Source organism: Xanthomonas sp. 3498 (assembly GCF_014199795.1).
Classification (GTDB): Bacteria; Pseudomonadota; Gammaproteobacteria; order Xanthomonadales; family Xanthomonadaceae; genus Xanthomonas_A; species Xanthomonas_A rydalmerensis.
In genome coordinates, this window is the sequence record NZ_JACHOH010000003.1 from 55662 (window position 1) to 171004 (window position 115343).

Annotated in this window: 96 protein-coding genes, 1 tRNA gene, 2 pseudogenes and 1 riboswitch (2 of these 100 cut by a window edge); of the genes and pseudogenes, 35 read left to right on the forward strand and 64 right to left on the reverse strand. The window is 69.0% G+C overall.

Features of this window, described 5'->3' with window-relative positions:
* Positions 1-89, forward strand: the 3' portion of a protein-coding gene (locus tag GGR66_RS09925) for a M15 family metallopeptidase (protein ID WP_184448169.1). Its footprint begins 721 nt before the window's first position; 89 of the gene's 810 nt are visible here — the last part of the coding sequence; the start codon falls outside the window, past its left edge; its stop codon occupies positions 87-89.
* Positions 86-682, forward strand: a complete 597-nt coding sequence (locus tag GGR66_RS09930; RefSeq protein WP_184448170.1) for a hypothetical protein — start codon at positions 86-88, stop codon at positions 680-682. Before GGR66_RS09925 ends, GGR66_RS09930 begins: the two co-directional genes overlap by 4 nt.
* Positions 683-886: 204 nt before the next feature.
* Here GGR66_RS09930 and GGR66_RS09935 read toward each other — a convergent pair whose 3' ends face one another.
* The 4 genes from GGR66_RS09935 to GGR66_RS09950 form a co-directional block, all read right to left on the reverse strand.
* Positions 887-1258 (reverse strand): DUF423 domain-containing protein, encoded by a 372-nt coding sequence (locus GGR66_RS09935; protein WP_048491486.1) that lies wholly within the window; start codon positions 1256-1258, stop codon positions 887-889.
* A 102-nt stretch (positions 1259-1360) separates the two neighbouring features.
* Positions 1361-2527 (reverse strand): polyketide cyclase, encoded by a 1167-nt coding sequence (locus GGR66_RS09940; RefSeq protein ID WP_160964364.1) that lies wholly within the window; start codon positions 2525-2527, stop codon positions 1361-1363.
* Positions 2528-3007: 480 nt separating this feature from the next.
* Positions 3008-3649, reverse strand: a complete 642-nt coding sequence (locus GGR66_RS09945) for a response regulator transcription factor (protein ID WP_160964363.1) — start codon at positions 3647-3649, stop codon at positions 3008-3010.
* Entirely contained in the window at positions 3649-4839 is a 1191-nt protein-coding gene (locus GGR66_RS09950; RefSeq protein WP_160964362.1) for a sensor histidine kinase, read from the reverse strand. The genes GGR66_RS09945 and GGR66_RS09950 overlap by 1 nt, the downstream gene beginning before the upstream one ends.
* A 140-nt stretch (positions 4840-4979) precedes the next feature.
* On the opposite strand from GGR66_RS09950, the gene GGR66_RS09955 reads away from it, so the two are divergent.
* The 5 genes from GGR66_RS09955 to GGR66_RS09975 all read left to right on the forward strand — a co-directional run bounded on the left by GGR66_RS09955 (position 4980) and on the right by GGR66_RS09975 (position 8061).
* Positions 4980-5573: a GNAT family N-acetyltransferase gene (locus tag GGR66_RS09955; RefSeq protein ID WP_184448171.1), complete on the forward strand. Its 594-nt coding sequence runs from the start codon at positions 4980-4982 to the stop codon at positions 5571-5573.
* Positions 5574-5575: 2 nt separating this feature from the next.
* The gene (gene minC / locus GGR66_RS09960; RefSeq protein ID WP_184448172.1) at positions 5576-6343 is read left to right on the forward strand and encodes a septum site-determining protein MinC; all 768 of its coding nucleotides are present in this window, start codon (positions 5576-5578) and stop codon (positions 6341-6343) included.
* Between the two features lie 36 nt (positions 6344-6379).
* Positions 6380-7189, forward strand: coding sequence for a septum site-determining protein MinD (gene minD, locus GGR66_RS09965; RefSeq protein ID WP_184448173.1), 810 nt, complete (start codon positions 6380-6382; stop codon positions 7187-7189).
* A 2-nt stretch (positions 7190-7191) separates the two neighbouring features.
* Positions 7192-7449 (forward strand): cell division topological specificity factor MinE, encoded by a 258-nt coding sequence (gene minE / locus GGR66_RS09970; RefSeq protein ID WP_160964358.1) that lies wholly within the window; start codon positions 7192-7194, stop codon positions 7447-7449.
* Positions 7450-7563: 114 nt separating this feature from the next.
* Complete coding sequence (locus GGR66_RS09975; RefSeq protein ID WP_184448174.1) at positions 7564-8061, forward strand: hypothetical protein; 498 nt, start codon at positions 7564-7566, stop codon at positions 8059-8061.
* 141 nt (positions 8062-8202) lie between these two features.
* Here the strand turns inward: GGR66_RS09975 and GGR66_RS09980 are convergent, their stop codons facing one another.
* Both GGR66_RS09980 and GGR66_RS09985 read right to left on the reverse strand, forming a co-directional pair.
* The gene (locus GGR66_RS09980; RefSeq protein WP_160964356.1) at positions 8203-9519 is read right to left on the reverse strand and encodes a HAMP domain-containing sensor histidine kinase; all 1317 of its coding nucleotides are present in this window, start codon (positions 9517-9519) and stop codon (positions 8203-8205) included.
* Complete coding sequence (locus GGR66_RS09985; RefSeq protein ID WP_160964355.1) at positions 9509-10210, reverse strand: response regulator transcription factor; 702 nt, start codon at positions 10208-10210, stop codon at positions 9509-9511. The genes GGR66_RS09980 and GGR66_RS09985 overlap by 11 nt, the downstream gene beginning before the upstream one ends.
* 349 nt (positions 10211-10559) lie before the next feature.
* Between GGR66_RS09985 and GGR66_RS09990 the strand changes: the two genes are divergently transcribed.
* From GGR66_RS09990 to GGR66_RS10000, 3 genes are all read left to right on the forward strand, one after another.
* Complete coding sequence (locus tag GGR66_RS09990; RefSeq protein ID WP_184448175.1) at positions 10560-11336, forward strand: phosphatase PAP2 family protein; 777 nt, start codon at positions 10560-10562, stop codon at positions 11334-11336.
* Positions 11333-12994, forward strand: coding sequence for a phosphoethanolamine--lipid A transferase (locus tag GGR66_RS09995; protein WP_184448176.1), 1662 nt, complete (start codon positions 11333-11335; stop codon positions 12992-12994). Before GGR66_RS09990 ends, GGR66_RS09995 begins: the two co-directional genes overlap by 4 nt.
* Positions 12995-13120: 126 nt before the next feature.
* A complete protein-coding gene (locus GGR66_RS10000; protein ID WP_184448177.1) occupies positions 13121-15169 on the forward strand; it encodes a M2 family metallopeptidase in 2049 nt (682 codons plus the stop codon).
* Positions 15170-15198: 29 nt separating this feature from the next.
* Here GGR66_RS10000 and GGR66_RS10005 read toward each other — a convergent pair whose 3' ends face one another.
* Genes GGR66_RS10005 through GGR66_RS10015 form a run of 3 tightly spaced genes read right to left on the reverse strand, consistent with a single transcriptional unit; the run spans position 15199 to position 17448 of the window.
* Positions 15199-15729 carry a GNAT family protein gene (locus GGR66_RS10005; RefSeq protein WP_160964351.1) on the reverse strand — a complete coding sequence of 177 codons (531 nt, stop codon included), beginning with the start codon at positions 15727-15729 and terminating at the stop codon, positions 15199-15201.
* A 4-nt stretch (positions 15730-15733) separates the two neighbouring features.
* Entirely contained in the window at positions 15734-16147 is a 414-nt protein-coding gene (locus GGR66_RS10010) for a hypothetical protein (RefSeq protein WP_160964350.1), read from the reverse strand.
* A gap of 50 nt (positions 16148-16197) precedes the next feature.
* Positions 16198-17448: a multidrug effflux MFS transporter gene (locus GGR66_RS10015; protein ID WP_255421657.1), complete on the reverse strand. Its 1251-nt coding sequence runs from the start codon at positions 17446-17448 to the stop codon at positions 16198-16200.
* Between the two features lie 287 nt (positions 17449-17735).
* Positions 17736-17840, forward strand: a riboswitch (glycine riboswitch).
* 102 nt (positions 17841-17942) lie between these two features.
* Here GGR66_RS10015 and gcvP point away from each other — a divergent pair.
* Both gcvP and GGR66_RS10025 read left to right on the forward strand, forming a co-directional pair.
* Positions 17943-20819 carry an aminomethyl-transferring glycine dehydrogenase gene (gene gcvP, locus GGR66_RS10020; protein WP_184448178.1) on the forward strand — a complete coding sequence of 959 codons (2877 nt, stop codon included), beginning with the start codon at positions 17943-17945 and terminating at the stop codon, positions 20817-20819.
* Between the two features lie 230 nt (positions 20820-21049).
* Positions 21050-23164, forward strand: a complete 2115-nt coding sequence (locus GGR66_RS10025; protein ID WP_184448179.1) for a catalase — start codon at positions 21050-21052, stop codon at positions 23162-23164.
* A gap of 838 nt (positions 23165-24002) precedes the next feature.
* Here GGR66_RS10025 and GGR66_RS10030 read toward each other — a convergent pair.
* The 5 genes from GGR66_RS10030 to GGR66_RS10050 form a co-directional block, all read right to left on the reverse strand.
* Positions 24003-24701, reverse strand: coding sequence for a glycosyltransferase family 2 protein (locus GGR66_RS10030; RefSeq protein WP_184448180.1), 699 nt, complete (start codon positions 24699-24701; stop codon positions 24003-24005).
* Positions 24698-25300 carry a class I SAM-dependent methyltransferase gene (locus GGR66_RS10035; RefSeq protein ID WP_160964346.1) on the reverse strand — a complete coding sequence of 201 codons (603 nt, stop codon included), beginning with the start codon at positions 25298-25300 and terminating at the stop codon, positions 24698-24700. Before GGR66_RS10035 ends, GGR66_RS10030 begins: the two co-directional genes overlap by 4 nt.
* Complete coding sequence (locus GGR66_RS10040; RefSeq protein WP_184448181.1) at positions 25297-26067, reverse strand: PIG-L family deacetylase; 771 nt, start codon at positions 26065-26067, stop codon at positions 25297-25299. Before GGR66_RS10040 ends, GGR66_RS10035 begins: the two co-directional genes overlap by 4 nt.
* Positions 26055-27026 carry an acyl-CoA dehydrogenase gene (locus GGR66_RS10045; RefSeq protein WP_255421674.1) on the reverse strand — a complete coding sequence of 324 codons (972 nt, stop codon included), beginning with the start codon at positions 27024-27026 and terminating at the stop codon, positions 26055-26057. The genes GGR66_RS10040 and GGR66_RS10045 overlap by 13 nt, the downstream gene beginning before the upstream one ends.
* 215 nt (positions 27027-27241) lie before the next feature.
* On the reverse strand, positions 27242-28405 hold the full coding sequence (locus tag GGR66_RS10050; protein ID WP_160964344.1) for a zinc-dependent alcohol dehydrogenase: 1164 nt from the start codon (positions 28403-28405) through the stop codon (positions 27242-27244).
* A gap of 155 nt (positions 28406-28560) precedes the next feature.
* On the opposite strand from GGR66_RS10050, the gene GGR66_RS10055 reads away from it, so the two are divergent.
* A complete protein-coding gene (locus tag GGR66_RS10055) occupies positions 28561-28911 on the forward strand; it encodes a nucleotide pyrophosphohydrolase (RefSeq protein WP_184448182.1) in 351 nt (116 codons plus the stop codon).
* A gap of 379 nt (positions 28912-29290) precedes the next feature.
* Here the strand turns inward: GGR66_RS10055 and GGR66_RS10060 are convergent.
* The 3 genes and pseudogenes from GGR66_RS10060 to GGR66_RS10070 all read right to left on the reverse strand — a co-directional run.
* Positions 29291-29779 (reverse strand): annotated as a pseudogene (locus GGR66_RS10060) (DUF6496 domain-containing protein); the annotation flags it as partial.
* Between the two features lie 124 nt (positions 29780-29903).
* Positions 29904-30476, reverse strand: a complete 573-nt coding sequence (locus tag GGR66_RS10065; protein WP_184448183.1) for a phosphatase PAP2 family protein — start codon at positions 30474-30476, stop codon at positions 29904-29906.
* Between the two features lie 348 nt (positions 30477-30824).
* The gene (locus tag GGR66_RS10070) at positions 30825-32216 is read right to left on the reverse strand and encodes a DUF763 domain-containing protein (RefSeq protein WP_184448184.1); all 1392 of its coding nucleotides are present in this window, start codon (positions 32214-32216) and stop codon (positions 30825-30827) included.
* Between the two features lie 176 nt (positions 32217-32392).
* On the opposite strand from GGR66_RS10070, the gene GGR66_RS10075 reads away from it, so the two are divergent.
* Entirely contained in the window at positions 32393-33022 is a 630-nt protein-coding gene (locus GGR66_RS10075; protein ID WP_160964339.1) for a DUF4291 domain-containing protein, read from the forward strand.
* A 116-nt stretch (positions 33023-33138) separates the two neighbouring features.
* Complete coding sequence (locus tag GGR66_RS10080) at positions 33139-33729, forward strand: hypothetical protein (RefSeq protein ID WP_184448185.1); 591 nt, start codon at positions 33139-33141, stop codon at positions 33727-33729.
* A gap of 233 nt (positions 33730-33962) precedes the next feature.
* Here the strand turns inward: GGR66_RS10080 and GGR66_RS10085 are convergent, their stop codons facing one another.
* Positions 33963-36479, reverse strand: a complete 2517-nt coding sequence (locus GGR66_RS10085; protein ID WP_184448186.1) for an excinuclease ABC subunit UvrA — start codon at positions 36477-36479, stop codon at positions 33963-33965.
* A gap of 136 nt (positions 36480-36615) precedes the next feature.
* Positions 36616-37257, reverse strand: coding sequence for an HD domain-containing protein (locus GGR66_RS10090; protein WP_184448187.1), 642 nt, complete (start codon positions 37255-37257; stop codon positions 36616-36618).
* A gap of 395 nt (positions 37258-37652) precedes the next feature.
* Between GGR66_RS10090 and GGR66_RS10095 the strand changes: the two genes are divergently transcribed.
* The 6 genes from GGR66_RS10095 to GGR66_RS21175 all read left to right on the forward strand — a co-directional run bounded on the left by GGR66_RS10095 (position 37653) and on the right by GGR66_RS21175 (position 41532).
* Positions 37653-37913, forward strand: coding sequence for a hypothetical protein (locus GGR66_RS10095; RefSeq protein WP_255421658.1), 261 nt, complete (start codon positions 37653-37655; stop codon positions 37911-37913).
* Positions 37914-37989: 76 nt separating this feature from the next.
* Complete coding sequence (locus GGR66_RS10100) at positions 37990-38412, forward strand: hypothetical protein (RefSeq protein ID WP_160964334.1); 423 nt, start codon at positions 37990-37992, stop codon at positions 38410-38412.
* Positions 38413-38479: 67 nt separating this feature from the next.
* On the forward strand, positions 38480-39073 hold the full coding sequence (locus GGR66_RS10105; RefSeq protein WP_184448189.1) for a hypothetical protein: 594 nt from the start codon (positions 38480-38482) through the stop codon (positions 39071-39073).
* Between the two features lie 23 nt (positions 39074-39096).
* Positions 39097-39678, forward strand: coding sequence for a hypothetical protein (locus tag GGR66_RS10110; protein ID WP_184448190.1), 582 nt, complete (start codon positions 39097-39099; stop codon positions 39676-39678).
* 5 nt (positions 39679-39683) lie between these two features.
* A complete protein-coding gene (locus GGR66_RS10115) occupies positions 39684-40199 on the forward strand; it encodes a hypothetical protein (protein WP_255421659.1) in 516 nt (171 codons plus the stop codon).
* Positions 40189-41532, forward strand: coding sequence for an XVIPCD domain-containing protein (locus tag GGR66_RS21175; protein ID WP_255421660.1), 1344 nt, complete (start codon positions 40189-40191; stop codon positions 41530-41532). The genes GGR66_RS10115 and GGR66_RS21175 overlap by 11 nt, the downstream gene beginning before the upstream one ends.
* Before the next feature lie 229 nt (positions 41533-41761).
* On the opposite strand, the pseudogene GGR66_RS21180 reads toward GGR66_RS21175, so the two are convergent.
* A pseudogene (locus GGR66_RS21180) lies at positions 41762-41990 on the reverse strand (hypothetical protein); the annotation flags it as partial.
* Positions 41991-42295: 305 nt separating this feature from the next.
* On the opposite strand from GGR66_RS21180, the gene GGR66_RS10125 reads away from it, so the two are divergent.
* Positions 42296-44149: a DUF2075 domain-containing protein gene (locus tag GGR66_RS10125; protein WP_184448191.1), complete on the forward strand. Its 1854-nt coding sequence runs from the start codon at positions 42296-42298 to the stop codon at positions 44147-44149.
* 207 nt (positions 44150-44356) lie between these two features.
* Here the strand turns inward: GGR66_RS10125 and GGR66_RS10130 are convergent, their stop codons facing one another.
* From GGR66_RS10130 to hflK, 7 genes are all read right to left on the reverse strand, one after another.
* Positions 44357-44647, reverse strand: coding sequence for an XVIPCD domain-containing protein (locus GGR66_RS10130; RefSeq protein ID WP_326521001.1), 291 nt, complete (start codon positions 44645-44647; stop codon positions 44357-44359).
* Between the two features lie 118 nt (positions 44648-44765).
* A complete protein-coding gene (locus tag GGR66_RS10135) occupies positions 44766-47024 on the reverse strand; it encodes a GGDEF domain-containing protein (protein WP_184448193.1) in 2259 nt (752 codons plus the stop codon).
* A gap of 273 nt (positions 47025-47297) precedes the next feature.
* The gene (locus GGR66_RS10140; protein ID WP_184448194.1) at positions 47298-48533 is read right to left on the reverse strand and encodes a hypothetical protein; all 1236 of its coding nucleotides are present in this window, start codon (positions 48531-48533) and stop codon (positions 47298-47300) included.
* A 138-nt stretch (positions 48534-48671) separates the two neighbouring features.
* Positions 48672-49964, reverse strand: coding sequence for an adenylosuccinate synthase (locus GGR66_RS10145; protein ID WP_160971065.1), 1293 nt, complete (start codon positions 49962-49964; stop codon positions 48672-48674).
* Positions 49965-50231: 267 nt separating this feature from the next.
* On the reverse strand, positions 50232-50417 hold the full coding sequence (locus GGR66_RS10150) for a DUF2065 family protein (RefSeq protein ID WP_160971067.1): 186 nt from the start codon (positions 50415-50417) through the stop codon (positions 50232-50234).
* Positions 50418-50654: 237 nt separating this feature from the next.
* On the reverse strand, positions 50655-51521 hold the full coding sequence (locus GGR66_RS10155) for a protease modulator HflC (RefSeq protein WP_160966319.1): 867 nt from the start codon (positions 51519-51521) through the stop codon (positions 50655-50657).
* On the reverse strand, positions 51518-52678 hold the full coding sequence (hflK, locus tag GGR66_RS10160) for an FtsH protease activity modulator HflK (protein WP_160966317.1): 1161 nt from the start codon (positions 52676-52678) through the stop codon (positions 51518-51520). The genes GGR66_RS10155 and hflK overlap by 4 nt, the downstream gene beginning before the upstream one ends.
* 142 nt (positions 52679-52820) lie before the next feature.
* On the opposite strand from hflK, the gene GGR66_RS10165 reads away from it, so the two are divergent.
* Together GGR66_RS10165 and pilH are read left to right on the forward strand one after the other, a co-directional pair.
* Positions 52821-53825, forward strand: coding sequence for an acryloyl-CoA reductase (locus GGR66_RS10165; protein WP_160966315.1), 1005 nt, complete (start codon positions 52821-52823; stop codon positions 53823-53825).
* 82 nt (positions 53826-53907) lie between these two features.
* On the forward strand, positions 53908-54285 hold the full coding sequence (pilH, locus tag GGR66_RS10170) for a twitching motility response regulator PilH (protein WP_010340114.1): 378 nt from the start codon (positions 53908-53910) through the stop codon (positions 54283-54285).
* Between the two features lie 353 nt (positions 54286-54638).
* Here pilH and GGR66_RS10175 read toward each other — a convergent pair whose 3' ends face one another.
* Entirely contained in the window at positions 54639-55526 is an 888-nt protein-coding gene (locus GGR66_RS10175; protein ID WP_048490191.1) for a DnaJ C-terminal domain-containing protein, read from the reverse strand.
* Positions 55527-55661: 135 nt separating this feature from the next.
* Positions 55662-56129, reverse strand: a complete 468-nt coding sequence (locus GGR66_RS10180) for an Hsp20/alpha crystallin family protein (protein WP_010341349.1) — start codon at positions 56127-56129, stop codon at positions 55662-55664.
* A 169-nt stretch (positions 56130-56298) separates the two neighbouring features.
* Here GGR66_RS10180 and GGR66_RS10185 point away from each other — a divergent pair, with 169 nt between their 5' ends.
* Together GGR66_RS10185 and GGR66_RS10190 are read left to right on the forward strand one after the other, a co-directional pair.
* Positions 56299-56781: a peroxiredoxin gene (locus tag GGR66_RS10185; RefSeq protein ID WP_160966313.1), complete on the forward strand. Its 483-nt coding sequence runs from the start codon at positions 56299-56301 to the stop codon at positions 56779-56781.
* Between the two features lie 31 nt (positions 56782-56812).
* Entirely contained in the window at positions 56813-57397 is a 585-nt protein-coding gene (locus GGR66_RS10190; RefSeq protein WP_160966311.1) for a ferritin-like domain-containing protein, read from the forward strand.
* Positions 57398-58075: 678 nt separating this feature from the next.
* Here the strand turns inward: GGR66_RS10190 and pbpC are convergent.
* From pbpC to prpB, 20 genes are all read right to left on the reverse strand, one after another.
* Positions 58076-60469, reverse strand: coding sequence for a penicillin-binding protein 1C (gene pbpC, locus GGR66_RS10195; RefSeq protein ID WP_184448195.1), 2394 nt, complete (start codon positions 60467-60469; stop codon positions 58076-58078).
* Positions 60470-60701: 232 nt separating this feature from the next.
* Positions 60702-61190, reverse strand: coding sequence for an ATP-binding protein (locus GGR66_RS21035; protein ID WP_326520303.1), 489 nt, complete (start codon positions 61188-61190; stop codon positions 60702-60704).
* 799 nt (positions 61191-61989) lie between these two features.
* Complete coding sequence (locus GGR66_RS10205) at positions 61990-63384, reverse strand: sigma-54 dependent transcriptional regulator (protein ID WP_184448197.1); 1395 nt, start codon at positions 63382-63384, stop codon at positions 61990-61992.
* An 82-nt stretch (positions 63385-63466) separates the two neighbouring features.
* Positions 63467-65908: an ADOP family duplicated permease gene (locus GGR66_RS10210; protein ID WP_184448198.1), complete on the reverse strand. Its 2442-nt coding sequence runs from the start codon at positions 65906-65908 to the stop codon at positions 63467-63469.
* Positions 65905-66675, reverse strand: coding sequence for an ABC transporter ATP-binding protein (locus GGR66_RS10215; RefSeq protein WP_184448199.1), 771 nt, complete (start codon positions 66673-66675; stop codon positions 65905-65907). Before GGR66_RS10215 ends, GGR66_RS10210 begins: the two co-directional genes overlap by 4 nt.
* A 21-nt stretch (positions 66676-66696) precedes the next feature.
* The gene (locus tag GGR66_RS10220; RefSeq protein WP_184448200.1) at positions 66697-67947 is read right to left on the reverse strand and encodes an efflux RND transporter periplasmic adaptor subunit; all 1251 of its coding nucleotides are present in this window, start codon (positions 67945-67947) and stop codon (positions 66697-66699) included.
* A 147-nt stretch (positions 67948-68094) separates the two neighbouring features.
* Positions 68095-69036, reverse strand: coding sequence for a glycerophosphodiester phosphodiesterase family protein (locus tag GGR66_RS10225; protein ID WP_160966297.1), 942 nt, complete (start codon positions 69034-69036; stop codon positions 68095-68097).
* Between the two features lie 19 nt (positions 69037-69055).
* The gene (locus GGR66_RS10230) at positions 69056-71974 is read right to left on the reverse strand and encodes a TonB-dependent receptor (RefSeq protein ID WP_184448201.1); all 2919 of its coding nucleotides are present in this window, start codon (positions 71972-71974) and stop codon (positions 69056-69058) included.
* Positions 71975-72223: 249 nt separating this feature from the next.
* The gene (locus GGR66_RS10235) at positions 72224-73015 is read right to left on the reverse strand and encodes a DeoR/GlpR family DNA-binding transcription regulator (protein ID WP_184448202.1); all 792 of its coding nucleotides are present in this window, start codon (positions 73013-73015) and stop codon (positions 72224-72226) included.
* Entirely contained in the window at positions 73012-73671 is a 660-nt protein-coding gene (locus GGR66_RS10240; RefSeq protein WP_184448203.1) for an HAD family phosphatase, read from the reverse strand. Before GGR66_RS10240 ends, GGR66_RS10235 begins: the two co-directional genes overlap by 4 nt.
* A gap of 28 nt (positions 73672-73699) precedes the next feature.
* Positions 73700-74788, reverse strand: a complete 1089-nt coding sequence (locus GGR66_RS10245; RefSeq protein WP_255421661.1) for an MFS transporter — start codon at positions 74786-74788, stop codon at positions 73700-73702.
* 545 nt (positions 74789-75333) lie between these two features.
* Positions 75334-80223: an alpha-2-macroglobulin gene (locus GGR66_RS10250; RefSeq protein ID WP_184448475.1), complete on the reverse strand. Its 4890-nt coding sequence runs from the start codon at positions 80221-80223 to the stop codon at positions 75334-75336.
* A gap of 561 nt (positions 80224-80784) precedes the next feature.
* On the reverse strand, positions 80785-81804 hold the full coding sequence (locus tag GGR66_RS10255; protein ID WP_184448205.1) for a nucleoside hydrolase: 1020 nt from the start codon (positions 81802-81804) through the stop codon (positions 80785-80787).
* Positions 81805-81873: 69 nt separating this feature from the next.
* Entirely contained in the window at positions 81874-84093 is a 2220-nt protein-coding gene (locus GGR66_RS10260; protein ID WP_160966287.1) for a TonB-dependent receptor, read from the reverse strand.
* A 402-nt stretch (positions 84094-84495) separates the two neighbouring features.
* On the reverse strand, positions 84496-85689 hold the full coding sequence (gene prpF, locus GGR66_RS10265) for a 2-methylaconitate cis-trans isomerase PrpF (protein ID WP_184448206.1): 1194 nt from the start codon (positions 85687-85689) through the stop codon (positions 84496-84498).
* Positions 85690-85726: 37 nt separating this feature from the next.
* Positions 85727-86230, reverse strand: coding sequence for an SRPBCC family protein (locus GGR66_RS10270; RefSeq protein WP_160966283.1), 504 nt, complete (start codon positions 86228-86230; stop codon positions 85727-85729).
* A gap of 30 nt (positions 86231-86260) precedes the next feature.
* Positions 86261-88876, reverse strand: coding sequence for a Fe/S-dependent 2-methylisocitrate dehydratase AcnD (acnD, locus tag GGR66_RS10275; RefSeq protein WP_184448207.1), 2616 nt, complete (start codon positions 88874-88876; stop codon positions 86261-86263).
* Between the two features lie 262 nt (positions 88877-89138).
* Positions 89139-90305, reverse strand: a complete 1167-nt coding sequence (prpC, locus tag GGR66_RS10280) for a 2-methylcitrate synthase (RefSeq protein ID WP_160966279.1) — start codon at positions 90303-90305, stop codon at positions 89139-89141.
* Positions 90306-90346: 41 nt separating this feature from the next.
* A complete protein-coding gene (locus GGR66_RS10285; protein ID WP_184448208.1) occupies positions 90347-90952 on the reverse strand; it encodes a DUF1003 domain-containing protein in 606 nt (201 codons plus the stop codon).
* A gap of 31 nt (positions 90953-90983) precedes the next feature.
* Positions 90984-91871 carry a methylisocitrate lyase gene (prpB, locus tag GGR66_RS10290; protein ID WP_160963184.1) on the reverse strand — a complete coding sequence of 296 codons (888 nt, stop codon included), beginning with the start codon at positions 91869-91871 and terminating at the stop codon, positions 90984-90986.
* A 119-nt stretch (positions 91872-91990) separates the two neighbouring features.
* Here prpB and GGR66_RS10295 point away from each other — a divergent pair, with 119 nt between their 5' ends.
* The 7 genes from GGR66_RS10295 to GGR66_RS10325 all read left to right on the forward strand — a co-directional run bounded on the left by GGR66_RS10295 (position 91991) and on the right by GGR66_RS10325 (position 99995).
* Positions 91991-93232, forward strand: a complete 1242-nt coding sequence (locus GGR66_RS10295; protein ID WP_184448209.1) for a citrate synthase family protein — start codon at positions 91991-91993, stop codon at positions 93230-93232.
* A gap of 298 nt (positions 93233-93530) precedes the next feature.
* Positions 93531-93626 (forward strand): type II toxin-antitoxin system RelE/ParE family toxin, encoded by a 96-nt coding sequence (locus GGR66_RS21185; RefSeq protein WP_237474580.1) that lies wholly within the window; start codon positions 93531-93533, stop codon positions 93624-93626.
* Positions 93623-93979 (forward strand): XRE family transcriptional regulator, encoded by a 357-nt coding sequence (locus GGR66_RS10305; protein ID WP_184448210.1) that lies wholly within the window; start codon positions 93623-93625, stop codon positions 93977-93979. The genes GGR66_RS21185 and GGR66_RS10305 overlap by 4 nt, the downstream gene beginning before the upstream one ends.
* 146 nt (positions 93980-94125) lie before the next feature.
* Positions 94126-94734, forward strand: a complete 609-nt coding sequence (lexA, locus tag GGR66_RS10310) for a transcriptional repressor LexA (protein WP_184448211.1) — start codon at positions 94126-94128, stop codon at positions 94732-94734.
* The gene (gene imuA, locus GGR66_RS10315) at positions 94734-95354 is read left to right on the forward strand and encodes a translesion DNA synthesis-associated protein ImuA (RefSeq protein ID WP_184448212.1); all 621 of its coding nucleotides are present in this window, start codon (positions 94734-94736) and stop codon (positions 95352-95354) included. Before lexA ends, imuA begins: the two co-directional genes overlap by 1 nt.
* Positions 95355-95364: 10 nt before the next feature.
* The gene (locus tag GGR66_RS10320) at positions 95365-96786 is read left to right on the forward strand and encodes a DNA polymerase Y family protein (protein ID WP_184448213.1); all 1422 of its coding nucleotides are present in this window, start codon (positions 95365-95367) and stop codon (positions 96784-96786) included.
* Entirely contained in the window at positions 96783-99995 is a 3213-nt protein-coding gene (locus GGR66_RS10325) for an error-prone DNA polymerase (protein ID WP_255421662.1), read from the forward strand. The genes GGR66_RS10320 and GGR66_RS10325 overlap by 4 nt, the downstream gene beginning before the upstream one ends.
* A gap of 52 nt (positions 99996-100047) precedes the next feature.
* Here GGR66_RS10325 and GGR66_RS10330 read toward each other — a convergent pair whose 3' ends face one another.
* Together GGR66_RS10330 and GGR66_RS10335 are read right to left on the reverse strand one after the other, a co-directional pair.
* The gene (locus GGR66_RS10330; protein ID WP_184448214.1) at positions 100048-100338 is read right to left on the reverse strand and encodes a hypothetical protein; all 291 of its coding nucleotides are present in this window, start codon (positions 100336-100338) and stop codon (positions 100048-100050) included.
* A 418-nt stretch (positions 100339-100756) separates the two neighbouring features.
* Positions 100757-101200, reverse strand: a complete 444-nt coding sequence (locus GGR66_RS10335; RefSeq protein ID WP_184448215.1) for a nuclear transport factor 2 family protein — start codon at positions 101198-101200, stop codon at positions 100757-100759.
* Between the two features lie 121 nt (positions 101201-101321).
* Here GGR66_RS10335 and GGR66_RS10340 point away from each other — a divergent pair, with 121 nt between their 5' ends.
* Positions 101322-102047: a helix-turn-helix transcriptional regulator gene (locus tag GGR66_RS10340; RefSeq protein WP_184448216.1), complete on the forward strand. Its 726-nt coding sequence runs from the start codon at positions 101322-101324 to the stop codon at positions 102045-102047.
* A gap of 180 nt (positions 102048-102227) precedes the next feature.
* Here GGR66_RS10340 and GGR66_RS10345 read toward each other — a convergent pair whose 3' ends face one another.
* Positions 102228-102998: a DNA-formamidopyrimidine glycosylase family protein gene (locus GGR66_RS10345; protein ID WP_160966325.1), complete on the reverse strand. Its 771-nt coding sequence runs from the start codon at positions 102996-102998 to the stop codon at positions 102228-102230.
* A 201-nt stretch (positions 102999-103199) separates the two neighbouring features.
* Here GGR66_RS10345 and GGR66_RS10350 point away from each other — a divergent pair, with 201 nt between their 5' ends.
* Positions 103200-103382, forward strand: a complete 183-nt coding sequence (locus GGR66_RS10350; protein ID WP_184448217.1) for a hypothetical protein — start codon at positions 103200-103202, stop codon at positions 103380-103382.
* 133 nt (positions 103383-103515) lie between these two features.
* On the opposite strand, the gene GGR66_RS10355 is transcribed toward GGR66_RS10350, so the two are convergent.
* The 12 genes from GGR66_RS10355 to GGR66_RS10410 form a co-directional block, all read right to left on the reverse strand.
* Positions 103516-104643 (reverse strand): serine hydrolase domain-containing protein, encoded by a 1128-nt coding sequence (locus tag GGR66_RS10355; RefSeq protein WP_184448218.1) that lies wholly within the window; start codon positions 104641-104643, stop codon positions 103516-103518.
* 714 nt (positions 104644-105357) lie between these two features.
* Positions 105358-105432, reverse strand: a tRNA-Val gene (locus GGR66_RS10360).
* An 87-nt stretch (positions 105433-105519) separates the two neighbouring features.
* Complete coding sequence (locus GGR66_RS10365) at positions 105520-105873, reverse strand: PilZ domain-containing protein (protein WP_160966255.1); 354 nt, start codon at positions 105871-105873, stop codon at positions 105520-105522.
* Positions 105870-106832, reverse strand: a complete 963-nt coding sequence (locus GGR66_RS10370) for a DNA polymerase III subunit delta' (protein ID WP_184448219.1) — start codon at positions 106830-106832, stop codon at positions 105870-105872. The genes GGR66_RS10365 and GGR66_RS10370 overlap by 4 nt, the downstream gene beginning before the upstream one ends.
* On the reverse strand, positions 106829-107500 hold the full coding sequence (tmk, locus tag GGR66_RS10375; protein WP_160966251.1) for a dTMP kinase: 672 nt from the start codon (positions 107498-107500) through the stop codon (positions 106829-106831). The genes GGR66_RS10370 and tmk overlap by 4 nt, the downstream gene beginning before the upstream one ends.
* On the reverse strand, positions 107497-108564 hold the full coding sequence (gene mltG, locus GGR66_RS10380) for an endolytic transglycosylase MltG (protein ID WP_184448220.1): 1068 nt from the start codon (positions 108562-108564) through the stop codon (positions 107497-107499). Before mltG ends, tmk begins: the two co-directional genes overlap by 4 nt.
* A 68-nt stretch (positions 108565-108632) precedes the next feature.
* Complete coding sequence (locus GGR66_RS10385; RefSeq protein ID WP_184448221.1) at positions 108633-109982, reverse strand: aminodeoxychorismate synthase component I; 1350 nt, start codon at positions 109980-109982, stop codon at positions 108633-108635.
* Between the two features lie 185 nt (positions 109983-110167).
* Positions 110168-111403: a beta-ketoacyl-ACP synthase II gene (fabF, locus tag GGR66_RS10390; RefSeq protein WP_160966245.1), complete on the reverse strand. Its 1236-nt coding sequence runs from the start codon at positions 111401-111403 to the stop codon at positions 110168-110170.
* Positions 111404-111532: 129 nt separating this feature from the next.
* The gene (gene acpP / locus GGR66_RS10395) at positions 111533-111772 is read right to left on the reverse strand and encodes an acyl carrier protein (RefSeq protein ID WP_160966243.1); all 240 of its coding nucleotides are present in this window, start codon (positions 111770-111772) and stop codon (positions 111533-111535) included.
* A 204-nt stretch (positions 111773-111976) separates the two neighbouring features.
* The gene (gene fabG, locus GGR66_RS10400; protein WP_160966241.1) at positions 111977-112720 is read right to left on the reverse strand and encodes a 3-oxoacyl-ACP reductase FabG; all 744 of its coding nucleotides are present in this window, start codon (positions 112718-112720) and stop codon (positions 111977-111979) included.
* A gap of 91 nt (positions 112721-112811) precedes the next feature.
* Positions 112812-113756, reverse strand: a complete 945-nt coding sequence (gene fabD, locus GGR66_RS10405) for an ACP S-malonyltransferase (protein ID WP_184448222.1) — start codon at positions 113754-113756, stop codon at positions 112812-112814.
* A gap of 688 nt (positions 113757-114444) precedes the next feature.
* Positions 114445-115343, reverse strand: partial view of a beta-ketoacyl-ACP synthase III gene (locus tag GGR66_RS10410; protein ID WP_184448223.1) — the 3' portion only. The gene runs 85 nt beyond the window's last position; 899 of the gene's 984 nt are visible here — the last part of the coding sequence; its start codon lies beyond the right edge, outside the window; its stop codon occupies positions 114445-114447.

Sequence of the window (115343 nt, forward strand, 5' to 3'; positions counted from 1 at the left end):
GCTACCGGATGAGCTATCCGCGCGACAACCCGCATGGCATCGTCTACGAACCCTGGCACTGGTGCTGGCAGGAGGCCGCTTGCGCATGACCCGTTCCGACACATCCCGGCCGCGCGCCGGCACAGCCGCCTGGCGGGCATTGGCCCTCCTGGCCCTGGCGCTGCCCACCTGCGCCGCCGCGCAATGGCACGACCGGCAGGGCCAGGCCTTGCCCGACAGCGCCGAGCGCGGGCACGACAAGGCCTTCGCCGCCGCGCTGCAGATCGCCGACGACGCCGACTTCGCCGCGTTCGCACAGGAGTGGGGGCAGACCGACGCCGCGCACGCGCCGCAGTTGCGTACGATCGCGCGCGCGCAGCGCGGCCAGTTGCTGCGCGTGGCGCTGCTGTACTCCGGCTGCGCGCCCAGCCCCAACAACGACGGCGCCTGCGACGCGCAGATGAGCCTGCGCGTGCTCGGCCCCGATGGCAGCACGACCCTGCAGGATCCGATGCGGCCACTGGGCATGGGTGGACCACCGGCCGCCGCCGGCCTGCTGGAACTGGCGCCGCTGTCGGTGCAACTGCGCTTCGAGGACAGCGACCCGCTCGGCACCTACACCGTGCAGGTCACGGTCAACGACCCCAGCCAGGACGCGTGGGTGCGGTTGAAGACGCAGGTGGAACTGGTCGGCGACCGCTGAGCGCGGCGCGCGGCCCAACCCACGAGCCGACCAGCGCGGACAAGACGGCTAGCGCGCGTGTAGCGCCCACACCCTGAGTCGCCGCGGCGACGGCATCGCGCCGCACCGCTGCAGCTTCGCTCCTGCAAGGTTTTCAAGCACGCCTTTGGCACTTACCGCTGCTGCGCTTGGCATGCTTCGCCCCTGTGCCGAAGTGACTCCGGCTCAGCGCCGCAGCGCATCCACCGCCCACAGCAGCCAACCCAGCATCAGCGTGGTGCCGCCGATCGGCGCCAGCCGGGTCGGCCACTGCGCCAGCGCGTTGCCGGCCAGGCTGCCGGAGAACAGCAAGGTGCCGAGCAGCAGCAGGCACAGCGCACTGCGGCCGAGCAGGCGTTCGCTGCGGCGGCCCAGCGCCGCCAGCGCCACGCCGTGGCCGAAGGCATACAGCGCCGCGGTCTGCAGATGCGATTGCGCCAGGGGCTCGGCAACGCCGTGCGAGGCATAGGCGGACAGGCCGATGGCCACGGCCGCAAGCAGCGCGCCGGCGCTGCACAGCCAGAACGGCCCGCGCGTACGGCGATCGAACGTCAGCATGTGCGTTCCCTCCGGGAGCGCGGCAGCGTTTGCCGTCCCCCATAAACAGAACGCGCCGCAAGATGCGGCGCGTTCCGGTTCACTCGTCCACCAGGACAGGACTTACTTGATCGCCCAGTAGATGTCGTAGGTGCCTTCCGGCGTGAACGCCTTGTCCACGCCGCCCTTCCAGGCTTCGTACGGACGGTCGGTCACGTCGTAGCCGCTGGTCGCGGCCCAGGCACGCAGCGCATTGCGCGCCGCATCCAGGCCCGCCATGTGGCCGGTGTAGCTGGCGAAGGCGGAACGGTGCGCTTCGGTGCGCAGGTAGGTCACCGGGGCGCCCTGCGGGATGGTCACCTTCAGCGGCTCGCCAGAGGCGGCAACCGGGGTGGCATCGACCGGCGCGGCAGCCGCGTCGTCCTTCTTGTCGTCCTTCTTCTCATCCTTCTTGGCGTCGTCCTTCGGCGCGCCACCGGCACGCTTGCGCACCGGCTGGGCGACGTCGAACGCGTACTTGTCCGAACCGAAGTCGGTGGTGACGATGCGCACCGGACCGGCCGCTTCCAGGCCGTTGGCGTCCATCACCCGCTTGATCCACTCCTGGTTGTCCTTGATGGACTTCTTGATGGAGTCGTTGTCGCGGTCGATGTTGCCGGCGTTGACCACCAGCAGGTCCTCGGCCGGGACGTCGACGACCTTCAGGTCCTTCAACGGGGTGTCGTCGGAGCGGTAGTCCACGTTCGGCACGGTGGCCAGCACGTTGCTCAGGCGCGACAGGCCCAGCTTGATGTCGTCGCCGACATGGCGGCTGACGTACAGGCCGGCGTAACGACCCAGCAGGTCCCAACCGTACTTGACGGTGTAGTCCTGGGTGATCTTCACGTTGCGGCCGTTCTTGCCGGTCGGCTCGAGCTTGAAGCTGGTGGTCTTGTCCTTGCCCTTGGTCTCGTCCTCGATGGCGATGACCACGTCCTTGTTCTTCTCGGTCGAGGTGATGGTCCAGCTACCCTTGCCGATGTAGCCCTCCTTGGAGCTGTAGTCCAGGCGCGCGCCGACGCCGGATTCCGGGCCGGAGAGCTTCAGCTCGATGCGCGGGTCGCGCAGCACCAGAGGATTCCAGTCCTTGAACCGACGCAGGCTGTTGACCGTGTCATAGACGATGGTCATGCGCCGATTGGTCTCGACGCTTTCGGACATGTGACGCTCCGAGGGCAGCACTACGCCGACAATGACGAACAGGCCAGCCACGATCCCCAGGGCGATCAGGAACTCGATAATACGGGTCATTCAGGAGGTCTCCGGGGCCGATCCCACGGCCGGGTTGATGAAGCGAAGCGCCCATCCTAGCAGGCTTCGCTGTCCGTGGTCAGCACATCACGGAATGCCGCTTCGCCCTGCGCGGCAACGGCCTCGCGCGATGCCGGCAATCGCCGTGCATGCGGCACTGAGGGCGACCAGACCATTGTCCTGGCAGTGGCATCGGACAGACATGCGTGCCCGGCCATGGACCGCATCGAAGCGAGCAACGGCGGCGCCCCAAGGCCTGCAGGCGTGACGCATGCAGGCCGGACTCGGGCCAGACCACTGCCCCGAGCGGCACAGGCGCGACCGCCACGTACCGGCACGCTTCCCCAGCGCCCGGTCACGCTGGACCGGCCCGGCGTGCGCGATATCCGCCTTCGCGGGCTGTCCTCCTGTCGTGTTCAGACCGACTGCAGCGCGCGGCCGAACCAAACGCGACGCCAGGCTGGGCCGCCCCCCGCCCCGTCAGACCAGTTGCAGCTCGAACGCCTTCAACACCGCCCGCGTGCGGTCGCGCACGCCGAGCTTGGACAGGATGTTGGAGACGTGGTTCTTGATCGTGCCCTCGGCCACGCCCAGCGAATTGGCGATCTCCTTGTTGGAGAAGCCGCTGGCCATCAGCCGCAGGATCTCGGTCTCGCGGTCGGTCAGCGGGTCGGGCCGGTCCAGGCTGACGAAGTCGTTGCGCATGTGCTCCAGGCCCGACAGCAGGCGCTGGGTCACCGCCGGCTGCACCAGCGAGCCGCCGGCGGCCACGGTGCGGATCGCGCCGACCAGTTGTTCCAGCGACACGTCCTTGAGCAGATAGCCCTTGGCCCCGGCCTTGAGCCCGGCCAGCACCAGTTGGTCGTCGTCGAAGGTGGTCAGGATGATGGTCGGCGGCAGCGCCGCGGCGCGCGACAGCGTCTGCAGCGCCTCCAGCCCGGACATCGACGGCATGCGCATGTCCATCAGCACCACGTCGGGGAGCACCTGCGGGATCAGCTCCACCGCCTGGCGGCCATCGTTGGCCTCGGCCACCACCTCGATGCCGCCGTCCAGCGCCAGCAGCGAGCGGATGCCCTGCCGCACCAGGGTTTGATCGTCGACCAGGCAGACACGGATCATCACAACACTCCTTGGGGAACGGCGGGCGGCAGCAGGGTGGCGGCGCCGGGAACGACGGCGCGCAGGCGGAAGCCGGCGCCGGGGGCGGCGGCCACATCCAGGCTGCCGCCATACTGACTCAGGCGCTCGCGCATGCCGCGCAGGCCGTTGCCGGGGGCCAGGGTCTCGCAACCGCGGCCGTCGTCGCGCGCCTGGATCACCACCTGCGGACCGTCGCGGCGCACCTCGATCCACAGATTGTCGGCCTGGGCGTGGCGCACCGCGTTGGTGATGATCTCCTGGGTGCAGCGCAGCAACACGTGTGCGCGCTCGGGATCCTCCACGGTCAGCGGCTCCTCCACCTGCAGGTGGATCTGCAGCGACGGCACCCGCTCGGCCAACGGCCGCAGCGCCGCCGCCAGGTCGATCGCACCGCTGTCGCGCAGCTGGCTCACCGCCTCGCGCACGTCGGTCAGCAGCAGCTTGGCCAGGGTATGCGCCTGCTGCACGTGCTCCTGGGCGCGACCCTCGGTGATGTGGCCGGCCACTTCCAGGTTCAGGCTCAGCGCGGTCAGGTGGTGGCCGAGCAGGTCGTGCAGTTCGCGCGAGATGCGGGTGCGCTCGTTGACCCGGGCGCTCTCGGCCAGCAGCGCGCGGGTAGCGCGCAGCTCGGCATTGAGCTGGCGCTGCTCCTCCCGCGCCTGGGTCTGCTGCCGCGCGACCAGGCTGGTGACGAAGATGAACATGGAGAAGCCGCCGTACAGCAGCGACTGCATCAGCGCCTCGAACGGCGGGAAGCCGATGGTCAGGTACACCGGCAGCACCGCCAGCTGGCTCAGCAGCAGCCAGGCCACGCCGGCGCGCACCGGCAGCAGCCAGGGGATCACCCCGGCCGCCACCATCATCAGGATGCTGCCCAGCCCGGAGCGGTGCAGGTAGCCGACCGCCAGCGCGCAGATGGTCAGCAGCACCAGCATGCCGCGGTCGTACCAGCGCACGCCGTCGCCGCTGTGCAGGCGCCGGGTCAGCAGGAAATAGACCACGCCGAAGCCCAGGTAGCTGGTCAGCAGCAGCCACACCTCGCCGCTGGGCATCCGTCCCGATTCCTCGACCGGTTCCCAGTACAGGTACAGCAACGGCATGCAGATGACCGCCCAGGTGAACAGGCCGGCATAGCGCAGAACGCGGGTGTGGCTGAGATATCCCAACATGCAGCCATCTTAGGATGAACGGCGCGCATTGCACTCCCACGGAAGTCATGCCGCCGCGGCTCGCCGGCCCGGGTCGCGCGTGCGATAATCCTGCCCGGCGGCCCGCACGGGGCCGCGCGCGCATCAGCAATGGAGTCTCAATGTCGATCGTCATCCGCGACGTGCGCGAGCACGAGCTCGATTCGGTCCTGGCCCTGAACAACAACGCCGGACTGGCGATCCTGCCGCTGGATTCGGCCAAGCTGCACCGCTTCTACGACACCGCAGAGTACTTCCGCGTCGCCGAGCGCGACGGCAACCTGGCCGGCTTCCTGGTCGGGTTCGGTAGCGACAGCGCCCACGACAGCAGCAATTTCGCCTGGTTTCGCGAGCGCTACCCACAGTTTTTCTATATCGACCGCATCGTGGTGGCCAGCCGCCGCCGCGGTGGTGGCGTCGGCCGGGCGTTCTATGCCGACGTGCAGAGCTACGCCGAGTTGCGCTACCCGCAACTGGCGTGCGAGGTTTTTCTGGATCACGGTGCCGATGCGGCGCTGCTGTTCCATGGCAGCTTCGGCTTCCGCGAAGTGGGCCAGAACACGATGAACGAAGTGGAGGTGCGTGCGAGCATGCTGTTGAAGGATCTGTGCAGTTACGCGTGGGTGCGCGAAACCTACGGCGACACCCTGCCCGACCTGCCCTGGGCCGGCCACGCCCATCGTCTGCAGCGGGCGCAGCGCCCGACCGGGACCTGAGCGTGTCGTCGGTGAATCTGGATTTCGAGCAGGCCGGCGAACTGAAGATCGGTCAGGTCGGCATCGCCAACCTGCGCGTGCGCACGCTGGACGTGGCGCGGCTGAGCCAGGAGATGCGCGAGCGGGTACAACGTGCGCCCAAGCTGTTCGGCCGTGCCGCGGTGATCATCGATTTCGGCGGCCTGGCGCAGACCCCGGACACGGCCACCGCGCAGGCGCTGCTGGACGGCCTGCGCGACGCCGGTGTACTGCCGGTGGCGCTGGCCTACGGCACCCGCGAGATCGAGGAGCTGTCGGTGGCGCTGGGCCTGCCGCTGCTGGCCAAGTTCCGCGCGCAGTACGAGCGGTTCGATGGCGGCGCGCCCGCTGCGGCGCCGGCTCCGGTCTCGCCGCCGCCCCCGCCTCCGCCTCCGCCGCCACCCGCTCCCACGGCACGGCCGCAACCCGGGCGCATGCAGAAGAGTGCGGTGCGCTCCGGGCAACAGCTGTATGCGGAGAATTGCGACCTGACCGTGGTGGCCACCGTCGGCGCCGGCGCCGAGGTCATCTCCGACGGCAGCATCCACATCTACGGCAGCCTGCGCGGCCGCGCTCTGGCCGGCGCCCAGGGCAACACCGAGGCGCGGATCTTCTGCCGCGACTTCCACGCCGAACTGGTCGCCATTGCCGGCCACTACAAGGTGCTGGACGATATTCCCAAGGAACTGCGTGGCAAGGCCGTCCAGGTCTGGCTGGAGCAGGACCAGATCATGATCGCCGCGCAAGACTGACGCGGCCCAACCACGAACGTATCAGGAGATAGTCCTTTGGCTGAAATTATCGTTGTCACCTCCGGCAAGGGCGGCGTCGGCAAGACCACCACCAGCGCGAGCCTGGCCTGCGGGTTGGCGCGACGCGGCAAGAAGGTCGCGGTGATCGACTTCGACGTGGGCCTGCGCAACCTCGACCTGATCATGGGCTGCGAGCGCCGCGTGGTGTACGACTTCGTCAACGTGGTGCACAACGAAGCCACGCTGAAGCAGGCGCTGATCAAGGACAAGCGCTTCGACAACCTGTTCGTGCTGGCCGCCTCGCAGACCCGCGACAAGGACGCGCTGACCCAGGAAGGCGTGGAGAAGGTGCTCAAGGACCTGGCCGCCGACGGCTTCGACTACATCGTCTGCGATTCGCCGGCCGGCATCGAGAAGGGCGCGTTCCTGGCGATGTACTTCGCCGACCGCGCGGTGGTGGTGGTCAATCCGGAAGTGTCCTCGGTGCGCGACTCCGACCGCATCCTCGGCCTGCTCGACTCCAAGACCCACAAGGCCGAGAGCGGCAAGAGCCTGCCCGCGTTCCTGCTGCTGACCCGCTACAGCCCGGCGCGCGTGGAAACCGGCGAGATGCTCAGCATCACCGACGTGGAGGAGGTGCTCGGCCTGAAGGCGATCGGCGTGATCCCCGAATCCGGCGACGTGCTCAACGCCTCCAACAAGGGCGAGCCGGTGATCCTGGACGGCGAATCCCCGGCCGGCCAGGCCTACGATGACGCCGTGGCGCGCATTCTCGGCGAGGAACGTCCGATGCGTTTCATCTCCGTGGAGAAGAAGGGCTTCTTCACCAAGTTGTTCGGAGGGTGAGCATGGGACTATTCGATTTCCTCAAGACCAAGAAGAACACCGCCGAAACCGCGAAGAACCGCCTGCAGATCATCATCGCGCAGGAGCGCAACCACCGCGGCGGCCCGGACTACCTGCCGCTGCTGCAGCGCGAGCTGCTGGAAGTGATCAAGAAGTACGTCAACATCGACGCCGACGCGGTCAAGGTGGACCTGGTCAAGGACGGCGAGCACGACGTGCTCGACATCTCCGTCGCCCTGCCGGAAGGCCCGACGCCCTGAGGCCGTGCGTCGGCCGCGGCAGGCGCCGCGGCTGACGCACCGGTCGCGCCGGCGCGGTGCCTGCGGTGATCGGGCGCGCCCGCCGCGCCCTTTCCGTCCAACGAAGTTCACCCCATGCAGACCGATACCGCCCCTGCCGCTGACGCCCCCCAGGTGCTGACCGTGGGCGCGATCGGCCTGGACGCGCCGCGCGCGCTGCTGGCCGGCTACGGGCTGGCCCTGCACCGCGTCGCCGACGGCGCCGCCATTCCCGGCAGCTACTGGGGCGAGCCGGAAGCCGGGGTGATCGCCAGCGACGTCTACGTGCGCGACGACACGCCGGTGCATTCGCTGCTGCACGAGGCCTGCCACCTGATCGTGCTGCCGCCGCAGCGGCGCGCGCAGGTGCATACCGACGCCACCGACTCGGTGGAAGAGGAAGACGCCACCTGCTACCTGCAGATCGTGCTGGCCGACGCCCTGCCCGGCGTGGGCCGCGCGCGGCTGATGGCGGACATGGACGCCTGGGGCTACACCTACCGGCTCGGCTCCACCCGCGCCTGGTTCGAACAGGACGCCGACGACGCGCGCGCCTGGCTGGCGCAACGCGGGCTGCTGCCGGCGCAGGCTTAGTCACCATTCCGGGCAGGCCGCGTTGGCCCTCCAAGGCCGTCAGGTTTGCGTCGCGTGGCACGACGATGATGGCCTTGCCGCGCCAACCCAAAAGGCCGCCCCTTTGCGCACGCCTGGGATTTGGTGACAGGCGCTAGCCCGTCACTCCGGCGCAGACGACGGCGGCGACATCCCGGAGCGCTTCAGCGCGCTGCTCAAATCCAGGGTCGCGCGGGTGCCGCTGCCGGCCGGCGAATCCAGGTGCAGCGCCCAGCCCAGGTGCTCGCACAGCCGCGCGATCAGGTCCAGGCCGATGCCGCTGCCCTCGCGGCTGCCGCCGCCGCGCGCCATGCGCATGTAGATCGCGCTGATTTCTTCCGGGCTCATGCCGTGGCCGGGGTCGTCGATGCAGACCACGCCCGGCGCCGGCATGGTGATCTCGATCCGGCCCTTGTCGCTGTTCTCGATGGCGTTGCGCAGCAGGTTGCCGATCGCCACCTGCACGATCGCCAGCGGGGTCAGCACCTCGCACGGCGGCAGCGGTGCCAGCACCAGTTCCAGGCGCTTGTCCGCGCACAGGTGACGATGGTCCTCGACGATCTCCGGCAGCAGCTGGTCCAGCCGCACCAGGTCGTTGCCACGCGCCAGCCGCGCCGGGTCCTTGGCCAGCACCAGCAGCAGCGAGATCAACTGGCCGACGCCGCTGGCGGTGCGGCGGATGCGCAGCAACTGGTTGCGCACGCTGGGCGGCACGTCGTGCTGCTCCAGCGCCAACTCGGCGGCGCCGCCGATCACCGCCACCGGCGTGCGCAGTTCGTGGCTGGTGCTGTCGATGAAGGCGCGCTCGCGCTCCACGAACAGGTCGTTGCGCGCCAGGTAATCGTTCAACGCCTCGGCGATCACCACCTGCTCGGCGCTGGCGCGCGGATGCACTTCGATGCGCTGCCCGGGCCGGTCCGGACGCAGACTGCCGATGCGCTGGGCCATGTCGGTCAGCGGCTGCACCACCCGGCCCATGCCCCAGGCCACCAGCGCGCCGAGCAGCAGCACCGCCACCGCGTTGGACACAAGCATCCACAGCGCCAGGTTGTCCTCGTGGTCGTGCAGCTCGGTGATGTCCAGCGTCAGCGCCAGGCGGCGGCCGCGCACGTCCTGCACCAGCACCACCTTCTCGCTGCCTTCCAGTTGCACTTCGTCGTGCAGGCCGGGGCCCAGCGCTGCCACTGCCGGCGGCAGCGGCGCCCCGCCCTCGTCGCCGTACAGGCTCACGGTGCGGGTGTCGATCCAGCGGTAGTCCGGATCGGCCGCGCTGCGCGCCAGGAAGTGGTCCAGTTCGGAGGTCAGCAGCGAACGCCAGGTGAGCTGCTCGGCCTGGTCGTTGACGATGTAGCCATGCACGAACACCGCCAGCGACAGCAGCGCCGCGTAGCCCACCAGCCACAGGGTCAGCCGCTGCCGCAGGCCGGCCCTAGTCGGCATGCTCGCCCTCGTGGGGGCCGACCACCGCCAGGCGGTAGCCGATGCGTGGCAGGGTGTGGATCAGCTTGGCCGCGAACGGGCCATCGACGCTGCGGCGCAGGTCGTAGATGTGCGAGCGCAGCATGTCCCCGTCCGGCGGCTCGTCGCCCCACAGCGCCTGCTCCAGGCGGTCGCGGGTGACCGCCGCCGGGCTGGCCTGCATCAGCACCTCCAGCAGCTTGCGGCAGGCCGGGTACAGATGCAGGGCACGCCCGCCGCGGGTCACTTCCAGCGTGGACAGGTCCATCTGCAGGTCGCCCACGCGCAGCAGCTTGCTGCGGCCGCGGCCGCTGGCGCGCACCAGCAACGCCTCCAGCCGCACTTCCAGCTCCGGCAGCGCGAACGGCTTGGTCAGGTAATCGTCGGCGCCGGCGCGGAAGCCGGCGATCTTGTCCGGCAGTTCGTCGCGCGCGGTCAGCATGATCACCGGCACGTCGGCATGGTGCTCCTCGCGCAGCGCGCGCAGCACCTGCTGCCCGTCCAGCCGCGGCAGCATCCAGTCCAGGATCAGCGCGTCGTAGCGCTGGGTGGTGGCCAGGTGCAGCCCGGTGACGCCGTCCGGCGCCGCGTCCAGCGTGTGGCCGCGCACCTCGAAATAGTCGAACAGGTTGGCGACCAGGTTCCGGTTGTCTTCTATGACCAGCAGCCGCATGGGGGCGCTCGAATTCGGGGGACGGACCCGCCCATGCTAGCGGAAGCATGTCGGAACGCCGTCAGAACGGCGTCGCGTCTTGATCGAATCTCAATAAAACCTGGAAAGGATCCCAACACGGGGACGTCAGGCTGCCCTCCCCGCACACCGCCGCAGAGGCCCGACCGCGCCGTTTCCCCGCCACGTTCCCATGTCGCCGAGGCCGGTGGCCCGGCGCTTGCATGACGGCGACGGTGCGCAAGCTTTGCTGAAGCCTGGCCCTCTCATCCCGCAGTTCCGACAGCTATCCGACACCTGCAACCCGACCATGCCCCCACTTTCCCGCCGTCCCTGGCCGCCTTCGTCGACCATGCTCAGTACGCCCCTGCGATTGTCCGCTGCGGCGGCGCCCTACAGCGGCGCACGCCGGCACTTCTATCTCTCCCATCTGTGGGTGCCGCTGGCCCTGGTGCTGCTGGCCAGCACCGTGCTGATGGGCCTGGGCGGCGATTTCTGGATCGCCGACCTGCTGTATCGCTGGGAAGGCGGGCAGTGGGCGCTGAAGGATGCGGCGCTGACCCGTAGCCTGATCCACCACGACGGCAAGCTGCTGAGCGCCGCGGCCTGGGCGGTGACCGCGGGCCTGGCGGTGTGGGCCTGGCGCCGTCCCGATGGACGCCGCTACCGGCAGCCGCTGTTGTACCTGCTGCTGGCGGTGGCGCTGAGCACCGGCGTGGTGTCGCTGCTGAAGTCGGTAACCGACATGGACTGCCCCTGGGACCTGCTCCGCTACGGCGGCAATCGGATCTTCGTGGGCCTGTTCGAGACCCGCCCGGTGGGCATGCCGCGCGGGGTATGCTTCCCCGCCGGTCATTCCAGTGCCGGCTATGCCTGGGTGGGGCTGTACTTCGTTGCGCTGGCGCTCAAGCCGGCCTGGCGCTGGCCAGCGCTGGCGATCGGCCTCGGGGGAGGCCTGCTGTTCGGTCTCGGCCAACAGCTGCGCGGCGCGCATTTCATGTCGCACGACCTGTGGACGCTGGCCCTGTGCTGGGGCGTGGCACTGGGCCTGTACCGGGCGATGCTGTGGCCGGGCGCGATGCCGCAGGCCGACCGACGCCTTTCCACCACCAACGATGCCGCCGCATGAGCCGTTCCGCCGCCCCGCCCTCGCCGTCCACCCTGTCCCGCGCCCGCTGGTGGGCCTGGCGTCCGCAGTTGAGCAACGAGATGCTGGCGCTGGCGGCCAGCGCGTTCTTCGCCCTGGCCTGCAACGGCATGTTCTGGCGCAGCGCGATGAGCGGCCATGCCGGCGACATCAAGCTGGCGCTGTCGCTGTTCCTGCTGCTGCTGTCGGTGCACGGCCTGCTGCTCGGCCTGTTGCTGTGGCGCGGCATCGCCAAGCCGGTGCTGACGGTGCTGCTGATCACCACCGCGTTCGCCGCGCACTACATGAACAGCTACAGCGTCTACCTGGACGCGGACATGCTGCGCAACGTGCTGGCCACCGACCACAAGGAATCGCGCGAGCTGATGACGCCGGCGCTGATCGCGCCACTGCTGTTCTACGCGGTGCTGCCGATCCTGGTGCTGTGGCGGGTGCGGCTGATCCGGCGTTCGCCACTGAAGGCGCTGGCGATCCGCCTCGGCTTCCTGGTCGGCATGCTGGCGCTGGGCGGCGTCGCCGCGATGCTGTCGTTCCAGGACCTGTCGGCGATGATGCGCAACCATCGCGAGATCCGCTACCTGGCCACGCCGATCAACTACCTGGTCGCGCTGCGGCAGAACTTCAAGTCCGACAGCCCCACGCGCAAGGCGCCGAAGCTGCCGCTGGAACACGACGCCAAGGCCACCGCGCGCGCGCCGGGCAGCAAGCCGCGGCTGCTGGTGGTGGTGCTGGGCGAGACCGCCCGCGCGCAGAACTGGGGCCTCAACGGCTACGCGCGGCAAACCACGCCGGAGCTGGCCAAGCGCGACGTGATCAACTTCCCCGACATGCACTCCTGCGGCACCAGCACCGAGGTCTCGGTACCGTGCATGTTCTCGCCGTTCGGCCGCCACGACTACAACGAGAGCAACATCCGCAAGCACCAGTCGCTGCTGCACGTGCTCGAGCACGCCGGCATCGCCACGCTGTGGCGCGACAACCAGTCCGGCTGCAAGGGCGTGTGCGACGGCCTGCAGATCCAGCACCTGGACGATGCCAAGGATCCGCAACTGTGCAAGGACGGGCGCTGCATGGACGAGATCCTGCTGCAGGACCTGGCCGCTCAGGTGCGCGCCAAGCCCGGCGACCGCGTGGTGGTGCTGCACCAGCTCGGCAGCCACGGGCCCAGCTACTTCGAGCGCTACCCGGCCGGGTTCCGCCGCTTCACCCCGACCTGCGACACCGCCGACCTGGGCAACTGCAGCCGCGAGCTGATCACCAACGCCTACGACAACTCGCTGCTGTACACCGACCACCTGCTGGCGCGCACCATCGACACGCTGCAGGCGATGCCCGACTACGACACGGCGATGATCTACCTCTCCGACCACGGCGAGTCGCTGGGCGAGAAGGGCCTGTACCTGCACGGCGTGCCCTACGCGATCGCGCCGCAGGAGCAGACCCACGTGCCGATGGTGATGTGGTTCTCGCCGGGCTTCGCCAGCGCGCGCGGCCTGGACCTGGCCTGCCTGCAGGCGCGCTCGCGCAAGTACGCCGACCAGGACAACCTGTTCCCGTCGGTGCTGGGCCTGATGCAGGTCAAGACTGGCGTCTACGACCACGCGCGCGACCTGTTCGCGCAATGCGCCAAGCCGCAGTGACAGCCCGCTCACGGGCGGCCATGGCATGACGGGACACGGCGGCGCGGCCACGAGCGTGCCGCCCGAACTTGCGGCGTTGCGGGCGGGCCACTAGCCTTCCGGGCAATCGCCCTGCAAGGATTCGCCGTGAACCACCGCTCTCCGCTGCTCGCGCTGTGTCTCGGCGCGAGCCTGCTGATGCTGTCCGCCTGCCGCAAGGAACCCGCGGCCGAGACCGCCGCCCCCGCCACGACCCAGGCCGAGGGCGAGAGCGCCGACCAGTTCGTCGCCCGCATCAACGAGGAATACCGCGCGTTGCTGCCGGAACTCACCGCGGCGCAGTGGCTGTCGGCCACCTACATCAACGGCGACAGCGAGCGGCTGGCGGCCAAGGCCAACGCGCGCTGGCTGACCACGCTCAACGGCTGGATCGCGCAGGCACGGCGCTACGACGGCAAGCCGATGTCGGCCGACAGCGCCCGCGCACTGCGCCTGCTGCAGCAGATGACCGCGATGCCGGCGCCGCGTGATCCGGCGCGGCTGGCCGAGCTGGCCGCACTGGCGACGAAGATGGAAGGCGCTTACGGTGCCGCCTCCTACTGCACCGGCGAGGGCGATGCGCGCCGCTGCCGGCAGTTGGGCGAACTGGAAGACGTGCTGCGTCGCAGCCGCGACTACGACCAGCAACTGGATGCCTGGCAAGGCTGGCACGCCGCCGTGCAACCGATGCGCAAGGACTACCAGCGCTTCGTCGAGCTGGTCAACGAAGGCGCGCGCGACATGGGCTACGCCGACACCGGCGCGCTGTGGCGCAGCGGCTACGACATGCCGCCGGCACAACTCGCCGCCGAGACCGACCGGCTCTGGACCCAGGTCAAGCCGCTGTACGAACAGCTGCACTGCTACGCGCGCGGCAAGCTCGACGCCGAATACGGCAAGGACAAGGGCGAACTCGCCGGCGGCCTGCTGCCGGCGCACCTGCTCGGCAACATGTGGCAGCAGGACTGGAGCAACCTGTGGGACCTGCTGCAGCCCTACCCCGGCGCCGGCAGCCTGGACATCACCGACGCGCTGGAACGGCAGTACCAGGGCAATTTGAGCGCGGCACTGGCGCGGCGCAACGGCGACACCTCGGCGGAGGCGCGATTCATGGCCCAGCGCGAGGCGCAGTTGCTCAGCGCGCGGCAGATGACCGAGCGCGCGCAGGATTTCTACACCTCGCTGGCGATGCCCAAGCTGCCCGACAGCTACTGGACACGCAGCCAGTTCATCAAGCCGCTGGACCGCGACGTGGTCTGCCATGCCAGCGCCTGGGATATGGACATGGCCGGCGACGTGCGCACCAAGATGTGCGTCAAGCCGAACGAAGAGGACTTCACCACCATCTACCACGAACTCGGCCACCTCTATTACGACCTGGCCTACAACCCGCTGCCGCCGCTGTTCCAGGGCGGCGCCAACGACGGCTTCCACGAAGCCATCGGCGACACCGTGGTGCTGGCGATGACCCCGCAGTACCTGCATTCGATCGGCCTGGTCGACGCGCCGCAGGTCGGCCGCGAAGCGTTGATCAACGCGCAGATGCGCATGGCCCTGAGCAAGGTCGCGTTCCTGCCGTTCGGGCTGATGATCGACCGATGGCGCTGGGGCGTGTTCGACGGCTCGATCGCCCCGGACCGCTACAACCAGGCCTGGTGGGAGCTGAAGGCCAAGTACCAGGGCGTGGCGCCGGCGACACCGCGCGGCGAGGACTTCTTCGACCCTGGCGCCAAGTACCACGTGCCGGCCAACACGCCGTACACGCGTTACTTCCTCTCGCACATCCTGCAGTTCCAGTTCTACAAGAGCCTGTGCGACGCCGCCGGCTACAAGGGCCCGCTGTACGAGTGCACCTTCTACGGCAACAAGGAAGCCGGGCAGAAGTTCTGGTCGATGCTGCAACGTGGCGGCAGCCAGCCATGGCAGGCCACGCTCAAGGAACTGACCGGCAGCGAACGCATCGACGCCGGCCCGCTGCTGGAATACTTCGCGCCGATGCAGGAGTGGCTCAAGCAGCAGAATCAGGGGCGGATGTGCGGGTGGGAAGCGTCAGCGCAGAGGCCGACACAAACCACCGCCCCCGCTTCTCCCACGCCTGCTTCTCCCACGCCTGCTTCTCCCACGCCCGCCCCGACGACGCCAGCGCCCCGACGCTGAGCACTGCCAGCGCAGGCGCCGCCATCAGCTCAGTCGTCGGCCAGCCGCGCCCAGCGCTCGTGGTCGCGCCATATCCCGCCGATGCGCAGGTAGCGCGGCGAATAGCCCTCGTGGCGGAAGCCGGCGCGCTTGGCCAGGGCCAGCGAGCGGGCATTGTCCGGCTGGATATTGGCCTCCACGCGGTGCAGCCCCAGCTCGCCGAACGCGTAGGCCACGCACAGGCGCAGCGCATGCGTCATCAGTCCGCGGCCTTCGCAGCCGGCCATGGCGTGGTAGCCGAGATAGGCGCTCTGGAAGCAGCCGCCCATCACCTGGCTGAAGGTGAACAGGCCGGCGAGCGCGCCGCTGCTGCGTTCGCGCGCCAGCAGCGCGATGTTGCTGCCGTCCAGGGTCTGCGCGTACCAGGCCTCGAAGCCGGGCACGTCGGTGAACGGATAGCTCCACGGGTGATGCAGGGCGACGCTGGCGCGGTGCGCCTGGACCAGCGCGATGCCGTCACGGCGCCGCACCCGCGCCAGCGACACGGCCTCCTGCGCAGCCTGGCCGGCACTCTGGCCCATGGGCTCAGGCCGGGGCCGCCGCGCCGCCGTCGTCGCGGCCCATGACCTGGGCGTGCCGCGACTTGAACTCGTCGAAACTCAGGCCCTGCGCCTGCGCATCGGCCTGCGCGGCGTCCTTCAGCGCGTCCGAGTACATCAGCCGCACCGGCGTGCCGGCACGCTCGTGCAACTCCGCCGCCTGCATGATCAGCGACAGCACCTGCGCGGCGCTCTCGCTCTGCCCGGCGATGCGCCCGTCCATGCCCAGCACCCACTCGCCGTCGCGGCGCACGATGCCGGCCAGCAGCGTGCGCTGCTGGTCGCGCAGCTCCGCGTGCGGTTCGATGGGCGCGGCCGGCGCGGCGCCCTCGGCGCGGTGGCGCAGGCGCTCGGCCAGCTTCTTGCGCAGATCGCGGCGCTGCTTGGACTCGATGGACATGCGGTTTCCTCAGCGATGACCCGACGACGATAGCCCAACTGCGGCCATGCTCACAGCGGGTCGGCCGGTTCGAGGCGCGGTACCTGCGCATCCGGCCGCGGCAGGCGCTTGCCGCTGCGCCGCTCCCAGCGCCAAAAGCCCCAGCCGAGCAGGAAGAACGCGCCCGAGCCCAGCGCCAGGTGCAGGGCGTGGCCGCTGAGCAGCGGCGACAGCACGCCGGCCACCAGCACGGTCACCATCAACTGGGTGAAGGCCTGCAGCGACGAGGCCAACCCGCGCTGGCGCGGATACATGTCCAGCACCGCCAGCGCCAGGATCGGGAAGATCAGCGCGGTGCCCAGGCCCGCGAAGAAGATCGGCAGCACCGCCCACGGCAGCGCGATGGCCGGAGCCAGCGCGGTGTAGGCGATGTTGCCGATCATCGACAGGCCGCAGCAGACGAAGCCGAAGCGCACCTGGCGCATCGGCCCGAACCGCCCGGCCATGCGCCCGGACAGGAACGCGCCCAGGGTCATGCCGCCGATGGTGGGGATGAACAGCCAGGCGAAATCGCGCTCGGTCTTGCCCAGCAGCTCGATCATGAACACCGGCGCCGAAGCGATGTACAGGAACACCCCGCCGAAATTGAACGCACCGGCCGCGGCCAGGCGCTGGAAGCGCGGATTCAGCGCGATGCCGATGTAGTCGCGAAGCAGGGTGCGCGGCGCCAGCGGCGTGCGCGCCTGCGGCGGATGCGTCTCCGGCATCCAGCGCAGGGTGGCGACCAGCAGCAGCGAGGAGAAGCCGACCAGGAACCAGAAGATCGTCGGCCAGCCGCGGCCGCTGCCCAAGATCCAGCCGCCGATGATCGGCGCGATCGCCGGGGCGATGCCGAAGATCATCGACACCTGGCTCATCAGCCGCTGCGCGTCGTCGCCGTGGAACAGATCGCGGATCACCGCGCGGCCGACGATCATGCCGACGCCGGCCGAGACGCCCTGCAGCGCGCGGAACGTCAGCAGCGTCGGCAGGTCCCGCGACAGCGCGCAGCCGGCCGAGGCCAGGATGAACACGATCAGGCCGGCGACGATCACCCGCCGCCGCCCCAACGCGTCGGACAACGGCCCGTGCGCCAGGCCCATCACCGCGTAGGCGAACAGGTACACGCTCACCGTCTGCTGGATCGCCACCGGATCGGCGTGCAGGCGCTGCGCCAGCTGCGGGAACGCCGGGAAGATGGTGTCGATGGAGAACGGGCCGAACATCGCCAGCCCGGCCAGCAACAGGGCCATGCGGCGCGTGGACACGGACGGGAGCGTCATGGGGACATCATCCTGAGAGCCGGCCGCGGCGGCCACAGGGCGGGCGCACACGCGACAGCGCCGTCCGGCATGGACGGGCGCGAAAAAAGGGAGTGCGGCCATGATACGCGCTGCGGCCGCATGCGCGCATCCGCCGCGGCGTGCCCATTCAGGCTGGTGTGGGCGCGCGCGGCCCGTCGTGGGGGGCGCCGGCACGCTATAATCGCCGCGCAGCATGGTGGGAGAAGCGGGGCGACCCGCTGCCGAAGGCGCAAACGCCCGTAATCGCTCAGGCCCGATACCACCCGCACCAAGACTCTGGAGAGACCGGTCAAACCCGGCGCCGAAGGGGCACGAAGCGCAGCGCCAGCCGCCGCTTCCAAACTCTCAGGCAAAAGGACAGAGGGGCATTGGGAGGACGCGCGCTTCCCGTCGGTCGTGCCCGCCACAGCGGCCCGACGACGGCCTTGCGCGCGTCCCCGCCTCCTCGTGCCTTCCTCAGCCGGACGACTGCCATGTCTCACACCTCTTCGCTGCGCGACCTCGAACACCACTCGGCTTTCATCGAGCGCCACATCGGCCCGAACGACGCCGAGATCGCGCACATGCTGCGCACCGTCGGCCACGACTCGCTGGAGGCGATGACCGACGCCATCGTGCCCGGCCTGATCAAAATAGGCACGGACAAGTCGCCGGCCGCGCTGGCGCTGCCCGACGCCATCACCGAGGAGGAGGCGCTGGCCAAGATCCGCGCCATCGCCGACAAGAACACGGTGCTGCGCAGCTTCATCGGCCAGGGCTACTACGGCACCCACACGCCGAAGGTGATCCTGCGCAACATCCTCGAGAACCCGGCCTGGTACACCGCCTACACCCCGTACCAGGCGGAGATCTCGCAGGGCCGCATGGAAGCGCTGATCAACTTCCAGACCATGTGTGCCGACCTCACCGGCATGGAGATCGCCAACGCCTCGCTGCTGGACGAAGCCACCGCCGCGGCCGAAGCGATGACCCTGGCCAAGCGCTCGGCCAAGTCCAGGTCCGACACCTTCTTCGTGCACGACGCGGTGCATCCGCAGACCCTGGAACTGTTGCGCACCCGCGCCGAGCCGCTGGGCATCGTGCTGCGCGTGGGCACGCCGGAGGAAGCGCTGCAGGCCGAATGCTTCGGCGTGCTGCTGCAGTATCCGGACAGCTTCGGCCACATCGGTGACCACAAGGCCTTGGCCGACGCCGCGCATGCGCAAGGCAGCCTGGTCGCGGTCGCCACCGACCTGCTCGCGCTGACCCTGATCGCCGCGCCCGGCGAATGGGGCGCGGACATCGTCGTCGGCAACTCGCAGCGCTTCGGCGTGCCGTTCGGCTTCGGCGGCCCGCACGCCGCGTTCATGGCCTGCCGCGACGCCTACAAGCGCTCGATGCCGGGCCGCCTGATCGGCGTGTCGATCGACGCCGCCGGCAACCCCGCCTACCGCCTCACCCTGCAGACCCGCGAGCAGCACATCCGCCGCGAGAAGGCCACTTCCAACATCTGCACCGCGCAGGTGCTGCTGGCGGTGATGGCCTCGATGTACGCGGTGTACCACGGCCCCGAGGGCCTGGTGCGCATCGCCCGCCGTACCCACCGCCTGGCCGCGATCCTGGCCGCGGCGCTGCGCGGCGCCGGCGTCGCCGTCGGCGAGCGCTTCTTCGACACCCTGCACGTCACCGGCGTCGACGCCGAGGCCATCCACGCCAAGGCGCGTGCGGCCGGCATCAACCTGCGCGCGATCGACAGCACCGCGCTGGGCATCAGCCTGGACGAGACCGCCACCCGCGCCGACGTGGTCGCGCTGGCGCAGGTGTTCGGCGCGCAGGCCGACGTGGACGCGCTCGATGCCGCCACCGCCGACGCGCTGCCGCCGCAGCTGCTGCGCCACAGCGCGTTCCTGCAGCACCCGGTGTTCAACACCCACCACAGCGAGCACGAACTGCTGCGCTACATGCGCGCGCTGGCCGACAAGGACCTGGCGATGGATCGCACCATGATCCCGCTGGGCAGCTGCACCATGAAGCTCAACGCCACCGCCGAGATGATCCCGGTGACCTGGCCGCAGTTCGGCGCGATCCATCCGCTGGCCCCGGCCGAGCAGAGCGTGGGCTACAAGCAGCTGATCGACGAACTGGAAGCGATGCTGGTCGAGTGCACCGGCTACGACGCGGTCAGCCTGCAGCCCAACTCCGGCGCGCAGGGCGAGTACGCCGGCCTGCTGGCGATCCGCGCCTACCACCGCGCCCGCGGCGAAGGCCATCGCGACATCTGCCTGATCCCCGAATCGGCGCACGGTACCAACCCGGCCTCGGCGCAGATGTGCGGCATGACCGTGGTGGTGACCAAGTGCGACGGCAACGGCAACGTCGACGTCGCCGACATCCGCGCCAAGGCCGAGAAGTATTCCGAGCGCCTGGCCGCGCTGATGATCACCTACCCGTCCACCCACGGCGTGTTCGAGGAAGACGTGGTGGCGATCTGCGAAGTGGTGCACGCGCACGGCGGCCAGGTCTACACCGACGGCGCCAACATGAACGCCTTGGTCGGCCTGGCCAAGCCCGGCAAGTGGGGCTCGGACGTGTCGCATCTGAACCTGCACAAGACCTTCTGCATCCCGCACGGCGGCGGCGGCCCCGGCGTCGGCCCGTGCGCGGTGAAGGCGCATCTGGCGCCGTACCTGCCGCGCACGCTCGGCGGCGACGGCGACGTCGGCATGGTCTCGGCGGCCAGCTTCGGCTCGGCTTCGATCCTGCCGATCAGCTGGATGTACATCACCATGATGGGCAACAGCGGGCTGCGCAAGGCCACCCAGGTCGCGCTGCTCAACGCCAACTACATCGCGAAGCGCCTGGCGCCGTACTACAAGACGCTGTACACCGGCCGCAACGGCCTGGTCGCGCACGAATGCATCCTCGACGTGCGCCCGCTGGAGAAGACCAGCGGCATCGGCGCCGAGGACATCGCCAAGCGCCTGATCGACTTCGGCTTCCACGCGCCGACGCTGAGTTTCCCGGTCGCCGGCACGCTGATGGTGGAGCCGACCGAGAGCGAATCGCAGCATGAGCTGGATCGCTTCATCGACGCGATGATCCAGATCCGCGAGGAAATCGCCGCGATCGAGGACGGCCGCCTGGACCGCGAGGACAATCCGCTCAAGCACGCCCCACACACCGCTGCGCAGGTGACCGCCAGCGAGTGGACCCACGCCTACCCGCGCGAACTGGCCGCGTTCCCGCTGCCGACGCTGAAGCAGCAGAAGTACTGGCCGCCGGTGGCGCGCGTGGACAACGTGTACGGCGACAAGAACGTGATGTGTGCGTGCATCCCGGTGGATGCGTACAAGGAAGACGCGGTGGTCTGAGCCGCGTCGTCGTTCGACGCTGCATTCGAAACCCGGCCTCGCGCGAGGCTGGGTTTTTTTGTGTGTGCGCATCGCGCGCGCTGCAGTAGACAAGTGCGTGCCGATGCGGTGCGTTGCACGGCTCGTTCACGCCGCGCCGCCCAGGATCGGGACTTCCGCCGCGCCCGTATCTTCACGCACCGGGCACACCACTGCGACGCCTCTTCTCGCCACGCACCGGAGCACCCCCCATGGCCAGCCGCAAACGCACGCCCAGCGACCCCGCATCGTCCACCGCCCTCGCCTCCACCGCCGCGCCCGCCGACCAGCGCGGCCATGGCGACGAACTGCACCAGCAGGCCGGCGGCACGCATCCGCGGCTCACCACCAACCAGGGCATTCCGGTCGCCGACAACCAGAACTCGCTGCGCGCCACCCCGCGCGGGCCGACGCTGCTGGAAGACTTCATCCTGCGCGAAAAGATCACCCACTTCGACCACGAGCGCATTCCCGAGCGCATCGTGCACGCGCGCGGCAGCGCCGCGCACGGCTATTTCGAACTGACCAAATCGCTGGCCAAGTACACCACCGCCGCGCTGCTCACCGAGGTCGGAGTGAAAACACCGGTGTTCACCCGCTTCTCCACCGTCGCCGGCGGTGCCGGCTCGATGGACACGCCGCGCGACGTGCGCGGTTTCGCGGTCAAGTTCTATACCAAGGAAGGCAACTGGGACCTGGTGGGCAACAACATCCCGGTGTTCTTCATCCAGGATGCGCTGAAGTTCCCCGACCTGATCCATGCGGTGAAGATGGAACCGGACCGCGGCTTCCCGCAGGCGGCCAGCGCGCACGACACGTTCTGGGACTTCGTCTCGCTGATGCCCGAATCGCTGCACATGATCATGTGGGCGATGAGCGACCGCACCATCCCACGTTCGCTGCGCATGATGGAAGGCTTCGGCATCCACAGCTTCCGCCTGCTCGATGCGGAAGGCCGCAGCACCTTCGTCAAGTTCCACTGGCGGCCCAAGCTCGGCCTGCAGTCCACGATCTGGGACGAGGCGGTGAAGCTGGCCGGCGCCGATTCGGACTTCCACCGCCGCGACCTGTTCGAGGCGATCCAGCGCGGCGACTTCCCGGAATGGGAACTGGGCGTACAGCTGTTCACCCAGGAACAGGCCGACGGTTTCCCGTTCGACCACCTGGACGCCACCAAGCTGATCCCGGAGGAACTGGTGCCGTTGCAGATCGTCGGGCGCATGGTGCTGGACCGCTGGCCGGACAACTTCTTCGCCGAGACCGAGCAGGTGGCGTACTGCCCGGCCAACATCGTGCCCGGCATCGACTTCTCCAACGACCCGCTGCTGCAGGGCCGCCTGTTCTCGTACCTGGACACCCAGCTAAGCCGCCTGGGCGGACCGAACTTCCACCAGTTGCCGATCAACGCGCCGAAGTGTCCGTTCGCCAACATGCAGCGCGACGGCCACATGCAGATGGGCGTGCCCAAGGGCCGCGTCGCCTACGAACCGAGCTCGCTGCAGGCCGACAGCCCGCGCGAGACGGCGCGCGGCTTCGTCAGCCATCGCACGCCGGCCGAGGACGCCGCCAAGGGCCGCATTCGCGCCGAGAGCTTTGCCGATCACTACAGCCAGGCACGGATGTTCTACCGCAGCCAGACGCCGCCGGAACAGGCGCACGTGGCCTCGGCACTGGTGTTCGAGCTGTCCAAGGTCGACACCGCGCACGTGCGTGCGGCGGTGGTCGGGCATCTGCGCCATGTCGATCCCAAGCTGGCGCAGCGCGTGGCCGACGGCCTGGGCATGGATGGGTTGCCGCCGGCACCGCCCGCCGCGGTCGCGCCGCAGGACCTGCCGCTGTCGCCGGCGCTGCAGTTGATCGGGCGAATGAAGCCCACCCTGCAGGGTCGCGCGATCGGCATCCTGATCGACGAGGGATCCGATGCGAAGGCCGTGCACGAGTTGCGCAAGGCCGCCACCGACGCCGGTGCGGCGGTCAAGATCGTCGCGCCCAAGCTGGGCGGCGCCGTGCTCAGCGACGGCAAGCGCCTGACCGCCGACGGCCAGCTCGCCGGCACGCCCTCGTTCGTGTTCGACGCGGTGGCGGTGGTGCTATCTGCCGAGGCCGGCAAGCGGCTGAGCAAGGAATCGGCGGCCATCGACTTCGTCAGCAATGCCTTCGCCCACCTCAAGGCGATCGCCGCCGACGCCGGCGCGCAGCCGCTGCTGAAGGCCGGCAATGTGCAGAAGGATGCCGGGGTGGTCGAGGCCAGCGACAGCAAGGGCTTCATCAACGCCGCCAAGACCCGGCAGTGGAGCCGCGAGCCGAAGCTTCGCCTGCTGGCCTGAACAAACGCGGCAGTGTCCGCCATGGCGCCGCACGGCGTGGCGCCATGGCAATGATCGCGACCCGGCCGGGTCGCTGGGGCACTCGCCGGGCCGCGAACTGGTGTACCACGAAGACCGCGAGCCGAGACGCGCAGGGGATGCTACCGCTCCGTTTCGCCACGCCTCAACGGATGGTCGCGCGCCAGCATATGCTCCTAGGTTGCCATCCGCACAGACGACCGGCATGACGACGACAAAGATCCGGTCCGCATTCACCGGGGCCGTTCGCGACCGGATGCGCTCAACCAGGGGTCCGAAACAGGCCATCCGGGCCGGCCCAATGGCGACCCGAACATCGCCTGGTCAATTTTTCGCCACCCCTCTTGACACTGTTGTGTCACGGGCCGGCATCGGCCTTATCCACAACCTTATGCAGAAGTCATCCACACCCCCTGTGGACAAGAGGCCGATGGCGCCCTCACCCGACCAGAACAACTAAGTTATTGATTGCTGGTCAAAAAGCCTGTCGCAGACTTGACAAGAACCTGGCAAACCACTCCAGCACGGCCTGCCGGCGCCAAGCCCGAAGAAAACTTATCCCGAACCTCGTGGCGGCGTGTCTACAAAGACGCAAGGTGAAGGGGGCGTGAAAAATTCACCTGTTCGCGACGGACGGTTGGCGCCGCCGGCGAGAGCCCTCTGTGACCGTGCCTGGCGCGGCTTTCCGACCGGCAACATCGGGCTACGTATGCTGCACTGCGACACGCTCAGGCAGCTGGTCAGCCCTTGCCGAGCTGGAGTCGCCGGGGCCTTTGCAAGCGCCCAGATGGCACAGGCGCCCGACGCGGCGTTCCAACGCTCAGGCCAGGGCGTCGCCGTCGACCACGGGCAGCAAGGACTCGGCCAAACGGCGCTCCATCTGTTTGAGGTAGTCGCTGAAGCCGCCGCATGCGCGCGCCACGCGGCGCGCGCTGGTGGTCACCACCGGTTGCGCGCGCCGCGCGATCCGCGCCTGCACGCGTACCATCGCCTCCACCAACGCCACGTCCTCGTGCGCCGCCAGCGGCAGGAAGCCACCGCATCGCCGATACAGCTCGGCGCTGAGGCCAAGGTTGGCGCCATGCACGTGCGGATGGTCGTCGTGACGGCATTCGCCGGCCAGGTAGGTATCGCGCAAGCGCGTGCCGTAGTCGTCCCAGTCGATGACCGTGACGATGCCGCAGAACGCGTCGCTGGCGCACTCCAACTGCGCCGACAGCCAGTTCGCCGGCACCACGGAGTCGGCGTCGGTGCAGGCCAGCCAGCGCGCGCCGGCGGCCAGCGCCGCGTGCGCCGCCGCCGCGCGGGCGCTGCCGACGTTGCCGGTCTGCAGCGCAATGGCGTGCGCCCCATGCGCGGCGACGATCTCGGCGGTGCCATCGCTGCAGCGGTCCAGAGCGACGAACACCTGCACCGCCTCGCCGCGCAGACCCGCGCATTGCGCCGCGAGCGCCACCGAGCGCAGGCACGCCCCGATCAACAGTTCCTCGTCGTGGGCCGGAATCAGCACCGCGATCATCGCAACTGCTCCGCCGCGGCCACCGAATACGGCGTGGCACTCCAGGCCTCGAGCAGCACGTCGTCGTCCTCGTAGCGCAACAGCCGCGGCAGCCCGAGCGTCTGCGCCAGGCAGGCATGCACGGCGCGGCCATCCATGCAGGCCTGGGCGAACGGATGCAGCCAGTGGCAGGCGACCAGCACGCCCTGCTCGCTCAGCGAAGCGGCCAAGCGCTGGGCGCACTCCTGCAACAGCGGCAACGGCAGGTAGTAACCGACCTCGCTGAACACGATCAGATCGAAACGGCCCGCTGGCCAACTGCGCGGATGTTCGGCCTGGCGCACCTGCACATGCGCCGCGCCGGCGTTGCGCTGGCTGGCCAGGGCCACCGCGCGCTCGGACAGGTCGGTGGCCAGCAGCGCGTCGCAGCGCGGCGCCAGCGCCGCGGTCAACTCGCCGTTGGAGCACCCCAGTTCCCAGGCACGCGCGAAGCGCGCGCGCGGCAGGCTGGCCAGCAACAGGGCGCGCTTGCGCGCTTCGTACCAGCGCTCGCGATAGCCGAACGGATCCTCGTCGCGGTAGAGGGCGCCGAAATATTCCTGGACCGGGACCGAGCTCATGCGACAAACACCTCGAAGCGGCGAGCGAAACGTTGCAGGACCTGCGGCGGCAGGATCGGCGCCGGCACCGGCGGGTGTGCGGTGCCCAGTTGCGAGGCGAAGCAGTGCAGCGCCCGTTGCTTGGCCTGCCAGTCGGCATCGCTCAGGGTGTAGCGGACCGCACCGCGCAAGGCCTGCGGCACAGCAGCGTCGGCCTGCAGCCAGTGCCAGGCCCACACCGGGAACTCGACCGTGCGCGCAGCGCTGGCGGCGACCGCATGCCGCACAGCGCGCGCGCTGGCCTCGTGGTCGGGATGGCCATCGTGGCGCCAGGTGGTCAGCACCAGATCGTCCGCCTGCAGGTGCGCCTGCAGGCGTTCGCTCAATACCGCCTCACCCTGGCCGACCTCGCCGTCGGCCAGGCCCAGATGGTGGATCGCGGCGAGATCGACGCCCAGGCAATGCGCGGCCGCGGCCAGCTCGGCGCGGCGCACCGTGCGCAGGCGCTGCGGCGTCCAGTAGGGGTGGTGCGGATAGCAGGCCTCGCCGTCGGTCACCGCCACCAGGTGCACTGGCATCCCCATGCGGCGCGCGCAGGCGATCGCGCCGCCGCAGCCCAGCGCTTCGTCGTCCGGATGCGGCGACACCACCACCAGCCGCGCGGCTCCCGCGATCAGCGCTTCGATCGGACGCTGCGGCAACGCAGCCAGCCAGGGCGAGCGCTGCCACGCCGATTCCGGCGTGCCATCGCCATGGATCTGCGGCCGTGCGGCGCTCACAGCCGCCATGGCTGCACCTGCTCGCCCAATGCCTGGCCCAGTGCGGCCCAGTCGTGCTCGGCATGGCTCTGCCGCACGAACACCGCAAGGTCGGCGCAGCGCATCGCATGTTCGCGGTCGCTGCACAGCGGACCCGGGCCGAGCGCGCGGCCGACGCGATCGAGCACCTCGGTGGCGGCACGCTCCACGAACGAACGCAGCCGGATCACCGCATGCCGATGCGCCTGGTCGGGCGCGGCGTCGATGGCGGCAGCCAGTTCGCGCAACAGCGCGCGCGCCGCGCCGAGGTGCTGGTCGATCACGCCCAGGTGCATCGCCGCATGCGCATCGCGCTGCAGTTTGGGATGCGCGCGCAGGCGCTCGGCTACCGCGCACGCGGCGCCGTACCAGCAGGCGGCGATGCCTGCGCCGCCATGCCAGAACCCGGGACGCTGCAGGTACTGACCTGGCGCGCCGACCGCGACCGCCGGCACCGCATCAAACGTCACCGGGCCGCTGACCACACGGGCCATGCCGACGGCAGCCCAGGCCTGCGTGTCGATGGCGATGCCGGGCTGGCGCAACTGCACCTGCACTAACTGCTGCCGTTCTGCGTCATGCGCGGTGAGCAACGCCTGATCGACGACGCCGGCACCGGAACACCACGCCTTGCGGCCAAGGACCTCGCCGCGTCGCGCGTCGCCGCGGTACGCCAGACGCGCGTCCGGCGCTTCCGCGGCCCACACGGCAAACAATTGTCCGGACGGCGGCGCCGGCGCGCCGAGTTCGGCCAGGATCGCGAGCGCGTCGTAATGCGCTTCCAGCACCTTGGCCAGGCACACGTCGGCCGCGGCGATCTCGGCGAGGGTGCGCCAGCGGTCCAAGGTGTCGCCCGCGCCAGGCAGCGGCAAGTGTGGATGGCGCGCGAGGACGTGCAAGGCAGCGCCGCGCAGGTCGTCGGCGTCACCGAGGGCAGTGGGGGAAAGCAGTTCGGTCAAGCGAATCCTCTGTACGAAGGCGCCACGCAGCGTCGGCGGTGGCCGCAGCGCAAAGCGCCCGAGATGAAGCCGCGTGCAATCACAGCAGACCGCCTGCGCAGCCAGCGTGTGTTCACCGCGCGGCGGCGTGCACACGCATGAAGCGTTCACCACAGCACGGTGCCATCGCCCCCAGCGATGCGCGGAGGCGATGGCGCTGCGCGGGCCTACGGCGTCAGGATCACCTTGCGGCAGTCCTGCTCCTTCTTGTCGAAGATGGAATAGCCCTGCGCCGCCTCGGCCAGGCTGAGGCGATGGGTGATGATCTCGTTCGGGCGCAGCCGGCCCTCGCCGATGTGTTCCAGCAGTTCCGGCATGAAGCGCTGCACGTGGGTCTGGCCCATCTTGAAGCTCAGCCCCTTGTCGAAGGCGTCGCCGAACAGGAAGCCGTGGATGAAGCCGGCGTACACGCCGGGTACGCTGACGGTGCCGCCACGGCGGGTGGCGGCGATGCATTGGCGCAGCGCGGTGCCGCTGCTGCCTTCCAGCTTCAGCGTGGCCATCACCGTCTCCACCGTGCTGCCCTTGGCCTCGAAGCCCACCGCGTCGATGCTGGCATCCACGCCGCGGCCGTCGGTCTGGCCGACGATGATGTCGGCCGGATCGTCCACTTCCTCGAAGTTCAGCGGGATCACGCCGTAGGTGCGCTGGGCGAAGTCCAGCCGGTACGGATAGCGATCGACCATGAAGATGCGCTCGGCGCCGAGCATGCGGCAGCAGGCCGCGGTCATCAGCCCGACCGGGCCGGCGCCGAAGATCGCCACCGTGCTGCCCTGGCGCACGCCCGCATTGACTGCGGCCTGGTAGCCGGTGGGCAGGATGTCGGAAAGGAACAGCACCTGCTCGTCGTGCAGCACGTCCGGCACCACCAGCGGGCCGACATTGGCCTTGGGCACGCGCACGTACTCGGCCTGGCCGCCGGCGACGCCGCCGTACAGATGGCTATAGCCGAACAGCGCGGCCGGCGGCCGGATGCCTTTCTGGTTCAGCGCCGCGCCCTTGCCGGTGTTGGTCGTCTCGCAAGCGGCGTACTCGGTGAGCCGGCAATGGAAGCACTCGCCGCAGGCGATCACGAACGGGATCACCACGCGGTCCCCCTTCTTCACCCGCTGCACGTCCGGGCCGACCTCCTCGACCACGCCCATGAACTCGTGCCCGAGCACGTCGCCGGTGTGCAGGTCGGGGATCTTGCCGCGGTACAGATGCAGGTCCGAGCCGCAGATCGCGGTGGCGGTGACGCGCAAAATGATGTCGTCGGTCTCCACCAGCACCGGGTCGGGAACGGTTTCCACGCGCACATCCCGGGTGCCGTGATAGGTCAGAGCTTGCATGGGCATTTCCTTTCGTCTGCGAACACGTCCCGCAGTGTCGCTGCCGAGGCCGTGCATCGTCGGTGACCATGCCGTGAGTCCGACGTCGCGACCGAGGTGCATCGCATGCGTGACAGCTGCTTTACCATGCACCGTCCCCACTGCGAGCCGATGCCATGCCCGACAGCCTCCACGACCTGCAGGCCGCCCAGCGCGCCTTCGCCGACGCCCGCGACTGGGGTCAGTTCCACAGTCCGCGCAATCTCGCCGCGGCGCTGTCGGTGGAAGCGGCGGAATTGCTGGAACATTTCCAATGGGTGGACGATGCGCAGAGCAAGCAACTGTCTGCAGAAAAAAAGCAGCAGGTCGGCAGCGAGATCGCCGACGTGCTGCTGTACCTGGTGCAGTTGTGCGACAAGCTGGACATCGACCCGATCGAGGCCGCGCAGCGCAAGATGCTGGTCAACGCCGCTAAGTATCCGGTGGAGCGCGCCAAGGGCCGCATCACCAAGTACACAGAGCTGTAGGACACCTGGCTAGCCGCGCGGGTCGCGGAGGCGCCAGACGTGCGGCGGCGGCATGCGCCGCCGCGTCATGGGACTGCTAGCTGCCCGAGCGCGAACTGCGCTTGCGCGCCGGCGACGTCTTGCTTGCGCGCTTGCTCGTCGTGCGCTTGCTGGCGGCGCTCTTTTTCGCTGGCGTCTTGCTGGCGGCCGACGTTCTCGCCGTCGACTTTTTCGACGCTGTCTTCCTGGATGCCGTCTTCTTCGTCGCAGCCTTCTTTGCCGAAGCAGTCTTGCTCGCCGCCTTCTTGCTCGCGGCCTTCTTGGCCGTCGTCTTCCTGGCCGAGGCGGTCTTCGCCGCACCCTTCTTCGCGGCGGAGGTGTGCGTACCGGCTTGTTTGGCCCGGGTTTGCGCGGCCTTCTTGGCCGCGGTCTTGCGCACCGTCGCGCCCTTGGTCTGCGCCGCCTTCTTCGCGGCGGCCGAGCGGCTGCTGGCACTGCGCTTCTTCGCCGCGCGTTTGGTCTGCGTCGACAGCGCCTCGCTGCCTACGGTCTTGCGCGCGGTCGTGCCCTTGCTGGCGGTCTTGAGCGCCTTCTTGGCACCGCGCGAGCGCGCCGGCGAGGGCTTGCCCTGCTTGCCGCCCTTGGCCTCTTCCTGTGCCACCTTCTTCTTGGTGTCTTTCGACGCGGTCTTCGACGCGCCGGTCTTGACCCCGGCACGGCGCGCCTTGGACAGGCCGATGGCGATCGCCTGCTTGGTCGACTTCACCTGGGTCTTGCCGGCGCGCACGCGATCGATTTCCTCGCGCACGAATTCGCCGGCCTGGGTGGTGCCCGCCTTGCCTTCGCGCTTGGCGCGACGCACGCGGGTGGTGGTGGATTGCTCCGGCATCGAGACGTCTCCTGAAAGCGGCCACGGCGGCCATCGGCTTCGGGTGTAGCAACGCACAGGTAAAGAGCAGGCATACGACAGGCGAAGCGCGCGTGCATGTACGTGCACGCAGACGAATGTGCGATCAGCCGTCGCGACCGCACAGCGCCGGCGAATAGGTCTGGATGGCGTGCTGGATCGGCGCATGGCGTCCGTACATCAGCACGCCGACCAGGGCGACAGACAAGATCGCGTACATGCGCAGGCGAGCAGGCAACTGCGGCGCGCCGCGCCACTGCAGGTAGCAGGCCGTCGTCGCGGCACCAACGACCACGCCGGCCGCGACCTCGGACAGGCTATGCGCCCGTGCGTAGACGCGGGCAATGGCGATCACGCTGGCGATGGCGAATCCGCAGGCCACCGCGAGGCGCGGCCGCGGGCGGGCGCGCAGGCACAGCATGCAGGCCATCGGCCACACGCAGGCGGCGAGCATGGTGTGCCCACTGATCACCCGGAACTGCAGCGCGCGCAGCTCCACGCCGCAGCCGGCATAGAGAATCTTGGTCGCCCCCACCAGGGCCGCGGCGGTCGCCACCAGGCCCAGCCATGTGCCGGCGGCGCGCCAACCGCCGCTGCCCAGCGCCAGCCACAGGGCGCAGACGAGCGCCAGCGGCAGCGTCATCGCTGCGTCGCCGAAATTGCTGATGGCAGACCACATACTGGGGAAAACGTCCTTCGGCGTACGCGTCGTTGGGGCCACCGACGCAGCGCGCCGTGGCCGCCATGATACGGGCGATCGCTGGAACCGGAGGATCGTGGTGCGCAGCGCACGACGGAGGCACAAGCGCGGCCACTGATCCAGCCGCCGCCCTGCGCGTGCCGGCGGTCCCTGAGCCCCGCGTAGGAGCGGCTTCAGCCGCGACGGGCTTTACCGGGAACGCCCATCGCGGCTGAAGCCGCTCCTACAGAACACGTCCCGCCATCATCAGAGGCGCCCTGTCGCCGCTGCTGCACGGCACCCTGGATCCGTTCGCGTACGGCGCAAGCAACCCGCCGCACGCGCCCCTCAGCTCGCGTGTGCGGCGCGCCTCTCCGCCACGGCCCCCGGCGCCGACGCCGGCTCCCAGCCGAACACGCTGCGCCCACCGTAGGCGTGCGATTGCGCACGCTCCTCGGCGATGTAGTCCTCCACCGACGGACCACGCGCGGTCGGCTCGAGCAGGCGGGCCTGCACATCCAGGCGGCGGATCGCCTCCAGCTTCTCCTCGCGACCCAGCTTGGCCTGCGCCACCGCGGTCTTGAGCACGCCGATGGTGTGGTCGTAGACCCGCGTGGGCACCGGGAACGGATGCCGGTCCTTGCCGCCATGGGCCAGTGAGAACCGCGCCGGATCGCTGAAGCGGCACGGCGTGCCGTGCAGCACCTCGGCCACCAGAGCCAGCGCGCGCACCGTGCGTGCGCCCACGCCCGGCACCTGCAGCAGATCGGCGAAATCGCGCGGTCCGCATTCGGCGGCGGCGGCCAGCGCGCCGTGCAGCCGCCGCGCCACGACGTCGCTGCCGCGCACATCGTGGTGGTCGGGCAGCGACAGATGCGGCAGGTCGGCCGGCCGGCGCTCGGGCGCCGTCGCCGCTGCTGGAGCGAACAGGTCGCCGGTCTCGGCGAACAGCGCATCGGCCGGCAGCGCAGTGTCGGACCGCCGCTGCGCGGCGCGCGCCGGCGCTGCGGCAACTGGCGCCGACGGCTGCGCCGCCTCCAGCGCGGCGTATTCGCGGGCGATGCGCTCCGGCGCCAGCGTCTGCAGCAGGACCACCTGCGCCGCACGCGCGGCGGCGGCGCGATGATCGGCGAGATTGACGATGCGGCCCTGGCGCGGGCCGTCGATCGCCGCATGCGGCGCATCGACGAAGCTGCTCAGGCCTTCCGACAGCCAGTGATAGCGGCGCGCCTGCTTGCGCGCGCCGTGCATGCCCTGCTGCACCACCACCCAGCGCCCGTCGTCGCTGACGATGAAGCCATGCAGGTACAGGTCGAAGCCGTCCTGCACCGCGGCGCTGTCGACCTTGGCCACCAGGCGGCTGACGCGCGCCAGTTCCGCGCCGTCCAGACCGGTCCGCTCGCCCACCACCTGCAGTTCGTCCGGCGTGGCCCGCGAATGCCGCCCACGGCCGCCGCACACATGGATGCCCAGTTCGCCGGACAGCGGCGCCAGGCCGCGCTTGAGCGCGCCGAGCACACTGGTGGTGATGCCGGAGGAATGCCAGTCCATGCCCATCACCGCGCCCAGCGACTGGAACCAGAACGGATGCGCCAGGCGCCGCAGCAATTCGTCGCGGCCATAGCTGTGCACGATGGCCTGGCACATCACCGCGCCGAGCCGGGTCATGCGCGCGCCCAGCCAGTGCGGCACGCGGCCGCCGTGCAGGGGCAGATCGGCGCTGCCGGAACGTCGGCTCATGGGGGCTCCGGGGAGAGGGACGCACCAGGGTAGCCAGTGCCGGTCTCACCGCGCGAGCCTGGAGGCGAGCGCAGGCTGAGTGGTTCAGTGCACGCACGCGCGAACGCAGCCAACCGACACGGGGAGACGCGGCAGCAGATCGACGACGGTGTTGCGACGACGTAGACTGCGCACGGATGCATTCCGTTCCCTACGCTGCCTTGCAGCCCACTTGGCCCCGCCAGGGCCGTCACATCCTGGCGCGCTTCGACGCCGATGCGATCGATGTCTACCAGGCCTACCGCCCCGCAATCGCGCAGTTCGCGGTGGCCCATCAACGCTTCGGCGGCGAGTTCAACTACGAGCGGATGAGTTGGATCAAGCCGAACTTCCTGTGGATGATGTATCGCGCCGGTTGGGCGCAGAAGCAAGGGCAGGAGCGGATCCTGGCGATCCGGCTGCCGCGCGTCTTCTTCGACGACCTGCTGCGTGCCGCGGTCCCGTCGACGTTCGATCCGGTGCGCTTCGCCAGTCACGCCGCGTGGAAGGACGCGGTCCAGCAGTCCGACGTGCGCCTGCAGTGGGACCCGGACCACGCGCCCGACGGCAGCGCGCTGCCGCGTCGCGCACTGCAACTGGGGCTGCGCGGCCAGGCGCTGCGCCAGTACGGCGAACGGCAGGCCATCTCGATCACCGACATCACCGATTTCGTGCACGCGCAGGCGGCGAACCTGCGGCACGGCGAGCCGGCGCTGCAGGTCCCACACGAGCGGGTCTACGTCCCGCCGGCCAGCGCGGCGCGGAACGTGGGGCTGGACGACCAGTAGCCGCCGTCGGCCGCAGCGCCGCACGCGAGCAGGCTCTCCCGGCGCGTCGTCACACACACGGCGCGCGACACGCACCGGGCATACTGCGCCTCAGGTCGACTGCCCAAACACGCCCGATGTCCTACGCCACCCTCCACACGCTGCTCGCCCCCTGGGGCGAACTGCGTCCGCAACCCGCATCCGACTGGCAGGGCACGTTGCCGCTGCCGCAGGCGCTCGCCGACTTCTATGCGCAGGTGGGGCCATGGGGCGAAACCCGCGACGCCGCGGTCGGCCCGACCGGCCTGTCGCTGCAACTCGGCGGCAATCCGCTCGACATTCCGCCGTTGTGCAAGCTGTGGGCACTGCAGGCCGGCTATCGCTGGAACGCGATCGACGGCAAGCCCATTGCCGCTTGGCGCGATCACTGGCTGGTGATCGCGGACCAGGGCGCGGATCCGGTCATCCTCGATACCGTCAGCAATGACGTCCTGTTCGCATTCCACGGGGCAGGCGCTTGGAGGCCCCGACCGCTGGCCGCCAGCCTGGAGATCGCATTCGGCGGCCTGGCCACCATGGCCAACACCATGGCCGACCTCGGCGATGCCGCGTTCGACGACAGCGACGAACTGCGCGCCACGGCCCGCAGCGCGGTCGCCGCGGCGCTGGCCGCCTATCTGGGCAGCACTCTCGAGGCCACGCGCTTTCTGGAAACGCTGGAGTGGTAGCGGGCTGAGCACGCCAACGGGCGAACCCGGCCGGTTCGACCTGCGGGTGGCGCCTGCGGCGCAGGCGCGGGGATTGTCGGCCAGCGTCGAACTGCTGGGCTGCTATTGCTCGCCTCGCAGGAAACCTGCTTCACCATCGGCAACGTGTTCAGCAGCGTGGGCGGGCGCGGCGACGTGGGTTGCCCGTCGGCCGCTCCGACGTGGATTTACACCAAGCGACGCACGTTCACCGGCTACTCCGCCAACTCCGCCGCCAGAAACTGCGCGGTTCGACTGTCGGCCTGCCGCGCCACCACGCCTGGCACACCCGCCGCCACCACCTTGCCACCCGCCCCACCCGCACCCGGCCCCATGTCGATGATCCAGTCGCTGGCCGCGGCCACGCGCATGTCGTGCTCCACCGCCACCACGGTGTTGCCCGCCTCCACCAGCCCGTGCAACTGCCGCAGCAGCGTGTCCACGTCGGCCGGGTGCAGGCCGGTGGTGGGCTCGTCCAGCACGTACACGGTGCCGCGACGCTGCGCACGCTGCAGTTCGCTGGCCAGCTTGATCCGCTGCGCCTCGCCGCCGGACAGCTCGGTGGCGGGTTGGCCCAGGCGCAAGTAGCCCAGGCCCACATCCACCAGCACCTGCAGCGGCCGCGCGATCGCCGTATCGTCGGCGAAGAACGCCAGCGCCTGCGCCACGGTCATGCGCAGCACCTGCGCGATGGTGTGGCCGCGCAGTTCGATCTCCAGCGTCTTGGCGTTGTAGCGCGCGCCATGGCAGGTCGGGCACGGCGCATACACGCTGGGCATGAACAGCAGTTCCACGCTCACCGCGCCCTCGCCTTCGCACGTCTCGCAGCGGCCCTTGGCCACGTTGAACGAAAAACGCCCGGCGTCGTACTTGCGCTTGCGCGCCGCCGGCGTGGCCGCGAAGCGCTTGCGCACATGGTCGAACAGGCCGGTGTAGGTGGCCAGATTGGAACGCGGCGTGCGCCCGATCGGCGCCTGATCCACCTGCACCAGCCGCCGCACGTGCTGCAGGCCGTCGGCGATGTAGCCGTCGGTGGCGACGCGCGTACCCCGCTCCAGCGGATCCAGTTCCTCCTCCGCCTCGGCCGGTGCCTGCCCCAGTTGCGTGCCCAGCAATTCCACCAGCGCCTGGCTGACCAGCGAGGACTTGCCCGAACCGGACACGCCGGTGACCGTGGTGAACACGCCCAGCGGGATGTCCACGTCCAGCGCGACCACGTTGTTGCGGCTGACCTCGCGCAACTGCAGCCAGCCCTCCGGCGTGCGCGGCGCGTGCGCGGCGGCCTGCGGCTCGGCGAACAGGTAGCGACGGGTGGACGAGGCCTGCACCTGCGCCAGTCCCGCCGGCGGACCGCTGTACAGCACCTGCCCGCCGTGCTCGCCGGCACCAGGGCCGACATCGACGATCCAGTCGGCATGACGGATCACGTCGATCTCGTGTTCGACCACGAACAGCGAGTTGCCCGCGCCCTTGAGCTGATCCAGCGCGCCCAGCAGCGCCTGCGTGTCGGCCGGATGCAGGCCCGCCGACGGTTCGTCCATCACGTAGACCACGCCGAACAGTTGCGAGCGGATCTGCGTGGCCAGGCGCAGCCGCTGCAGTTCGCCGGGCGACAGCGTCGGCGTGCTGCGTTCCAGGGTCAGATAGCCCAGGCCCAAGGCCTCCACCACCTGGATCCGCGCCAGCAGGTCCTGGGCGATGCGCTGCGCGGCCAGGGCCTGCTCCGGATGCCGCGAACGGCCCTGCATGCGACCTTCCGCCGCGGGCCGCAACAGGTCGGCCACCTCGCCGAGCGGGCGCTGCGACAGTTCGCCGATATCCAGCCCGGCAAAAGTCACCGACAGCGCCTCACGGCGCAACCGCTTGCCGTCGCAGCTGGGGCACGCGGTGCTGATCAGGTACTGCGCCACGCGCTTCTTGATCAACGCGCTCTGCGTGCTGGCGAAGGTGTGCAGCACATAGCGGCGCGCGCTGCTGAAGGTACCCATGTACGCCGGCTCCTGCTTGCGCTTGAGCGCGCGCTGGGTCTCGGCCAGGGTGAAGCCGGGATACACCGGCACGGTCGGCTGCTCGTCGGTGTACAGGATCCAGTCGCGGGTCTTCTTCGGCAGCTTCGCCCACGGCACGTCGACGTCGTGGCCGAGCGTGGTGAGGATGTCGCGCAGGTTCTGCCCGTGCCAGGCCGGCGGCCACGCCGCCACTGCCCGCTCGCGGATGCTCAGCGAACGGTCCGGCACCATCGATGCCTCGGTGGCGTCGTAGATGCGCCCCAGGCCGTGGCAGGTGGGACAGGCGCCGGCCGGCGTGTTCGGCGAGAAGCCGTCGGCATGGATGATGCCCTGCCCCGGTGGATACGTGCCGGCGCGCGAATACAGCATGCGCAGCGAGTTGGAGATGGTGGTGACGCTGCCCACCGACGAGCGCGTGCTCGGCGCGCCGCGATGCTGCTGCAGCGCCACCGCCGGCGGCAGGCCATCGATGGCGTCCACGTCGGCGACGCCGGCCTGGTCGATCAGACGCCGCGCATACGGCGAGATCGAATCCAGATAACGCCGCTGCGCCTCGGCGAACAGCGTGCCGAACGCCAGCGACGACTTGCCCGAGCCGGACACGCCGGTGAACACCACCAGCGCGTCGCGCGGCAGCTCCACGTCCACGTCCTTGAGGTTGTGCTCGCGCGCACCACGGACGCGCACGAAGCCGGAAGCGGCGAAAGCGGAAGGCGTGGACATGGGCAGGACCGGCAACGCGAAGGAGCGCGCAAGCTTAGCCGCTCGGCCGCCATGGGCGTGTCGTGGCGACTGTGCTGCGGCGCGCCCGGTCTCTCATCGGCGCAGAACGGGCACGCAGTCGCCGGTGACGCAGGTCTCAACCCAACGCGGGCGCCACCAGCGTGTCAGCATCCGCGTCGCGCGCGGCCAACGCCTTCATCCGCGTCACCGCACTGGCGAAGGCGCGCAGCACCGCCACGCCGCGCTCGGCGTAGATCGCATGCAGCGCCTGGTAGTACCACAGCGTGCCCTCACGGCCGGCGGTGAAGCGCTCGAACACTGCCGCCCCGACCTCCGGGTCTTCCAGGTCGGCGACGATGCTGCGCGCGTTGTAGAGCTTGTCGCAGGCCGACACCAGCAGCACCGCATCCGGCGCCTCGGCCAGATGCGCCAGATACGCCTGCTTGCGGATGCGCCAGTCGCGGCGCTTGGCCGGCACGTCCGCGGGCACCGCCTTGCGCTCTGCGGTGGCGTCGGTGCAGGCCATCACCATGTCGGCGACTGCCTCGCCGAACTGCGCGCGGATCACCGCCTCGTGGCCGGCGCCGCAATCCTCGACCACGTCGTGCAGCAGCGCCGCGATCGCCTGGTCCTCGTCGCCGCCGGCCTCCAGCACCAGCGTCGACACGCCCAGTACGTGGCTCAGATACGGCACCGTGCCGCCCTTGCGGAACTGGCCGGCGTGGGCGATGCGCGCGTAGTCGACGGCGCGCGCGTAACGTTCGGTGAGAGCGGTCATGCGGCGATCCTGACGGAACAGGCCGGCATTATCGCCAAACTTGCCCGCGTAGGCGCGTGCAGGCGAGCGTGGGCATGGCGGCCGTTCAAGCTGCCCTGCCCCGGCGCTGCATCGCAGACCGCTCGATCGCCACGCCCCGGCTGACGTGCCCGACCTGGCACTGAAAGGCGGCCTGTACGCACAACACAGCTGCAGCGCACGCAAGAAGCCCTCGCCTTGGGCAACCGGTTGCTGGTAAGAGATACCAGGCAGGGTCCATGCGTCCCGCAGCGCCTGCACATTACTTTTCCCCCGCACCGCGTTAACGTGGCGCTTGGAAAGATAGGATGGTCTTGCCTAACCTACCGCCCACTCGATACACACGCATGAACGCAGCGCCGAGGATGCAACCGACCATGATCACCGACACCGCCCACGCCGTGGACGACACCGCCACCGACAGCGCCCCGATCCCGCCGGCCCGCCGTGCCGCCATTTCCGGCCGCGCCGCCGCGCACAGCGTGTACCGCTCGCCGCTGTCCGCCGATGACGCCGGCAATGACGCGCTGCGCCTGCGCGAACAACGCGCCAAGCGCGCGGCGCAGGTCGCCGCGGTCGGCACCGTCGCCGCCCTGGCCGCCGTGGCCCTGATCGCCTGGCGGCGCGCAAGGCGCTGACCGCGCAACAGCACCAGGCGCATTCGACATCATGCGCCGAGCAGGAAGCTCGCACGCCCACGCAAGGAACGTCCCCATGACGCCATGGCACCGCATCGCCCAGTTCGCCGGCCTGGCACTCGTCGCCAGCGCCTGCAGCATGCCCGCCGCCGCCCGCAAGACGCCGATGGCCTCGGCGGTGCTGAACGTCCCGGCCGACCTGCCCAACCAGCGCCTGTTCGATTGCGCCGAATCCAGCATCGCCACCCTGTCCGAGACCAGCAGCTCGTGGCCCAAGGTCACCCGCGAAGACCCGACCAAGGGCATCCTGGAATCGGGCGATTTCCCCGAGACGAACCGCAGCGGCTTTCGCCTGCGCCTGGAGCGGCCGCCGGGCGCCAACCAGGCCAGGCTCGCCCTCAAGGGGGCCGGCGCTTATTTCGTCGACCTGGGCGTGGACCAGGCGATGCACGACCTCAAGACCGCACTGGACCGCTGCGTCGCCACGCAACTCCATTGAGCCGACGAACGGAACACGGCAGTTCTGATCGCCGCTGCATTCACATCGACCAAGGAAGGACACGACCATGCCCAATTACGCCATCGAAGCCCGCTCGCTCGGCGTGATCGGTATCGCCGGCCACGCCTTCTGGGTGCTGCGCGACGAGCACGGCAAGGCCGTGGCGGAACTGCATGGCCTGGCCACCGACCGCCAGACCGGCCAGGCCATCCCCATCGGCACCGACGACACCCGGCACTCGCTGCGCGCCTGGCATTACCCGCACGATCCCGCGTACGCTCGCTCCATCGGCGAGAAGATCGACAGCACCACCTACATCCGCGACGACCAACCGTCACGCACGGTCGCCACCGGCGACAAGAACGAAATCATGGAGCGCTGGAATACGGCCGTGCGCGCCGTACTAGAACTCAACGCGCAGGATCGCGACTACCCGAACTACGGCTTCAAGGTCTTCGGCGAAACCATCAACAGCAACTCCGCCTACCGCACCTTCGGCGAGCTGATGGATGTGCCCGTGCAGAAGTTTCATGGACGCCTCGAACCGGGCGTTGACAACCGTATGCTGTCGCAGGAACGCACCGAGGAACTGCGGTATAACGCACCCAAGAGGCGGAGGCATGAAGGTCGAATTCGGCATGAGATGCATCCACTTTCGTAAGACGCTGAGGAGGAGTGAACAGCATGAAAAGCACTGAAAAAATCCTACTCGCCTTGGCGCTAACCATTTCTTCAACCTCCTGTGCAACCGCTGGCCTGGCAACCGACAAAAGCCAAGGAAGAAACATGAACTCGAATAATGAGATGACTGCAGCCGATCTTGGGCATCGTTTCTTATCGCTGATAGAGAGCACGCAGAATTTCAACGATCTATCGGCAAAATCGATCCAGTCTGCTATCGGAACGACCTTCGAGGGAGACGAAAAATCAGGAGCCTATTCGCTTAAATTGCCAGATGGGAAGTGGCAATACGGAATAACCTACAACTTCGATAGCAAACTTGAGGAATACTCGAACGTAACGATTGAATTGATAAGGGCAACCAATTCAGTCGACGAGAGCCATCCGCCTTGCGACCTTGGCATTGATGAGTACAACCGCACATTGAAGGCGGCGGGATTCAGTATCAGGCCAAGTACGCAAAACGAGATCGGCGGGCTCTTGGCGCTCCACTACGCGCGCAACGACATGCATGTCCAGATCGTCCCACAACGCCAAAACCCGGCCTGCGTCAAAGCGATCAGCATCCAGAAATTTGGAGAGTGACCGGTATGGCAAACACTAACGCCCAGCTAGAGGCCGCCTTGGCTCAGTTTGCCAACCAGCCAGGAGTGACCGCCGATCAAGAAGCGAAATTACGCGCAACAATCGTCGCAGACCGGGATCTGACACAGCGCCTCAACCAAGAAGCCGCCAATGGACATCTGACCGGGTTCGCCTTGGGCCCAAGCGGTTCAGAATCCTTGACCGGGTCTTACGACAAGGCGTCCGGCGTCGTCACCCTCCCGGCGCTCCAGCCTGGACCGTCCGCTGCCGAAGCATTGCGTGGCTCTCTGCGCCTGCAGGAAATGAGCATGCGTTTCGCTCACAGCACCTACACAGACCGCAACCAGCAAATTCAACCGGTGACCCAAGACATGGTCACCAACCTGCAAGCAACGATCAACAGTTCGCCCACACTGGCAAATGAAATGAAGCGGGCGGTGACCACGCTCGACAGCAACTACAGTAGCGACAGGCGACAGGCGACAGGCGACAGGCGACAGGCGACAGCACATGTTGCTTGAGAATTTCGCCCCGCTCAGCGGAACCGTCGCAGGCGGGACGTTCAATCCTGCGAATAAGACGATGAGTATTCCACCCGCCACGCTGGGGCAATCGCCCAATCAGTTCAATCGGTACGACGCCACTGACCTGACGTTTGTACTGGGACACGAAACCCAGCATGCCTTCAATCAAGTCAGCATGGCCGCTGCCTATCGGCAGTTCGACGAAGCTGCCAAGGCCATCGCCAAAGACAATAACCCGATTAACGACTACACGTTACCGATTGAACAGTTGGTCGCAAGCAATCGGCAAGACGAAGCCAAAGCCCAGATTGCAGGATGGAACGCATTGCTGGACAGGGTGAAGCAGCGCAATCCAGGTGCAGACCTGACATCGATGATGACGCTTCGCAATAGCCGTCTGGATGACTTTGTCGAGCCCAACCCGTCCAACATCAGGCAAGCCCAAGCAAAGCCGGGCTTGACCTTCAATACCGACGGCTCGCTCCCGATGACACCCGAGAACATCGCCACAGAAGCCAGCTACTACTTCGACAAAAGCCCAAAGGGCACTCCCGGTCTGTCGCCCAGTCAGACGACCGGCATCGGCTACCACGGCGACTCGGACTACCCCAATTACTACGGCGCTCCGGCACTGAGCCGCGCGATCAAGATCGATAGAGAAAATGCGCACCCAGTCCACGGCGTCGCGCCGCAAATGCATCTGAACATGCAACGCCTGCATTTCAATGAAACCTTGCTGGAGCGCAACGGCATCACCTTGCCGCAAGGCGCCGCGACCACGCCGCAGGAGTACTGGGATACCAGCACCACCCCGCCGAGGCGCGGGCTGCTGCAACACACCCAGGACTCTCACCAGCACATCAGTCCGACCTCCGAGCGCGACTCTCCGCAGGCAGGACGCGCCCAGCCGGGCGATCCAGGACATCCCAGCACCCCCTTGTTCGAGAAGATCCGCGAAGGCGTGCGCGGGCTGGATCAACAAGCCGGCAAACCGTGGGACGAGAACAGCGAGCGACTGAGCGCGAGCCTGTTGCTGTTGGCCGGCGAAAAGGGCTTCACGGCAAAGGACGACCTGAAGATCGCGGCCAACACGCCCACCGCCACCTTGGGCAGCGGCGAGGTGGTGCACCTGTGGCGCATCGGCCATCCATCGCCCGACCCCGCCGCGCACCGAGCGCACATGCCCATGCAGGAGGCGCTCGCGGTACCGGCGGAACAGCGCTTCGCGCAACTGGAGGCGGCGCAGCAGCAAGTCAGGTCAGATGAACTGCAGCGCAGCCAACAACACGAAACTGTGCAGACGCAAGCGACGCCGGCGCGTTCGATGTAGACACCGCAAGCATTCCTACCGTGCGCCAGTGCGGGCAAGGCATCGGCACGACCGCGATGGTGCCGCCGGCCACGCGCGAGGGTTGCATAGCAGTGTCGCCATCGAACAAAGACCGAACGCAGCGGGCGAATGGCGACGCGCCTACCGCAGACGAGGCCCGCTCAGGGCGCTCCGCTATCAGCGCCAAAGCCCTGCGCCTGATATGGGACCGACGCTGCGCCGGCCACGACAGCTCGCGCAGCACCATGTCCAGTTGCTCCGCGAGCAGTTCCATGCACACCGCCAACGCGCCCACGCGCACCGTCGGGGCGGCCTCGCGTTACTTCCTTCAAAGTGCGTGGCAACGCTAGTCGCGCTAGGAACCGCATATGATCGCGCGGCTGCTGCAGGCTGTACTGCGCTTCTTCTGGCAGGTAATAGCGAGGATCCGAATCGGGATGACGGGCTGCCTCGGTCATAGTATCCCTCGCCAAACGGCATGAAGATCCACCCGTTGTTGGAGGTGGTAGCCCGCTGCACGAGAAGTCCCTAGGCTCCGGGTAGCAATCCTGCTATCGCTGGCGCGACGCGTCAAGTCGTCTCATCAACTTGGCCTTGCATGCTGCAAGCGATGATTGGCATGCGCCAGCTTGTATACGAACTGCTCCAAAGCAGTCGCAGCGTTGCCAAGCGATGCCGCGCGTCAATGTAAAGACTTGTCAGCCATTGCGCATCGGTTCAAAGTTCGAGCGAGCAACGGAAGGCATCCAGGAGAACGCCGAGCGTGATCGTTTATCAGTCGACCCGTGCCGCGTTCCTGCAAGACTCGGAACAGCAGGCAATCGAGGACATCATCTCCACCGCCTTCATTCAGAAGACGGGCCGATATGCCCCGGAGAGCGAGTTTCGTGCCTGGCGCCACTCGCTCACCCAGATGGCTGACGTTCTCAGCGACGAAAGCCTGCCCGAAGACATGGGAGTGGGCATTGAGTTCGGTATTCCGCAGACCGCCAAGCGCATCGACTTCATCCTGAGCGGGCTCGGCGAGACCGAAGAACCGCGGGCGATCATCGTCGAACTCAAGCAATGGTCCACGTCCGCCGTCACCGACAAGGACGGCATCGTTAGGGCGCAACGCGGCGGGCCGACCGAGACCGAAGGCCCCCACCCGTCCTACCAAGCTTGGTCGTATGCGGCCCTGCTGCAGGGCTTCAACGAGGCGGTGCACGAAGGCGGCGTCCAGCTACAGCCTTGCGCCTACCTGCACAACCACTTCCGCGACGGCACCATCGACGATCCGCGCTACACCGCCTACACCGACAAGGCGCCGCTGTTCCTGCGCGGGGTAGAAGAGAAGCGAAAGCTGCGCGACTTCATCCGCCAGCACGTGCGCAAAGGCGACAACGGCGAATTGCTCTACAAGATCGAGAACGGCCGCATCCGTCCTTCCAAGATGCTCGCCGACAGCGTGGTCGGCATGCTCAAGGGCAATCAGGAATTTGTGCTGATCGACGAACAGAAACTGGTCTACGAAACCTGCCTGGCGCGCGCTGCGCAGGCCAGCGCCGAACGCAAGCAGGTGGTGATCGTCAAAGGCGGCCCCGGTACCGGCAAGTCGGTGGTGGCCGTGAACCTGCTGGTCGAGCTGACCAAGCGCGGCACCACCACCAAGTACGTCTCCAAGAACGCGGCGCCGCGTGCCGTGTACGCGCAGAAGCTGGCTGGGCACGTGCGCAAGATCGAGATCGCCAATCTGTTCTCCGGATCGGGCAACTTCCATCAGACAGAGCCGAACGTGTTTGGCGCGTTGGTGGTAGATGAGGCGCATCGCCTCAACGAAAAGAGCGGCCTGTACGGCAACCTCGGCCAGAACCAGGTGATGGAGCTGATCCGCAGCGCCCACTGCACCATCTTCTTCGTCGACGACGACCAGATCGTCACCCTCTCCGACATCGGCCACACCGGCGAGCTACGGCGCTGGGCCGCCCAACTCGACGCGGAGGTCACCGAGCTTGAACTGGCCTCGCAATTCCGCTGCGCCGGCTCGGACAGCTACATCGCTTGGCTGGACAATTTTCTGGGCATCCGCGAGACCGCCGACACCGACTTCGACCGCGACGCCTTCGACTTCCGCATCGTCGAATCGCCGAAGGAACTGCACGACCTGATCCGCGAGAAAAACAAGATCAACAACAAGGCGCGCGTAGTCGCCGGCTACTGCTGGGACTGGAAGAGCAAGAACAACCCGGATGCCTGGGATATCGAAATCCCGGAACACGGCTATCGCGCACAATGGAACCTTGGAAGCGACGGTAGCTTATGGGCTGTCGCCGAAAAGTCAGTCGAGCAGGTCGGATGCATCCATACCTGCCAGGGACTAGAGTTGGACTACGTGGGCGTGATCATCGGGCAGGACCTGGCTTGGCAAGATGGTCAAGTCCTCACCGACCCTAGCAAGCGCTCCAAGCAGGATCGTTCGATCCGTGGCTACAAGACGCAGTCCAAGTACGATCCCGATGTCCACGATCGTGTGGATCGGATTATTCGAAACACCTACAAGACCTTGATGACTCGAGGCATGAGGGGGTGTTATGTCTATAGCAGCGACATGGTATCTAGAGCCGCAATGCAGAAGTAACGGGTTGTACATGGAGCGGCCATCCGGACCTCTCAACTAAAACGCCCGGTACAATTTCCGATATCTTTTCTCGCTCGCCGAATGGCGCGTGCCGATGGTGCATTTCGTGCACTTCGATGAGAGCCACGCAGACCTGCAACTGTCAGATTCTTCCATGGTTGTATCGGCTTCCGGACAAAAACTGACCTCCATAGGCATCGCAGTCCATCAAAGAAGAAAATTCACTGGTTCTGCGCCATTGCGCGAGCGTCGAGCGCCTGCATCTAGGACCAACGACTGCTCAACGGACGTATTGATCGCCACATGGGTGGACATGCCGACACGCTGATACGCGAGGTTGCGCAGCTCGCTCTGCACAACGAACACGGCCGCGCCGGCCGGGGCTCGCGATGGCTGCTCGCTCAGCAGCACCTGATCGATACGCTCCAGCCCATTTGCCTTGGCTAGGTCACTCACGCGATCGCTGGTGCCGTCGCTGGCTTCCCAACTCTGCTGGATTCTCTCGCGATTCGGGCATCAGCACGTCAGCTTACGCACTCGTCGCCTACCGTTGAATACGCGCGTCGCCAAAGCGGTTCAGGGCCACACGTCTGGCTGGCAGCAAACTCCGACCAACTCAAACCACCCCCTGCCCCACCACAAACACCACCCCATCGCCCCCACCCCCACTCTGCAGCAACCGCCCCTCTGCCTCCAGCGCCTCCAGCGACACATCGGCGCCGAGATCAGTCGCCCCACCTTCCAACGTCAACCCCACCCAGCGATCGCGGCCAGCATGCTTGGCGCGGTACAGGGCGGCGTCGGCGATGCGCAGGCTCAGTGGCCAGTCGCCGCCGGGGTGGGCGGGGAACAGGCTCACGCCCATCGACACGGTGAGGGCGATGCGCCCGGCCGGGCGCATCAGGGGGTCGGCCTGCAGGCGTTCGCGTAGGCGGCGGAACAGGCGCGGGGCGTCGGCCAGGGTGCCGCCGGGGCAGATCCACAGGAACTCTTCGCCGCCCCACCGAGCGATGACGTCGGAGTTGCGCGCGCAGTCGCGCAGCAGGTCGCCGAGATGCATCAGGGCGTGGTCGCCGCCTTCGTGGCCGTGCAGGTCGTTGACGCGCTTGAAGTGGTCGATGTCCAGCAGGGCGATCAGCAGCGGTTCCTGGGTGCGCTCTGGCGTCGCCGCGGCCTCGCGTGCCTGCAGCCAGGCGGTGACGTAGCGGCGGTTGCGCAGGCCGGTGAGGGCGTCCTCCTCGCTCTGCCGGCGGATGGTGGCGGTGAGCTGTTCCAGTTCGCGGTGCTGGGTGTGGATCTCGTCGTTCTTGCGCGCCAGCTCGGCGTTGACGCGCCGGCGTATGCGGCCTTCGCGCACCTTCAGCAGGAAGAAGCCTGCCAGCGCCAGCAGTGCGGCCAGCAAGCCATACAGCACGCTGCGCTGGCGCTGTTCGCGCGCCTGCAGTTGCGCGTAGGCGGCCTGTTCGGCGGCGCGGGTGCGGCCGAGCGCGGCCAACTCGCTCTTCTTGCGTGCCAGGTCCACTGCCGATTCGAGCTGCGCGATGCGGGTCTTGGATTCGACGTTCACCGCCTCGTCGTTGACCGTTTTGTATTCGCGCATCAGCGCCAGCGCCTCGCGGTCGCGGCCGAGCGCGTCGAGGTTGTCGATCATGGGCGGATACAGCTCAAGCCGCCGCGTCACATTGTCCGATTCCGCGAACAACTGCCGCGAGTGCGCGAACGCCGCAGCCGCGGCATCGCGCTGGCCGAGATCCACCAGTGTGGTACCGAGGTTGGAATAGATGATGGCCGCTGCACCGTGATCGCCGTGTTCGCCGCTCTGCGCGGCGTTATCCAAGATCTCGGCCGCCTCTTGCAACAAAGGCAACGCCTCCTGCGGGCGATGCAGGCGACGCAGGACATCGGCGAGGTTGTTCAGCGGGGAGATCAGCGATGCCGTGTCGTCGGCGCGCGCCGCTGCCAATGCCTGCCGGTAGATGGCCTCGGCGCGCTGCAGTTCGCCAGCGCCGTCGTAGGCCGACCCTAGATTGTCGAGCACGGCCGCGCGTGACAGTTCCTTGGGCGGCTTGACGTCGTAGGCGGCCAAGGCGCGTTGGCCATAGGCGATCGCCTTTCCCCATTCGCGGGCATAACAGAACAAGCCGGTGGCGTTGTTAAGCAGCATGGCGTCGTCCGGCTTGCCCAACGCCTTGCCTACCCGTTCCGCCTCGAGCAATGCAGCGATTGCGTCTGGCATGCGCCCTTGCTGCGAAGAGACGATGAACACGATCTGGTTGGCATTGTATTCCACCAGATCGGGATGCTTACGCACTCTGGACAACGCGATGCGGGCGACCCGCAAGGCGTCTTTCTGTGCGCCGATCTGGTAATAGCAAGCGGCCAGTTGCCGCCACAAGTCGGCGATGAGCGGCTCGTCCGGCAGTTCCTTCTCCAGTCGCCGCATCTCAGCTTCGAGTTCGGCAATGCGCGCGGCGTCGCGCAGTTGCCAGATGGCGCCATTGAGCTTTTTGAACAGACGCACCCGCTGCTGCGGCGACAACGACTGCGTGCGCAGGGCCGAGCCGAGGGCGACCACGGTCTCCGGCTTGCCGGCGGCGGACGCCGCGTCCACCAGTTCCAGACCGAGGGGAATCAAGCCCCGCTTGTCGGCCGCAGCCTCCCACGCCGGCATACCCATGCGTAGCGCGGCCGCCGGGTCTTCGGCGCGCACGGCCTCTACGCAGGCCGGCAAGGCCTGCGCTGGCGCACACGCGGGCGTTACCACCGTCTGTGCCACCGCGCACGGCACGAGCACACCCCACCACAGCAACGCCCCGAGCGACTGCCAAACCAAGCGACTGCGCACTGCATTCTCCCCCAAGATGCCACGGCCCACGCCGGAGTCCTGGGCGCGGCGGCTGCCGGCGCAATCTGGTTCCCCGTGTGTCGCTGCCGATGTGCAGCGACGCCGATCCGTGCGCTGCTATCGGCTGCACTGGCGATTTCTTGAGCCCCGCTCGTCCACCCTCACCCGCCGAACATCGGCGGCGGCCTGCCTTCCCACATGTGCTACGCATGCGGCGAGAACGCGCTATGTCCAATTCCGCATGCCCGCTCACGCATCCGTCGCGACAACGCCGACGCGAAGACGAAGACCCGCGCCTTGTACCTAAACCGGGGGCAATTGCCGCAGTTGCTCGGCGCTGGGGAAGCTGCGCACGCGATAGCGCGGCGGATACAGGGTCGGCTGACGCTCCATCAGCGCACCGAGCAGGGCGAACGCCGGCTCCCACTCCGCGACGGTCACATCCGCTTCGCCGTCCTCACGCGGGACGACGAAGGCGATGTGGTCGGTCCTGGGCAGCAAGGTGTCCACGCCCTCGGTCCAGGTGCCGACCGACACCTGCCGCGTGCTGTCGTGACGGTCCTGGTAGACGTTGAACGAGGCCACGAACACATCCACGTCGTTGGCCTCGTGCAGCTTGTCGAGCAGCGCTTTCTGGCCGGCGTAGGCGGGCGTATCCAGCATCCGCCGCAGGTCGGCCTGGCGCTGCCGGTGCTCGGGCGCAGTCAGCGCGAACGGCACGATGCGGCGCGCGTCGTCGTAGGTGAAGGCCAGCCAGGAGATGCAGCGGCCATGCTCGGCCGCTTGCAGGCTCAGTTCCAGCATGAGGGCCATGGCCACGTTGTCGCGCTCGCCGACCACCAGCAGGCAATCGCGCGTGGGCAGCATGAACACCGGGCACCCCGCCACCGGCGCGCGATGCAGCACGTCCGGCAGCAAGGCGCGGCTGGTGTCGTAGGCGTCGTACCAGGCGCCGCGGAACACGCCGGGAGCGACTTCGGCGAAACGGTCCTCGGTGGCGTCGCGCAGGTTGTCGCGGGCAATGGCCAGGCTCTCGTCCAGGGAGATGCCCCACTCCGGCCGCGGCCCGGCGATCAGGGTGGACGTCGAATCGGGCAGGTCCAGCGCCAGCAACTCGACGCAATCCTCGCCGATGTCGCGGCAGGCATAGGGGAACGGCACGTCCATGCCCTTCTCGCACTGCTGCTCCAGGCGCAGGTCCTCGAACATGCCGCGGTTGCGGATCACCGGCATCAGCGTGGCGCGCAGTTCCTCGAAGCTACGCTGCTGGCGGCTCTCCTCCTGCTCGTTGAGGAAGGCGGCGACATAGCTGTGCAGCGCCTCGTCGCGCCGACGCCGATCGGCGTGGGTATAGGCGTGGTAGGCATTGTGCAGGTGGATGGTGCGGCCGTTCTGGCCGACTAGGCGGAACGCGTCCGGCTGGTACGTCAGGGGTTCGGCATAGCCGCGCGCCTGCAGCGTCTCCAGGAACAAGCGCGCGAATGCATCCGGGCCGGGCGGCTTGCGGTTGAACAGCGTGTCGAACAGGCCATTGAACATCGGCGGTCTTCCTTGGAGTCGGGTGCGCACAACGCGCCGTCGCAGGCGCATGGCGCGGGTGGCTGCGGGCCCGCCATCCTCTCGCAAAAAAGCCCCGCCGAGGCGGGGCTTTCGTGAACGCCGCAGCGCGCGCCAGGATCAGGCGAACGGATCCTGCAGCACCATGGTGTGGTCGCGGTCCGGGCCGGTGGAGACAATGGAGATCGGGCAGCCGGCCAGTTCTTCCAGCGCGCGCAGGTAGGCGCGGGCGGCAGCGGGCAGCTTGTCCCACTCGGTGATGCCGTGGGTGTTCTCGCTCCAGCCCGGGAACTCCAGGTACACCGGGGTGCACTCTTCCCAGCCTTGCGCATCCAGCGGCGCGTACTCGGTGCGCTTGCCGCGGTATTCGTAGGCGATGCACACCTTCAGCTTCTCCATGCCGTCGAGCACGTCGAGCTTGGTGATGCACAGGCCGGAGATGCCGTTGATGGCCACCGCCCGCTTGAGCGCGACGATGTCCATCCAGCCGCAGCGGCGCGGACGGCCGGTGGAGGCGCCGTACTCGGCGCCGCGGTCGCGGATGCCCTGGCCGATCGCGTCGTCCAGTTCGGTCGGGAACGGGCCGCCGCCGACGCGGGTGGCGTAGGCCTTGGCGATGCCCAGCACGTAGTCGATGTCCTGCGCGCCCACGCCGGTGCCGGCCAGCGCGCCACCGACGGTGGTGTTGGAGCTGGTGACGTAGGGATAGGTGCCGTGGTCGATGTCCAGCAGCGCACCCTGCGCGCCTTCGAACAGCACGCGCTTGCCCTGCTTGCGCAGGTCGTGAAGGATGCCGGCCACGTCGAACTTCATCGGCTGCACGTACTCGCCGAAGGCCAGCGCTTCGTCGAAGGTCTTCTGGAAGTCGACCGCTTCCACGCCCAGGTACTTGGTCAGCACGAAGTTGTGGTAGTCCAGCGCGGTGCGCAGCAGCTCTTCCAGCTGCGGCGGGTAATGCAGGTCGGCGACGCGGATGCCGCGGCGCGCCACCTTGTCTTCGTAGGCCGGGCCGATGCCGCGGCCGGTGGTGCCGATGGCCTTGCCGCCAGCAGCCTTCTCGCGGGCCTGATCCAGGGCGATGTGGTACGGCATGATCAGCGGCGCGGCCGGCGAGATCTTCAGGCGCGAACGCACTTCCACGCCGGAGGTCTCCAGCTCCTCGATCTCCTTGCGCAGCGCGGCCGGGGAGATCACCACGCCGTTGCCGATCAGGCACAGCGCGTCATCGCGCAGGATGCCGGACGGGATCAGGTGCAGGACGGTCTTCTTGCCGTTGATGACGAGGGTGTGGCCGGCATTGTGGCCGCCCTGGAAACGCACGACGGCACCGATTTCCTCGGTGAGCAGATCGACGATCTTGCCTTTGCCTTCATCGCCCCACTGGGCGCCGAGCACGACAACTGACTGACCCATGGCTGGGTAACTCCTGGTTTGCTGCGCGACCGTCGGGGCCACGCGGATGTGGTGGCCGTGCGGGGTCCGACCGACACCAGCGCGGTTGCTCCATCGGGGAGCGTCCAGGCGCCGGCAAGACCCATACACGGAAAAAGCCGGTCGAGACGCTCGCGTGGAGCGGGCCCGGCCGGCTTTTGTGCATTATCCGGGTTTTGGGTGGCGGTCACCACCCCTTCCGCTGCCGCGTTCAGCGACCTGCCCGACGGCAGCACTCGGGATGCGGGGTCAGCCGCGAACCCACAGCAAGGCGATCAATCCCACCGCCAGGGCCACCCCGCCAGCGATCCGCAATTGTGTGGTCGGCATGGCCAACATCTGCTGCACCATCCGCTTCCAGGCCTCCGGCGCCACCAGCAGGATCAGGCCTTCGAAGACGACGACCAGGCACACGGCGGCGATCAGATCGTGCATGGGGTCTCACAGGCAGAAGGAGATGGCGTGTGCGCGTCAGCTGGAGAGCCCGCATCCTGTAGGAGCGGCTTCAGCCGCGACAGGGTCTCCCAGAAAAGTCCGGACGCGGCAGGCTTTTCGCGAACCCTGTCGCGGCTGAAGCCGCTCCTACAAAGGAAGGCGGCTGCGGCCAACCGATAGCGGGACCGGGAACCCGCTCTTACGAATCCCCAATCCCAACTCCCCAATCCCCGCCCCTCAGCGATCGCTCTTGAGGTACTGCAGGAACGGATCGTTCTTGTCGAGCACGATCACGCCGTTGCCGTCGGCCATGGCGCCGCGGTAGGCCTCTAAGCTGCGATAGAACGCGTAGAACGACGGATCGGCGGAGCCGGCCTTGCCGTAGACGCTGGCCGCCTCGGCATCGCCTTCGCCGCGCAGCTTCTGTGCGTCGCGCTCGGCCTCGGCGACCAGCACCGTGCTCTCGCGGTCGGCCTGGGCACGGATGGTCAGCGCCTGCTCTTCGCCCTCGGCGCGCAGCTTGGCCGCTTCCTGCTTGCGCTGCGCGCGCATGCGCTCGTACACGTCGGTGATCACCTGGCTGTCGGTCGGCAGGTCGATCTGCTTGATGCGCAGGTCGACGATCTGCATGCCCAGGGTCTTGCTGGCCGCGTTGATCGCCACCAGTTGCTTGGCGATCAGTTCGCTGCGGTCGCCGGACACCAGCTGCTGCAGGGTGCGCGAGTTGATCTGGTTGCGCAGCGAATCGGTGATGATCGGCGCCAGCAGGCTGTTGGCCACCTTCTCGTCGCCGCCCTGGGTGGCGCGGTAGAAGGCGCGCACGTCGGAGATGTAGCCGATGGCGAAGAAACTGACGCTGACGTCCTTCTGCTCGGCGGTGAAGTAGCGCGCCGGGGTGGTGTCGATCACCTGGAAGCGGCGGTCGAACATGCGCACCGATTCCACCAGCGGCACCTTGAAGTGCAGGCCCGGCTTGAGGTCGGCACGCACCACGCGGCCCAGGTTCAACACCATCGCCGCCTTGTCCTCGGGCACCACGAATACCGAGCTGAGCAGCGCGAACAGCGCGACGACGGCAATGCCCGCCCACAATGACAGTTTCATCGCTGGATCTCCTCACGGCCGGTCGGGCGCGGCGTGCGCTCCGGGTTGCGGACACTCTCGGCCGAACTGCTGTTCAAGGACGGCATCAGCACCTCCTGCGGCAGCGTCGGCACCGTCGGCAGCGATCCGCCGGTGGTCGGCGAGGTCGGCGGGGTCGACGTGGCGGGCGCCTTGCCCTCGGCCGGCATCGGCACGTAGATCAGCTGGCGGCCGTCGCCGCCGATGACCTTGCGATTCTGCGCCAGCACCTGCTGGATCGTCTCCAGCCACAGCCGCTTGCGGGTGACCTCCGGCGCGTTCTGGTACTGCTGCTGCAGCAGGGTGAAGCGCTCGGCGTCGCCCTGCGCACGGGCGATCGCCGCTTCCTTGTAGCCTTCGGCGACGGTGCGGGTGCGTGCCGCCTGGCCACGCGCCTCCGGCACCACCTTGGCGGCGTAGGCCTGGGCCTCGTTGATCAGCCGCTCCTTGACCTGTTGGGCGCCATTGACCTCGTCGAAGGCCGACTTCACTTCTTCCGGCGGACGCGCGTCGGGCAGGGTCAGGCCGGTCACGATCAGACCGGTGTGATAGGCCTTCAGCGCGGCCTGCAGGCGCTCGCGCGCGGCCACCGCCATCGGTCCGCGGTTGTTGAGCACCGTGTTGAGATCGGAACGGCCGATCTGTTCGCGCACTGCGCTCTGCGCGGCCTGCTCCAGCACCAGGTCGGCGTTGCGCGCGCCGAACACGTAGGTGCGCGGGTCTTCGACCCGGTACTGCACGTTGAGCGAAACGTTGACGATGTTCTCGTCGCCGGTCAGCACCGGCAACTGGCTGTCGAAGGTCTTGATGCGGGTGGCATCGACCTTGCGCACGGTCTCGATCGGCCACGGCAGCTTGAAGTTCGGGCCCGGCTGCAGGATCCGCGAGAACTGGCCGAAGCGCAGCACCACGCCGCGCTGCTGCTCGCCGATCAACTGGAAGCTGCTGAACAGCAGCACCAGCACCACCGCGCCCAGGATCCAGCGGCCGATGCCACCGCCGTCGCCGAACAGGTCCTTCAACGGACCGGGCAACCCGCCCCATTTTCCTCCCCCATTGCCGCCACGAGGCGCCCAGGGACCGCGCCCGTGATTGTCGGGGCCGTCTCCGCCCTTGCCGCCAGGTGTATTCCAGGCCATGCATGCTCCAAGAAGGAAGGTGGCGACGCGTCGGTCACGCGCCGGTCACCGGATAATGAGTCGCCGATTCTACTAGATGGGGCAGACCCGCCGTTTCGAAAGGGTATCTTGGTGCATTCCTGCGTGCCGACCAAGGTGTTCCATGTCCGTTCCCGCCCAGTTCTCCGCCTTCCGCATCCACCAGGACGCGAGCGGCTACCACGCCGGCCTCGTCCCGCTGTCCCTGGACCAGCTCAACGACGGCGAGGTGGTGATCCGGGCGGCCTGGTCGTCGGTGAACTTCAAGGACGCGCTGGCCGGGACCGGCCAGGGCAAGATCCTGCGCCGCTTCCCGCTGGTCGGCGGCATCGACGTGGCCGGGCACGTGGTCGCCTCCAGCGACCCGGCGTTCAAGGAAGGCGATACGGTGCTGGTCACCGGCTGCGGCCTCAGCGAGACCCGCGACGGCGGCTACAGCGAGTACGTGCGCCTGGAGTCCAAGTGGGTGGTGTCGCTGCCGGCCGGGCTGAGCCTGCGCGAGAGCATGGTGCTGGGCACCGCCGGTTTCACCGCGGCGCTGGCGTTGCTGCGCCTGCTCGACAACCGCCAGACTCCGGCGCACGGTCCACTGTGCGTGACCGGCGCCACCGGCGGGGTCGGCTCGCTGGCGATCGACATCTTCAGCCGCGCCGGCTTCGAGGTGCATGCGGTCAGCGGCAAGGCCGACCGCGCCGAGCAGCTCAAGGCCTGGGGCGCCACCCAGGTGCTCGGTCGCGAAGCCTTGCAGACCAAGCGGCCGCTGGAGTCGGTGCGCTTCGGCGGCGGCCTGGACAACGTGGGCGGGGCGATGCTGACCAGCCTGCTGGCGCAGACGGCACCGTACGGCAGCGTCGCCAGTGCCGGCCTGGCCGCAACCGCGGAGCTGGACATGACGGTGATGCCCTTCATCCTGCGCGGGGTGTCGCTGCTGGGCATCGGCTCGGCCGGCACCGCCCGCGACCTGCGCGACCGCATCTGGCAGCACCTGGGCAGCGACTGGAAGCCGCGCCATCTGGACACGATTTGCACCCGCGAAGTCGACCTCGCCGGCCTGCCGGAGGTGTTCGCGACAATGCTGGCCGGGCAGTCGTTCGGGCGCACCGTGGTGCGACTGGATCCGGGCGCGTAGCCACGCCGACGCTTTGTGACACGCAACGCTTTCCGCCCTCGCGCCGCTGCCACTACACTCCGAGCTTCCTAGGGGGAAGCACATGGCACGCATTCTGATCGTCGACGATTCGCCGTCGCAGTTGCTGGGCATCCAGCGCATCGTGGAAAAACTGGGGCACGAAACGATCACCGCCACCGACGGCGCCGCCGGCGTGGAAGCGGCCAAGGCGGCCTTGCCGGACCTGGTGCTGATGGACGTGGTGATGCCCAACCTCAACGGTTTCCAGGCCACCCGCACCCTGCGCCGCGAGCCGACCACGCAGAACATCCCGGTGATCCTGGTCACCACCAAGGACCAGGACACCGACCGCATGTGGGGCATGCGCCAGGGTGCCCGCGCCTACATCACCAAGCCGTTCTCCGAGGACGAGCTGTACGAGGTGATCGAGCGCGTGTTCAGCGGCGAGGATGCGCCGTAGAAGCCGGGAATCGGGATTGGGGATTGGGGATTCGTAAGGGCGGGTTCCGGGCGGCGTTTGAGCGCGCAGCGTAAGGCCGCATTGCAATCGGCGCCCCTTGTAGGAGCGGCTTCAGCCGCGACAGGCGCTACCAGTAACGCCTGTCGCGGCTGAAGCCGCTCCTACGCAGGCCATGCGGTTTCGCTGGCGCCGCGCCGCATTGCGCAGATACGTGTGCAGGGCCGCCTCGCGCAAGCCGCGATGGCCGGTTTATCGGGACCGCATCGCGGCTGAAGCCACTCCTACGACGCCACAGAGCGAGGGGAGCCCGCTTTTGCGAATCCCCACTCCCGACTCCCCAATCCCGGCACCACTCACACGGCCTCGCCAAAGGCCTTGGCCAACCCGCGATACGCCTTGCGCTGGGCTTCGGTTTCCGGCGCCGGCGCCAGTACTTCCAGTTCGACGATCTGGTCGCCCGGCGGGGTGCCGGGCAGGCCGCGGCCGCGCAGGCGCAGCTTGCGGCCGGCGTCGGACTCCGGCGGGATCTTCAGTTCCACCGCCCCGCCCAGGGTCGGCACGCTGATGCTGGTGCCCAGCGCTGCCTGCCACGGCGTCACCTGCAGGGTGTAGAGGATGTTGCGGCCGTCCACCTCGAACTGCGGATGCGCGGCGTACTCGATCTCCAGCAGCAGGTTGCTGCCGCCGTTGCCCTGCCCGCTCAGCCGGATCACCTGGCCGGGGCGCACGCCCTTGGGCACGCGCACGTCCAACTGTTTGCCGTTGATGGTGATGCGCACGCTGTCGCCGGCGTACACCGCCTCCAGCGGCACCGCCAGCTTGGCGCGGGTATCGCCGCGCGGTGCACCGGGTCCCGGACCGGGGCCGGCGCCGCCCTGGCGGGCGCGCTGCTGGCGGGCGAACAGGCTCTCGAAGAAATCGCTGAAGCCGCCACCGGCGCCACCGTTGCCGAACACTTCCTCGAAGTCGAAGCCCTGCGCACCGCCGTAGTTGGGCGGCGCGTGGAACTCCTCGCCCGGGCGGTAACCCTGCGCGCGCAACTGGTCGTAGGCGGCGCGCTTGGGCGGGTCGCGCAAGGCCTCGTAGGCCTCGTTGATCGCCTTGAACTTCTCTTCGGCCCCAGGCTCCTTGCTGACGTCGGGATGGTACTTGCGCGCCAGCCGCCGGTACGCGGTCTTGATCTCGGCATCGCCGGCGCTGGGTTCCACGCCCAGGGTCGCGTAGTAATCCTTGAATTCCATCCATCACCTCAAAAAGAGTCGGCCCGCCGCCTTGCGGCAACGGGCCGGTTGCATGCATTGCGCCATCGCCCGGCCATTCTACGGCCGGCCGCGAAGGCGCGGCGTCGCGATGGCGACGCCGCTGCGAGCGGGCGCTTACTGCACGATCGTGGCCCCGGTATCGACCTGGATGCGGCGCGGCGTGCTCGCCGGTCGCTTGGGGATGCGCACTTCCAGCACGCCATGGTAGCCGGTGGCGGAAATGCCGTCCGGGTCGGCGCTGTCGGGCAGCGCGAAGCGGCGATGGAAGCTGCCGTAGCGGCGCTCGATGCGCGAGAAGCGCTCGGTATCGGCGGCCGATTCGCTCTTGCGCTCGCCCTTGATCGAGAGGATGCCCTTGTCCATCGACACCTCGATCTCCGACGGATCGATGCCCGGCAGGTCGGCGTACAACACGAAGCGCTCCGGCTCCTCCTTGATGTCCACGCGCGGCACCCACTGCGCGGTGACGACGGCCGATTCGTCGGTGCCGCCGTTGGGGTCGAAGAAGCGGTCGAACACCTGCTTGATCTCGTTCTGGAATGCGGCCTGGGCCGGCCACTGGCGATAACGGACGATGCTCATCGTGGTCTCCTGAAACGTGAATGAGGTACACCCCGGAGGGGACGGTTCGCGGCGGCGGGACCGGCCCGCCGTCCATGCCCGTCAGATAGGCCTGCCGCCGCGCTTTTCAAGGCGTTGACGCCACCTTCCCATTTCCGTTTCTAGACTCGGTTCATCCAAGGAGCCCGACATGCCCATCCAGATCGGCGAACGTATTCCCGAAGTGGTGCTGCAGCACATCCGCGACGGCGTGGAAGCCGTGGACACGCGCACCCTGTTCGACGGCCGCCGCGTGCTCTTGTTCGCAGTGCCCGGCGCCTTCACCCCGACCTGTTCGGAGAAGCACCTGCCCGGCTATGTGGAGCACTTCGAGGAGTTCCGCAAGCGCGGCATCGAGGTGTACTGCATGGCAGTCAACGACCCGTTCGTGATGCAGGCCTGGGGCAAGAGCCAGCTGGTGCCGGACGGCCTGCAGATGCTGTCCGACGGCAATGGCGACTTCGCCAAGGCACTGGGTCTGGAACTCGACGCCAGCAGCTACGGCATGGGCGTGCGGGCGCGCCGCTTCGCGCTATACGCCGACGACGGCGTGGTACGTGCGTTGTTCGTCGAGGCGCCGGGCGAATTCAAGGTCTCCGCCGCCGACTACGTGCTGCAGCATCTTCCCGACTGATCCCCTCACCCACCACAGGAAACGGCCAGCCATGTCCAACAAGCCAGCCACCCCGAACACCGACGCCAAGCCGCTGCAGCACACCGCCGGCCTCACCGACACCGCCACCCTGCGCGCCAACGCCCGCCAGAGCATCGAGGACGGCGCGATCACCAAGAGCTACAGCGCCGACCGCGAGGCGGTGATCAAGATGCTCAACGACGCGCTCGCCACCGAGTACGTGTGCGTGCTGCGCTACTACCGCCACTACTTCATGGCCGCCGGCATGCTCGCCGACGCGGTCAAGTCCGAGTTCCTGGAGCACGCGCAGCAGGAACAGGCGCACGCGCACAAGCTCGCCGAGCGCATCGTGCAGCTGGGCGGCGAGCCGGACCTCAATCCGGACACGCTGACCGCGCGCTCGCACGCCGAGTACAAGGAAGGCGAGGACCTGCGCGACATGGTCAAGGAAAACCTGATCGCCGAGCGCATCGCCATCGACAGCTACCGCGAGATGATCAACTTCGTCGGCGACAAGGACACCACCACCAAGCGCATCCTGGAAGAGATCCTGGCCCAGGAAGAAGAGCACGCCGACGAGTTCTCGGACATGCTGGAAGGCTGGATCGGCAAGTAGCCGGCTCAGGCTTTATGCTCTCTCGTAGGAGCGGCTTCAGCCGCGACAGGCGTTATCGCAACTGCCTGTCGCGGCTGAAGCCTCTCCTACGGTCCTTCTTGTCTGACGCGCAAAAGTCGAAGCGACAGCAAAGGCGTTCGCCTTGCGGCGAGTTACTTTGATCAGCCTGCGGCTGCTGAGAAGCGCTTCTTTGCTCGCGCAAAGAAAAGGTAACCAAAAGAAAGCGCGCCCTGCCTCGCGCCCTCCGCGCTAACGCGCTCCGGGTCCGCGTCCATCGCGGGGATCCGCGGAAGGGACTTGGCTGCTTCGCAGCCAAGTCCGGGGCAGTCGCCTCACGGCGCCAGCCCGCCCGCCGGGGCGAAGCAGTGCTTCGCCTTTTCCGGCGAGCCCTGCCCTGCCGCGGACGGCGCACATCCATGTGCGCCGCCCTTCGGGTTCTTCCCCGCGATGGCCGCCGCTTCGGAAGGGAACCCGGCAAGTCAAAAGCAAGAGCGACAGCAGCAGCCAAAGCCAAAGCCAAGCGACCGCCCCCACAGGGACTCTCGGTTATCGGTGTCCGGAAGTGGTTGTGGGAGGGATTTCAGTCCCGACTGCTTTCGAGGTTAGATCGTCAGCCTACTCTGGTCGTCGTGGTTGCTTGACAGTTGGCTTCTACGAGGGCGCGCGCGCCACCGCTGCTCAGCGCAACACGCGGAACCGTACCTGGGTCCAGGCGCCGTTGCTGGCCAGCGCGGTCAGGGTGTGGTCGCCGGCGTCGGCGAAGTCGCGCTGGAAGGTGCGTGCGCCCTCGGTGCGGGCGATCCAGCGGCCATCCAGCAGCCAGTCCACCGGCATGCTCGTGCCCAGCGCGCGGACCTGCAGGCGCACGCTGGTGCTGCCCGGCGCGCGCGCCAGGGTGGCGCGGTCGTTGAGGCCTTCGATGCGCAGCACGTCGCTGCGGCCGCGGCCGTCGTCGCGGCAGTCCGGCGCCAGCGCCGGCAGTTGCCCGGCCTGGCGCTCGCTGGCGTGCAGCCACGGCGTCAGCAGCGCCGGCCAGTGCGCCAGGTCGCGGGTGACCGTCTCGTGCGGCTGCGCGCAGTCCGGCGACAGGCGCAGGCCGCTGTGCGCGTCCACCTGCACGGTCTCGCGGCCGGCGCTCCACAGCCGTGCGTCGCGCTCGGCGAAGGTCGGCGGCACCGCGCCGTCCAGCGCATAGGCGGAGAAACGGCGCTGGCACAGCGCCGGCGGCGTCTGCTCGGCGGCGACGCCCAGCGGCCAGCACACGTCCACCTGCTGCACGTTGGCGGGCATCGGCCGCGCTGCGTTGTCGCCGCGCAGGCGTGGCAGGCTGTCGATGGTCTCGAACATCAGCGGCAAGGCGGTCACCGCGCCGTACTGGCCGGGCAGCGGCGTACCGTCCGGGCGGCCGACCCACACGCCGACGGTGTAGCGGCGGGTACTGCCGATCGCCCAGGCGTCGCGGTAGCCGTAGCTGGTGCCGGTCTTCCAGGCTACGCGCGGGCGCGTGCCGACGTCGAAGGTGCCGATGCCGTAGCCGGGACGCGGATTGGCCTCAAGCATCTCGCGTACGATCCAGGCCGCGCCGGGCGACATCAGCCGCCGCTCGATGCGCTTGTCAGACGCGCTGTAACGCACGTGGCCGGCGATGCCGTCGCGGTTGAGCGCGGCGAAGGCGCCGACCAGTTCCTCCAGTTTCGCACCGGTGCCGCCGAGGATCAGCGCCAGGTTGGGCGTGCTGCCGCGTGGGAACTTCAGGCCGATGCCGGCGTTGCTCAACCGTGCGGCGAAGCGCGCCGGCCCGACCCGGTCGAGCAGGTCCACCGCCGGCACATTCAGCGACAGGCGCAGGGCGCTGGCGGCGCCGATCGGGCCGTTGAAGGCTTCGTCGAAATTGCCCGGGCGGTAGTCGCCGAAACTCTGCGGCGCGTCGACCAGCAGGCTTTCGGAGTGGATCAGGCCGTCGTCCAGGGCCATGCCGTACAGGAACGGTTTGAGCGTGGAGCCGGGCGAGCGCCACGCCTGCACCATGTCCACGTCGCCGAGCCGGCGGCGATCGCCGAACTGCACCGAGCCGATGTAGGCGCGCGCCTGCAGGTCTTGGTTGTCCACCACCAGCAAGGCGGCGGAGGTGCGCTCGGGCAGTTGCGAGAAGTAGGCGCTGACCCGGTCTTCGAGGGTGCGCTGCAGGTCGGCGTCGAGGGTGGAGACGATGTGCGCGGCGTGCGGGTGTTGCTGGCGCAGGCGTTCGGCCAGCAGCGCGGCGTGCAGCGGCGTCTGCAGCGAGCGCGCCACCACCGGTTCGATGCGCGCATCGTCGACCTGCGCGCGCGGCCACACGCGCAGCGCGACCATGCGTTCGAGCACCTTGTCGCGCGCCACGCGCGCCGCTTCCGGATGCCGGTCCGGACGCAGCCGGCTCGGCGCCTGCGGCAGCACCGCCAACAGCGCTGCCTCGGCCTGCGACAGGCGCGCGGCCGGTTTGCCCAGGTAGGCCCAGCTCGCCGCGTCCACGCCTTCGATCGTGCCACCGTAGGGCGCGCGCTCCAGGTACAGCTGCAGGATCTGCCGCTTGCTCAGGTGCGCTTCCAACTGCAGCGCGCGCAGCGCCTGCTGCGCCTTGCCCCAGGGCGTGCGCGTGCTGACCTCCGGCGGCATCAGGATGCGCGCCACCTGCATGGTCAGGGTGGAGCCGCCGGAGACGATGTGGCGCGAGAACAGCCACTGCTTGGCCGCACGCAGCAGCGCCCAGGGATTGATCCCGGGGTGGACCCAGAACCAGCGGTCTTCGTAGTTCAGCAGCGCCTGCAGGTACAGCGGCGAGACGCTGTCCGGCGTGGCCGGATAGCGCCAGACGCCATTGCCATCGGCGAAGGCGCGCAGCGGGGTGCCGTCGGCCGCCACCGCCAGGGTCGAGGTGTCGCGCGACTTCGGCAGCGGCAGCGGGAACGCGAGATCCAGCAACAGCAAGGTCGACAGCAGCGCCACCGTTCCCCAGCGCAGCCACGGCAGCAGGCGCATCCAGCGCCAGGGGCGCCGCGCGGCGTGCGGAGCGGCGGTGTCGTCCAGTGGCATGCGTGCTCCCGATGGAAGCGGCCATTTTGCCTGTTGCGGCGGCGACGCGGGAGTGGGAATGCTCCTGCGCGTGCGACGTCGTCGGCGATGCGCGGCTCGGAACACCGCCAACAGTTCGCGGTTGCCGCGACGCGATTGGACGCGCCGCTCCTACAACGGCATTGAGGCTCCTGGAGACGCTCAATGCCAGCACGTAGTGCACAGGCTAGATCCCGCCGAACGCCGCCCCACCCTACGCCAGTGGCAGCCGCAGCGTCGCCACGCTGCCGGGCGCATCCGTGCGCGCCTCCAGGCTCAGGCTGCCGCCCTGCGCCTCCACGATCTGCCGCGACAGCACCAGGCCGATCCCCGAGCCACCGGGCTTGGTGGTAAAGAACGGCACGAACAGGTTGTCGCTGGGCGGCAAGCCGGCGCCGCCGTCGAGCACCTCGATCAGCACACTGGCGCCGTCGCCGCGCGCGCGCAGCGTCACCGGCGCGCTGCCGCCGGCTTCCAGCGCGTTGCGCAGCAGGTTGATCAGCACCTGCTCGAGCTGGTCGGCATCGGCGCGCGCGTGCAGCGCCGGTGCGATCGCGAGCTGCACCCGGGCGTCGTCCAGCAGTCGCTGCACGCGCGCGCACAGCGGCGCCAGCGCCACCGGCGCCGGGACCGGCGCGGGCAGCCTGGCCAGCCGGGCGTAGCCGCCCAGGAAACGCTGCAGGGCGGCGCTGCGCTGTTCGATCACACCCAGGCCGTTGTGCAGATCGGCCTGCAATTCGGCGTCGAGCGCCTGCGGCGCGGCCGCCAGCAGCCGCGCGAGGGTGTCGGCGATCGAGGCGATCGGCGCCAGCGAATTGTTGATCTCGTGGCTGAGCACGCGCAGCAGGCGGCGGAAGGCTTGCGCCTCCTCCTCGCGCAGCGCGCGCTCCATCGGCTGCACCAGCAACAGGCGCCCGGCCTGGCTGCGACTGCGCAAGGCGGCGTGGCCGATCTGCCAGCGCCCCTGCTGCCGAGGAAACGCATGCGCCTGGATGCTGCCCGACGGCACGTCGAACAGGCCGGCCAGTCCCAGCGCCTGCGCGGATTGCCCGATCGCCTGCTGGGCGGCGACACCCAGCAAACGCTCGCCGGCCGGGTTGAGCAGGCGCAAGCGCTGATCCTGTTCGAAGGCGAACACCGCCCCGTCCAGTGCCGCCAGGGTCTTGCTCAGCAGTTGCAGGCTTTCGTGCGAATCGCGCTGTTCGTCCTGCAGGCGTTGCGCCAATGCATTGAATCGCGCCAGCAGGCCGTCGGCATCGTGCGCGTCCTGCGCCGCACGCACGCTGTAGTCGCCCTCGCGCAGCGCGTCCAGCAAGCCGCCGAGGGTACGCAGGCGCTGCCCGGCATCGCGCTGCTGCCGGCGCCATAGCGCCGCGGTCAGCAACAGCACGCACAGCAGCAGCACCACCGCCTCGGGCAGCCGCGGCGCGCCGGCCACGAGCACCAGCACCAAGGCCAGCAAGGCCGGCGCCGCCAGCCACAGCGGCCGCCAACGCTGCCGCTCAGCCGCCGTCATCGCTGCGCAGGCCGTGCTTGCCCAGGCGCCGGTACAGGCTCTGCCGGGTGATGCCGAGTTGGTCGGCGGTGCGCTGCAGGTTGCCCTGCTGCTGCGCCAGCGCCTGTTTCAGCAGCAGCGCCTCGGCTTCTTCCAGGGTCAGCTGTGTCGATAGCGCGGGCGCGACGCTCGTCGCCGGCTGCAGGCGCAAATCGTCGCTGCCCAGGATGCTGCCGTCGGCCAGCAGCGCCGCGCGCTCCATCGCGTGCGCCAGCTCGCGCACGTTGCCGGGCCAGGCGTAGCCCAGCAGCGCGCGCTCGGCGTCGCGCGCCAGCGTCGGCAGCGGCCGCCGATACCGCGTGCAGGCGGCGGCCAGGTAATGCCGCGCCAGCGGCAGGATGTCGGCGCCGCGTTCGCGCAGCGGTGGCACCCGCACCTGGAAGGTGTTGAGCCGGTACAGCAGATCCTGGCGGAAGCGGCCGGCCGCCACTTCCGCCTCCAGGTCGGCATTGGTCGCCGCGACGATGCGCACGTCGACCCGCTGCGTGCGGGAGGAGCCCAGCCGCTCGAACTCGCCATCCTCGATCGCGCGCAGCAGCTTGGGTTGCTGCTGCAGCGGCAGGTTGCCGATCTCGTCCAGGAACAGGGTGCCGCCATCGGCCAGTTCGAAGCGGCCGGCACGGTCCTGGCGCGCGTCGGTGTAGGCGCCGCGCACATGACCGAACAGTTCGGCCTCGAACAGGGTCGGCGCCAGCCCGCCGACGTTGACCTTGACGAAGGCCTGCGTGCGACGCGGCGACCACTGGTGCAGCAACTGCGCCAGCAGGCTCTTGCCGGTGCCGTTCTCGCCCAGCAGCAGCACGTTGGCGCCGCTGCCAGCGATGCGCAGCAGGTCCCCGACCAGCCGCTGCATCGGTGCCGATTCGGCGACGAAATCGGCCGCGCCCTCCTGCAGCAACAACGCCTGCGCCTCGCCGAGCCGCTGCGCGGTGCGCCGGCTACGATCCAGTGCGATGCGGCTGTCCAGCACCGCCAGCACCCGTGCGTTCTGCCAGGGCTTCTCGATGAAATCGACAGCGCCCTCGCGCATCGCCGCCACCGCCACTTCGATGCTGGCCCAGGCGGTCATCGCGATCACCGGCAGCCCCGGCCATTGCGCGGCGATCTGCGCGATCAAGGCAAGGCCTTCGGCGCCGGAAGTGGTGTCGCGGGCGTAGTTCATGTCCACCAGCACCGCGGCGAATTCGTCGCCACGCAGGCAGGCCAGCGCCAGTTCCGGCGATTCGGCGCCGACCATGCCGTAGCCGGCGCTCTTGAGCAGCATGCGCAGGGCTTCGCGCACGTCGGCCTGGTCGTCGACGACGAGGATGCGCGGCAAGGGCGATGTGCGGGCGTCGTTCATGGCACAGAGTCTAGCGGCCGGGCGCGGTGGGCAGGCGCCACGGCCGCCGCCGTGGCGTACCCGCATCGAGAGGCGAAGCGGATCATTCGGCGCGCAAGGCCTGCATCGGCGGCACCCGCGCCGCCCGCTGCGCCGGCGCCAGTGCGGCGAGCAGGCCGGCCGCGGCCAGCACCAGCAGCACCGCGCCGATCGCCAACGGGTCGGCCACACGCACCTCGAACAGGAAGCGCTGCAGCAGCCGCGACACCGCCATCGCCACGCCCAGGCCCAGCAGCAGCCCCACTCCGATCTGCATGCCGGCCTCGCCCAGCACCTGCCGCCGCAGCCGTGCCGGCGGCGCGCCGAGCGCGGCGCGCACGCCGAACTCGTGTTGCCGCGCGGCCACCGCCACCGCCATCACCGCATACAGGCCGACCGCGGCCAGCAGCAATGCCAGGGCGGCGAACAGGCCGACCAGCAGCAGGTTGAGCTTCTGCTCGCTGGTGGTGGTGGCGACCAGCGCCTGCATCGGCTGCAGGTCGGCGATCGGCTGCTGCGGCACCACTTCGTCGATCGCCGCACGCAGCGCGCGCTCGTCGGCGCCCAGCGCGCCGGCGCGCAGATGCACCGCATAGGTCAGCGCGCCGAAACCGCGGATGATCTGCCACATCGGCTCGCTCATCTGCGCCAGCGGCTGGTACACCGTCGGCTCCGGCGGCTCGGCCGGGCTGGTATGACGCACGTCGCCGACCACGCCGACCACGCGCATCGCCAGGCGCTGGTTGCCGCCGTCGTCGGGCACGGTGATGCTCTTGCCCAGCGCCTGCCCGTGCAGGTAGCGCGCGGCGAAGCTGGCGCTCACCACGCAGACCCGCTCGGCCCCAGCCACGTCGCTGTCGGCGATCCCGCGCCCGGCCAGCAAGGGGATGCGGAACACGTCGAGGAATTGCGGCGTGGCCAGCCGATACTGGGCATCGACGGAGGGCGCACCGTTGATCTCCACGCTCCAGCTCAGCCGCGTTGCCGTCGGCGGATTGGTCGACACTCCCACGCGGTCGATGCCAGGCACCTGCTGCAGCCGCGCGACGATGCGCCGTGTCTGCTCCACCGCATCGGCCGCGGTGACGTAGCGCTCCTTCACCGGCGCCAGGGAGAACACCACCGCCGACCGGCTCTCGAAACCCATCGGCACCTCCGCCAGTTTCTGCAAGGTGCGGGTGAACAAGGCAGCGCCGATCAGCAGCACCACGGCGATGGCCACCTGTGCGATCACCAGGACGCGACCGAGGCGACCGGCCTGCAGACTCCAGCCGCCACGCCCACCGCCAGCCAGTTCGGCGACCAGGTTGCGGCGGCGGCCGCGCACGATGCCCAACACGGCGGCCAGCAGCGCGGTGGCACCGCCGGCGAGCAGCGCGAACAGCGCGCTGGCGCCGGTCAGGTGCGCCGCTTCGCCGCGCATCCACATCAGCGGTACCCAGTCGCCGAGCAGGCGCAGCCCAAGCCAGGCCAGCGCCAGCCCGGCCAGGCTGCCGAGTACGCCGATCAGCACGCCTTCGGCCAGCGCCGGCAGGCTCAGCCGCAGCCACGATGCGCCCAGTGCGGCACGCACCGCGCTGTCGTGGCTGCGTCCGAGCGCGCGCAGCAGCATCAGGCTGGTCAGGTTGATCGCGGCGATCAACAGCACGCAGGCGGCCGCGGCGAAGAACAGCCACAGCGTATTGCCGCTATTGGCGGCGTACAGGCTGTCCTGCAACGGCAGCGCATTGGGCGGCCGCCGCTGCAACGAGCCCCACCACGATGCGTCCATGTGCGGGCTGTTGCGCAAAAAGGCCTTGAGCGTGGCCGCGGTCTGCGCGGAGGCCGCGGCCACGCTGACTCCGGGGCGCAACCGCGCCACCACGATCTCGTTGGTGGACAGGTTGGTCTCGGCCAGGTCCGGCTGCATGTTGCGGATCAGGTCGAAGGGGTCGGCCCAGGGAAAGTCCGCCGGCAGCACGCCGACGATCTGCACCGGCTTGCCTTCGACCTGCAGCATGCGCCCCACCGCCGCCGGATCGCCGCCGAAGTAGCGCTGCCAGAAGCGATGGCTGAGGATCACCGCCTGCGGCCCGCCGGGCCGGCTTTCCTCGTCGCTGAAGTTGCGCCCCGCCGCCATCGGCAGGCCGAGCGTGCACAGGACGCCGGCATCGGCACTGATCGATGCGACCACCTCGCTGGCATCGCCGCGGGCGATGTTGGCCGGCACCGGGAACGTGCGCAGGATGCCGATCGACTGCAGGCTCGACATGCGCCGCAACACCGGGTAGTAGCCGGGCGCGGCGACATTGCGGCCGGGATCGCTGGATAGGCCGAGCGTGACCAGCCGCTCCGGCTGCGGGAACGGCAATGGCTTGAGCAAGGCCTGGTCGAGCAGCGCGAACACTGTCGTGGTGGTGGCCACGCCCAGCGCCAGGGTCAACACCGCCAGCAGCAGATAGCCGGGTTTGCGCGCCAGCGCGCGCCAGGATTGCCGCATCTCCGCCCAATGCAGGGCGGCGCTCATCGCGCCTGCTCCGCGGCGCGCACCGGCAACGCCACATCCTGCTCGTGGCGCAGCCGCTCGAAGGTGTCCTCGTCGACGATGCGGCCGTCGAGCATGTGCACGATGCGCTGCGCGCGCCGCGCGAACGCCGGGTCATGGGTGACCATGCACAAGGTGGTGCCGTTGTCGTGCAGTTGTTCCAGCAACTGCATCACCGCCTCGCCGTTGCGGCTGTCCAGATTGCCGGTGGGCTCGTCGGCAAGCAGGATCGCCGGGTTGCCCGCCAGCGCGCGCGCCACCGCCACGCGCTGCTGCTGACCGCCGGACAACTGCCCCGGATAGTGCTTGTGGCGATGGTGCATGCCGACCAGTTCCAGCACCTCGCGCACGCGCTGGCGGATCTGGCTGCGCTGGGCGCCGGAGCGGTAGGTCAGCGGCAGCGCCACGTTCTCTTCCACGGTGAGGTCGGCGATCAGGTTGAAGGCCTGGAAGATGAAGCCGATCTCGGCATTGCGGATGCGCGCGCGGCCGACCGTGTCCAGTTCGGCGACGTTGCGGCCGTTGAGCCGGTAGGTGCCGCCACTGGGCGCATCGAGCAAGCCCAGGATCGACAGCAGGGTCGACTTGCCGCAGCCGGACGGTCCGGTGATGGCGACGAAATCGCCGGGCGCCACCTCCAGCGCGATCTCGGCCAGGGCGTGCGTCTCCACTTCCTCGGTGTGGAACACCTTGCCGAGCCCGTCCAGGTGGATCAACGGCGCGGCGGATGGTGCGGGAATTGCGGTCATGCGGGGTCTCTCCTGGTCTGGCTAGCGTAAGCGCAAGGTGGCGTCGGCATTCCATTGGCTGGTGTCGGACAGCACGACGCGGTCGCCGGCGCGCAGGCCGGCACGGACTTGGATGCGGTCGCTGGAAGCGGCGCCGAAACGCACGCGAATGCGCTGCGCGGTCTGGCCGCCGTCGCGCAGCACGAACAGGCTACCGGCGGCGTTGGGCACGGCCAGCGCCGGGCGCGGGATGCTGACCACGTCGCGCAGCGTGCCGAGCACGATGCGCCCGTCCACCGACAGGTCCGGGCGCACGCCGGACGGCAGCGGCGGCGTCAGCCGCACGTCGACCACCACGCTGCCGCTGCGCACCGCTGGATCGATCCGCGCCACCTGCCCGCTGACGACGCCGTTGTGCGTGTCCACCGCGACCGGCAGGCCTTCGATCACGTCCTTGGCCAGGACCTCGGGCACCTGCAGCCGCGCCAGCAGGTCGTCCGGGCGCGCGACCCGCGCCAACTTGGCGCCGGCCTCGACACGCTGGCCGGGCTCCACGTCCACCTGCTGCAGGATGCCGTCGCTGCCGGCGCGCACCTGCAGCGCGTCGGCTTGTTGCGCGGCGATGGCCAGGGTGCTGGCGGCCTGCGCGCGCCGCGCCTGTGCCGCGCGCAACTGCGCGGCCATGTTCTGCCGGAACGCGGCCACGCGCTTGGTCTCGATGTCGGCGCGGCCGCGCTGCTGCGCCTCGACGATCTGGCTCTGGGTCAGGTCGATGTCCGAGATCGCCCCGCCATCGTGGCCGCGCCGGTAGGCCTTGGCCTTGATCTGCGCGATCTGCAGTTCGGACTCGGCCTGCGCCTGCAGCGCCTGCTGGTCCAGCAATTGCGACGCCAGTGCGGCGTGCAGTGCGGCCAGGTCGGCGTCTGCGCCAGCCAACGCGGCGCGCGCGCGATCCAGGCCGGCGTCCAGTTCCGGATTGACCAGTTGCAGGATGGGTGTGTCGGCCTGCACGCGCGCGCCGGCCTCGACCCGTTGCTGTTGCACGGTGGCCGGGGCCCCGGCGGTGATCCAGCGGATCTGCCGCGGCACCAGCACGCCACTGGCGCGGACCTCGCGGCGCATCTCGCCGCGCGTGGCCGCATCGATCCACAACTCGCTGCGCGCCACGCGCGGCGCCGCGCGGCCGCTGCCGAGCAGTGCCACGCCAAGCAATACCGCAACGGCAGCGGCCACCACCAGCCAGCGGCGGCGGTGGCGCCAGAACGAACGGTTCGGTGATTTCGCGATATCCATGCCTGCTGTGCAGCAGGCTGCGTGCCAATCGGCGAACCGCACTAACCCATTGAATCGTTTGCACTACGACCGCGACACGCGCGGTCGCCGCGTCCGCAAGCGGTCGTGCACCGACCGATTACGGACAGTGGCGCGAGCAGGTGCGGGTCAGGGCTTTTCCAGCGACGCGCGATAGCGCAGCAGCGCTTCCGGTTCGTCGGTCTGGAAGGCGCCGATGCCGGCGCGATACAGCCGCCCCCACACCGCTTCCGGATCGCGCACCGCATCGGCATCGCCGCCGACGTCGGCGACGAAGCCGTCCCACAGCGTGTTGACCAGCAGCCGCACGTGCCGCTGCTTGGCCAGGGCCGCCACCGCCGGCAACTGGGCCAGGCGCATCCGCGGCAGTTCGATCGCCACCGGCCGCACCTTGCCTTCCGTCTGGGTGCGCACGGTCTGCACCAGGTCGTCGGTGCCCGGCGGATTCAGCAGCACCGGGGTGAAGTTGACCTGGTCGAACGGCGGCATCGACGCCAGGTCCTGGCTGGCGACGCCGACCTCGGTCTTGACCACCACCTGCCGCTCCATGCCGGCGCGGCGCACCGCATCGACCACCTCGGCGTAGATCGGCGCTTTGACGTCCAGGTTGAGCATGATCCGGCCCTTGGCCGCGGCCAACATCTGCGCCAGGGTCACTGGATGCTGGTCGGTAAGCGCCGCGTCGGGACCGCCCTCGTCGTCGCGCAGGCGCAGCCGCGCCAGTTGCGGCCAGGTGAGTTCGGCGACCTTGCCGGTGCCGTCGGTGGTGCGGTCGACGGTGGCGTCGTGGAACATCACCAGGGTGCCGTCGCCGGCGCGGCGGATGTCGGTTTCGAGCATGTCCACGCCCAGCGTCACGCAGCGCTCCAGGCCCAGCAGCGAGTTCTCCGGCGCATGCCCAGCGAAGCCGTGCGCGGGCGCGGGGTTGTGGCAGCCGCGATGGGCGACGACGAAGATGCCGCCGTCCGGTGCGGCCAGGCGCGCCTGGATCGGGGCGATGGCGGCGACGGCCGGAGCCGTCGCGGTCAGCAGTGCGGCAATGACCGCGCCGCGCGAGAAAAGCAGGTTCATGGTTGGTCTCCGGCAACGGTCACAGCGACGGGGTGAAGCGCAGGCCGAGCCAGTAGGTGGTCGGCATCGAATAACTGTCCTTCAGCAGGTTCTCGCCGGGGCCGGTCAGGCTGGTGAGGCGGCTGTGGGTGACATTGCTGATCTGGCCGACCACGCTGAGCTGCTTGCTCACCGCCCAGGTCGCCGACAGATCCAGCTGCGAGCGCGGCGCCCAGTACAGGTCCTGCCAGGCGATGTTGCTGACGATGGCGCGCAGCGCCTTGCCCTGGCGGTTGTAGGCCGCACGCAGTTCGACGCCGCCGACGGTGTAGAACAGCGAGGCGTTGGCGGTGTAGTCGGGCTGCCCGACAAGGCGATCGACAGTGCGCTGGCTCTGCACCACGTTGGGCGCGCTGCCGCTGGTGAACGGCACGTCCATGCCGCCGTCGAGCAGGGCCAGGTTGGCGCTGGCGCCCAGGCCGGACAGCGCCGGCACGCCCGGGAACAAGGTGTTGAACACCGCGCTCAGTTCCAGGCCGCGCACGTGCGCCTTGGCGGCGTTGGCCGGGGTGCTGATCAGCACGTTGGAATAGGTGGTGCCGTTGAAGCCGAACTGGTCGGTGCGCGAGAGGGTGAAGATCTCGTCCTGGATGCGCTTGTCGAACAGCGCCGCGGCGAGCATGCCGTCGAAGTCGTCGGGCAGGCGCCATTCCAGCGACAGGTCCAGGTTGGTGGACACGCGCGGCTTGATGTCGGGATTGCCGATGGTGACGGTCACGCCCTGCGCATTGGGATTGCCCATGTCGCTGCTGTTGACGAAGCTGATCGAGGTGCGCGCGGCATAGGCGTCGTAGGGCGGACGGCCAAGCGTGCGGCTGGCGCCGGCGCGCAGGTCCAGGCGATCGTTGACGTGGTAGGTCATCACCGCCGAGGGCAGCACCTTGGCGTAGCGCGAATCGGTGGGCGCATCGACGTAGACGTAGTTGCCGCTGGCCGCGTCCAGTTGCCGCTGGCGGCCGACCGTGGATTGGTCGGTATGGTCGTAGTGCAGGCCGGCTACCACGTCGACATCGTCGCTGCGGTAGCCGAGCAGGCCGTAGGCGCCGAAGATCTCCTCGCGGTGGCTGAAGTTGTCCTGGTTGCTGAAGGCGCTCTGGTCGGTGCGGTTGAACGCGCTCAGCGGGGTGGCGCTCAGCACCTGGTTGGCCTTGTCCGGATCGATCGCGATCAGGTTCAGGCCCAGGTAGCGCATCGGCGCGTTGGACGGCGCCAGCACGTCGCCGATCTTCAGCGGCGGCGCGCTGCGGTTGGGCTGGTACTCCACGCGGTAGATGTCGAAACCGGGCTCGTCGCGGGTGTAGCTCAGGCCGCTGCCGAAGCCGAAGCCGCGGTCCATCTCGCCGCGATTGAAGGCGTAGTCCAGGCGTCCGGTGAGCACCTTGTCGCGCGCATTGCGCTGGTAGTCCGGGCGCCAGTACAGCAGGCTGTAGTTGTCGTAGTCGTAGTACGACTGCGCCGACATCGGGAAACGCTGATTGAGCGCGGAGGTGTCGTAGTTGAAGCCATAGGCCGCCGTCGGCACCACGGTGACGCCGGGTCCGGTCTGTCCGGTGGGCACCGCCGCCGGGCGCTGCGCGCCGGTGACGTACTTGATCATCTTGATCGGTTCGGCATAGGTGGCATCGGACCAGGACGCGCGTGCCGACAGCACCTGCCGGTCGTCCGGGCGCCATTCGAAGCCGGTCTGGCCGAGCTTGGTGCGGGTGGTGGTGATCTGGTTGGAATAGCCCACTTCCACGTCGCCGACCGGGTAGCTGCCGCTGGTCGCGGTCTGGTTGTAGACGCGATTGCGGTTGCGCGGATCGAGGATGATCTCGTTGCGCTCCATGTTGTCGCGGAAGTAGTAGTAGCCGGCCGTGGCGTAGGCCTGCAGCGACTCGCTCAGCCGCGCCTCGAACTTGCCGGTGAGGCCGTAGCGGTCGCGCTTGTCCATCACGTACCAGTACTTGTCCTGCTGCGGCACGGCCCAGCCGTTGCCCAGGTTGGTGCCACTCTGCAGCGTGCCGGTGCTGTCGTAGAACCCGTAGTGCACCGTGTCGGTGGTCATGTGGGTTTCGGTGTAGCTGCTCAGCGTCTGGTAGTTGCCGGACAGGGTCAGGCCGTACTGGCCTTCGCTGCCGAAGGTACGGCTGCCGGTGGCAAGCACGCGGTAGCCCGGGTCGTCCTGGTCGCGCGGCTTGCCGACGTCGTTGGCATGGCCCAGCGACGCCTCGGCGGTGAAGAACGGCTTGCCGCCGTTCTCGAACGCGCTGCGGGTCTTGAGGTTGATCGCGCCGCCGGTGGCGTTCGGATCCAGGTCGGGGGTGAAGGTCTTGATGACCTGCAGTTCGCTGACCATCGAGGCCGGCAGGATGTCCAGGCGCACGCCGCGGGTGATCGAGCCGAGCGTGCCGTTGGGCGTGCCCGGCGAGGCCACGGTCAGGCCGTCGATGGTGACGTTGTTGTAGGACGGGCCGAGGCCGCGCAGCACCGGGGTGGCGGCTTCGTCGCGCGGATGCTCGTTGTCGGTGGCCGGCAGGACGGACAGGCCCGGAATGCGGCGCAGCGCCTCGACGATGGTGGTGTCCGGCAGCGCGCGCACGTCGGTGGAGCTGACCACGTCGGTGATGTTGGTGGCCGCGCGCTTGCTCTCGATCGCCGCGGCATTGGCCTTGCGCACGCCGGTGACCTGCACGCTGGACAGCGTGGTGGTGCCGTCGCCGTTGGAAGCATCGTTGGGCGGGGTGTCGGGCGTGGTGTCGCCGACGGCCGGCGCGGTAGCGGTGGAGGCAGCGACGGCGCTGGCGTCGGCGGCGACCGTCGCCGTGGTGGACGCGGCGTCCTGCGCCAGCGCGGCCTGGCAGCTGGCGGCGAGCGCGCAGACGATCAGCGCGTGGCGCCGATAAGTGAGTGGTTGCATGGCGATGTCCCCTGGGTGACCGAATTAAGTAACTTAAAGTTCGTTATTTAATCCCAGGGATATGACGCTGCGATGGCGGCATGCGGAAAATGCAAAGACACGGCAGCCCTGCCCTGCCTGACACACGCTCAGGCGAGCAGCAGCATGCAGCTGGGAGACACGATGCAATGGCGTGGACCTTCGGGCGGATGGGACCTGCGGCGTCGCCCTCGCCTGGTGGAATGCAGCGGCGGCCTGGCGGCTGACGCCTCAGTCCGTAGCCGCCGGCGCGGCCCTGTGCACCTGCACCGCCTGTGCGGCGAACGCGGCGAGCACGCCGGCCGGGGCGTCGTGCTCGACCACCAGCCGGTCGATCGCCTCCACGCCGACCACGCGGTGCGCGGCCAGGGTGCCGAGCTTGTCGCTGGTCACCACCGCCACGGTCTCGGCGCTGGCCTCGACCATCGCCCGCTTGAACAGGCTCTCCTCGTCGTCCACGCCCCACAGGCCGCGCTCGGGGTCGATCGCGCAGGCGCCGGGGAAGCACAGGTCGGCACGCAGCTGCCGCAGCTGCTGCAGGGCCTGGGCGCCCACCGCCGCGCCGCTGCGCGGGTCCAGGCGGCCGCCGATCAGCAGGATCTCGATGCCTTCGCGGCGCAGCAGGAGTTGCGCGATGTCCGGCGCATTGGTGACCACGCTCAGCCCCAGACCCGCCGGCAGCGCGGCGGCGATGGCGCTGTTGGTGGAGCCGGCATCGATCAGCAGCCGTTGCCCGGGCTTGACCAGCGCGACCGCGGCCAACGCCAGCGCACGCTTGCGCTCGGCGTGCTCGGCCTGGCGCTGCGGCAACGGCGCAAAGGTCGGCGTGGGCAATAGCGCCCCGCCATAGACGCGCCGGCACAGGCCCTGCGCCGCGAGTTCGCGCAGGTCGCGGCGGATCGAATCCTCGGACACGGCGAAGCGCTCGGCCAGCTCCGCGGCCACCACCCGGCCGTGCTCGCGCAGGCGCTGCAGGATCGCCTGCTGCCGCTCCTGCGGCAGCGTATCGCGCTCGCCGCTCATGGCGCCGCGGCGTCGGCGCGCGGCGGCAGCAGGCCGAGCGCGACCAGGTCCTCGCGCAGCATCGCGGCGTCGCAGAACTGCAGCGCCTGCATGCCGGTGGCAGCGGCGGCGTGCACATTGCGCGGCGCGTCGTCGATGAACACCGCCCGCGCCGGGTCGATCGCGTAGCGTTCGCACAGCAGCGCGAAGATCGCCGGGTCCGGCTTGACCAGGCGCTCCTCGCCCGACACCAGCACGCCTTCGAACCACTGCAGGAACGGATAGCGTTCGCGCGCGATCGGGAAGGTCTCGTGCGACCAGTTGGTCAACGCGTACAGCCGCACACCCTGCCCGCGCAGTTCGTCCAGCACCGCCACCGTGGCGTCCAGCGCGCCGCCCAACATCTCCGGCCAGCGCGCGTGGTAGGCGGCGATCAGCGGCGCATGCGCCGGATGCAGCGCGCTCAGTTCGGCCACCGCCTCCTGCCACGGCCGTCCAGCGTCCTGGCGCTCGTTCCACTGCGGGCTGCACACCTCGCGCAAGAAGGTTTCCATCGCCGCCTCCTCGTCGAACAGGCGGCGGTACAGATGGCGAGGATTCCAGTCGATCAGGACGCCACCGAGGTCGAACACCACGGTGTCGAGGAGAGGTGCTGCGGGGGGATCGGACGACGGCATGGCAGGCTCCAGCAGACGAAAGTGGGGATCAACGACGGACCAGGCGCGCGCCGGCGGCGACCAGCAGCAACAGCGCCGCCACCGCGGCCAGCGCCAGCGGCAGGCCGATGGCATGGGCCAGGAACCCGATCAGCGCCGGTCCGGCGAGCAGGCCGGTATACCCGAGCGTGGTCAAGGTCGCCAGCGCCAGGGCGGGCGAAGTGCCAGGCAGGCGCCCGGCGGCGCCGAACATCACAGGCACCAGGTTGGAGGCGCCCAGGCCGACCAGCACACAGCCGAGCAGACCGCTGCCCGGCAACGTCCCGAGGCTGGCAAGCGCCAGCCCGGCGGCGGCCAGCACCGCACCGAGGGCGACGGTGCGCACCGGCCCCAGCCAGGCCACCAGGCGGTCGCCGCCGAGCCGGCCCAGGGCCATCGCTACCGAGAACGCGGCATAACCCATGCCCGCCGCGCTGGGCGCCAGGCCGTGATGCTCGCGCAGCAGCACCGCGCTCCAGTCGAGCATGGCGCCCTCCGCCAGCAGGCAGACGAAACACAGCGCGCCCAGCAGCAGCACCGGCCCCTGCGGCAGGCGCAGCGGCACCGCTTCGGTGGTCGATGCCGCGTGCCGCAGCAAGCCGCCGCGCTGCCACAGCAGCACGCCCAGCAGCAGCACGGCGACCAAGACCGCACCGGCCAGCAGCGGCAGGCCAGCACCGAGCAAGGCGCTCATACCGGCCGCACCGATCAGCCCGCCGACGCTGAACACGCCGTGGAAGCCGGACATCGCCGCCTTCTGCAAACGCCGCTCCACCTCCACCGCATGCGCGTTCATCGAGACGTCGAGCGCGCCCAGCGCTGCGCTGAAGTACAGCAGGGCCGCGATCAGCAACGGCACGCTGGGCGCCAGCGCCAATGCCGGCAATGCCAGGCACAGCGCCAGCGCGCTGGCGACGATGACGGTGCGGGCGCCCAGGCGGTGGCTGAGCAGCCCGCCCAGCAGCATCGCCAGCACCGAGCCGGCGCCGAAGGCCAGCAGCACCATGCCCAGCCGCGCATCGTCCAGCGCGAAGCGCGCCTTGACGTAGGGGACCATCGGCGCCCAGGCAGCCATGGCCATGCCGGACAGCAGGAACATGCCCCGGGTGGCGGCGACGGCACCGGGGACGCTGGGCGTGGGGGCTGGCGCGGAAGCTGGAGGCGAGGCGGACGGCATGCAGGGACCCTGGCGATCGAATGCGTGCCCAGCTTAGACGAACGCGCACAATCGTGCAAAAACGTGCATTAATCGACACCAGGGGACTGCGACGGTCATTCGGTCTTCGATCAGTGGCCGCCGCGATTTCACTTGGGAGTCGGCGCTGCGGCGACGCATGCCCTTGCTCCAAACGACGACAGGACCCTGCCGGGTCCTGTCTTGGGTGCTGCGAGGTGTGGGAGGCATCTGCAGCGGTTGAGCGCGGCGGACTTTGGTGCATTTCTGGCGGTCGTACCCTCTCCCCCGACCCCTTCTCCCGGGGGAGTGGAGTTGGGCACGCGGCTTCTGGTGCATTTCTGGCCGCCGCACCCTCACCCCCGACCCCTCTCCCGGCGGGAGAGGGGAGTTGAGCGCGGCGGTTCTGGCATCTCTGGCCGCCGTACCCTCACCCCTGCCCCTCTCCCGGGGGGAGAGGGGAGGTTGGATCAAGGCTGCACGACGTTGATCGTGCCGGGGTTGCTGCGCCCCACGCCGCGCAGGTCGGGGCGGTACATGTCCTCGACCAGCGACGGCGGCACCGTGTAGGTGCCCGGGGTCACCGCGCGCACCAGGTAGAACACCTGCGCCTTGCTGCCCGCCGACAGGCTCAACGCGGCTACGTAGCGGTCGTCGCGGAACTCCTCGTGCTTGACGTCGGCGGCGTTGGAACGGTCGCTGATCTCGATGCCGTCCACCACCACGTCGGCCCACTGCTTGGCGTCGCCCAGGTTGAAGTTCTCGATCTCCAGGCCGGCCGGCAGCAGGTCGGTCAGCAGCGCGTCGGGCATGCTGGTGTCCGAGGTGATGGTGACACGCACGATCAGCGCCTCGCCCTCCTTCAGCGGCTGCGGCGTCCACGGCTTGCCGTCGGTGCCGTAGAAGCTGCGCTCCACCTTCATCGTGCTGTCGTCGGCCGCCGGCGGCGTGCGCGGCACGCCGGCGATTTCCAGGCTGGCGTACAGCGGTGGCTGGCCCTGCGGCACGAAGTGCACGCCGCGCGCCAGTTCGGCCTCGTCGAATTGGCGGCCGAAGGCCTTGGCCGGGGCGATCGTTTCGCTGCTGTCGCCGACATTCAACTGTCCGGACACCTGCGCGGTCTGGCTGTTGAGCAAGGCCTTGCCCATGCGCGCCAGCGCCACCTGCTCCTGCGTGCTCAGCCACAGCCAGCCGCCACGGCGGCGCGCGTCGATCTCGCGCCCCAGCGCCATCACCCGCGCGTCGTACTCGGGCTTGGCCAGGCCACGCTCGTGCAGCAGCGCGATCATCAGCGCATCGTCGCGGACCACGCTGCCGTAGTCGCCGAAGTAGCGCGGCCGGTCGGCGCTGTCCTTGGCGAAACCGGCGGCGATCGCCGCCTCGCCGCGCTTCTTGTCGCCCTGCAGCGACAGCGCCACGCCCAGATGCACCAGCGACAGGCCGGTCAGCGCCTTGCTGCGGTCGTTGTCGTACAGCGCGCGCAGCGTGCCCAGCGGCGCACGGTTGACCCGCGCCAGCACGTAGCCGGACCAGGCCTGGTTGGCGAACTTCAGGTTCTCGCGGCGGTCCTGGCCGTAGAAGTTGTTGCCCCCGGACAGCAGGTCCTCGCTGAGCCGGTTCAACGCCTTCTGCAGCACGTTGTCGGGCACCGCGAAACCGGCGTCCTTAGCGTCGAGCAGGAACTCGGCGATGTACGGGGTCAGCCCCGGATTGACGTAGCCGTCGTCGCCCCACATCGAGAAGTGGCCGCTGGAGACCTGCATCGAGGCCAGCCGTCCGAACGCGCCTTCCATGCGCGCGCGGCGCGTGGCCGCATCCAGGCCCTTGACCCCGAGCAGGCGCGCGGTGGCGTCGTCGAGCAGCAGCGCGGCGTAGCCCTTGCTGGTGGTCTGCTCGGCGCAGCCGTAGGGGTACTGCAGCGCGCCCTGCAGGGCACTGGCGAACGGGATCGGCGGCAAGGCGCTGACCAGCATGCGCGCGTTGACCGAGCCGGCCATCAGGCCTTCGGCATCGCTGGCGCCCAGGGTCACCGGCGCCAACGGGTCGAGCACGCGGGTCTGCGTGCGCAGCACCGACGGCCACGCCGCACGCACCGGCAGGTCGTAGCGGCGGTCGGCGGCAAAACCATTGCCTTCCACGCGCACCCGCACCTTGGCCACCGTATAGCCCTCCTGCGCCACCAGCGGGAAGCTCAGGGTGGCCTTGCCGTCCTTGCCCAGCTTGGCGCTGCGCGCGTTGTCGGCGATCGCCAGCGGACCTTCGCCATCCACCCGCACCTTGAACTCGCCCGGCTGGCCGGTGAAGTTCTGCACGTCCAGGGTCACGGTGCTGCGGTCGCCCGGCGCCATCACCCGCGGCATGCTGGCCTCGGCCACGATCGGCGCGCGCACCAGCGTCTCCACGTCGCGGTTGCCGTAGCGCTCGTCCGAATAGACCAACGCCGACACGCGCAGGGTGCCGTTGAAGTCCGGTACCGGCAGCTGCACGCGGGCGTTGCCCTTGGCGTCGAGCTGCACCGGGCCGGAGAACAGGTCCACGGTCTGCACCCGCGCGGTCGGGCGCTTGGCCTGCGGCAACGCCGCCAGCGCCATGTCGCCGCCGAAGCGCAGCTTGCCGGTGCCGCCCTCGAAGCTCTCGATGACCCGGCCATAGATGTCGTAGGCATCCACGCCCAGGCGCCGCTGCGCGAAGAACTGCGCGTTGGCGTCCGGCACCGGGAAGCGGGTGATGTTGAGGATGCCCACGTCCACCGCGGAGATGGTCACGTGCGCCTGCTTGCCGGCCAGTTCCGGCACGCTCACCGTCACCGGCAGCGGCTGCTCCGGGCGCATCTGCTTGGGTGCGACCAAGCCCACCGCCACGCGCCGGGCCTTGCGGTCCATCGGCACGTAGGCTACGCCGACCGCGCGCGCCGGGGTGATCTTGCTCGGCGCCGAGCCGCCGCGGAACACCAGTGCGGTGACGTAGACGTCGTGGCGCTCCCAGTCCTTGGTCACCGGGATCTCGAAACTGCTGCCCGGCTTCACGTCGATGTCCTGCACGTACAGCATGCGGTCGCTCTCGACCATCAACACGCCGGGGCCGGCGTGCGGCGGGGTCAGGGTGACCTTGAGCGTGTCGCCCGCCTTGTAGCCGGTCTTGTCCAGCGCCAGCTTGACCTTGTCCGGACGCGCATCGAGGCCGCGGTTGTCGTCGTTCCAACTCCAGCCGGCATGGAACGGATAGCGCGTGGTCAGGCCGGTGGCCGGGTCGAACACGTCCACCCGGTACTCGCCCCACTCCACCGGGAAATCGAATTTGGCGGCGCTGGCACCGGCATCGACGGTGAGCGTCTGCTTGTTCTCGAAGCGGCGGGTGAAATCGTAGTCCCAGCGGTTGTCGGTGAACGCCCAGTGGTAGTCGCGCAGCTCGCGCACCAGGGTCACCTTCAGGCCCTTGGCCGGCTGCGGCTTGCCCTGCGCATCCACCCGCATCAGTTCGAAGCGCGCGTTGGCGTTGGCGTCGGCGCCGTCCTTGTCGTCGAACAGCGGGCGTACGCCGACCAGCGCCGGCGCCGGCCACAGCACGCGCTTGAGGGTGCGGGTGACGGTGCGGCCGCCGGTCTCGTACACGCTGGCCGAGACCAGCGCGGCGATGGTGCTGGTCGGCTTGGCCTCGTCGGGCAGCGCCAGGTCCTCGCTGAGCTTGCCGTCGGCGCCGAACTCGGTGTCGACGATGTCCTTGGCTTCGCGCGGCAACTGCAGGGTCGGGTCGCCGAAGAAATAGCCCGGCAGCGCTTCCACCGGATGCTGCTCGACCGCCACCGCCAACTTGGCGGTGAAGCGGTTGCCCGCGGCCGGCGCACCGTACAGGTAGGCAGCGGTGGCCTGCAGCTTGAACGGCTCGCCCGGCTTGAGCGTCTTCTGCGCGCTGTCCAGGTCCAGCTTCATGCGTTCGGGCAGGAATTCCTCGATGCGCAGGGTCATGCCCTGCACCGCTTCCTTGCTGGTCGGGTCGGTGCGGAACTCCACCTGCCAGCGCCCGGTCGGGGCATCGGCGGGGATCAGTTGCTCGAAGCTGAAATAGCCCTGGTCGCCCGGCTGCAGCCGGGTCTCGCGGAAGATCTTGCCGTCGGGCTGCTTCAGCCGCAGGAACACCGGCTGCGCGCCCTTGCCAGTGGTCGGCACCGGCTTGCCGTCGTTGTCGCGCAGCAGCGCCGACACCCGCACGGTCTCGCCGGGGCGGTACAGGTCGCGGCCGGACCAGGCGAACACGTCGAACCAGGCGTTCTCGCGCCCGGCCACCGCGAACTCGCTCAGGTCCAGCGCCGGCTGGTTGAACGGCAGCATCGACAGGTCGGTGCCGCTGCGCGCCACCAGCACCTGGCCGGCGTCGAGCGTGTAGTTCAACAGCGCGTTGCCGTTGTCGTCGGTCTGGCCCTTCAGGAACAGCTCGCCGTCGGCGTTGAGCACGCGCAACTCCACCTTCTTCAACGGCTCGCCGCTCTGCAGCGAGGCGGTGTGGACGAACAGCTTGTCCTTGTAGGCACGCGCATGCAGGCCGATGTCGCTGACCGTGAAGAAGGCGGTGTCGTACTCGTTGTCGAACTTGCCGGGGCGGCGCAGCACCGCGAAGTACAGGCCCGGCGCCTGCAGTTCCTTGATCTCCTGGATCGGCAGGTAGGTCAGCGCGCGCTCATTCTTGTCGCCGCCGAGCACGAAGCGGTTGGTATAGACCGAATCGGCCAGTTGCGAGATCGGGGTGTGGTCGCCATAGTCGCTGTCCAGCTCCCAGGTGCCGCGGCGGCCGCCGCGCTGGTACTGGGCGAAGAACGCCGGCAGCGCGCTGTCCTTGACCCGCATGAACTCCACGTCCACTTCCGGCACGTTGAGCGAGACCACCGGCAGGCCGCGGCTCTCGCGCGCCGGCAGCACGCTGCCCTGCGAGGCGAAGCCGACGGCCGGCGTCAACTCGCCGGTATAGACCTTCTGCTTGAGCGGCTTGCCCAGGCGGCTGCCGTCGGCCGCCAGCAGGTCGGCCGAGATCACCACCGTGTAATCCTTGGCCGCCTCCACGTAGGGGTAGCGCAGGGTCTTGCCGTCGTCGGACAGCGACCAGGCGCTCTCGTCGGTGCCGACCTTCTCCTCGAAGCGCAGCAGCTTGTCGAAATCCTGGGTGCCGACCAGCGGCCGCGAGAACTCCAGCGCCAGCGACAGCCCGTCGCCCTTCTGGTCCGGATAGGCGCGGACCAGGCCGAAGCCCTTCATCGCTTCCTTCTGCCCCTTCACCGGCTCGCCGCTGGCCTCGGGCAACTGCCCGGATTCGTTGCGCTTGCAGCCACCCAGCGCAAGCGCCAGACCCAGCAACAAGAAAGTCCCCATCAACCCTGCGCGCAGGCCCGCCCAGCGCCGCTTCGAATCCGTGTGCATGCGTTCGCTCCGTGAATGTGGCGCGAGTATAAAGCGCCGGCGCGACGGCTGGAGGGGCGAAGATGCACCATCCATCGGCGTGTGCGCGGCAAGCTACCGTCGGCGCGGAAACACGCCCCGCAACCATGCCGACGATCCCCGTGGAGTCCCCGTAGGAGCGGCTTCAGCCGCGACAGACATTCCCGGGAAAGCCCGTCGCGGCTGAAGCCGCTCCTACCCCCTGAATGAGTACCCGTGCGCCCTCGCCTCGAGGTCATGTGGGAGGGACGTCGGTCCCGACGCGACGGCAATGGATGGGCCGATGGCTCCACTCGTCGGGACTGAAGTCCCTCCCACAAGGGAGCCAATCCGGTGGCCCTGCCGACAGCACTCACGGCGCAAGCCTCATGTGAGAGGGCTTCAATCCCGACTGCAGAGCAACGGATCGGCCGGTGGCTCCGCTTGTCGCGACGACACGTCGCATAGGAGCGATGGCCTCATGGCGAAGCCGCCGCTACGCACCTAAATGTCGGCTCAGCGCAGCAGCCGCTGCATGTACAGCGCGATCAGCCGCGGTCGGTCCAGCGCCAGGCACACCTGGGCATTGGCCGCAGCGCCCGGCGCGCCCGCCGCCGGCGCTTCGCGGGTGTAGCCCTTGTCGTCGACCACGATGCGCAGCGGCACGGTCGGGCACAGGCCGGGGGCGAGCAACTGCGCCACCGGCACCACGTCGAACAGGGTCGGGGTGGCGCTGGCCCAGGGCTGGTCGGTGTCGCGCCACTGGTAGTAGAGCTGTGCCAGCGCGTCGGTCAGCGGCTCGCCATGGGCGAACAGCGCCACCCGTTCCGGCTCCTCCAACGTCACTTGGGTGGCATCCAGCGGCAGCATCACGATCGGCACGCCAGCGGCGAACACGCGCTGCGCGGCGGCGATGTCGGCCGCGATGTTGTACTCGGCCGCCTGCGGATTGGGCGGACGGTAGCGCGACTTGCCGTAGCCCGCGCGCACCGAGCCGCCCATCAGCACGACCTGCTTGAGCTGGGCGAAGCCGGCCGGGTCGCGCTGCTGCGCGCGCGCCGCGTCGGTCAGCGGGCCGAGCACCAGCAGGGTGACCTCGCCGGGATGGCGCCGCGCCTGCGCCAGGATGAAAGCGGCCGCGTCCGGCGCCGCGGCAGGCAGGCGGCCCTTCGCCGCCCAGCGCGCCTGGCTGAAGGGAATGCTGCTGGTGGTGCGCTGGCCGATCGCCAGCGGGATGTCGCTGCGGCCGGCCTGCTGCAGAAGCCGTTGCAGCAATTGCGCGCGCAGGCCGGTGTCGCCCCAGGCCGAGGCGATGCCCAGCACCTGCAGCTCCGGGCTGCGCAACAGCAGCGCCAGCGCGAACGCATCGTCGATGTCGTCGCCGATGTCGGTAGAGACGATCACTTTCTGCACGGGCGCAGCGGATGCACCCGCGTCCTGCGGCGGCGCGACGGCCGCGGGGCGCACCGCCCCTGCGGCAGCCGCGGACGCGGTGACCAGCAGCGCCAATGCCGCCCATCGGATCAGATTGCGCATGCGCCTCTCCCAAAAAAGAACCGCCGGCATGATAGCCGGCGGTCGGTCTTGCAACGGCGAGGCCGCGGATCAGAAGTTGGCGCGGAACTGCGCGCCGACGATGCGCGGATCGTTGATGAAGCCGGTGAGGTTGTTGAAATCGATCGCACCGGTGGCGCGGATCTGATTGGTGCAGTTGCGGCAGAACACCGAGACCTCGTACGCACCGGCGCCCCAGTTGTAGCCGATCTTGGCACCGCCCTCGAGCAGCGGCTGACCGACGAACTCGCGCGAGTCGTACAGGAAGAAGTTGATCTCGCTGCGGTAGGACCAGTCGGTGAAGAAGAAGAACTCGGCGTCGTCGCCGACCGGGATGCCGTAACGCAGGGTCGCGTTGCCCATCCACTTGGCCGCCTGCGGCAGCACGTTGCCGTCGATCAGCGCGCGACCGGAGGCATTGATCGGATCGGTCACGGTGCAGGTACGGCACACGCCCACCGACAGGGTCGGGTCCTCGATGCGGGTCCAGTTGTAGGCACCGCCCAGGGTCACGCGCAGGTTCTGGGTCAGCAGCGCTTCGAAGTCGAATTCGGCACCGCGCGCCTTGGAGGTATCGGCGTTGAGCAGGCGCACGTCGTTGGAAGCGCCGCCGACCGCGGTCAGCTGCTGGTTCTTCACCCGGAAGTCGTAGACGTCGAAGCTCAACCGCGCGCGCTTGTCGAACAGGTCGGACTTGATGCCGACCTCGAACGAGTCCACGGTCTCCGGCGCGGCCACGGTCAGCGGTGCGGTGGCCGACGGCACGCCGAAGCTGGCGCCGCGGAAGCCGCGGGCGGCGCGCGCATAGACGTTGACGTTGTCATTGATCGTGTAGGTGGCGCTGAGGTCGCCGGTGACCTTGGAGTTGTCGGTGCTGCCGCTGGAGGGCTGCTGCAGGGTCACGCGGTCCAGTTGGAGGACGTCGAAGATCTTCTTGTCGTAGGTGTAGCGGATGCCGGCGCGCAGGTTCAGGCGCTCGGTGGCCGCGTAGTTCAGCGAGCCGAACGCCGCCCACGAGGTGTTGCGCTGGCGGGTCAGCTGGTAGCTGGACAGGGTGCCGCCGGCCAGGGTGTTGTAGGTGTAGTTTTCGCCCTCCACCGAATCGTGGAAGTAGTACAGACCGGCCTGCCAGTTCAGCGGACCGGCGTACTGCGACTCGGCGCGCAGCTCCTGCGAATACTGGTCCAGGTTCTTGATGCCGCCGGCGGTCTCCACCGGGAACGGGATCACCCCGGGGCCGGACGGCGGCGCGAACACCGCGCCGTAGCCGCCGTCGATGTCGCCGCGGCTGTAGTACTTGCCGATGCCCTCGTAGCCGGTGATCGAGTGCAGCACGATGTCGCCCAGGTCCCAGGTCAGGTTGGCGCTGCCGCCGTAGGTCTGCAGTTCCTGGGTGTTCTTGCCGTCGATGGACACCTTGTCCGGGTCGAAGCCGGCGACCAGCTGGTTGGTGCCCGGCTGGAAGATGTTGGCGCGGAACAGCCGCGCGGTGCCGTCGAGGTGGCGCGCGTGCGCGTTGAACAGCGCGCTGAAGTCCTCGCCCGGCTGGAACAGCACCTGCAGGCGCACTGCCGAGTCCATGTAGCCTTCGAAGGAGCGGTTGTCGACGGTGTTGTCGACCCAGTCGCCGCGGCGCTGGCCCAGCGCCGACAGGCGCGCGGCCCACTTGTCGCCCATGGCCACGCTCAGGCCGGTTTCCATGGTCATGGTGCCGTAGGTGCCGTAGGACAGGCTGGCGTAGCCGTCGTTGGCGCCGATGGTCGGCTTGACCGAGTTGAACTTGACCACGCCGGCGGGGGTGTTGCGGCCGAACAGCGTGCCCTGCGGACCGCGCAGCACTTCCAGGCTCTGCAGGTCGAAGATCGGGAAGCCCTTCAGGAACGCGTTCTCGGCGACCACGTCGTCATAGATCAGCGACACCGGCTGCGAGGCGTAGGTGTTGAAGTCGGTGTTGCCGTAGCCGCGGATGTAGAAGCGCGGGAACACCCGGCCGTTGGACGACTCGACATTGAGGCTGGGCGCCTTGCCCGCAAGCACGCGCACGTCCGAGCCGCTGGTGGCGATGGCGTCCAGGTATTCCGGGCGCAGCACGCTGGCCGACACCGGCACGTCCTTGGAGTCCTCGGCGCGGCGCTCGGCGGTGACCTTGATCGTGTCCAGACGGGCGACCCCGTCGGTGCTGTCCGCCTGCTGGGCGGCGGCGGGGAACGAAAGCGCGGAAACGACGGCAACGGCAAGCGCACTGGCGCGCAGCGACCAACTGGCAGACATGGGAACTCCGGGATGGGTGGGCGTAATCGGGAGCGCGCCGAGTCCTTGCCGCGCCGCAGCATAATTAACACAAAATATACAACCTGCGGCGGCCGGCGTCACCTGGTGGGGCCGGGATTTGGGATTGGGGAGTTGGGATTGGCAACAGCGGGGCTGGCGCTGGAGCTGGGCCTGAGGGCCCGGGCCGACCTCCCGGATTGCGGTAGTCGCCTTTCGTCGCGTCGGGACTGAAGTCCCTCCCACAGGGCTGCCCTCCCCTGTGGACGTATCAGGCTGGCGAGGTGCCCCACCTGTACCCGCCTGTAGGAGCGGCTTCAGCCGCGACGAGCGAAGCGGCAACTTCTCCGGCCTCCGAGACGCTCGGGGCCGCACTCGCTGCCACCGGCTCAGCCGGCCGGCGCCTCAACCAGCCGCTGTCTCCGGCACCCGCACCCAGCCTTCCATCAGCACGCGCGCGCTGCGGCTCATCAAGGCCTTGGTGACGGTCCACTGGCCGTCCGCCTGGCGCGCTTCGGCGCCGACCCGCAAGGTGCCCGAGGGGTGGCCGAAGCGCACCGCCGTGCGTTCGCCGCCGCCGGCGGCGCGGTTGACCAGGGTGCCGGGGATCGCCGCGGCGGTGCCGATCGCCACCGCCGCGGTGCCCATCATCGCGTGGTGCAGCTTGCCCATCGACATCGCCCGCACCAGCAGGTCGATGTCCGCGGCCGCCACCGGCTTGCCGCTGGAGGCGACGTAGTCGGCCGGCGGCGCGACGAAGGCCACCTTGGGCGTGTGCTGGCGGGTTACCGCGTCGTCCAGCGTGGCGATCAGGCCCATGCGCAGCGCGCCGTACGCGCGGATGGTTTCGAAGCGCTGCAGCGCCTGCGCATCGCCGTTGATCGCGTCCTGCAGCTCGGTACCGCGGTAACCCAGCGCCTGCGCCTCGAGGAAGATGGTGGGGATGCCGGCATTGATCAGGGTCGCCTGGAAGCTGCCGACGCCCGGCACCTCCAGCGTGTCGACCAGGTTGCCGGTGGGGAACATGGCGCCGCCGGCGCCGTCCTCGTCGGCCGCCGGGTCGAGGAATTCCAGCGCGATCTCCGCCGCCGGGAAGGTCACCCCGTCCAGCTCGAAGTCGCCGGTCTCCTGCACCGCGCCGTCGGTCATCGGCACCTGCGCGACGATGGTCTTGCCGATGTTGGCCTGCCAGATCCGCACCGTGGCGACGCCGTCGCGCGGAATCCGCGCCGGCTCCACCAGCCCGGCGGCGATCGCGAACGGCCCAACGGCGGCCGACAGATTGCCGCAGTTGCCGCTCCAGTCCACGAATGCGCGCTCGATCGCGACCTGGCCGAACAGGTAGTCCACGTCGTGGCCGGGACGCGTGCTCGGCGCCACGATCACGGTCTTGCTGGTGCTGGAAGTGGCCCCGCCCATACCGTCGATCTGCTTGGCGTAGGGATCGGGACTGCCGATCACCCGCTGCAGCAGCGCATCGCGCGCCGGGCCCGGCGTCTGCGCCGCCGCGGGCAGGTCCTGCAGGCGGAAGAACACGCCCTTGGAGGTGCCGCCGCGCATGTAGGTGGCGGGGATGCGGAGTTGCGGAGCGTGGGCCATGGCGGTTCCGGGTGTGCGGACGAAAGAATGGGACGGATCAGGGCGAATCGGGAATCTCGGGCTCGACCAGCTGCGTCAGCAGGCTCAGCGACTCCTGCCAGCCGAGATGGCAGAACTCCACCGGGATCTGCGGCGGGATGCCCTCCTGCAGTATCTCCAGCGCGGTGCCGCAGGCCACCGGCCGCAGCCGCACGGTCACGATCATCTCGCCGGGCAGGTCCGGGTTGTCGAAGCGGTCGGTATGGCGGATCAATTGGCCGGGCACCAATTCCAGGTAGGTGCCGCCGAAGGCGCTGCTGGTGCCGGTACCGAGGTTGGTGAAACTCATCCGGTAGCTGCCGCCCACGCGCGCGTCCAGCGCATGCACGGTGGCGACGAAGCCGTGCGGCGGCAGCCATTTGACCAGCGCCGCCGGTTCCAGGAAGGCGCGGTAGATGCGCTCGGCCGGCGCGCGCAACACGCGATGCAAGTGGACGGTACCGGTGGTGGCAGCGGACGTGCTCATGGCGGTCTCCTTGGCGGTGGCGGGCGCAGCCAGCATGGCACGCGCCCCATGACAGCGGCAGTCGGCTCAGGCGCTGCGGGCGTCCTCCAGGAAGTCCTGGGCGAAGCGCTGCAGCACGCCGCCGGCCTCGTAGATGGACACCTCCTCGTTGCTGTCCAGGCGGCACAGCACCGGCACGTCCGCGACGTCGCCGTTGCGGCGCACGATGCGCAGCGTCAGCGTGGCGCCCGGGGTGCGCGTGCCGACCACGTCGAAGGTCTCGCTGCCGTCGATGCCCAGGGTCGTGCGCGTGGTGCCGGGCAGGAACTGCAGCGGCAGCACGCCCATGCCGATCAGGTTGGTGCGGTGGATGCGCTCGAAGCCCTCGGCGACGATGGCCTCGACCCCGGCCAGGCGCACGCCCTTGGCCGCCCAGTCGCGCGAGGACCCCTGGCCGTAGTCGGCGCCGGCGATCACGATCAGCGGCTGCTTGCGCGCCATGTAGGTCTCGATCGCCTCCCACATGCGCAGCACCTGCCCGTCCGGCTCCAGCCGTGTCAGCGAGCCTTGCTGCACCTTGCCGTCGACCACCGCCATTTCGTTGATGAGCTTCGGGTTGGCGAAGGTGGCGCGCTGCGCGGTGAGGTGGTCGCCGCGATGGGTGGCGTAGGAATTGAAGTCCTCCTCCGGCACGCCCATGTGCGCCAGGTATTCGCCGGCGGCGCTGTCGGCCAGGATCGCGTTGGACGGCGACAGGTGATCGGTGGTGATGTTGTCGCCGAGCACCGCCAGCGCGCGCATGCCGCGCAGCGTGCGTTCGCCTGCCAACGCGCCTTCCCAGTACGGCGGGCGGCGGATGTAGGTGCTGCGCGGGCGCCAGTCGTACAGCGGCGCCACCGGCGCGCCCTGCTCCACGCGCACGTTGAACATCGGCGCATAGACGCGGCGGAACTGCTCCGGCTTCACCGCCGCCCGCACCGCCGCATCGATCTCGGCGTCGCTGGGCCAGATGTCCTTCAGCCGCACCTCGCGCCCGTCGGCATCGGTGCCCAGCACGTCCTTCTCGATATCGAAGCGCACCGTGCCGGCGATGGCGTAGGCGATCACCAGCGGCGGCGAGGCCAGGAACGCCTGCTTGGCGTAGGGATGGATGCGGCCGTCGAAGTTGCGGTTGCCCGACAGCACCGCGGTGGCGTACAGGTCGCGCTCCACGATCTCCTGCTGGATGCGCGGATCCAGCGCGCCGCTCATGCCGTTGCAGGTGGTGCAGGCGAAGGCGACGATGCCGAAACCCAGCGCCTCCAGGTCCGGCAGCAGGCCGGCCTCTTCCAGGTACAGCTGCACCGCCTTGGATCCGGGCGCCAGCGAAGTCTTCACCCACGGCTTGCGACCCAGGCCGCGTGCGCGCGCATTGCGCGCCAGCAGGCCGGCGGCGATGACGTTGCGCGGGTTGGAGGTGTTGGTGCAACTGGTGATGGCGGCGATGATCACCGCACCGTCGGGCATGCGCCCCTGTGCCTGCTCGGCCTGGCCGGCGGCGAGCTTGGCGGCATCGGCGATGCCGCGCGCGGCCAGCTCGGTGGTCGCCACGCGCTTGTGCGGGTTGCTGGGGCCGGCCATGTTGCGCACCACCTGCGACAGGTCGAAGCGCAGCACGCGCTCGTACTGCGCGGTGGCCAGCGCATCGGCCCACAGCCCGGTGGTGCGCGCGTACTGCTCCACCAGCGCCACCTGCGCTTCCTCGCGCCCGGTCAGGCGCAGATAGTCCAGGGTCTGCTGGTCGATGTAGAACATCGCCGCGGTGGCGCCGTATTCCGGGCACATGTTGGAGATGGTGGCGCGGTCGCCGATGGTCAGCGCCGCGGCGCCTTCGCCGAAGAATTCCAGATACGCGCCGACCACGCGCTCCTGGCGCAGGAACTCGGTCAGCGCCAGCACCACGTCGGTGGCGGTGATGCCCGGTTGCGGCCGGCCGCTCAGTTCGACGCCGACGATGTCCGGCAGGCGCATCCACGAGGCGCGGCCGAGCATCACGCTCTCCGCTTCCAGCCCACCCACGCCGATCGCGATCACGCCCAGCGCGTCCACGTGCGGGGTGTGGCTGTCGGTGCCCACGCAGGTATCAGGGAAGGCGACGCCGTCGTGCACGTAGATCACCGGCGACATCTTCTCCAGATTGATCTGGTGCATGATGCCGTTGCCCGGCGGGATCACGTCCACGTTGCGGAACGCGCGCTTGCTCCAGTCGATGAAGTGGAAGCGGTCCTCGTTGCGGCGATCCTCGATCGCGCGGTTCTTGGCGAAGGCCTGCGGATCGTCGCCGCCGCACTCCACCGCCAGCGAGTGGTCGACGATCAGTTGCACCGGCACCACCGGATTGACCTTGGCCGGGTCGCCGCCCTGCTCGGCGATGGCATCGCGCAGCCCGGCCAGGTCCACCAGCGCGGTCTGGCCGAGGATGTCGTGGCACACCACCCGCGCCGGAAACCACGGGAAATCCAGGTCGCGACGGCGCTCGATCAGCTGCAGCAACGCATCGTGCAGCAGGTCCGGATCGCAGCGACGCACCAGGTTCTCGGCGAACACGCGCGAGACGTAAGGCAGGCCGGCATAGGCGCCCGGACTGATCGCATCGACTGCGGCCTGCGCGTCGAAGTAGTCCAGCGAGGTACCCGGAAGGGATTTACGGTAGTGGCTGTTCATGGCTGGCTACAGTAGAAAAAAAGCGAAGACAGGACTCCTTCTCCCACCGGGAGAAGGTGCCCCGAAGGGGCGGATGAGGGTACGGGCGAAGCCTGGTGCAATCCGATTTCTCATGAGGGGTGGATGAGGGTACCGGCGCTATGGAGGTGCCTGGAGGAAAGGACTTCCATCGCAGACGTCCCTGGCCGCCGTACCCTCACCCCCGGCCCCTCTCCCGACGGGAGAGGGGAGTGTCACTCGGGGTAGACGATTTTGGGTGGCATCACTTGCGCTGATCGATCGGCACGAACGCCTGATCCTCCGGCCCCACGTAGTTCGCGCTGGGGCGGATGATCTTGCCGTCGATGCGCTGCTCGATGATGTGCGCGCTCCAGCCGGCGGTGCGGGCGATCACGAACAGCGGGGTGAACATCGCCGTCGGCACGCCCATCATGTGGTAGCTGACCGCGCTGAACCAATCCAGGTTCGGGAACATCTTCTTGATGTCCCACATCACCGTCTCCAGGCGCTCGGCGATGTCGTACATCTTGCGGCTGCCCTGCGCCTCGGACAGTTCGCGCGCCACGTCCTTGATGACCTGGTTGCGCGGATCGGACACCGTGTACACCGGGTGGCCGAAGCCGATGATGACTTCCTTGCGCTCGACCCGCGCGCGGATGTCGGCCTCGGCCTCGTCCGGGGTGTCGTAGCGCTTCTGCACCTCAAAGGCGACCTCGTTGGCACCGCCATGCTTGGGCCCGCGCAGCGCACCAATGCCGCCGGCGATGGCGCTGTACATGTCGCTGCCGGTGCCGGCGATGACCCGGCAGGCGAAGGTGGAGGCGTTGAACTCGTGCTCGGCGTACAGGATCAGGCTGGTGTGCATCGCCTGCACCCATTCCTCGTGCGGCTTGAAGCCGTGCAGCAGGCGCAGGAAGTGTCCGCCGATCGAATCGTCGTCGGTCTCCACCTCGATGCGCCGGCCGTTGTGGCTGTAGTGGTACCAGTACAGCAGCATCGAGCCGAGGCTGGCCATCAGCTTGTCGGCGATGTCGCGCGCGCCGGGATGATTGTGGTCGTCCTTCTCCGGCTGCACGCAGCCCAGCACCGACACGCCGGTGCGCATCACGTCCATCGGATGCGCCGACGGCGGCAACTGCTCCAGCGCGGCCTTGACCGCGGCCGGGATGCCGCGCAGCGAGCGCAGCTTGGCCTTGTAGCCGCGCAGCTCGCTGTTGCTGGGCAGCTTGCCGTGCACCAGCAGGTAGGCGATCTCCTCGAACTGGCTGCTGCGCGCCAGGTCCAGGATGTCGTAGCCGCGGTAATGCAGGTCGTTGCCGCTGCGGCCCACCGTGCACAGCGCGGTGTTGCCGGCGGCGGTGCCGGACAGGGCCACCGATTTCTTCGGCTTGAAGCCGGGGGCGGTCTGCGGAGCGGTGCTGTCGTTCATGGCGAATCTCCCGGGTGTTGCGGTCGGATGGGTGCAGTGGATCAGGGCGCCTGCTGTTGAGGCGGCGAGATCCCGGCGCGCTCGAGCAGTTGCTGCAGCATGAGGATCTGGCGGTTCTGCAGTTCCACCAGCGTCGCCCAGTCCTGCTCGCGCAGCTGGTTGAGCTTCTCGTGCACCTGCAGGATTTCCAGCTCGGCCTTGATGTTCACTTCGTAGTCGTTCTGCGCGTGCAGGCGGTCCACCGCCGCCTGGCGGTTCTGGCTCATCATGATCACCGGCGCCTGGATCGCGGCCAGGCACGACAGGCACAGGTTGAGCAGGATGTAGGGATACGGATCGAAGGCGTGCGCCAGCAGCAGGCTGTTGAGCGCGATCCAGCCCAGCAGCACCAGGCCGAAGCCGATGATGAAACTCCAGCTGCCGCCGATCGCGGCGACGCGGTCGGCGATGCGCTCGCCCAGCGAGCGATCGCTGTCGGCCTGCTTGACGATGTCCCGGGCCACATGGCGCTTGGCGATGAAGCGCTCCACCACCTCGCGCTCGGCCTCGGACAGCTTGTCCAGTTCGGTCTGCAGCAGATGCCGCGCGGTCTGGCGGCGATCGATGCGGCTGCGCAGGAACGATGCAGCGCTGGCTTGGGTATTCATGGACGGACTCGGGCAGGAAAATCGCCGCCGATCATGCGCCCTTGCCGGCGAACAGCGCATCCAGGCGCTGCTCGAAGGCGTGGTAGCCGATGCGCTCGTACAGTTCCTCGCGGGTCTGCATGCGCTCGAGCACCGCCTGCTGGTGACCGTCGCGGCGGATCGCGGTGTACACGTCCTCGGCGGCCTTGTTGGCGGCGCGGAACGCCGACAGCGGGAACAACTGGATCGCCACGCCGGCCGAAGCCAGTTCGTCGCGGGTGAACAGCGGGGTCTTGCCGAACTCGGTGATGTTGGCCAGCACCGGCACCTTCACCGCGTCGACGAAACGGCGATAGGTGTCCAGGTCGTAGGCGGCCTCGGCGAAGATGCCGTCGGCGCCCGCCTCCACGCAGGCGATGGCGCGTTCGATCGCCGCGTCCACGCCCTCGGCCTGGATCGCGTCGGTGCGTGCGATCAGGAAGAAGTCCGGATCGGTCTTGGCGTCGGCCGCGGCCTTGACTCGATCGACCATCTCGCCCTGGCTGACGATCTCCTTGCCCGGGCGATGGCCGCAACGCTTGGCGCCGACCTGGTCCTCGATGTGGCAGGCGGCCGCGCCGGCCTTGATCAGCGCCTTGATGGTGCGCTCGATATTGAACGCGCTCGGCCCGAAGCCGGTGTCGATGTCCACCAGCAGCGGCAGCGGGCACACGTCGGTGATGCGGCGCACGTCGATCAGCACGTCGTCCAGGGTGTTGATGCCCAGGTCCGGCAGGCCCAGCGAGCCGGCGGCGACGCCGCCGCCGGACAAGTAGATCGCCTTGTAGCCGGCGCGCTGCGCCAGCAGCGCATGGTTGGCGTTGATCGCGCCGATCACCTGCAACGGCGCTTCGGCGGCCAGGGCGGCGCGGAAACCGGCGCCGGGGGAAACGAGGGACATGGGCGACTCCTGACGAAGAGGCGGCGGCGCCCCACCGGGCGTTCCGCGATGGGCGCCAATCTGGCACTCTCGCAAGCACGGATCAATCTTGATTCAATGAATCAACCTATCGTCCCTTCATGTCCGACGCCACCGACCGCAACCTGATCTCCGCCGCCCAGGCCTGCGCCCTGCTCGGCATCAGCAGCGCCACCCTGTACGCCTACGTCAGCCGTGGCCTGCTCAGTTCGCGCGCCGGCGCCGACCACCGCAGCCGCGCCTACCTGCGCGCCGAAGTGGAGCGGCTGGCGCAGCGCAAGCGCGCCGGCCGCGGCGCCGCACGTGGCGCCGCGCAGAGCCTGGACCGCGGCCTGCCGGTGCTGGAGACGCGGATCTCGCTGATCCGCCCCGACGGCCCCTACTACCGCGGACGCTCGGCGGTGGCCATGGTGCGCGCCGGCGCCAGCCTGGAGGACGTCGCGCGGCTGCTGTGGGACTGCCCCGACGGCGAAGACCCGTTCGCCAGCGCCCCGGTCGCGCCGTGGCCGGCGGTGGTGGCGCCGCTGGCCGGACATGCCGCGCTGCCGCCGCTGGAACGCGCCATGGCCTGCATCCCGCTGCTGGCCCTGGACCTGCGCCAGTCGCTCAACGCCGCCCCCGGCGTGCGCCGCGAAATCGCCGCCACCCTGCTGCGGCAGAACGCCGCGCTGCTGGTCGGCACCGTACCGGACGCGCGCCCACTGCATCGCCTGATCGCCGACCACTGGCGCCCCGGCGACGACGACTTCGCCGAGCTGGTGCGCGCCGCGCTGCTGCTGTGCGCCGACCACGAACTCAACGTCTCCGCCTTCGCCGCCCGCGTGGTCGCCTCCACCGGCGCACCGCTGCACGCCACCGTCAGCGCCGGCCTGGCCGCGCTGTCCGGCCCGCGCCACGGCGGCGCCACCGCCCGCGCCCACGCCCTGCTGCGCGACGCCCAGGACGCGCCCAGCGCCGCCGCCCTGATCACCGAACGCTGGCAGCGCGGCGACGACCTGCCCGGCTTCCACCACGCCCTGTATCCCGACGGCGATCCGCGCGCGGCCGAAGTGCTGCGCCTGCTGCGCGAACGCAGCGGCGGCAGCGCGCGCATGCAGCACGTGGAAGCGGTGATCGCCGCCGCCCAGGACTGCAGCGGCCAGCGTCCGAACATCGACTGCCTGCTGGCCGCGCTCTGCTTCGTCCACGACCTGCCCGCGGCGCACGCCCTGGTGCTGTTCGCCGCCGCCCGCCAGGCCGGCTGGCTGGCCCACGCCCTGGAGCAGCAGGCCCTGGGCAAGCTGATCCGGCCCCGCGCCCGCTACGCCGGGGCGATGCCGGAGGATGGCGCCGCGCGGGGCTGAAAGGACGGCGAGCGCACCTTGCGTGTGCACCAAGATTGGTACACCATGCCGCCATGGAGACCACACTGGACGTGCGCTTCTACCGTGCCGCATCGGGCGTCGAGCCGGTGCGGGTCTGGCTCAAGGAAGACGTGTCCGCCGATGCCAGGCGCGCCATCGGCGACGACATCAAGACGGTGCAGTTGGGATGGCCGCTCGGCATGCCCTTGGTGCGCAAGCTGGACCAGCACCTGTGGGAAGTGCGCAGTGCGATTCCCGAAGGCATCGCGCGGATTTTTTCACCACCGTTGGATCGGACATGGTGTTGCTGCATGGCATCGTCAAGAAATCGGGCAAGACCCCGAGCGCCGATCTCGCCACCGCCAAACGCCGCAGAGACGAGGTGATGCGATGAGCCGCAATGTCCATATCGGATCCAGCTTCGACAGCTTCCTGGCCGAGGAAGGCATCCTCGAAGACACCGCCGCGCTCGCCGCCAAGCGCGTGATCGCCTGGCAGGTCGCCGAAGCGATGAAGTCCGCCAAGCTCACCAAGAGCGCGCTGGCCCGGCGCATGAACACCAGCCGGTCGCAACTGGACCGCGTGCTGGACGCCACCGACACCAGCCTCACCCTGGACACGCTGAGCCGCGCCGCCACGGCGCTGGGCTACCGAATCCAGATCGACCTGGTCGCCGCGCAATCGGGCAGGCCCGTCGGCAAACCGCCAACGGCGAAGACCAAGAACTCGGCCGGCATCGGCAGCTGAGCGCGGTCAACGCCCTTCCAATACCACGGCTGGACGAGCCAGCCTGACCGGCGGATGGCGCCAGCGCATCGGAGCGGGCGTGCCTCCGAACGCGTTCAGCCGCCCCATCTCGCCAAGGCGGCGCCCTCGGTGTACAAATGTACACCATGACCACCCTGTCCCCGCAGCGCGCCGCCATCCTCACCTACGTCCATGCCTGCATCGAGCAGGACGGACGTCCGCCGAGCCTGGCCGAGATCGCCGAACGCTTCGGTTTCGCCTCGCGCAATGCCGCGCGCAAGCACGTGCAGGCACTGGTCGAGGCCGGGCTGCTGGCGCAGGTGCCGCAGCAGGCGCGCAGCCTGCGCCCGGCGCAGGCCGGCAACCGCAGCGAACTGCTGCAGTTGCCGGTGCTGGGCCGGGTCGCCGCCGGTGCGCCGATCGGTGCCGACATCGGCCTGGACCAGCAGTTGCGCCTGGACCGCGCGGTGTTCGCGCTGCGCCCGGACTACCTGCTGCGGGTGCAGGGCGACTCGATGATCGACGACGGCATCCTCGACGGCGACCTGGTCGGGGTGCGTCGCGCCGCCGACGCGCGCAACGGCCAGATCGTGGTGGCGCGGCTGGATGGCGAACTCACCATCAAGCGCTATCGCGCCGATGGCGCCGGCATCGCGCTACTGCCGCGCAATCCCGCCTATGCGCCGATCGTGGTCGGCCGCGGGCAGGACTTCGCCATCGAAGGGCATTACTGCGGCCTGATCCGGCCCGGCTGATGGCCGCCGTCGTCGCCCTCGACCGCCTGCTGGCCGAGCGCCGCGTCTGGCGCGGCCAGCCGACGGCGCTGCCGCCCAGCGCGCAGCCCACCGGGCACGCCGCGCTGGACGCGGTGCTGCCCGCGCGCGGCTGGCCGGAGATGGCGCTGACCGAGTTGCTGCACGCCGCCGACGGCATCGGCGAGCTGCAGCTGCTGTGGCCGACGCTGGCGCGGCTGTCCCAGGGCGGCGGCCGCATCGTGCTGGTCGATCCGCCGTACCTGCCCTACCCCGCCGCCTGGGCGCAGGCCGGCGTGGCGCTGGCGCAGCTGCAGATCGTCCGCGCCGGCGCCGACGCGGCCTGGGCTGCCGAACAATGCCTGCGTTCGGGCAGTTGCGCGGCGGTGCTGTGCTGGCCGGGGCTGGCCGGCGACAAGACCCTGCGCCGGCTGCAGGTGGCTGCCGAGACCGGGCGCACCCTGGGCTTCGCCTACCGGCCGCTGAAGGCGGCCGCCAATCCATCGCCGGCCGCGCTGCGCATCGCCATCGACGCCGCGCCGGCACAACTGCGCGTGCTCAAGTGCCGCGGCGGCCTGCCGCCGGCGCAGCCGATCGCCCTGTCCGCTCTGGCGACCGGGTGAGGCCGCAGGCATGCGCTGGGCTTGCATCCTGTTGCCGCAACTGGCGCTGGACACCGTCCTGCGCCGCTGGCCGTCGCCGGACGAACCGCTGGCCTTGCTCGACGGCCCGCCGCAGCGGCGCACGCTGAAGGCGGTCAACGCCGCCGCGCGCGCCCGCGGCCTGCGCCCCGGGCAATCGCTGGTCACCGCGCAAGCGCTGTGCGACCGCTTCGCCACCGCCCTGCACGATGCCGAAGAAAGCCGCCGCAGCCAGCAGTTCCTGGCCGCCTGGGCGTATCGCTTCAGTTCGCTGGTCAGCACCGACTATCCCGGCGCGCTGCTGCTGGAGATCGAGGCCAGTCTCGGTCTGTTCGGGCCCTGGCCGCGCTTCGAGGCACGGCTGCGCGAAGAGCTGACCGCACTGGGCTTTCGCCACCGCATCGTGGTCGCACCGCATCCATTGGCCGCGCGTGCGCTGGTCAATGCGCACGACGGCATCGCCCTGCTCGACAACGCCGCGCTGCAGCGCGCGCTGGGGCAGCTGCCGATCGCCCGCGCCGGGCTGTCGCCGACCCTGGCCGACGGCTTCGCGCGGATGGGCCTGCGCCGCCTGCAGCAGCTGTTCGCGCTACCGCGCACCGCGCTGGCACGGCGCTATCCGCCGGCCCTGCTGCAGCACCTGGATGCGCTGCGCGGGCAAGCGCCGCTGCCGCTGCAGTACTACCTGCCGCCGGACCGCTTCGATGCGCGCCTGGAACTGGGCTATGCCACCGAATCCAACCAGGCGCTGCTGTTCCCGCTGCGTCGCCTGACCCAGGACCTGGCCGCGTTCCTGGCCGGACGCGACGGCGGCGTGCAGCGCTTCCGCCTGCTGCTTGAACACGAGGACCTGGAGCCCAGCGTGGTGCCGGTGGGATTGCTCGCCGCCGAGCGCGATGCGGCGATGCTGTTCGAACTGGCGCGCGGGCGCCTGCAGCAGGCCAGCGTGCCGGCGCCGGTGCAGGCGCTGCGCCTGTGCGCCGACGAACTGCCGCCGTTCGTGCCGGCCGCGCGCGAACTGTTCGACGAGCGCGCGCAACAGGCGCTGCCGTGGGAGCAACTGCGCGAACGCCTGCGCGCGCGCCTGGGCGACGACGCCGTGCACGGCCTGCGCGCGCACGCCGACCATCGCCCGGAACTGGCCTGGCGCGCCGAGTCCGCCGCCGCCCGCGGCACGGCGGCGCCCGCCACCGCACCGCCACGCCCCGGCTGGCTGCTGCCGCGACCGGTGCCGCTGCGCGAACGCGCGCCCGACCGCCTGGCCGGGCCGGAACGCATCGAGAGCGGCTGGTGGGACGACGGCGACGTACGCCGCGACTACTACATCGTGCGTACCCGCCAGGGCCAGCGCGCCTGGGCCTTCTCCCCGGCCGATGCGCCGGATGTGCTGATGCTGCACGGCTGGTTCGCATGAGCCACACCCCGCCGCACCCCCGCATGCCGCCGCGCCTGCGGCTGCTGCCGACGCCAACGTCTGCGCCGGCCAGCGCACCCGCCGCCAACGTGCCGCGCGCGCCAGCGGACCCCACGCTGCCCGACTACGCCGAACTGCATTGCCTGTCCAACTTCAGCTTCCAGCGTGGCGCCTCGCACCCCTGGGAACTGTGCGAACGCGCGCTGCACCACGGCTACCGCGCCCTGGCGATCACCGACGAATGCAGCCTGGCCGGCATCGTGCGTGCGTGGCAGGCGGCCCGGGACATGGGCCTGCACCTCATCGTCGGCAGCGAGATCCAGTTCGAGCACGGCCCCAAGATGGTGCTGCTGGCCGAGACCCTGCATGGCTACCAGCGGCTGTGCCGGCTGATTACCCTGGCCCGACGCCGCGCCGACAAGGGCACCTATCGTGCGTTGCGCGAGGATCTGACCAGCGCGGACGACGGCGCCGGCCTGCTGTGCCTGTGGCTGCCACGCGGTGACGGCGACGACGCAAAGGACGGCGCCTGGCTGCAGGCGCGCTTCCCGCAGCGGCTGTGGCTGGCCGTGGAACTGCTGCGCGGCCCCGACGATGCCGCGCTGCTGCAGGCGCGACTGGACCTGGCGCAGCGCCTGCGGCTGCCCGCCGTCGCCAGCGGCGACGTGCACATGCATGCGCGCGGCCGTCGCGCGCTGCAGGACACACTGACCGCGATCCGCCAGCGCCTGCCGCTGCACGAAGCCGGCGCCCACCTGTATCCCAATGGCGAACGCCACTTGCGCCCGCGTGCCACGCTGGCGACGCTGTATCCGCCGGCACTGCTGGCCGAAACGGTGCGCATCGCGCGGCGCTGCAGTTTCAATCTCGAGCAACTGCAGTATGAGTACCCGCACGAACTGGTGCCGCCCGGGCACACGCCCACGCAATGGCTGCGCATCCTCACCGAACGCGGCGCGGCCGAGCGCTGGCCGCACGGCGTGCCGGACAAGGCGCGGCGCCTGATCGAACACGAACTCGGCGTGATCGAGCGGCTGAAGTACGAGTCCTACTTCCTCACTGTCTACGACCTGGTGCGCTTCGCGCGCTCGAAGGACATCCTGTGCCAGGGCCGCGGCTCGGCGGCGAACTCGGCGGTGTGTTACGCGCTCGGCATCACCGCAATCGATCCGGACCGCATCGGCATGCTGTTCGAACGCTTCATCTCCGAGGAGCGCAAGGAGCGGCCGGACATCGACATCGATTTCGAGCACGACCGCCGCGAGGAAGTGATCCAGTACATCTTCAACCACTACGGGCGCGAGCGCGCCGCACTGGCGGCGGTGGCGATCAGCTACCACACGCGCAGCGCGGTACGCGACGTGGCACGCGCGCTGGGCCTGCCCAGCGACACCGTCGATGCGCTGTCCTCCGCGCTGGGCCAGCGCGACCCGGTGGAGTCGGCGCAGGAACTGCTGCGCGAGCGCGGCTTCGAACCGGACACGCCGGTGATGCGCCGGCTGCTGGTGCTCGCCGGCCAACTCATCGGCTTCCCGCGGCATCTGTCGCAGCACCCCGGCGGTTTCGTCATCTCCGAGCATGCGCTGCACACCCTGGTGCCGGTGGAGAACGCGACCATGGCCAATCGCACGGTGATCCAGTGGGACAAGGACGACCTGGAACTGGTCGGGCTGATGAAGGTCGACGTGCTCGCGCTGGGCATGCTCAGTGCGCTGCGGCGCACCCTGGACCTGCTGCGCGCGCACCGCGGCCGCGACTACACCCTCGCCACCATTCCTGCCGAAGACCCGCAGACCTACGCGATGATCCAGCGCGCCGATACCATCGGCGTGTTCCAGATCGAATCGCGCGCGCAGATGGCGATGCTGCCGCGGCTGCTGCCGGAACGGTTCTACGACTTGGTCATCCAGGTGGCGATCGTGCGCCCCGGGCCGATCCAGGGCGGCATGGTGCACCCGTATCTGCGCCGGCGCAGTGGCGAGGAGGAGCCCGACGACTTGCCCGAGGAACTGCGCGAGGTGTTCAAGCGCACTCTCGGCGTCCCCTTGTTCCAGGAACAGGTGATGCAACTTGCGGTCAACGCTGCTGGCTACACGCCGGGCCAGGCCGACCAATTGCGCCGCTCGATGGCGGCCTGGAAACGCCACGGCGGGCTGGAACCGCATCGCGACAAGCTGCTGGAAGGCATGCTCGAGAGAGGCTACACCGCCGAATTCGCCGGACGCATCTTCGAGCAGATCAAGGGCTTCGGCAGCTACGGTTTCCCCGAAAGCCACGCCGCCAGCTTCGCCCTGCTCACCTACGCCAGTTGCTGGCTCAAGTGCCACGAACCGGCGGCGTTTACCTGCGCCCTGATCAACAGTTGGCCGATGGGCTTCTACAGCCCCGACCAGTTGCTGCAGGACGCGCGCCGCCACGGCCTGCAGGTGCGGCCGGTGGACGTGCGCTACAGCGACTGGGACTGCAGCCTGGAAGCGTATAGCCCCGATCCCGACGTGCAACCGGCGATCCGCCTGGGCCTGCGCCTGGTCCGCGGCCTGGCCGAGGACGCCGCGCTGCGCCTGCAGCAGGCGCGCGCGCAGGCGCCGTTCCACGACCTGGCCGACCTGTGCCACCGCGCCGCCCTCGACGACAAGGCCCGCGCCGCGCTCGCCGACGCCGGCGCGCTGAAAGCGCTGGCCGGCCATCGCCATCGCGCGCGTTGGGCCGTGGCAGGCGTCGAGGCGCAGCGGCCGCTGTTCGAAGCGCTCGCGGCCACGCCCGAGCAACAGGTCCCGCTGCCGCTGCCCAGCCAGGGCGAGGACATCCGCGCCGACTACGCGACGATCGGCACCACCCTGGGCAAGCACCCGCTGACCCTGCTGCGCGCGCAGCTGCGTGCGCGCCGCTACCGCCATTCCGGTGAACTACGCGACCTGCCGCACGCCAGCGCGGTCGCCATCGCCGGTTTGGTCACCATGCGCCAACGCCCGCAGACCGCCAGCGGCGTCACCTTCGTCACCCTCGAAGACGAGCACGGTCTGGTCAACGTGGTGGTGTGGCGGCGCCTGGCCGAACGCCAGCGCCAGGCCCTGATCGAATCGCGGCTGCTGCTGGTGCGCGGTCGCGTCGAGACCGAAGGCAAGGTCCGTCACCTGATCGCCGCCCATCTCGAAGACCTGACGCCCCTGCTGCTGGGGCTGGACATCCGCAGCCGCGACTTCCACTGACGCAAGCGCAGCGTTGTATGCCTTGCGCAGCGAGCGAGCGGGCAGGCCGCCGTTAGTGCGATGGCACCTCCGCGGCATGGCCGCACGCCTGCATCGCCCGTTGCACCGCCTCCGCTTCGCTGAGGCGTTCACGATAGATGGTGGCGGCCAATTCGCGCCTGGCCTTGCTCGATCCGATCGCACCATGGCTGGCGATCTCCGACAACGGCCCACCCAACTGACGATATCTGGCCACGAGCCTGGCCGTCGCGGCCATGCTGTCGCACTCCACCGGTGCCGCCTGCAGCGGTGCGCACACCATCAGCAAATACGAAAAACCAAGCGCTGCGAGTCCGTTGTTCATCACTGCTCCCAAGCGGAGACGGAGAACCGCCATCCCCATGCGGCCGTGCAGAGCGGAAGCGCTGCAGGACGTCGCCGCACGGCACGGCGGCGCGCGTCCGGCATCGCCACGCGCACCACCGCCAACAACGGCAAACAGGCCACAGCGGCATCCGGCCGCACGTATCGCCATCCACCCATTGCGGACAGCGCCGAGGCAAGATAGCCAGCGCAAACGCCGGCGCCAGGAGGATTGCGACGAAACCCGGCGACGGCGGATCGAACGCCGGATCGGCGGATCCAAGTCAGGCGGCAATGCTGCCGACGGCCGCTCCTCGCGCAGCCACGCAAGGCCAGCGCGCCATGACTTCCGGCGCAAGCCCGCGATCGTCGTTGTCATGCCGTGTCCGGGCCGCCGAGGCCGGCCCCTGTGCCGAAGGCTATCTGCCCAGCGCAGCCAGCAATGTCTGCACGCCTTTCCAGCCCCAATACACGCGATGGCAGGCGATCAATCCCGCGGCGTCCAGGTCCATCACTTCCACCAGATCGACCTGATCGCCCTGCGGCGTTTCGCGCGGGTACTCCCAGACCAATTGCCGCCCCGCGACATGGCAGTGGCCGCTGCGATACCAGCGTCCCAGGCCGTTCTCGGGCTGGGCGAAGGACGCGGCAAAGAACGCCGCGATGGCCTCGCGGCCCTGCAGCCGCCCGTCCTGACGCGTCGCCGACGCCACATAGGCCAACGGCGACTCCAATTGTGCGTCCGGCGCATACAGCGCCATCAACGCCGACAGATCGCGCGCGACCACATGCCGATGCCAGTGTTCGAACACCAGGTGCGCATCGCGCTCGGCGGGGTTCGACGGCGTTTCGTTCGTCTGCATCGGCAGGCTCCGGTTGAAGTGCGCGCAGTCTAGGAATCCGCCGGCGACATCGTTTCGATGCGCATCGAAACGTCGCGGCGCGACCGGCCCTATGATGGCCGCGTCCATCGGGAGCGCGGCGATGCATCTGGAACGACCCAAGCTGGCGGCGACCGCGTTCCTGATCGCGGACCCGGCCCGCGCCGCCATGCTGATGGCCCTGATCGACGGGCGCGCACTGCCGGCCGGCGAACTGGCCTTCGCCGGCGGCGTCACCCCGCAGACCGCGAGCGCACACCTGGCAAAGCTGCTGGAGGGCGGCCTGCTGGCGGTCGAGATCCAGGGCCGCCACCGCTACTACCGCCTGGCCAGCGCGCACGTCGCCGCCGTGCTCGAGACCCTGGCCACCCTCGCGCCGCCGCAGGCGTCGCGCTGCCGCCGCCCGCATCGCGACGCCCAGACGCTACGCCTGGCGCGCTGCTGCTACGACCATCTTGCCGGGCGTCTCGGCGTGGCGGTCGCCGAGGCACTGGAACAGCGTGCCTGGCTGACCACCCACGACGACGCCACCCGCTACGCCGTCTCCAGCGAAGGCGGGGCGTGGTTCGCGCGCATGGGCCTGGATCTGCCGCATCTCGCCCAGGGCCGCCGCGCCATGGCCCGGCGCTGCCTGGACTGGACCGAACGCCGCCATCACCTCGCCGGCTCCCTGGGCGCCGCCCTGCTCGATCAGTTCTGCGCCAGACACTGGCTACGCCGTGCAGACGGTTCCCGCGCGTTGGTGGTCACCGATCTCGGCTGGGCCGGCCTGCTCACCGAACTGGGCATCCGCCGGTTCGAAGACGAGGCCGTGGCGCTGCCCTCCTGACGAAGGGCGATCAGCGCGCGTAGTGGACGGCGACGCCCCATTGCCCTGACTGACGCATGCGCGCCGGCCACCGGCAACGACTACGCGGTCTCAGCCACCGCATCCAAAACGGACACTGCAGCCAAGGTACATGCCTCTTTAGCTGCCAACACGATCAGCACTTTGCTGACGGCAGCGGGATTACTTGAACATATCAGTCTGCAACCCATCATCCAGCGCATACCGCCGCTGGCAATGCTCGCAGAAGAACGCGCGCCGCTGCGCCTTGCCGAGTTGCTTGCGATAGGTGAGCAGATGCCCGTCGCGCGGACAGACCGTCTTGGTGTGCACTTGGTAGTGCTTCTTCAGTTCGTAGGCTTTCTTCCAGCGATAGAAATCGAAACTGTACTCGCGCGCCTGCGTCACCAGTTCGCCTAACTTGCGCGGGGATAGCGCGCCGATCTCGCTCTCGGGATGCACGCGAATCCGGTGCAGCACCTCGTTCTTGATGATGTTGCCGACCCCGGCGAACACGTCCTGGTCGAGCAAAGCATCGGCGGCGAGCGTATGCGGGCGCAGCCGCAGCTTGCGCCGCGCCTGCGCCGCATCCCAGTCGGGATTCATCACGTCCGCCGTCCAGTCGTAGGCCGCATCCAGCGGACCGTCGATGAACTTGATCGAACACGCGTAGAAGTTCAGTTCCTCGCCCTTGGCGAAACCCAGGCTCAAGCGCGCCGACGCATCCTTGCGCGCATTGATCCGATAGCTGCCGAACAGCAGGAAGTGGATGCGCACACTGAACGCATCGAACTCGATCAGGAAATGCTTGCCCCAACTGCGCAGCGACAGGATCTTGCGGTTGCGCATCCGCTCCAGGTCCAGCTTGCTGTTACCGGACACCCGCAACACCTTGCGCCCGGCGAACGCGGCAGCTTCTTCTTTCAGGATGACGATAGAAGGGCCTTCAGGCATGGCCAAAGTATCGATAGCGGCCGTGAGCGATTCGTGAGCCGAACGGGAGCCAGTGCTGGTCAGTCGGCGCTGGGATACGGGTTGGAATCGGATGATCGATGCCAACGACCCCGGGCCGCCCGCTCCAGTTCAGCCGCGTACTCGGCCTGCAGCGAGCGGGACCGAACATGCTGATGACAGCCACGCCGCGCAGTGGCAGGCATGAGCCGCATCGAGCTGCTGCTGGATGCCCACCAGCTCGCGCCCGAAACGTTCTTCACCGACAACCAGACCGAACACCAGATCCGCCAAAGGGGGATCCAGGCCTTCATGGATCCGGATGCGTGCGGTCCGCGTGATGTCAGCAGCCACCGCATTTCATATGCACGTGGAAACAGGCGATAGCCGTCGATCGAAAGCGTATCAATATCCGCAAGCATGGGAATCAACGCATCTTTCCAAGAAATTTCGACCGCATCATCTTCGTAGATATCACGAACAGAGGCGGCTCGGGCCGCGCGAACAGTCATCGCACGCACTATTTTGAACCGACCGCGGCCTCGCCTATCCGCAAAACGAATTCGTCCAGGTCGGTGTTGGCGGTATTGGCGAGAATGACGATGGTCAGGTCGCGGTCGAGGAAACGATACAGCTGCGCCTGCGCGCCCATGATCCGACCTGGACGTTTGGCGACACGGTGCTTGGCGGCGCCTATCCGCGTCTCGTAAACCCACAGGCCATAACCGTAGTCGTCGAGCCCTGGCGTGGTCAGCCGGGCGATGCTTTCCTTGCGCAACAGGCCTGACCCGAACAGCGCGTCCGAGAACCTGAGCACATCTTCGGCCGTGGAGTACATCGCGCCAGCGGAGTACCAGTTCTCCGGATAGACCGGGAAGTCGTTGGACAGGGACTTGAGGTCTTCGCGATACGAGTAGGTGGAGGCCAAGCCTTCGACGATGCTTTCATGGCGCAGCATGCCGGTATGGTGCAGTCCCAGCGGCTCCAGAATCCGTTCCTGCAGCACCTGCTCGTAGGTTTTTCCGGTGACACGTTCGATGACCTTGCCCAGGATCAGGTAATCGCCGTTGTTGTAGTCGAAAGTCGTGCCCGGTGCATGCAGTAGCGGTCCACTGCAGAATTTTCTTATCAACTGATCGCTGGTATAGGGCGACTGGTAGGTCGGCAAGCCCCTGGTCAATGCCTGCTCCAAGCTTTTCACCTGGTCGAAGTTCCGCAGTCCGGACGTGTGGTTGAGAAGCTGATGCAAGGTGATACGGTCGGCACCGGCGATGGCGTAATCGGGCAGGTAGCTGGCCACGTTCGCCTGCAGGTCCAATTTTCCTTCTTCATGCAGTTGCAGCACCAGGGTGGCGGTGAACAGTTTGGTGATGGAAGCGATCCAGTACCGGGTCTGGTCGCCGTTGGCGACGCCGTACTGGACACTGGAAAGGCCGAAACTGCGCTGGTATCGCCGCTTTCCGTCCTGCTGGACCAAGACAGTACCGCTGAAGCCGTGTTGCGCGGCATAGGTAGCGATGAAGTCTTCGAGTGGCGTCGCCTGCGACTGCGCCCGCAGCGGCATCACCGCGCAGAGAAAGACAAGCACACCGACAAGCAAGCGATAAGTAACGGAACTGAAGAGGTTTCGCACGATGTACCCCGGCATGATGGAACGGCCGCGAGTATGGAGCCGGACCAATACCTGGGCGGGTGCCTTCGGACAAAACGAGGATAAGGCCGACGAAATGGCCGACGCGCGCTGCGAACAGGTGGGCTGGCCCGGCAGGGTGACCTGGCCTGGCGCTCGCGCCCGTGCTGGCCGTTGCTTCTGTCTTGTTCCGGCCACGCTTACAACTGTGTCAAATACCACTCGCCATCGAGCTCGAAGCCCATCAGACGTCCCTGCGCATCGCGCAGAAAACGCAAAGGCCCGCTGGATCCAGTCGCAGCGCATTCGCACCGAACAGATCCGGCGATACGGATTCCAACCACCACTGCAGGGCGCCTACTTGCAAGCGCAATCCCGTTAGCCGTCGCAGTCAGCTCCGCGGTCCTCGAACTTGGACACGGCAGCCTGTGAAACGTTTAACGCTTCAGCAATCTACGTTTGGGTCTTCTTCGCGACAGCTCCTCGGGCCGCCAACGGCAGCGTGTTCCGAATTCGACGAGGCCTGCTCAAGGCCCGCGGGACGAACGGCAAGTGGCCCGCGTCCGGCATGGCGAGGATCGCCATCAGGTCGGCGCGGCGGTATCAGGATTCCGACACGGCTGCATCATTCAACACGCACGTCCATATCATCGTTCCGCACTCGCAGTCGCTGTTAACGTGCAGATACCAAAAAGCCGACACTAGGCCGGCTTCTCGTAATTCTTGATTTCGTGGTGGGCGGTGCAGGGTTCGAACCTGCGACCCTTGCCGTGTGAAGGCAATGCTCTACCGCTGAGCTAACCGCCCGTGTCGCGAGCCGCACATTATAGGGCTGTGGCGCGCGGCGTCAATGGGTGCTTTCGAGGACCGTGGCATGGCGTCGCCGCGCCAGCGCTACATGGTCTGGGTGGGCTTGTCGGCGTTGAGGGTGCCGGCCAGTTGGGTCTCGATCTTGGTGCGGATGGTCTCGCCTTCGCTGTTGTCCGGCAGCTGCACGCCGATGCCGGCGGCGCGGTTGCCCTGGGCGCCGACCGGGGTCACCCAGATCACCTTGCCGGCCACCGGCAGGCGCTCGCTGGAATCGGGCAGGGTCAGCAGCAGGAACACTTCGTCGCCGAGGAAGTAGCGCTTGGGGGTGGGCACGAAGATGCCGCCGTTCTTCACGAACGGCATGTAGGCGTTGTACAGCGCCGCCTTGTCCTTCACCGCCAGCGACAGGATGCCCTGGCGTCCGCTCATCGCGCTCATCGTTGTGCCCCTCTCCGGGCCGGGCGATCGCCATCGCGCCAGGCCAGCAACAGTTCCGCGATCGCCAGGTCGGCGCGCACGGTGGTCCGCAGCAGGTCGCGGGTGCGATTGGCGGCGTCGAACCACGCGGCCAGCTTGTGCAATCGCGCCGGGTCGGTCAAGCCGGCCTGCGACGCCTGGGCAAGCGCCAGGTCGGCGGCATGGCCCAGGCGCTGCTCGGCGAGCGCATCGCTGCTCCAGCGCTGCGCGGCCTCCAGCGTGCCGAGCTTGCCGGCGGCGACCTGCTCCAGGTCGGCGGCCACCTGCCGGCGCAGCTTCAATCCGTCCTCGCGCAGCCACTGCGCGGCCAGGCCGGGATGGCCGCGCGCGGCATCCAGCGCTTCGCGTGCGGTCTTCTCGGGAAAGTCCTGCGCCAGCAACCAGGCGATCGCTTCGTCGGCCGGCGGCAGCTTGAATTCCAGGCGCTGGCAGCGGCTGCGAATGGTCGCCGGCAGGCGCGCCGGCTGCGCGCTGATCAGCCACAGGTAGCGGCCGGGCTGCGGCTCTTCCAAGGTCTTCAGCAAGGCGTTGCAGGCGGCGCGGTTGATCGCGTCGGCCGGATCCACCACCACCACCTGGGCCACGCCGTATTGCGGGGTCAGCGACAGCTTCTGCGAGATCTCGCGCACCTGTTCGATGACGATCTCGGTGCGCAGCTTGTCGCCGGTGCGGTTGGGGATGAACGAGATCAGTTGCAGGTCCGGATGGGTACCGGCGGCGATCAACTGCGCGCTGCGCAGGTTGGCGGCCGGTTCGCCCTGGCCCAGCACGTGCGCGGCCAGTTTCAGCGCCACCGCGCGCTTGCCCAGGCCTTCCGGCCCGCAGATCAGCAGGCCATGGCCGAGGCGGCCGGCATCGAGCGCGGCCACGGTCTGGTCGTAGGCACGCTGCTGCCACGGCGAAAACGGCAGATCGCTCATGGCATCGGCTCCTGTTGCTCGCGCACCCACGCCGCCAGCGCGGCGGTGACCGCCTGCGCCACCGCCTGCGGCGGCTGGCTGGCGTCGATGACGCGGAAGCGTTGCGGGTCCTGCGCGGCGCGCTGGCGGAAGCCGGCACGCACGCGCTGGAAGAAATCGTCCTGCTCGCTCTCGATCCGGTCCGGCCACAGGTCGCGGCCGCTGGTGCGGGCGCGGCCGATCTGCACGTCCAGATCCAGCAGCAGGGTCAGCCCCGGCTGCAGACCGACCGCCCGGCGTTCCAGGTCGGCGATCCAGGCGCGGTCCAGGCCGCGGCCCTCGCCCTGGTAGGCGTAGCTGGAATCGGTGAAGCGGTCGCTGACCACGTAGGCGCCGCGCTGCAATGCCGGGCGGATCACCTCGCGCACGTGCTGGGCGCGCGCGGCGAACACCAGCAGCAGCTCGGTCTCGGCGGCCAACGGTTCGGCGACCTCGCCGGGCGTCTTGTCCAGCAGCAGCGCGCGGATGCGTTCGGCCAGCGGCGTGCCGCCCGGTTCGCGGGTCAGCACCACCTCGTGGCCCTGTGCCTGCAGCCCGTCGCGGATCGCGTTGATCGCGGTGGTCTTGCCGGCGCCCTCGCCGCCTTCCAGGCTGACGAAGCGATGGTGGCGCAGCACGGCCTCGCTCATGGCGTCACCGCCGCGCCGTTGCGCGCCTGGCGCAGGCGCTGCAGGTAGCGCGCCACCGCCGCGTTGTGCTCGGCATAGCTGGAGGAGAACGCATGCGCGCCGCTGCCGTCGCCGATGGCCACGAAGTACAGGCTGTCGCCCGGCGCCGGGTTGGTGGCGGCACGCAGCGCCTCGCGCCCGGGCATGGCGATCGGGGTCGGGGTCAGGCCGGTGCGGGTGTAGGTGTTGTACGGCGTATCGGTCTCCAGGTCGCGCTTGCGGATGTTGCCGTCGTAGGCGCTGCCGATGCCGTAGATCACGGTCGGGTCGGTCTGCAGCTTCATGCCCAGTTGCAGGCGGCGCACGAACACGCCCGCGATCTGCGGGCGCTCGGCGGCCAGGCCGGTTTCCTTCTCCACGATCGAAGCCAGGATCAGCGCCTGCTCCGGCGACTGCAACGACAGATCCTTGGCGCGCGCGTCCCAGGCCGCGGCCAGGGCCTTGTCCATCGCCGCATGCGCACGGCGCAGCAGTTGCAGGTCGGTGTCGCCGCGCTGGTACAGGTAGGTCTCGGGCAGGAAGCGGCCTTCCGGGTGCTGGCCGGGCTGGCCGAGCTTGGCCATCAGTTCGCTGTCGCTGAGGTCGGTGGTGGTGTGCACCAGCGGCGTGGCCGCGTTCAAGGCGCTGCGCAGCTGGCGCACGTTCCAGCCTTCGACGATGGTGAAGCGGTACTGGATCACCTGGCCCTTGCGCATGCGCAGCAGCAGCTCGCGCGGGCTCAGCGCCGGCTGCAACGCGTACTCGCCGAACCGGAGCTTGCCAGCCACGCCCAGCTCGCGCGCCAGCAGTTGCCATTGCAGGTCGCTGCCCTGGGTCACGCCGGCGGCGCGCAGGTTGCGCAGCACGCCATTGAGCGAGGCGCCGCGCGCCACCTCCACGCTGGGCTGGGTCGCCCGCAGCGGCTGCTCGGCGAAGGCGCGATAACTGTGCCACCACCAGGCGCCGGCCGCGGCCAACAGCAGTGCCAGCACCAGCAATGTCCCCAGCAGGGTCAGACACCCGCGTTTAGCCCAAGCCACGGCCACCTCGAAACGACGTCAATGACGTGCAGGATACCGCGCGGCCGGCGCTGCCCGGTATCGCGTCGCCCCGCTCACGGCTCCAGCGCGCGCAGCAGGCCGCGCGCCTTGGCCCGGGTCTCGTCGAGTTCGCGCTCCGGGTCGGAATCGAACACGATGCCGGCGCCGGTGCGGAACTGCACCTGCGCGCCGTCCACCTCGGCGGTGCGGATGAGGATGTTCAGGTCCATGTCGCCGTCGCGGTTGAGCCAGCCGAACGCGCCGGTGTAGGCGCCGCGCGGGGTCTGCTCCAGCTCGGCGATGATCTGCATGCAGCGCACCTTGGGGCAGCCGGTGATGGTGCCGCCGGGGAAGGTGGCGCGGATCGTCTCGCCCGGCGTGGTGCCCGCGCGCAGCCGGCCGCGCACGTTGCTGACGATGTGGTGCACGTGGGCGTAGCTCTCCACGCTCATCAGCTCGTCGACCTCGACGCTGCCCGGCGCGCAGATCCGCCCCAGGTCGTTGCGCTCCAGGTCGATCAGCATCACGTGCTCGGCGCGCTCCTTGGGATGGCCCACCAGTTCGCGGATGCGCGCGGCCTCGTCGTCGCCCGGCGCGCGTGCGCGGGTGCCGGCGATCGGCCGGGTCTCGACCACGTCGCCGCGTACCGACACCAGCCGTTCCGGCGAGGAACTGACCACGGCACGGCCGTGGCCGACGAACAGGCCGGCGAACGGCGCCGGGTTGGCGCGGCGCAGTTGCGCGTACAGCGCCGCCGGCGCCAGCGGCGCCGCGAAGCGCGCCGACCAGCGCCGCGACAGGTTGACCTGGAACACGTCGCCGGCGCGCAGGTAGTCGAGGATGCGGCGCACGCCGTCGACGAAGCGCTGCGGCGGATCTTCCTCGATCGCCAGCGGCGCCTGCCAGGCCGGCGCCGGCGCCGCCGCGGGCAGCGCCTGCAGATCGGCGAGCACGGCCTCCAGCAATGCCGCATGCGTGGGTTCGGCCAGCGCCACGCAGTCGCCGCTGACGTGGTCGCGCAGCAGCGCGGCGGGGCAGCGCAAGGCCAGCGCCGCAGGCGTGATCGCGGCGGACTGGGGCAGTTGCAGCACCGGCTCCACCTGCGCGGCCAGTTCGTAATCCAGCAGCAGCGCCCAGCCGCCACGGAACGGCCAGCGCGGCTCGTCGCGTTCGCAGCGTTCGGCCTGCCAGCGCGCGTCCAGCGCGCTCAGGAAATCGCCGGCGACCGCCGCACCATCCAGCTCGCGGGTGACGCCATCGCGATCCAGCCGCAGGCCCTGCCCGTCGGCGACCAGCAACATGTCCCAGCGCCCCTGCGCCGTCCCCGACGCCGCCGATTCCAGCAGCACCGGATACCGCTGCGGCGCCAGGCGATGCAGCGCCAGCAGATCGACGTCGGCCGGCAAGGGAACGGTACGCAGCATCGAAGCTCCGCTGGAAGAATGAAAACGTGAGGCGGTGCAGGCGCCGCCGGGCAATGCGGCGCCGGAGAATCGCGGCGCGGACATGCCGCGCACCCGTGTCAGGCGGACCAGCGCGGCACCATCACGGCGTCGGCTTCTCCCAATCCCGAATCCCTACTCCCGAATCCCGAGGGGGCTACACCCCCTCACACCCGCTTGAACAGCAGCGTGCCATTGGTCCCGCCGAAGCCGAACCCATTGGACATGGCCACGTCGATCTTCTTCTCGCGCGCCACGTTCGGCACGTAGTCCAGATCGCAGCCTTCGCCCGGCTCGTGCAGGTTGATGGTCGGCGGGATGATGCCGGCGTGGATCGCCATCACCGAGAAGATCGCCTCGGCACCGCCGGCGGCGCCGAGCAGGTGGCCGGTCATCGACTTGGTCGAGCTGACCATGGTCTTGTAGGCGTGATCGCCCAGCGCGCGCTTCATCGCCAGGGTCTCGGCCAGGTCGCCCAGCGGCGTGGAGGTGCCGTGCGCGTTGAGGTAGTCGACCTGGTCCGGATTGAGCTTGGCGTCCTTCATCGCCGCCACCATGCTGCGCGCGGCGCCTTCGCCATCCTCGCTCGGGGCGGTCATGTGGAAGGCGTCGGAGCTGGCACCGAACCCGACCAGCTCGGCGTAGATGCGCGCACCGCGCGCCTTGGCGTGTTCGTACTCTTCCAGCACCAGCACACCGGCGCCGTCGCCGAGCACGAAGCCGTCGCGCTCCTTGTCCCACGGCCGCGAGGCCGCGGCGGGATCGTCGTTGCGGGTGGACATCGCCTTCATCGAGCAGAAGCCGCCCACCGAGGTCGGCGAGGAGCCGCGCTCGGCACCGCCGGCCAGCATCACGTCGGCGTCGCCGTGCTGGATCATGCGCATCGCGGTGCCGATGGAATGGTTGGAGGTGGCGCAGGCCGAGACCGCGGAGAAGGTCGGCCCCTTCAGCCCTTTGATCAGGCTCACCTGGCCCGGCAGCATGTTGATGATGGTGCTGGGGACGTAGAACGGCGAGATCTTGCGCGCGCCGCCCTCGTGGAATTTGACGGTCTGTTCCTCGATGCCGAGCAGCCCACCGATGCCGGAGCCGAGAATCGCGCCGATGCGTTCGGCATTGGCCTCGGTGATCTCCAGGCCGGAATCGTCCAGCGCCATGAACGAGGCGCCGACGCCGTAATGGATGAACGAATCCATCTTGCGCGCGTCCTTGGACGAGATGAACTTGGTCGGATCGAAATCCTTGATCTCGCCGGCGATCTTGGTGGTGAATTGAGACGCATCGATCTGGGTGATCGGGCCGATGCCGGAGCGTCCGTTGACGATCCCTTCCCAACTGCTGGCCAGGTCATTGCCCAACGGCGACACCAGGCCCATGCCGGTTACGACGACACGACGGCTCATTGCGAAATCTCCTCACCGCGATGCGCGCGGCCTTGACCCTGTAAAAACACAGGGCCGCATGCGCGGCCCCATGGGATTGTCACGCGCATCGGGCCCACGCAGGCGCCGATGGCGATCGAGAACGCAGCATCAGCTCTTGACGTGCGACTTCACGTAATCGATGGCCTGCTGCACCGAGGTGATCTTCTCGGCTTCTTCGTCCGGAATCTCGCACTCGAACTCTTCTTCCAGGGCCATCACCAGCTCGACGGTGTCCAGCGAGTCGGCACCCAGGTCATCGACGAACGATGCGTTGTTGGTGACTTCTTCTTCCTTGACGCCGAGCTGTTCGACGACGATTTTCTTGACGCGTTCTTCGATGGTGCTCATTGGGATATCGCTCCAGATGGAGTAGTGGTGGTTCGAGTTTAGGACCCCCGCACACGGATGTGCGGTGCTCCTGTGAGGGACTCACAAAACGCCATCGGGCTGCGATGGCCGCGTTGGATAGTGTAGTGGAAACCGGCTGGCCCTTGCATCGCTGCACAATTGCCGGCCGATCAGCCACTTAGGCGCGTCCGCTGCGCCGCAGGCTTACGGCATGTACATCCCGCCGTTCACGTGCAGGGTTTCGCCGGTGATGTAGCCGGCATTGGGGCCGACCAGGAACGCCACCGCGTTGGCGATGTCCGACGGCTGCCCGAGCTGACCGAGCGCGATCTGCTCCAGCAGCGCGGTGCGTTGCGCCTCCGGCAGCGCCTTGGTCATGTCGGTGTCGATGAAGCCCGGCGCGACCACGTTGACGGTAATGCCGCGCGAGCCGATTTCCTTGGCCATCGACTTGGAGAAGGCGATGATGCCGGCCTTGGCCGCCGCGTAGTTGGCCTGGCCCGGATTGCCGGTCACGCCGACCACCGAGGCGATGTTGACGATGCGGCCCTTGCGCGCCTTCATCATGCCGCGCAGCACCGCCTTGGAGGTGCGGAACACACTGGTCAGGTTGGTGTCGATGATCGCCTGCCAGTCGTCGTCCTTCATCCGCATCAGCAGGTTGTCGCGGGTGATGCCGGCGTTGTTGACCAGGATCGAGACCGGGCCGAATTCCTTGGCGATCGCCTCGATCAGCGCATCGACCGCGGCACCGTCGGTGACGTCCAGCGCACGGCCATGGCCGCCGTGGGCGGCCAGACGCGCGCCGATCGCCTGTGCGCCGGAATCGGAGGTCGCGGTGCCGACGACGGTGGCGCCCTGCGCGGCCAGGGTGTCGGCGATGGCCGCGCCGATGCCGCGGCTGGCGCCGGTGACCAGGGCGATCTCGCCCTGCAATGGCTTGCTCATCTGCGTTTCCTTGAAGACGGACGGCGCATGGCGCCGTAGGGAAGGAAGGAGGCCGGCGCGGGCAAGACACGCACCGCGCGGCGGCCGGCGATCAGGAGGCCCAGGCCTCGCGCGCACCGGCGAAATCGGCAGGCGTACCCAGCGCACGCCCATCGAGCGACTTGTCGATGCGCTTGACCAAGCCGGTCAGTACCTTGCCCGGTCCGCACTCGGCCAGGCGGGTGGCGCCGCCGGCGGCCAGCGCCTGCACGCAGCCGGTCCAGCGCACCGGCAGGTACAACTGCTCGACCAGTGCCTGGCGGATCGCCTCGACGCCCTCGTGCACCTGCGCATCGGCGTTCTGCACCACCGGCAGCTGCGGCGCCTGCCAGGCCAGCCCGCGCATCGCCTCGGCCAGGCGGTTGGCCGCCTCGCGCATCAGCGGGGTGTGCGAGGGCACGCTGACCGCCAGCTTCACCGCCTTGCGCACGCCGCGCTCGGCCAGCAACGCCAGCGCGCGGTCGACCGCGGCGGCATCGCCGCCGATCACCACCTGCCCCGGCGAGTTGTAGTTGGCCGGCACCACCACCTGGCTGCCCGCGGCCTGCGCGCAGACCTCCTCGACCAGCGCGTCCTCGGCGCCGAGCACGGCGGCCATCGCGCCCACGCCGGCCGGCGCGGCGTCCTGCATCAACTGCCCGCGCAGCCGCACCAGGTGCGCGCCGTCGTGCAGCGACAAGGCGCCAGCAGCGACCAGTGCGCTGTACTCGCCCAGGCTGTGCCCGGCCAGCTGCGCCGGACGCGCCCCCCCCTCGGCAAGCCACAGCCGCCACAGCGCCACGCTCGCGGCCAGCAACGCCGGCTGGGTGTACTCGGTGCGGTTGAGCATCTCTTCCGGGCCGCCCTGGCTCAGCGCCCACAGATCCACGCCGGCGCCATCGGAGGCTTCGGTGAAACTGTCGCGCAGCTGCGGATGCAATTCGGCCAGTTCGGCCAGCATGCCCAGCGATTGCGAACCCTGGCCGGGGAAGACGAAGGCGAGTGTGGAATCGGTCACGCGGTTGGCCCTGCGAAAATCGAGCGGCGATGATACGGGCGAAACCGGCCGGACGTCTGTACTCGGGCGTATGTGAGTGGTGGCCGGCCCACCGCGCGGCGCCAGCGACGCGACGCTTCGCCGTGCCGGGCGTCGTGCCGACAGCGCGCGTGGCGGGCGCGACGCATGCGGGCGGAAACCGCTGCGACCGGGCACGTCAGGCAAGGCAACGGCAGCGCACGCCGACAGCAGTAAGGCGCGATGGGCATGGGTCGAATCGGGCATGGGCTCGACGGCCAAGCGATGGCGCGATGGGCGCGCACGCCCTGGCGGGCGCACGGGTCGATCCGCGCCTCGGCCGACCGGTTCAGGGCGCCGCAACAATGCGCTCTGCCGCAGCTCAGCAGGAACGCCTCGTCATCTCGTACGAGCGGCTTCCGCTGCGACGGGCTTGACCGGGAATGCCTGTCGCGGCTGAAGCCGCTCCTGCAGGAGCTTCGGTAAGGCGCCGACGCAATGCAGCAGCGGACAGCGCTCAGACGCCCATCACGCCTCCGGGCGCGGCGACTGTGCACGGCGCGCCTGACGCGCTGGCGTCGATGAGAGATGGTTCGGCCAGCATATCGCCGTGCGTCGTGGAGACGACGCACCGCGTTCGGCATCGCCGCTGGCGCACCGCGGCGCCGATGGCGCCGGGCACGGGGCAGGCTCAGTAGCGCAGCAGCGCCGAGCCCCAGGTGAAACCGCCGCCGAAGGCTTCCAGCAGCAGCAGTTGGCCGCGCTGCACGCGGCCCGAGCGCACCGCCACGTCCAGCGCCATCGGCACCGAGGCGGACGAGGTGTTGCCGTGGATGTCCACGGTCACCACCACCTGCTCCATCGGCAGGTCCAGGCGCTTGGCGGTGGCTTCGATGATGCGCAGGTTGGCCTGGTGCGGGATCAGCCAGTCCAGGTCGTGCTTGTCCAGGCCGTTGGCGCCCAGGGTCTCGTCGACCACGGCGTCCAGTGCCTTGACCGCGTACTTGAACACCTCGCTGCCCTTCATCTGGATGCCGCCGGCGGCCGGATCGCCGGTGCCGTCGCCCAGCCCGGTGGCGATGCCGACCGGATTCCACAGCAACTCCTTCTTGCTGCCGTCGGCATGCAGATGGGTGCTGAGGATGCCGGTGTCGGCGTCGGCACGCAGGACCACCGCGCCGGCGCCGTCGCCGAACAGCACGCAGGTGGTGCGCTCGGTCCAGTCGACGATGCGGCTGAGGGTCTCGGTGCCGATCACCAGCACGGTCTTGGCGTCGCCGCTGCGGATGAACTTGTCGGCCACGCTGAGCGCGTAGACGAAGCCCGAACAGGCGGCATTGACGTCCAGCGCCGGGCAGCCGACCACGCCGAGGCGGGCCTGGATCAGGCAGGCGGTGGACGGGAAGATCAGATCCGGGGTGGTGGTGCCGACCACGATCATGTCGAGTTCGGCGACATCGATGCCGGCGGCTTCGATCGCCTTCAGCGCGGCCTCGTAGCCCAGGTCGCCGGCGGTCTGGCCGGGGGCGGCGATGTGCCGCTCGCGGATGCCGGTACGGCTGCGGATCCATTCGTCGCTGGTGTCGACCA

Excerpts from the sequence above, each read along its gene's own strand:
- GGR66_RS09930 (WP_184448170.1), top strand. The coding sequence starts at position 86 with ATGACCCGTTCCGACACATCCCGGCCGCGCGCCGGCACAGCCGCCTGG.
- GGR66_RS09935 (WP_048491486.1), bottom strand. The coding sequence starts at position 1,258 with ATGCTGACGTTCGATCGCCGTACGCGCGGGCCGTTCTGGCTGTGCAGC.
- GGR66_RS09940 (WP_160964364.1), bottom strand. The coding sequence starts at position 2,527 with ATGACCCGTATTATCGAGTTCCTGATCGCCCTGGGGATCGTGGCTGGC.
- GGR66_RS09945 (WP_160964363.1), bottom strand. The coding sequence starts at position 3,649 with ATGATCCGTGTCTGCCTGGTCGACGATCAAACCCTGGTGCGGCAGGGC.
- GGR66_RS09950 (WP_160964362.1), bottom strand. The coding sequence starts at position 4,839 with ATGTTGGGATATCTCAGCCACACCCGCGTTCTGCGCTATGCCGGCCTG.
- GGR66_RS09955 (WP_184448171.1), top strand. The coding sequence starts at position 4,980 with ATGTCGATCGTCATCCGCGACGTGCGCGAGCACGAGCTCGATTCGGTC.
- minE (WP_160964358.1), top strand. The coding sequence starts at position 7,192 with ATGGGACTATTCGATTTCCTCAAGACCAAGAAGAACACCGCCGAAACC.
- GGR66_RS09975 (WP_184448174.1), top strand. The coding sequence starts at position 7,564 with ATGCAGACCGATACCGCCCCTGCCGCTGACGCCCCCCAGGTGCTGACC.
- GGR66_RS09980 (WP_160964356.1), bottom strand. The coding sequence starts at position 9,519 with ATGCCGACTAGGGCCGGCCTGCGGCAGCGGCTGACCCTGTGGCTGGTG.
- GGR66_RS09985 (WP_160964355.1), bottom strand. The coding sequence starts at position 10,210 with ATGCGGCTGCTGGTCATAGAAGACAACCGGAACCTGGTCGCCAACCTG.
- GGR66_RS09990 (WP_184448175.1), top strand. The coding sequence starts at position 10,560 with ATGCTCAGTACGCCCCTGCGATTGTCCGCTGCGGCGGCGCCCTACAGC.
- GGR66_RS09995 (WP_184448176.1), top strand. The coding sequence starts at position 11,333 with ATGAGCCGTTCCGCCGCCCCGCCCTCGCCGTCCACCCTGTCCCGCGCC.
- GGR66_RS10005 (WP_160964351.1), bottom strand. The coding sequence starts at position 15,729 with ATGGGCCAGAGTGCCGGCCAGGCTGCGCAGGAGGCCGTGTCGCTGGCG.
- GGR66_RS10010 (WP_160964350.1), bottom strand. The coding sequence starts at position 16,147 with ATGTCCATCGAGTCCAAGCAGCGCCGCGATCTGCGCAAGAAGCTGGCC.
- GGR66_RS10015 (WP_255421657.1), bottom strand. The coding sequence starts at position 17,448 with ATGACGCTCCCGTCCGTGTCCACGCGCCGCATGGCCCTGTTGCTGGCC.
- gcvP (WP_184448178.1), top strand. The coding sequence starts at position 17,943 with ATGTCTCACACCTCTTCGCTGCGCGACCTCGAACACCACTCGGCTTTC.
- GGR66_RS10025 (WP_184448179.1), top strand. The coding sequence starts at position 21,050 with ATGGCCAGCCGCAAACGCACGCCCAGCGACCCCGCATCGTCCACCGCC.
- GGR66_RS10030 (WP_184448180.1), bottom strand. The coding sequence starts at position 24,701 with ATGATCGCGGTGCTGATTCCGGCCCACGACGAGGAACTGTTGATCGGG.
- GGR66_RS10035 (WP_160964346.1), bottom strand. The coding sequence starts at position 25,300 with ATGAGCTCGGTCCCGGTCCAGGAATATTTCGGCGCCCTCTACCGCGAC.
- GGR66_RS10040 (WP_184448181.1), bottom strand. The coding sequence starts at position 26,067 with ATGGCGGCTGTGAGCGCCGCACGGCCGCAGATCCATGGCGATGGCACG.
- GGR66_RS10050 (WP_160964344.1), bottom strand. The coding sequence starts at position 28,405 with ATGCAAGCTCTGACCTATCACGGCACCCGGGATGTGCGCGTGGAAACC.
- GGR66_RS10055 (WP_184448182.1), top strand. The coding sequence starts at position 28,561 with ATGCCCGACAGCCTCCACGACCTGCAGGCCGCCCAGCGCGCCTTCGCC.
- GGR66_RS10065 (WP_184448183.1), bottom strand. The coding sequence starts at position 30,476 with ATGTGGTCTGCCATCAGCAATTTCGGCGACGCAGCGATGACGCTGCCG.
- GGR66_RS10070 (WP_184448184.1), bottom strand. The coding sequence starts at position 32,216 with ATGAGCCGACGTTCCGGCAGCGCCGATCTGCCCCTGCACGGCGGCCGC.
- GGR66_RS10075 (WP_160964339.1), top strand. The coding sequence starts at position 32,393 with ATGCATTCCGTTCCCTACGCTGCCTTGCAGCCCACTTGGCCCCGCCAG.
- GGR66_RS10080 (WP_184448185.1), top strand. The coding sequence starts at position 33,139 with ATGTCCTACGCCACCCTCCACACGCTGCTCGCCCCCTGGGGCGAACTG.
- GGR66_RS10085 (WP_184448186.1), bottom strand. The coding sequence starts at position 36,479 with ATGTCCACGCCTTCCGCTTTCGCCGCTTCCGGCTTCGTGCGCGTCCGT.
- GGR66_RS10090 (WP_184448187.1), bottom strand. The coding sequence starts at position 37,257 with ATGACCGCTCTCACCGAACGTTACGCGCGCGCCGTCGACTACGCGCGC.
- GGR66_RS10095 (WP_255421658.1), top strand. The coding sequence starts at position 37,653 with ATGATCACCGACACCGCCCACGCCGTGGACGACACCGCCACCGACAGC.
- GGR66_RS10100 (WP_160964334.1), top strand. The coding sequence starts at position 37,990 with ATGACGCCATGGCACCGCATCGCCCAGTTCGCCGGCCTGGCACTCGTC.
- GGR66_RS10105 (WP_184448189.1), top strand. The coding sequence starts at position 38,480 with ATGCCCAATTACGCCATCGAAGCCCGCTCGCTCGGCGTGATCGGTATC.
- GGR66_RS10110 (WP_184448190.1), top strand. The coding sequence starts at position 39,097 with ATGAAAAGCACTGAAAAAATCCTACTCGCCTTGGCGCTAACCATTTCT.
- GGR66_RS10115 (WP_255421659.1), top strand. The coding sequence starts at position 39,684 with ATGGCAAACACTAACGCCCAGCTAGAGGCCGCCTTGGCTCAGTTTGCC.
- GGR66_RS21175 (WP_255421660.1), top strand. The coding sequence starts at position 40,189 with ATGTTGCTTGAGAATTTCGCCCCGCTCAGCGGAACCGTCGCAGGCGGG.
- GGR66_RS10140 (WP_184448194.1), bottom strand. The coding sequence starts at position 48,533 with ATGTTCAATGGCCTGTTCGACACGCTGTTCAACCGCAAGCCGCCCGGC.
- GGR66_RS10145 (WP_160971065.1), bottom strand. The coding sequence starts at position 49,964 with ATGGGTCAGTCAGTTGTCGTGCTCGGCGCCCAGTGGGGCGATGAAGGC.
- GGR66_RS10150 (WP_160971067.1), bottom strand. The coding sequence starts at position 50,417 with ATGCACGATCTGATCGCCGCCGTGTGCCTGGTCGTCGTCTTCGAAGGC.
- GGR66_RS10155 (WP_160966319.1), bottom strand. The coding sequence starts at position 51,521 with ATGAAACTGTCATTGTGGGCGGGCATTGCCGTCGTCGCGCTGTTCGCG.
- hflK (WP_160966317.1), bottom strand. The coding sequence starts at position 52,678 with ATGGCCTGGAATACACCTGGCGGCAAGGGCGGAGACGGCCCCGACAAT.
- GGR66_RS10165 (WP_160966315.1), top strand. The coding sequence starts at position 52,821 with ATGTCCGTTCCCGCCCAGTTCTCCGCCTTCCGCATCCACCAGGACGCG.
- pilH (WP_010340114.1), top strand. The coding sequence starts at position 53,908 with ATGGCACGCATTCTGATCGTCGACGATTCGCCGTCGCAGTTGCTGGGC.
- GGR66_RS10175 (WP_048490191.1), bottom strand. The coding sequence starts at position 55,526 with ATGGAATTCAAGGATTACTACGCGACCCTGGGCGTGGAACCCAGCGCC.
- GGR66_RS10180 (WP_010341349.1), bottom strand. The coding sequence starts at position 56,129 with ATGAGCATCGTCCGTTATCGCCAGTGGCCGGCCCAGGCCGCATTCCAG.
- GGR66_RS10185 (WP_160966313.1), top strand. The coding sequence starts at position 56,299 with ATGCCCATCCAGATCGGCGAACGTATTCCCGAAGTGGTGCTGCAGCAC.
- GGR66_RS10190 (WP_160966311.1), top strand. The coding sequence starts at position 56,813 with ATGTCCAACAAGCCAGCCACCCCGAACACCGACGCCAAGCCGCTGCAG.
- pbpC (WP_184448195.1), bottom strand. The coding sequence starts at position 60,469 with ATGCCACTGGACGACACCGCCGCTCCGCACGCCGCGCGGCGCCCCTGG.
- GGR66_RS10205 (WP_184448197.1), bottom strand. The coding sequence starts at position 63,384 with ATGAACGACGCCCGCACATCGCCCTTGCCGCGCATCCTCGTCGTCGAC.
- GGR66_RS10210 (WP_184448198.1), bottom strand. The coding sequence starts at position 65,908 with ATGAGCGCCGCCCTGCATTGGGCGGAGATGCGGCAATCCTGGCGCGCG.
- GGR66_RS10215 (WP_184448199.1), bottom strand. The coding sequence starts at position 66,675 with ATGACCGCAATTCCCGCACCATCCGCCGCGCCGTTGATCCACCTGGAC.
- GGR66_RS10220 (WP_184448200.1), bottom strand. The coding sequence starts at position 67,947 with ATGGATATCGCGAAATCACCGAACCGTTCGTTCTGGCGCCACCGCCGC.
- GGR66_RS10225 (WP_160966297.1), bottom strand. The coding sequence starts at position 69,036 with ATGAACCTGCTTTTCTCGCGCGGCGCGGTCATTGCCGCACTGCTGACC.
- GGR66_RS10230 (WP_184448201.1), bottom strand. The coding sequence starts at position 71,974 with ATGCAACCACTCACTTATCGGCGCCACGCGCTGATCGTCTGCGCGCTC.
- GGR66_RS10235 (WP_184448202.1), bottom strand. The coding sequence starts at position 73,015 with ATGAGCGGCGAGCGCGATACGCTGCCGCAGGAGCGGCAGCAGGCGATC.
- GGR66_RS10240 (WP_184448203.1), bottom strand. The coding sequence starts at position 73,671 with ATGCCGTCGTCCGATCCCCCCGCAGCACCTCTCCTCGACACCGTGGTG.
- GGR66_RS10245 (WP_255421661.1), bottom strand. The coding sequence starts at position 74,788 with ATGTTCCTGCTGTCCGGCATGGCCATGGCTGCCTGGGCGCCGATGGTC.
- GGR66_RS10250 (WP_184448475.1), bottom strand. The coding sequence starts at position 80,223 with ATGGGGACTTTCTTGTTGCTGGGTCTGGCGCTTGCGCTGGGTGGCTGC.
- GGR66_RS10255 (WP_184448205.1), bottom strand. The coding sequence starts at position 81,804 with ATGCGCAATCTGATCCGATGGGCGGCATTGGCGCTGCTGGTCACCGCG.
- GGR66_RS10260 (WP_160966287.1), bottom strand. The coding sequence starts at position 84,093 with ATGTCTGCCAGTTGGTCGCTGCGCGCCAGTGCGCTTGCCGTTGCCGTC.
- prpF (WP_184448206.1), bottom strand. The coding sequence starts at position 85,689 with ATGGCCCACGCTCCGCAACTCCGCATCCCCGCCACCTACATGCGCGGC.
- GGR66_RS10270 (WP_160966283.1), bottom strand. The coding sequence starts at position 86,230 with ATGCTGGCTGCGCCCGCCACCGCCAAGGAGACCGCCATGAGCACGTCC.
- acnD (WP_184448207.1), bottom strand. The coding sequence starts at position 88,876 with ATGAACAGCCACTACCGTAAATCCCTTCCGGGTACCTCGCTGGACTAC.
- prpC (WP_160966279.1), bottom strand. The coding sequence starts at position 90,305 with ATGAACGACAGCACCGCTCCGCAGACCGCCCCCGGCTTCAAGCCGAAG.
- GGR66_RS10285 (WP_184448208.1), bottom strand. The coding sequence starts at position 90,952 with ATGAATACCCAAGCCAGCGCTGCATCGTTCCTGCGCAGCCGCATCGAT.
- prpB (WP_160963184.1), bottom strand. The coding sequence starts at position 91,871 with ATGTCCCTCGTTTCCCCCGGCGCCGGTTTCCGCGCCGCCCTGGCCGCC.
- GGR66_RS10295 (WP_184448209.1), top strand. The coding sequence starts at position 91,991 with ATGTCCGACGCCACCGACCGCAACCTGATCTCCGCCGCCCAGGCCTGC.
- GGR66_RS21185 (WP_237474580.1), top strand. The coding sequence starts at position 93,531 with ATGGTGTTGCTGCATGGCATCGTCAAGAAATCGGGCAAGACCCCGAGC.
- GGR66_RS10305 (WP_184448210.1), top strand. The coding sequence starts at position 93,623 with ATGAGCCGCAATGTCCATATCGGATCCAGCTTCGACAGCTTCCTGGCC.
- lexA (WP_184448211.1), top strand. The coding sequence starts at position 94,126 with ATGACCACCCTGTCCCCGCAGCGCGCCGCCATCCTCACCTACGTCCAT.
- imuA (WP_184448212.1), top strand. The coding sequence starts at position 94,734 with ATGGCCGCCGTCGTCGCCCTCGACCGCCTGCTGGCCGAGCGCCGCGTC.
- GGR66_RS10320 (WP_184448213.1), top strand. The coding sequence starts at position 95,365 with ATGCGCTGGGCTTGCATCCTGTTGCCGCAACTGGCGCTGGACACCGTC.
- GGR66_RS10325 (WP_255421662.1), top strand. The coding sequence starts at position 96,783 with ATGAGCCACACCCCGCCGCACCCCCGCATGCCGCCGCGCCTGCGGCTG.
- GGR66_RS10330 (WP_184448214.1), bottom strand. The coding sequence starts at position 100,338 with ATGAACAACGGACTCGCAGCGCTTGGTTTTTCGTATTTGCTGATGGTG.
- GGR66_RS10335 (WP_184448215.1), bottom strand. The coding sequence starts at position 101,200 with ATGCAGACGAACGAAACGCCGTCGAACCCCGCCGAGCGCGATGCGCAC.
- GGR66_RS10340 (WP_184448216.1), top strand. The coding sequence starts at position 101,322 with ATGCATCTGGAACGACCCAAGCTGGCGGCGACCGCGTTCCTGATCGCG.
- GGR66_RS10345 (WP_160966325.1), bottom strand. The coding sequence starts at position 102,998 with ATGCCTGAAGGCCCTTCTATCGTCATCCTGAAAGAAGAAGCTGCCGCG.
- GGR66_RS10350 (WP_184448217.1), top strand. The coding sequence starts at position 103,200 with ATGAGCCGCATCGAGCTGCTGCTGGATGCCCACCAGCTCGCGCCCGAA.
- GGR66_RS10355 (WP_184448218.1), bottom strand. The coding sequence starts at position 104,643 with ATGCCGGGGTACATCGTGCGAAACCTCTTCAGTTCCGTTACTTATCGC.
- GGR66_RS10365 (WP_160966255.1), bottom strand. The coding sequence starts at position 105,873 with ATGAGCGCGATGAGCGGACGCCAGGGCATCCTGTCGCTGGCGGTGAAG.
- GGR66_RS10370 (WP_184448219.1), bottom strand. The coding sequence starts at position 106,832 with ATGAGCGATCTGCCGTTTTCGCCGTGGCAGCAGCGTGCCTACGACCAG.
- tmk (WP_160966251.1), bottom strand. The coding sequence starts at position 107,500 with ATGAGCGAGGCCGTGCTGCGCCACCATCGCTTCGTCAGCCTGGAAGGC.
- GGR66_RS10385 (WP_184448221.1), bottom strand. The coding sequence starts at position 109,982 with ATGCTGCGTACCGTTCCCTTGCCGGCCGACGTCGATCTGCTGGCGCTG.
- fabF (WP_160966245.1), bottom strand. The coding sequence starts at position 111,403 with ATGAGCCGTCGTGTCGTCGTAACCGGCATGGGCCTGGTGTCGCCGTTG.
- acpP (WP_160966243.1), bottom strand. The coding sequence starts at position 111,772 with ATGAGCACCATCGAAGAACGCGTCAAGAAAATCGTCGTCGAACAGCTC.
- fabG (WP_160966241.1), bottom strand. The coding sequence starts at position 112,720 with ATGAGCAAGCCATTGCAGGGCGAGATCGCCCTGGTCACCGGCGCCAGC.